This window comes from Streptomyces barringtoniae, from assembly GCF_020819595.1.
GTDB lineage: Bacteria > Actinomycetota > Actinomycetes > Streptomycetales > Streptomycetaceae > Streptomyces > Streptomyces barringtoniae.
In genome coordinates this window covers 280,607-364,153 of sequence record NZ_JAJHNP010000010.1, presented here as the reverse complement: position 1 = coordinate 364,153, position 83,547 = coordinate 280,607, and the positions used below count along the sequence as shown (strand labels likewise).

The window sequence follows — 83,547 nt, the reverse complement described above, 5'->3', positions numbered from 1 at the left end:
CTGGATCCGCAGCACCCCGAAGGGTGGCCGAGCAGGACGGATCAAAGTCGGCCCGCGGCCTTCAGAGCCAGATAGGCATCCGCCAGCGCGGGCGCCAGATCCTCCGGTGTCGCGTCCACGACCGTCACGCCATGCCGTCGTAGCTGCTCGGCGGTTCGCTGTCGCTCGCTCTGCGCCTGAGCCGCCGCCGCTGCCTCATACACCGCCTCCGCGCTGCCCCGGAACTCTGCCATTCGGGCGATGTGCGGGTCGGCCACTGAGGCGACCAGAAGGGTGTGCCGCTGAGTGAGCTGCGGAAGCACAGGGAGCAGACCCTGCTCCACGGGGGCCGCGTCGAGCGTCGTGAGCAGCACGATCAGGGATCGGCGAGGTGCCGTGCGCAGAGCCGCCGCGGTGAGACCGCGGGCGTCGGTCTCGACGAGTGCCGCTTCCAGCGGGGCCATCGCGTTCACCAGGCCCGGCAGTACGTCTCCTGCTGAGCGGCCCTGGACCAGGGCCCGTACCCGACGGTCGTACGCCAGGAGCGCCACGCGGTCACCGGCTCGGGAGGCGAGGGCCGCCAGGAGGAGCGCGGCGTCCATGGAGGCGTCGAGGCGTGGTGCGTCACCTACGCGGCCGGCTGAGGTGCGGCCGGTGTCCAGGACGAGCAGGATGTGCCGGTCGCGTTCCGGGCGCCAGGTGCGCACGGCGACGGCGGACTGGCGGGCGGTGGCTCGCCAGTCGATCGAGCGGGTGTCGTCGCCGGGGACGTACTCGCGCAGGCTGTCGAACTCCGTTCCCTCGCCGCGGGTCAGCACGCTGGTGCGGCCGTCCAGTTCACGCAATCGGGCGAGTTTCGACGGGAGATGCTTTCGGCTGGTGAACGGGGGCAGAACTCGTACGGACCAGGGCAGCTTGTGGGCACCCTGGCGGGAGAACAGGCCGAGGGGTCCGTAGGAGCGGATCGTCACCCGGTCGGACTGGCGATCGCCGCGGCGGGTGGGGCGCAGCCGGGTCGTCACGCGTCGGCGTTCGCCCGGGGGGACGGTCAGACGGTGGCGTGAGGCCTCGATCTCGGTGCCCGGCAGCCAACTGCTGGGTGGCCAAGCGTCCCGCAGCCGTGCCCTTAGGAGGCGGCGGGAGGGGTTGGTGATCGTGAGCGTGACGTCGGCGGTCTCCCCGAGACGGGTGGAGGTGTCGCCGGACCGGGACAGGACGAGCCGTCGTACGGGTGCGGCGAGTGCGTAGTCGCAGGCGCAGGCGAGGGCGAGGGGGCCGTTGACTGCGAGGATGCCCGTCCAACCGGGCTCCAGGATGCCGACGGGGATCGAGCCGAGGGCTGCGAGGAGGGCGGCGCGTCCGGTGAGTGCCATCAGCGGGGTACCGGGACGTGGGCGAGGATGGCGTTGATGACGGAGTCCGCCGTCACGCCCTCCATCTCGGCCTCGGGGCGCAGCTGGACCCGGTGGCGCAGGGTGGGCAGGGCGAGTGCCTTGACGTCGTCGGGGGTGACGTAGTCGCGGCCCGTCAGCCAGGCCCAGGCGCGTGAGGTGGCCAGGAGAGCGGTGGCGCCGCGCGGGGAGACGCCGAGGGTGAGGGAGGGCGACTCCCGGGTGGCGCGGCAGATGTCCACGACGTATGCGGTGATCTCGGGGGACACGGTCGTCTTGGCGACGGCGGCGCGGGCGGCTTCCAGGTCGGCGGGTCCTGCGACGGGGCGTACACCGGCGGCGCGCAGGTCTCGTGGATTGAAGCCCGAGGCATGACGGGTCAGGACGTCGATCTCGTCCTGACGGGAGGGCAGAGGGATCGTCAGTTTGAGGAGGAACCGGTCCAGTTGGGCCTCGGGGAGGGGGTAGGTGCCCTCGTACTCGACCGGGTTCTGCGTCGCGGCGACGAGGAACGGCTCGGGCAGCGGGCGGGGCGTGCCGTCGACCGTGACCTGGCGTTCCTCCATGGCCTCCAGGAGGGAGGACTGGGTCTTGGGCGGGGTGCGGTTGATCTCGTCCGCGAGGAGGAGATTGGTGAAGACGGGGCCGGGCTGGAAGGAGAACTCGGCGGTGCGGGTGTCGTAGACGAGGGAGCCGGTGACGTCGCTCGGCATCAGGTCGGGGGTGAACTGGACACGCTTGGTGTCGAGTTCGAGTGCGGATGCCAGGGTGCGGACGAGCAACGTTTTGGCGACTCCGGGGACTCCTTCAAGGAGAACGTGTCCGCGGCAGAGGAGGGCGACGACGAGGCCGGTCACGGCGGGGTCCTGGCCGACCACGGCTTTGGCGATCTCGGCGCGCAGGGCTTCCAGGGAGGCTCGGGCGGTGCCTGCGTCCCCGGTGTTCCCGGCGTTGTCAGTGGTCGGGTCCATCATGAACGGCGTACCTCTCTTTCGAGGGCGTCGAGTTGGTCGGTGAGTGCGATGAGGGCCGCGTCGTCGCCGGGCGGCGGTCCGAAGAGCAAGGAGTGCAGGGCCTGTTGGCCGCCGGTGAGGTGGGCGGACAGGGCGGGGAGCAGGGCCTCGGGCGTATGCGCCTGGGGGGCGGGGATGCCGACCAGGGGGGCGAGGCGGATGCGGGTGGCGGAGCGAAGAGCGGCTGCCGCGCGGTCGCGGGCGTCGGCCTTGCGGTAGAGGCGGGCGCGGCCTTCGGCGGTCTCGGAGGCGCGGATCGCGACGGGGAGTTTTTCGGGCACGAGGGGGCCGAAGCGGCGTGCGCGCCAGAAGGCGGCGAGGCCCGCTGCGATGAAGAGCTGCAGGGTGCCCCAGAGCCAGCCCGAGGGGAGCAGGTCGAGGAAGTTCTTTCGGCCGCCGGTGTCGGTGGCCGAGGCGTCGGAGAGCGAGGGGAGGTACCAGACCAGATGGGGGCGGGAGCCGAGGAGTTGGAGGGCGAGCGAGGCGTTGCCCTGCTTGTCGAGGCGGTCGTTGTAGAGGATGTCGGGTGCGCCGAGCACGACGGTATCGCCGCCCCCGGACGCCTCGGGGATGCGCAGCAGGGTGGCGAGGCGCTGGCTGGGGTAGCAGCGGTCGGCGTCGAGGCGGGTGGTGGTGTAGCGGATGCCGCCGGTGTCGGCGCTGCCGGCGCGCCGGGCCTCGGGCAGGGTGCAGCCGGGGGAGAGCGTGGTGGCGCTGCTGGTGGCGGGGTCTGCGGCGACTCCAGGGGCGAGCCGTTCGACGGAGGGGCTGCCGGCCGCGACGAGGACGGTGCGCCCGCCGGAGGTGGCGGTGTCCTTGCGCAGTTGGGCTTGTTGGCGGCTTGTCAGCAGGTCGGGCACGGCGACCAGGAGAGTGGTGTCCGCTCCGGCGGCGTTGCGTGCGGCGCCGAGCGTGGTGACCACGCGGGTGGACACGCCCCGGTCGGCCAGGAGTTGAGCGACGGCACGGCTGCCGTAGGGGTCGGCGGATCGCGGGTCCAGTTGGCCGTGCCGGACGGTGGAGCGTACGGCCGCCATGGCGACGGCGGCCACCAGGATGAGCACGACGGCAAGAGCGATGCCTCGCGCGTGGGTCCACACCTGGCGGACGGTGGGCGTGGTGGAGGTGGTCGGCAGCGTGGCCTCGGCGGTCACTCGGCGGCCCCCTGGTGGGTGCTCTGGGCCGTGCTGGTGGTGCTGTGGTTGAGGGCGGGCCTGGTGCGTTCCAGGTCGCGGTCGAGTTCTGCGATGCGGTGGTACGACTCCTCGGTCGCGCTGCGCCCGCCGTATGTCACGTCGTCGAACGCGCGGGCAGCGGCCAGCAGTCGGTCGGTGTGCGCGGGAAGGGTCCGGCCGGCCTCGGCGGCCGCTTCGTCGGCGGTGCGGCCTGGGCGGGCGTCGAGCAGGGCGCGCTCCTCCAGGGAGCGGACGATGGCCCGCATGCGTTCCTGCACGGCTTGGTTCCAGTGGCCCTGCGCCGCGTGTGCCTCGGCGGCGGCGCGGTGTTCGGCGGCGCTGCGGGGGCGATCGTCGAACAGGGCGGCGGCGGTGGAGGAGGGTTGCCTGCGCGGGGTGCCAAGGCGCCACCACAAGGCCGCCAGGGCGGCGACGACGAACAGGACCACCACGACCAGGCCGAGTGTGCCGCCCGGTGTCGCCGAGGCGGCCGAGCTGAACAGCCGGTCGAGCCAGTCCCAGAACGCGTTCAGTGCACGCTGGAACAGCCCGGGGTCGTTCTCGTGGTACATCCGCTTGGACAGCTCGCGGCGAGCCGCCTCCCGCGCGGGATCACGCGGGGTGGTCACGGGCGGCCCGCCGTCTCCCGAGCCGCCCGCTGCGCGGACGACTGTGTCCGCCGCACGCAGCAGGCCTCGCACGACCGTGCCGCCGGCGCCGGACGATGCGGGCGCCGTGTGCAGTTCCCCCGTGAGGCTCACCGCATCAGCTCCCCGGGACGGGACCGGGGCCGCCGGTGCTCTGGACCCCGGCGGCGCGGGCCAGTTCGAGGTCGAGGGCCTCGCGGCGGATGCGCTGGTCGATGTAGAGGAGCACGGTGACACCCGCGCTGATCGGCAGGGTGAGCGTGGTGCCGATCAGGGCGCCGATGCCCCGGATGATCAGGGCGGTCCAGCCGATGTGTCCGCCGCTTGTGCCGAGCACGTCGCCGGTGCTGTCCCCGCTCACGGCGGCCCCGATGAGGGTGAAGGGGATGGAGATGACCGACGCGACGATGACCGTGATGAGCACGGTGAGCAGCACGATGCCGAAGGTGCGCCACCAGGAGCCGCGGACGAGCTTCGCGGAGCGCTTCAGGGACTTCACGATGCCCTGCCGTTCCAGCATCAGGGCGGGCGCGGCCAGGTAGAAGCGGATGCCCAGCCACACCGCGACGACGGTGGCCGCGAGGAAGCCGAGGACGAGCAGGGCGGCTCCGCCCTCGCTGTTGCCGGCGAGCAGGACGAGGATCCCGGGCAGTCCACCGGCGAGCACGACCCCGGCGAAGATCAGGCCCAGCAGGATCAGCAGTCCGAAGAGTTTCAGGATCTGCGGGCGGGATTCGCGCCAGGCCTCGCCGGCGGTGATCGACCTGCCCAGGACGGCTCGGCTGGTGATGGTCGTGAGCAGGGCGGTCAGAAGGATGATGGCGACCGTGCGGATCACGGAGACGATGCCGGTGCCGATCATGGTCTCGCGCAGGGCGTGGAGCGCTTCGTCGGGGCTGGCGTTGTTCGGATCGTTGATCGTCGTCTGGACGGCGGCGTCGTTCAGCACGAAGCCCTGCAGCAGAACCATGCTGGTGTTCAGGAGCAGGGACACCGCCAGCGAGATGCTGAGGACCGTGCGCCAGTGGGTGCGCATGGTGGAGACGGCGCCGTCGAGGATCTCGCCGACGCCGAGCGGGCGCAGCGGGATGACGCCGGGCTTGGCCGCGGGCGGAGGACCGCCCCAGCCGCCGCCCCAGGCTCCGTAGCCGCCGGGGGTGCCGTAACCGCCGTAGCCGCCGGGAGGGCCGCCGTACCCGCCTCCGTGGCCGCCGGCCCCGCCGGGCGGCTGTCCGGTCCAGCCCGGGCCGGGCGGCGGCGGCGGTGGCGGGGCCTGGTGCGGGCTGGGGGCACCGGTGGGCGCGGACCACTGTCCGGGTGGCGGCTGCTCCTTGGACCACTTCACGCCTGGGCCCGGTGCGTTGGCATCCGGCTGCGGTGCTGGTGCGGTGTCGCCGGGGCGGTCGGCAGGCTCGGCGGGACCGGAAGCGCCGGGTTCCCGCCCCTCGTTCGACGGGGCGGTTCCGGGCGAGGCCCAGCCCGGAGTGTCTGTCATCGAAGCTCCTTCTCGGTGCCCGTCCGCGTTCGCGGCGGCAGGTTGGCAGCCATCGTGCCATGGGGTGGTCATCAAGGGACCGGCCGCGGTAGGCGCTGGATGCCTTCAATTGTCCGCCGGATCCGGGGCAGACTGACCGCATGGCTGATCAGCAGGCGCGAACCGACGGGGACAAGCGGGCGACCGAGATACCTGCGATCCGATGGGAGGAACCACCCGAAGGCCCTGTGCTGGTGCTTCTCGATCAGACGCGGCTGCCGGCCGAGGAAGTCGAGCTGGTGTGCACGGACGCGTCGGCGCTGGTGGAGGCGATCGGTTCGCTCGCCGTGCGCGGGGCGCCGCTGCTCGGGATCGCGGGGGCGTACGGTGTCGCGCTCGCCGCCGCGCGTGGCTTCGACGTGGCCGAGGCGGCGCAGGACCTCGAGGGTGCCCGGCCCACCGCGGTGAACCTGTCCGTCGGCGTGCGCCGGGCGCAGGCCGCGTATCAGGCCGCGCTGGCGCAGAGCGGCGGCCCCACCGAGGCGGCTACGGCGGCGCTGGCCGCGGCGCGGGCGCTGCACCGGGAGGACGCCGAGGCCAGCGCCCGGATGGCGGCGCACGGCCTGGCGCTGCTGGACGAGTTGGTGCCCGGCGGCGTGTTCCGGATCCTCACCCACTGCAACAGCGGTTCTCTGGTGTCGGGTGGTGAGGGCACAGCCTTCGCGGTGGCCCTCAAGGCGCACCGCGAGGGGCGGCTGCGGCGGCTGTGGGTGGACGAAACGCGGCCGTTGCTGCAAGGCGCTCGTCTCACGGCGTACGAAGCGGCCCGCACCGGCATGGCGTACACCTTGCTCACCGACAACGCGGCGGGTTCGCTGCTCGCGGCCGGTGAGGTGGACGCGGTGCTGATCGGGGCGGACAGGATCGCGGCCGACGGCTCGGTGGCGAACAAGGTGGGGAGCTATCCGCTCGCTGTGCTGGCGCGGTACCACCATGTGCCGTTCATCGTGGTGGCGCCGGTGACGACGGTCGATCCGGACACCCCCGACGGGGCGTCCATAGAGGTCGAGCAGCGCCCCGGCTTCGAGGTGACCGAGGTCGCCGCGCCGCAGGTGCCGGTCACGGGAGCGGGAGGCGGGATACCGGTGGCGCCCCTGGGGACCCAGGCGTACAACCCGGCGTTCGACGTGACGCCGCCCGAGCTGGTGACGGCCATCGTCACCGAGGAGGGGGTGCTCTCGCCCGTGACGGCCGAGGGTCTTGCGGAGCTGTGTGCCAGGCCACGCCAGGTGACGAGCAGCTGATGGGCTAATGCCGGCTCGGCCGCACCCCGTGAAGAGCCACCCTGTCCCCTCCCCTTCGTCGGCTCCGATGGCCGGGGTCGGCGGACGGGGGCAGACAGTGACGGCCTCGTACGACTATCGTCACCGGCCAGTGACCTCGCTCACCAGCGCCTCTGTCACTGTTACGAGAATGGGATGATGTCGTTTATGAAGGGACGAGTCCTTGTCGTCGACGACGACACCGCACTGGCCGAGATGCTCGGCATCGTGCTGCGTGGTGAAGGTTTTGAGCCGTCTTTCGTAGCCGACGGCGACAAGGCGCTGGCCGCTTTCCGGGAGACCAAGCCCGATCTGGTGCTGCTCGACCTGATGCTGCCCGGACGGGACGGCATCGAGGTGTGCCGGCTGATCCGGGCCGAGTCCGGTGTGCCGATCGTGATGCTCACGGCGAAGAGCGACACCGTCGACGTGGTCGTGGGCCTGGAGTCGGGCGCCGACGACTACATCGTCAAGCCGTTCAAGCCGAAGGAGCTGGTCGCCCGGATCCGGGCGCGGCTGCGGAGGTCGGAGGAACCGGCGCCGGAGCAGCTGACCATCGGTGACCTGGTCATCGATGTGGCCGGGCACTCGGTGAAGCGGGACGGGCAGTCGATCGCGCTGACGCCGCTGGAGTTCGACCTGCTGGTCGCGCTGGCCCGCAAGCCGTGGCAGGTGTTCACCCGTGAGGTGCTGCTCGAGCAGGTGTGGGGCTACCGGCACGCCGCCGACACGCGGCTTGTCAACGTGCACGTCCAGCGGCTGCGTTCCAAGGTCGAGAAGGACCCGGAGCGGCCCGAGATCGTGGTGACCGTGCGTGGTGTCGGTTACAAGGCCGGGCCGAGCTGACATGTCCGGGGACAGCGCCGCTTCGGCTCCCGGCCGGTCCGGGGCGCGTCCGGGGCGGCCTGCCGGCCGGACACCGGGTGCCAGGTTCAGGAGTCTTTTCGAGGGCGGGCTGCTCGAGGGCGGTGTCCACGGCAGCCCGGTCATCAGGCTGTTCCTGCGCTGGGTGCGCCGTCCGCTGCTGCCGGTGATGCGGCTGTGGCGGCGCAACATCCAGCTTCGGGTCGTCGCCACGACACTGGTGATGTCCCTGGGCGTCGTCCTGCTGCTGGGCTTCGTCGTGATCGGGCAGGTGCGCAACGGCCTGCTGGACGCGAAGGTCAGGGCCTCGCAGAGCCAGGCCACGGGCGGCTTCGCGGTGGCCAAGCAGAAGGCCGACGAGGCGGCCAGCGGCGCCGGTACCGGTGCGGCCGCCGGGAGCGGCACCGCCGACGGCACCGCGACCGCGGACGGCCGGCAGCCGCAGAACGTCATCCAGTGGATGAGCGACCTCGTGGAGTCGCTGTCCAGCGGCGGTGCGGGCGCCTTCGACGTGGTCACGCTGCCCGTCGGCGACGACAGCGGCGGCGGCCGCAGCCCGCGCGGCTCCGGGAACGTCAACCCGACCTCCAGCATCCCCGACGACCTGCGCGAACGGGTCAACAGCGGTACGACGGCCGCCCAGAGCTACACCCGGATCGTCTACGCCAACGGCAAGGAGTCGCAGCCGGCGCTGGTCATCGGCAAGCAGGTCAACGACCCGAACGGGCGGCCGTACGAGCTGTACTACCTCTTCCCGCTGACCCAGGAGGAGAAGTCCCTCAGCCTGGTCAAGGGCACGCTCGCGACCGCCGGGCTGTTCGTCGTCGTCCTGCTCGGCGCCATCGCCTGGCTGGTGGTGCGCCAGGTGGTCACGCCGGTGCGGATGGCGGCCGGCATCGCGGAGCGGCTGTCCGCCGGGCGGCTGCAGGAACGGATGAAGGTCACCGGCGAGGACGACATCGCGCGTCTGGGTGAGGCCTTCAACAAGATGGCGCAGAACCTCCAGGTGAAGATCCAGCAGCTGGAGGACCTGTCGCGGATGCAGCGCCGGTTCGTGTCGGACGTCTCGCACGAGCTGCGCACCCCGCTGACGACCGTGCGTATGGCCGCCGACGTCATCCATGAGGCGCGCGAGGACTTCGACCCGGTGACCGCGCGTTCGGCCGAGCTGCTCGCCGACCAGCTGGACCGGTTCGAGTCGCTGCTCGCGGACCTGCTGGAGATCAGCCGCTTCGACGCTGGAGCGGCGGCGCTGGAGGCCGAGCCGATAGACCTCAGGGAGGTCGTCCGGCGTGTGGTCAGCGGCGCCGAGCCGCTCGCCGAGCGCAAGGGCACGCACATACGCGTGGTCGGCGACCAGCAGCCCGTCGTCGCCGAGGCCGACGCCCGGCGTGTGGAGCGGGTGCTGCGCAACCTCGTCGTCAACGCCGTCGAGCACGGTGAGGGCAGGGACGTCGTCGTCAAGCTCGCCGCCGCGGGCGGCGCGGTCGCCGTCGCGGTGCGCGACTACGGCGTGGGACTCAAGCCGGGCGAGGCGACCCGGGTCTTCAGCCGCTTCTGGCGGGCGGACCCGGCACGCGCGCGTACCACCGGCGGTACGGGCCTCGGGCTGTCGATCGCGCTGGAGGACGCGCGGCTGCACGGCGGCTGGCTGCAGGCCTGGGGCGAGCCGGGCGGTGGCTCCCAGTTCCGGCTGACGCTGCCCAGGACCGCCGACGAGCCGCTGCGAGGCTCGCCGATACCGCTGGAGCCGAAGGACTCGCGCCGCAACCGCGGCCTCGACGAGGCCGGTCTGCCCGGCGGAGGCGAGGAGAAGCGGGCGACCGTTCCCGTACAGCCCAGCGGCGCCCAGCCGCCCAGACTGCCGTCGCGCGCCCCGATCGCACCGCGGCTGGCCAGTGCCGCGCCCGCCGCCGACCCGGCCGCACTGCCCGGCAACGGCAACGGCGCGCGCGTGGTGTCCCGGCCCACCGGGGGTGCACGGCGCGTGGACGACAGGCCCGCCGCGCGTCCGGCACCCGGCGTGGGCACGGCCCGGCCGGATACGGCCGACACGGAGGACTCGACCGAGCCAGGGGAGGCATTTCGTGGGCGCTGACCGCATGGGGGGCGCCCGGCCCCGGCCGGGACGCGCGGCGGCGTACGCAGCCCTGGGGGCCGTACTGCTGGCCGGGTGTGCCTCGATGCCAGACAGCGGGGATCTGCGGAACGTGGAGTCCACGCCGCGGCAGGACACCGGGGTCCGGGTGTTCGCCATGCCGCCGGCCGAGGGCGCCGGGCCCGCCGAGATCATGCAGGGCTTCCTGGAGGCGCTGACCAGCGACGACCCGGCGTACGACACGGCCCGCAAGTACCTGACGTCCGACGCGGCGCGGGTCTGGCGGCCGGAGCAGTCGAGCACGGTCCTCGCCAACGGGCCGAGCATCGAGCCCGACTGCCGAGCGGGCAACGGCCGCGAGACGACCAACAGCGTCACCTGTGTCCTCGCGGGCAGCAGGGTCGCGACGGTGGACTCCCAGCAGGCGTACGAGCCGGCCGGGGGCTCCTACCAGAAGAAGGTGCATCTCAGCCGGGACCCCAAGAACGGGCAGTGGCGCATCGACGCGCTGCCCGACGGTGTCGTCATGGGCAAGTCGGACTTCCAGCGCAACTACACGTCCATCGACAAGTACTACTTCGCCTCCGACACGACGGTCGGGTCCACGGGGGAGCCGGTGGCGGTCGCCGATCCGGTGTTCGTGCGCAGCAAGGTGGACCCGATGACGCAGATGGTCCGCTCGCTGCTGGCCGGCCCCACCCGCTGGCTCGGGCGGGTCGTCAGGTCCAGCTTCCCGACCGGTACGGCCCTGCAGAAGGACGTGTCGGGGCTGGCGCCGGACGACCAGAACAAGCTGACCGTGCCGCTGAACCTCAAGGTGTCCCAGGTCGCGGCGACCAAGTGCACCGAGATGGCGACGCAGCTGCTGTTCACGCTGCGGAACCTGGCGCCGACACTGGAGTCCGTCGAGCTGCAGGGCGTCGGCGGCCACCGGCTGTGCGACCTGAGCGAGGAGCGCGCCGAGGCCATCGCCTGGCACGGGTCGGCCAAGAGCCCCGAGAACCTGTACTACCTCGACGGCAAGCACCGGCTGGTGCGGATGCCGACCGGGAGCACCACCACCAGTGCCGTACCGGTGCCCGGTCCGCTGGGCGAGGGCGGCAAGGCCCTGGAGTCGGTGGCGGTGTCGCGGGACGAGCACAGCGCGGCCGGGGTCGGTGACCAGGGCAGGTCGTTGTACGTGACGTCGCTGGCGTCGGGCGGTCCGCTGGGGCAGGCGCTGGTGACCAGCCAGGGCGCCACCCCCGACGAGCGGCTGACGACACCGAGCTGGGACGCCCGCGGCGACCTGTGGGTGGCCGACCGGGACCAGCGCCGTCCCCGGCTGTACGTTCTGCAGCAGGGCGCCGCCAAACCGGAGGAGGTCGCGGTCCCGGACCTGTCCGGCCGGATCAGGGACGCGCGGGTCGCCGCCGACGGGGTGCGGATCGCGCTCGTCGTGGAGAAGAAGGACGGCACGCAGTCCCTGCTCATTGGCCGGATCCAGCGCGACGACGGGACGGGGCAGGGCACGTCGGTGGTCGAGCTGCGCTCGGCCGCGCCCGACTTGGAGCAGGTCAGCGCCCTGTCCTGGGCCGGGGACAGCAGGCTGCTGGTGGCCGGCCGGGAGCAGGGCGGCGTGCTGCAGATGCGGTACGTGCAGGTCGACGGCTCCACGCTCGACGGGCCGGCGCCGGGTGCGCTCACCGGCGTGAAGTCGATCGCCGCGTCCGAGGACGAGCGGGTGCCGCTGGTGGCCTACTCGCAGGACGACGGGATCGTACGGCTGCCGTCCGGGTCGCAGTGGCAGAAGGTGGACAAGGACGGGACGGCGCCGGTCTATCCGGGCTGAGCGCCGCCTCACACACCGCCCCTTCCCCCGTGTGGGTGAGGGGCGGTGCGTGTTTCCCCGGGTTGTCCACAGGGCGTTTTCCACAGGGGTGGCCGGGTCGCTTCCGCCTTGGCACAGTGGTGGACATGCGGGGGTGGTGGCAGGACCTCACCGACCTGGTGCTGCCGACCGACTGCGCGGGCTGCGGAGCACCTCGTACGGTGCTCTGTCCGCGGTGCCGGGCAGCGCTGTACGGCCGCGCGCCGCGGCGGGTGCGGCCGGATCCGGAGCCGGCCGGGCTGCCTGTGGTGCATGCGGTGGCTCCCTACGCGGAGGAGGTGCGCACACTGCTTCTCGCGCACAAGGAGCGTGGCGCGCTGGCTCTCGCGGGACCCCTGGGCGCGGCCCTGGCGGGAGCCGTGCGGGCGGGGCTCGGCGGGAGCGGCGCCGGTGTCCGCACCGGTGGCACCGCCGGCGTCGGTTCCGGTGCGGCTGCCGCCGGTTCCGGGACGGTGCTGCTCGTGCCCGTGCCCTCCGCCCGGTGGGCCGTGCGGGCGCGTGGGCACGATCCGGTGCGGCGGATGGCGCTCGCGGCGGCCGGGGAGCTGCGGCGCACCGGGATTCCGGCCAGGGTGGCGGCCGTGCTTCGCCAGCAGCGGCCGGTCGCGGACCAGGCCGGGCTGGACGCGCGGGGGCGCCTGGCGAACCTCGCGGGTGCGCTGGAGGTGACGGCGGGCGGTGGCCGGCTGCTCGGCGCGGGTCAGGTGGTGCTCGTCGACGACCTGATCACGACGGGCGCCAGCCTCGCGGAGGCGGCGCGGGCTGTCCGGGAGGTGGCACAGGAGCGAACCGGAGTGAGAACAGTCGTGTACGGGGCCGTAACTCGGGAAGGAAGGGATGAACGACGGATCGGAGCACGGTGGGAGAGCGCGAAGTGGGTGCATGGTGCACCGGAAAAGACGGCCGTGAACACGCTCCGGCATGTGCTCCGTGCGGCCGTGATCGCCGCTCCGCCGGATTCTTTCGAAATAAACAGGAACTGACCGCCGACCTGCATCGTTGCAGGTAGTGCCAGGGGTAATTCACCTGAATGGAGGTACGCGGGAGTAGAGGGTGACGACATCCGTCCGGGCGAGATATGTTCGGTTGTGAGGAAAGGCGCAGGCCACACCTCTCATATCGGAATGCCGTGCCACGGGTTTTCGGCAATCACCCGTGCCGGTGGGGTGGAGATCTCGCCCTTGGGGGAGGAGGAGGTGGAAGTCACCGAGTCCGAGGTCCGGTGCTCACCGGATCTGGTGCAAAAGGGAGATGCTCCGCCGATGGAGCGGAGCGATCCGGGAACGGAGTTCTGCGTGGACATCGTCGTCAAGGGCCGCAAGACCGAGGTGCCCGAGCGGTTCCGCAAGCACGTGGCCGAGAAGCTGAAGCTGGAGAAGATCCAGAGGCTCGACGCCAAGGTGATCAGCCTCGACGTCGAGGTGTCCAAGGAGCCCAACCCCCGACAGGCCGACCGCTGTGACCGAGTGGAGATCACCCTCCGCTCCCGCGGTCCGGTGATCCGGGCGGAGGCGGCGGCCAGCGACCCGTACGCGGCACTCGACCTGGCGGCGGAGAAGCTGGACGCCCGGCTGCGCAAGCAGCACGACAAGCGGTTCTCGCGCCGTGGCGCACGCCGGATCTCGGCGGCCGAGGTTCCCGACCACGTTCCGGGCGCGGCGACGCTGAACGGCAACGGCCTCCCCGTCGGGGAGGAGGAGACGGACGGAGTGCCGACCAAGAAGATCGGCTCGCTGGAGGTCAAGGGCGAAGGCCCCCTCGTCGTCCGCGAGAAGACCCACGTCGCCTCCCCGATGACCCTCGACCAGGCTCTCTACGAGATGGAACTGGTCGGCCACGACTTCTATTTGTTCGTCGACTCCGAGACCAAGGAGCCGAGCGTCGTCTACCGGCGGCACGCCTACGACTACGGCGTCATCCACCTCAGCACGGACCCGATGGTCGCCGAGGCGCAGCCCCCCGCGGCCGGAGGCACGCTCGGCGGCTGAGCCATCCGGGCCATGCGAGCCGGTGCCCCTGGAAGCGCGTGTGCGCCCCCAGGGGCACCTGTGTGCGACCAGTTCACGCCTCGCCCGTCACCCCGGTGTCGCCCGGGCATGAAATCATGGCCGGACCGGCCCAACCGGTGGGCCGGTGCCTTGGGTTGGCGATGGCACAGGACCACCAGGCCACAGCCTTCAGGGGGAGGAACGATGGCGGACACCTTCGGACCGATGCGGGACGAGGATGGCGATGACGGTGTCATCGGCATGGGCCCGGACGCCGGCTCCGTACGGGCCGAGCCGATCAGAGTCCTGGTCGTGGACGACCACGCCCTCTTCCGGCGCGGCCTGGAGATCGTGCTCGCGGCCGAGGAGGACATCCAGGTCGTCGGTGAGGCCGGGGACGGGGCCGAGGCCGTGGACAAGGCCGCCGACCTGCTGCCCGACATCGTGCTGATGGACGTCCGCATGCCCAAGCGCGGCGGGATCGAGGCCTGCACCTCCATCAAGGAGGTCGCACCCAGCGCCAAGATCATCATGCTGACGATCAGCGACGAGGAGGCCGACCTCTACGACGCGATCAAGGCGGGCGCGACCGGATACCTGCTCAAGGAGATCTCCACGGACGAGGTGGCGACCGCCATTCGCGCGGTGGCCGACGGGCAGTCGCAGATCAGTCCGTCCATGGCGTCCAAGCTCCTCACCGAGTTCAAGTCGATGATCCAGCGCACCGACGAGCGTCGGCTGGTGCCCGCGCCGCGGCTGACGGACCGGGAGCTGGAGGTCCTCAAGCTCGTCGCCACCGGGATGAACAACCGGGACATCGCCAAGGAACTGTTCATCTCCGAGAACACCGTGAAGAACCACGTCCGCAACATCCTGGAGAAGCTCCAGCTGCACTCCAGGATGGAAGCCGTGGTCTACGCGATGCGGGAGAAGATCCTCGAGATCCGCTGAACAGCGGGTCGTACCGGCCGGATCGGCTAGGCGAGGGCGCGGGCGAGTTCCCTCGTCAGGGGCTCGCGCAGGCCGGGCGCGTCCACCCGCTCCACCCGCACGTCCGTACAGTCCACCCAGGTCGCGGCTTCGATCAGGGCCTCGGCGACCGCCGGGACCGCCTTCGGGCCGTCCAGGGTGACCTGTCTGGCCACCAGCGTCCGGCCCTCGCGTGCCGGGTCCACCCGCCCGACCAGCCGGCCGCCCGCCAGCACCGGCATGGCGAAGTAGCCGTGGACCCGCTTCGGCTTGGGCACGTACGCCTCCAGGCGGTGCGTGAAGCCGAAGATCCGTTCCGTGCGCGCCCGCTCCCAGATCAGCGAGTCGAACGGCGACAGCAGAGTCGTGCGGTGCCGGCCGCGCGGCGGTGTCGCCAGGGCCTCCGGATCGGCCCAGGCCGGCTTTCCCCAGCCCTCGACCTCGACCGGCACCAGACCCGAGTCGGCGATCACCGCGGCGACCTGCTCGCCCTTGAGGCGGTGGTAGTCGGCGATGTCCGCGCGCGTGCCCACGCCGAGGGACTCGCCGGCCAGCCGGACCAGGCGGCGCAGGCACTCGGTGTCGTCCAGCTCGTCGTGCAGCAGCGCGTCCGGGACGGCGCGCTCGGCGAGGTCGTACACCCGCTTCCAGCCGCGTCGCTCGACGCACACCACCTCGCCGTACATCAGCGCGCGCTCCACCGCGACCTTGGTGCCGGACCAGTCCCACCAGTCGCTCGTCTTCTTGGCACCGCCCAGCTCCGTGGAGGTCAGCGGGCCCTCCGCGCGCAGCTGCTTGATGACCTGGTCGTAGGCGCCCTCGGGCAGCTCGTGGTTCCAGTGCGGGCGGTCGCGGTAGGCGCGGCGGCGGAAGGCGAAGTGCGGCCACTCCTCGATGGGCAGGATGCACGCCGCGTGCGACCAGTACTCGAATGCGTGGGCGCCCGTCCAGTAGGCGGCCTCGACGGTCTTGCGGCCGACCGCGCCGAGCCGGGCGTACGGCACGAGCTCGTGGGAGCGGGCGAGGACCGAGATCGTGTCGAGCTGGACCGCGCCGAGGTGGCGCAGCACGCCGCGGACTCCGGCCCGCCGGTCGGGCGCGCCGAGCAGGCCCTGGGCCCGCAGGGAGATACGGCGGGCGTCGTCCGCGGTGAGAGTGGTGGTCGGGCGCGGAAGGGTCGTCATGCCCCGGACGATAGAGGGCGCCACTGACAGTCCGCGGTGACCTGGGCGGATACCCGGAAACGGTTGGGCGGGGCCGGGCGGACGCGCGCAGGCGGGTCAGGAGCGGGCGGGCAGGTACGGCGCCGTGGACGGCAGGCCCAGGTCCGAGGGGAGCAGGGAGCCGACCCAGCAGTCCCGGCGCACTCCCTTGTTGTTGATCGCGGAGCGCAGGGTGCCCTCGATGGTGAACCCCGCGCGTTCGGCCACCGCGCGGGAGGCGTGGTTGCCGACCTCGGCACGCCATTCGACCCGGTCGACGCCGACCTCGGTGAAGATCCAGCGGCAGGCGGTGAGCGTGGCCTCGGTGACGTAACCGTGGCCGCGGTGCTCCTTCGCCGCCCAGAAGCCGATCTCCGCCACGCCGAGCGAACGCATGGTCAGCCCGAGCATGCCGGCGAGTTCCCCGCCGGTGAGGAACACCCCGAAGGTGAACATCGAACCCTGCGCCCAGCCGTCGGGGACCAGCTGCTCGGTGAAGCCGCTCGCGTGCTCGGGCAGATACGGCGAGGGCACCGTGGTCCAGCGCTGGATGTCCGGGTTCTGCGCGGCGTCGTAGACCGCTTGGGTGTCGTGCGGGCCGACCGTGCGCAGAACCAGGCGGTCCGTGGTGAGTGTGACGGGTTCCATCGGCTGATTGTGCTCGTGGGACCTCAGTCGGGCCATCGATTTTCGCTATACGTGATCGCGTGATCACATTTCGCGCAATTCATCGCGCCGATGCGGCACTATCCGTGTGCCCCGTCCGTTGTCCTGGATGAAGCAGCCGTCGGACCGCCAGGCCTCCCGGCCTGGCCGGGTCCTCGCATACGATGGCCGTTGCTCAGTAAGTCAAATGGAAACCGACCGTCCCAGGCCCGACCGGCAAGGAGACATACCCCCGTGTCCGTCCTCTCGAAGATCATGCGTGCAGGCGAAGGCAAGATCCTGCGCAAGCTGCACCGCATCGCGGACCAGGTCAACTCCATCGAAGAGGACTTCGTGAACCTCTCCGACGCCGAGCTGCGGGCCCTCACCGATGAGTACAAGCAGCGGTACGCCGACGGTGAGAGCCTGGACGACCTGCTCCCCGAGGCGTTCGCCACCGTGCGCGAGGCCGCCAAGCGCGTCCTCGGCCAGCGGCACTACGACGTGCAGCTGATGGGTGGTGCCGCCCTCCACCTCGGCTATGTGGCCGAGATGAAGACCGGTGAGGGCAAGACCCTCGTCGGCACCCTGCCCGCGTACCTGAACGCCCTGTCCGGCGAGGGCGTCCACATCGTCACGGTCAACGACTACCTGGCCGAGCGCGACTCCGAGATGATGGGCCGCGTCCACAAGTTCCTGGGCCTGCACGTCGGCTGCATCCTCGCCAGCATGACCCCGGCCCAGCGCCGCGAGCAGTACCACTGCGACATCACCTACGGCACGAACAACGAGTTCGGCTTCGACTACCTGCGCGACAACATGGCGTGGTCCCAGGACGAGCTCGTCCAGCGCGGACACAACTTCGCCATCGTCGACGAGGTCGACTCCATCCTCGTCGACGAGGCCCGTACGCCGCTGATCATCTCGGGCCCGGCCGACCAGGCCACGAAGTGGTACGGCGACTTCGCCAAGCTGGTCACCCGCCTGAAGCGCGGCGAGGCCGGCAACCCGCTCAAGGGCGTCGAGGAGACCGGCGACTACGACGTCGACGAGAAGAAGCGCACGGTCGCCATCCACGAGTCCGGCGTCACCAAGGTCGAGGACTGGCTGGGCATCGACAACCTCTACGAGTCGGTCAACACCCCGCTCGTGGGTTACCTGAACAACGCCATCAAGGCCAAGGAGCTCTTCAAGCGCGACAAGGACTACGTCGTCCTCGACGGCGAGGTCATGATCGTCGACGAGCACACCGGCCGTATCCTCGCCGGCCGCCGCTACAACGAGGGCATGCACCAGGCGATCGAGGCGAAGGAAGGGGTGGACATCAAGGACGAGAACCAGACGCTCGCCACGATCACCCTGCAGAACTTCTTCCGCCTCTACTCGAAGCTGTCCGGCATGACCGGTACGGCGATGACCGAGGCCGCCGAGTTCCACCAGATCTACAAGCTCGGCGTGGTCCCGATCCCGACCAACCGGCCGATGATCCGCAAGGACCAGTCGGACCTGATCTACCGCACCGAGGTCGCCAAGTTCGAGGCGGTCGTCGACGACATCGCCGAGAAGCACGAGAAGGGCCAGCCGATCCTCGTCGGCACGACGTCCGTCGAGAAGTCGGAGTACCTCTCCCAGCAGCTCAGCAAGCGCGGCATCCAGCACGAGGTGCTGAACGCCAAGCACCACGAGCGCGAGGCGTCGATCGTCGCGCAGGCCGGCCGCAAGGGCGCGGTGACCGTGGCCACCAACATGGCCGGTCGTGGTACGGACATCAAGCTCGGCGGCAACCCCGAGGACCTCGCCGAGGCGGAGCTGCGCCAGCGCGGCCTCGACCCCGAGGAGCACATCGAGGAGTGGGCCGCGGCCCTGCCTGCCGCGCTGGAGCGGGCGGAAGCGGCGGTCAAGGCCGAGAAGGAGGAGGTCGAGGCGCTCGGCGGCCTCTACGTCCTCGGCACCGAGCGGCACGAGTCCCGGCGCATCGACAACCAGCTGCGCGGCCGTTCCGGGCGTCAGGGTGACCCGGGCGAGTCCCGCTTCTACCTCTCCCTCGGAGACGACCTGATGCGCCTGTTCAAGGCCCAGATGGTCGAGCGCGTGATGTCCATGGCCAACGTGCCCGACGACGTGCCGATCGAGAACAAGATGGTCACGCGTGCGATCGCGTCCGCGCAGTCGCAGGTCGAGCAGCAGAACTTCGAGACCCGTAAGAACGTTCTGAAGTACGACGAGGTGCTCAACCGGCAGCGCGAGGTCATCTACGGCGAGCGCCGGCGCGTGCTGGAGGGCGAGGACCTGCAGGAGCAGGTCAGGCACTTCATGGACGACACGATCGACGCGTACATCCAGGCGGAGACCGCCGAGGGCTTCCCCGAGGACTGGGACCTGGACCGGCTGTGGGGTGCCTTCAAGCAGCTCTACCCGGTGAAGGTCACCATCGAGGAGCTGGAGGACGCCGCCGGCGACCGGGCCGGTCTGACCGCGGAGTTCATCTCCGAGTCCATCAAGGAGGACATCAACGAGCAGTACGAGGCCCGCGAGGCGCAGCTCGGCTCCGAGATCATGCGTGAGCTGGAGCGCCGGGTCGTGCTGTCGGTCCTCGACCGCAAGTGGCGTGAGCACCTCTACGAGATGGACTACCTCCAGGAGGGCATCGGCCTGCGCGCGATGGCGCAGAAGGACCCCCTGGTCGAGTACCAGCGCGAGGGCTTCGACATGTTCACCGCGATGATGGACGGCATCAAGGAGGAGTCCGTCGGCTACCTGTTCAACCTGGAGGTCCAGGTCGAGCAGCAGGTCGAGGAGGTCCCGGTCGAGGCCGCGGAGCTGGTCGGCGAGGGTGTTCCGGAGACGGTTCCGGCGCAGGCCGGGGCGCGTCCGGAGATCCGCGCGAAGGGGCTGGACGTTCCACAGCGCAGGGATCTGCACTTCTCGGCGCCGACCGTGGACGGTGAGGGCGGCATCGTGGAGCGCGACCTCGAGGACGACGAGCCGGTGCGGTCCGAGGCGGACGGGCTGACGCGGGCCGAGCGGCGGCGGCAGGCCAAGGGCGGGCGGCGCCGTAAGAAGTAGCGGTTGCCTGCGGCGCTTCAGCCGGTTGTGAAGGGCCGGGTTCCTTTTGGGGCCCGGCCCTTCCGCGTTGCTCCTGTCAGGTTGCTTGGGGTTGTGGGTGGGGGCGCCGGCCTGGGCTGGTGGCGAGCGGGGTGGTGTTGTGGCTGGGCACCGGGTTGGGGCGCTTGCCCGCGCGCGCAGCTGGGCGGGTTCGGCGGCCCTCGGCGGTGCGGCAGCTTGCCGTGGGCGGGTTCGGCGGGCGTTGCGGCGCTGACGTCGCCCGGCGTCGGTTCAGGGGTCGCGCCTACTGGCGGGGGCCGGTCTCCACTGCTGTGCAGCGCCAGCGGCGGTCCTGGCCGCGTTCCAGGCGGAAGGCCAGGGCGCGGAGCTGGTCGCCGGCGGCGACGCGGGCGAAGACTTCGAGGGCACCCTCGCTGGGGACGTAGTAGCCGATGTCGTGGACGACGGGGCGGGCTCCGTGGGTGCGCAGGGGGCTGATTTCGGCGAGGCGGGTCAGGTCGTCGTAGGCGCGGCCGGCGGTGTGGCGGAGCATCCAGTGGACGGGCCTCTGACCGCTGAGGACGGCCAGCAGACGGTCGGCGAAGAGGTCGGTGGGGCGTGCCGGGGGCAGGGCGGTCTCCGGCGTTGTGACGGCCGTACCGGCGTTTCCGGGTGCGGTCGGTGGCATGTCGTGCCTGCCCCTGATCGACGGCTTCCGGGGCGGGACGCCACCCGGGCGGCGCGTGTCGTGGCGGGTCGGCGGGCGGTGGCGCGGGTGGGGGGTGCGGTTCGTCGCCTTGGGCGCGGTGCGGTTCATGACCTTGTTCATGGGGTCCCCGTTCGGCCGGCCCGGAGATACCGGGCGGTAACTAGTCGGTGGGGATCTTGTACGGGGGCCGGGAGCGGGGTGGCAAGGGAGGCGTGGCGGGCCGGGGCGGGGTGGAGTGGTTCACCTATCCGAGGGACGCGGTGTCGCCGATCCCCGGTGTGGCCGCTCTGCCGGGCCGATTCGTCACCCGGAGTTGACGGCTTGCGGGGGTGTGGGCACAGACCCGAAAGGGGACGGGCGCACGTATCCTGAAGGCCCTCCGGGAGACGCGGCAGCCGGCCTTCCCGGGGCCTCAGCGGAGCCTTTGAGCAGGAAAGAGCGGCCAGCATGCGCGTCTACGTCCCCCTGACCCTCCCCGGTCTCGCCGAGGCGCACAAGACGGGTGAGCTGGGGAGCGGCCCCTTCCTGGCCTATGCCGTCACGCCCGCGCTGCGCGAGTGGTACCTCTCCGAGGACATCGAGGAGCTGGAGTACGCGGCGCTCGGCCGGGCCGCGCAGGCCTCGCTGCGGCTGCTGGCGGCGGATGCGGATGCGGTACGGCGCCGGGTCGTGGTCGCCGTGGACGTGGCCGACGGCGTCGCGAGCGTCGACCCCGACCGTGGGCTGGACCCGTCCGCCCTCGGCGAGGTCACCGTGACGGTGACCGTGCCGCTCGCCAAGGCGGCCGCGGTGCATGTCGACGCCGAGGAGGCGGAGCAGGACGTGGCCGCGGCGGCGGACGCGCTGGAGGCGGCCGACGGCGGGGACGACGACGCGCAGTTCGTCGTGGACGGCGCGGACGATCACGAGCTGCTGTGGTACGCCACGCAGGAGATCCCCAACCTCGTCGGACTCGCCTGACCCGGTCTGACCTGGGCGGGTTCCCCGGCCGGTCTCGTTGTCAGTGGGGGCGGGTACGGTTTTTGGCATGGGGATGCAGGAGAACGCGCACATCGTCTGGGACTGGAACGGCACCTTGTTCCACGACAATGACGCGATCATCGGGGCGACGAACGCGGCCTTCGCCGAGCTGGGGCTCGAACCGATCACGCTGGAGCAGTACCGGTCGCTGTACTGCGTGCCGGTGCCGAAGTTCTACGAGCGGCTGATCGGCCGGCTGCCGACCGATGCCGAGTGGGAGCTGATGGACGAGGTCTTCCACCGGTACTACGCCGAGCACCGGGGGCGGTGCGCTCTGGCCGAGGGGGCGGCGGAGCTGCTCGCGGGGTGGCGGTCGGCGGGGCACAGCCAGTCGCTGCTGAGCATGTATGTGCACGAGGAACTGGTGCCGCTCGTGCGGGGGTTCGGGATCGAGGCGCACTTTCTGCGGGTCGACGGGCGTATGGGGCCGTCCGGGGGGAGCAAGGCCGCGCACATGGTGCGGCATCTGGAGGCGCTGAGCGGGGTCGTGGAGCCTGCGCGGACCGTGGTGATCGGGGACGCGGCGGATGACGCGGTTGCCGCGCGGGGCGTGGGGGCGCAGGCCGTGCTGTACACCGGGGGGTCGCACAGCAGGGCCAGCCTTGAGGATGTGGGGGTGCCGGTGGTGGACACGTTGGCCGAGGCGGTGGAGGAAGCGCAGCGAATAGCGGCGTAGCCGCGGGGGCGGGGTTCTTGGCGGCCCCGGCGGTTCTCCGGTGCCCTGTGCTGTGGCAGGGGTGGGTTTCGCTTGCCCGGTGCCGGTGCCGGTGCCGGTGCCGGGGGCGCCCGAGCCGCACGACTGCCCGCAGCGGACGCAGCCACGCGGGTGCGCCGGCTCGGTGATGCCGTGGAGCGGGCAGTCGTGCGGTCGGCCGCCTCCTCAGCTCACCGGTGCCTTGGAGCGCAGCACCTGGAGGAACTCGCGCATCCAGGCCGGATGGTCGGGCCAGGCCCGGGAGGAGACCAGGGTGCCGTCGACCACGGCCTCGGTGTCCTGGAAGCTCGCCCCTGCCGCCTGCATGTCCGGCTCCAGCGCGGGGTACGCCGTGACGCGGCGGCCGCGCAGGCTGTCGATCGCCGCGGTGAGCAGCGGGCCGTGGCAGATCTGGGCGACCGGCCGGTCGGAGTCGAAGAACGCCTTGAGGATCTTGCGGAGCTCGGGGTCGTTGCGCAGATACTCGGGGGCCCGGCCGCCGGGGATGACGAGGGCCGCGTACTCGCCGGGGTCCACGTCGGCGAACGCCAGGTCGGCGGGCCAGGTGTAGCCGGGCTTCTCGGTGTAGGTGTCGTAGCCGGGTTCGAAGTCGTGGACGACGAAGCGGAGGGTCTTGCGGGAGGGGGCCGCGATATGGACCTCGTAGCCTTCCTCGCGCAGGCGCTGGTACGGGTAGAGGACTTCCAGGGACTCCGCCGCGTCGCCGGTGACGATCAGGATCTTCGCGGGCATGTCGGCTCCTCCGGGTACTCCGGTGCTCGGTGCTCCTGCACTCCTGGGGCACTCCTGGTCGGGACGCACTGTCCCTGGGCAACGTGCCAACACCGGGCGTGCTTGCCAAGGGGGTCGTCGCGGTTCCGGCCCTCCGCCAAGCGCCGGGGCCCCACCTGGTGGCAGGGTGCCCTGTTTTCAGAGTGCGGTCAGGGTCCCACCGGCGCGACCCGGCGCCCGCGGTCACGCGACCCGGCGCCCGCCGTCATGCGACCGGAAGCCCGCCCCACCGAGCCCGCCGGCGTCGCCTTCCTCACATCGGCCCCGGCGACTCCATACGCCCCAGCGCACACCGACCCCGAAAGCCCCAAGGGACCAACCGACGCCGAAAGACCAATCGCACCAGCAGCCCCAAAGCCCACAGCGCCCCCACCCCACCGCCACCTCGTGCCCCACCAACCCCACCCGACCGGATACGCCACCTTCCCCGACCCCACCCCTGTGCAGAACGTCAAACTTCACCCCTCGGTTTTGTACACATACGGCTCATGACGGCCCCCCGGTAGGGAGCGATAGCCTTGTGGCGTGATCAGCGCGATATCTCGCGGGGGCGATCCTGCTCCTGCCCTGCGCCCGGGTTGCACGGAACACCTCCGTGACCGGGCGGCGGTCGCTGGTCTTCGCGGGCGGGACGGGGCCACAGGAGCCTCCGGGACGCCGAGGAGAACCCTGGACACGGCGGCGCCGAGAGCAGCGTCACACCCGACGGGCGTGTCGAGAATGGCCGAATTCCCCCCGCTCATCTCACCTCACGGCATAGCGTCGAAGCGGACCGGACACCCCGGGCCGTGGCGTCGAGCCGGAGGGAAAGAGACCGTACTTCCTTCTACGTCACGCAACGGCGCGCGACAGGAGTCAGAGGACAATGCAGACCAAGCTGGACGAAGCCAAGGCCGAGCTGCTCGAGAGGGCCGCCCGGGTAGCTGAGAACAGCCCGGTCGGGGGGCACCTACCGACCGGGACCGAGGGCGAGGGCTCCCCGGACACCCCGGACAGCGAGTCCATGCTCGCTTTTCTCCAGCGCTACTACCTGCACACCGCCCCGGAAGACCTCGCCGACCGCGACCCGGTCGACGTCTTCGGCGCCGCGGTCTCGCACTACCGTCTCGCCGAGAACCGCCCCCAGGGCACGGCGAACGTGCGGGTCCACACCCCGACCGTGGAGGAGAACGGGTGGACCTGCAGCCACTCGGTCGTGGAGGTCGTCACCGACGACATGCCCTTCCTCGTCGACTCGGTCACCAATGAGCTGACCCGGCGGGGCCGTGGGATCCACGTCGTCGTCCATCCGCAGTTCCTCGTCCGCCGCGACCTCACCGGCAAGCTCATCGAGGTGCTGCCGACCCCGCCGGGCGGCGACCTGCCGCACGACGCGCACTTCGAGTCCTGGATCCACGTCGAGATCGACCGCGAGACCGACCGCGCCGACCTGAAGCAGATCACCGTCGATCTGCTGCGCGTGCTGTCCGACGTGCGCGAGGCCGTCGAGGACTGGGAGAAGATGCGGGAGTCGGCGACCCGGATCGCCGACGGCCTGGAGAGCGAGCCCGTCCCGGGCGATCTGCCCCGGCCCGAGGTCGAGGAGGCCCGCGAGCTGCTGCGCTGGCTGGCCGACGACCACTTCACCTTCCTCGGCTACCGCGAATACGAGCTGCGCGAGGACGACACGCTCGCCGCCGTGCCCGGCACCGGTCTCGGCATACTGCGCTCGGACCCGCACCACGCCGAGGACGAGCAGCACCCGGTCAGCCCGTCCTTCGAGCGGCTGCCGGCCGACGCCCGCGCCAAGGCCCGCGAGCACAAGCTGCTCGTGCTGACCAAGGCCAACAGCCGCGCCACCGTGCACCGGCCGTCGTACCTGGACTACGTCGGCGTCAAGAAGTTCGACGCGGACGGCAACGTCGTCGGTGAGCGGCGCTTCCTCGGTCTGTTCTCCTCCGCCGCCTACACGGAGTCCGTGCGCCGGGTCCCCGTCATCCGCCGCAAGGTCGACGAGGTACTGGAGCGCGCCGGGTTCTCGCCGAACAGCCACGACGGCCGCGACCTGCTCCAGATCCTGGAGACCTACCCGCGCGACGAGCTGTTCCAGACGCCGGTGACCGAGCTGGAGCCCATCGCCACCTCGGTGCTCTATCTGCAGGAGCGGCGGCGCCTGAGGCTCTACCTGCGCCAGGACGAGTACGGCCGCTACTACTCGGCCCTCGTCTACCTCCCGCGCGACCGCTACACCACCGGTGTCCGGCTGCGGATCATCGACATCCTCAAGGAGGAGCTCGGCGGCGTCAGCGTCGACTTCACCGCCTGGAACACCGAGTCGATCCTGTCCCGGCTGCACTTCGTCGTCCGCGTCCCGCCGGGCACCGTGCTGCCCGAACTGTCGGACGCCGACAAGGACCGCATCGAGGCCCGCCTGGTCGAGGCCGCCCGGTCCTGGGCCGACGCGTTCGCCGAGGCGCTGACCGCCGAGTGCGGCGAGGAGCACGCGGCCGAGGTGCTGCGCCGCTACAACCACGCCTTCCCCGAGGGCTACAAGGCCGACCACACCCCGCGCGCCGCGGTCGCCGACCTGGTCCACCTGGAGCAGCTCAGCGAGGACAAGACGTTCAGCCTGAGCCTGTACGAGCCGGTGGGCGCCGGGCCGGAGGAGCGCCGGTTCAAGATCTACCAGAAGGGCGGCACCGTCTCCCTTTCCAAGGTGCTGCCGGTGCTCAGCCGCCTCGGCGTCGAGGTCACCGACGAGCGGCCGTACGAGCTGCGCTGCGCCGACCGCACCACCGCCTGGATCTACGACTTCGGTCTGCGCATGCCCAAGGCGGTCAGCGGCGAGCACCTGGCCGACGACGCCCGCGAGCGCTTCCAGGAGGCCTTCGCCGCCACCTGGACCGGCAAGGCGGAGAACGACGGCTTCAACGCCCTGGTGCTGAGCGCCGGGCTGACCTGGCGGCAGGCGATGGTGCTGCGCGCCTACGCCAAGTACCTGCGGCAGGCCGGTTCGACCTTCTCGCAGGACTACATGGAGGACACCCTCCGCAACAACGTCCACACCACGCGCCTGCTGGTCTCGCTGTTCGAGGCGCGGATGTCGCCGGACCGGCAGAAGGCCGGCCTGGAGATCACCGACGCCCTGCTGGAGGAGCTGGACGCGGCCCTGGACCAGGTGGCGAGCCTGGACGAGGACCGGATCCTCAGGTCCTTCCTCACCGTCATCAAGGCGACCCTGCGCACAAACTTCTTCCAGGAGGCGCTCGGCGGCAAGCCGCACGACTACGTCTCCATGAAGTTCGACCCGCAGGCCATCCCGGACCTGCCGGCGCCGCGTCCGGCGTACGAGATCTGGGTGTACTCGCCGCGCGTCGAGGGTGTGCACCTGCGCTTCGGCAAGGTCGCGCGCGGTGGTCTGCGCTGGTCCGACCGGCGTGAGGACTTCCGTACCGAGATCCTCGGCCTGGTCAAGGCGCAGATGGTGAAGAACACCGTCATCGTGCCGGTGGGCGCCAAGGGCGGTTTCGTCGCCAAGCAGCTGCCGGACCCGGCGCAGGACCGCGACGCGTGGCTGGCCGAGGGCATCGCCAGCTACAAGACGTTCATCTCGGCGCTGCTCGACATCACCGACAACATGGTCGCCGGCGAGGTCGTGCCCCCGCAGGACGTGGTCCGGCACGACGGTGACGACACCTACCTGGTCGTCGCCGCCGACAAGGGCACCGCGACCTTCTCGGACATCGCCAACGGGGTCGCCGAGAAGTACAACTTCTGGCTCGGCGACGCCTTCGCCTCCGGTGGAAGCGCGGGCTACGACCACAAGGGCATGGGCATCACCGCGCGCGGCGCCTGGGAGTCCGTCAAGCGGCACTTCCGTGAGCTGGGCGTGGACACGCAGTCCGAGGACTTCACGGTCGTCGGCATCGGCGACATGTCCGGTGACGTGTTCGGCAACGGCATGCTGCTGTCCGAGCACATCCGGCTGGTCGCCGCGTTCGACCACCGGCACATCTTCATCGACCCCACCCCGGACGCGGCCACCTCCTACGCCGAGCGCCGCCGCCTGTTCGAGCTGCCCCGCTCCAGCTGGGCCGACTACAACACCGAGCTGCTCTCGGCGGGCGGCGGGATCTTCCCGCGCAGCGCCAAGTCGATCCCGGTCAACGCCCACATCCGCGAGGCCCTCGGCATCGAGGGCAAGGTCGCCAAGATGACCCCGGCGGACCTGATGAAGGCCATCCTGCAGTCCCCGGTGGACCTGCTGTGGAACGGCGGCATCGGCACGTACGTGAAGGCGTCGGCGGAGTCGAACGCGGACGTCGGCGACAAGGCCAACGACGCCATCCGCGTCGACGGCGCCGACCTGCGGGTCAAGGTCGTCGGCGAGGGCGGCAACCTGGGCCTGACCCAGCTCGGCCGGATCGAGTTCGCCACGCACGGCGGCAAGATCAACACCGACGCGATCGACAACAGCGCCGGCGTGGACACCTCCGACCACGAGGTGAACATCAAGATCCTCCTGAACGGCCTGGTCGCGGACGGCGACATGACCGTCAAGCAGCGCAACAAGCTGCTCGCCGAGATGACCGACGAGGTCGGCGCGCTGGTCCTGCGCAACAACTACGCGCAGAACACCGCCCTGGCCAACGCCCTGTTCCAGGCCAAGGACATGCTCCACGCCCAGCAGCGGTTCATCCGCCACCTGGTGCGCGAGGGCCACCTGGACCGGGCGCTGGAGTTCCTGCCGACCGACCGCCAGATCCGCGAGCGCCTCGGCCAGGGGCAGGGCCTGACCGGCCCGGAGACCGCGGTCGTGCTGGCGTACACGAAGATCACGGTCGCCGAGGAACTGCTGCACACCTCGCTGCCGGACGACCCGTACCTGCGCAGCCTGCTGCACGCCTACTTCCCGACGGCGCTGCGCGAGCGGTTCGCGGACGCGGTCGACAACCACCCGCTGCGCCGTGAGATCACCACGACCGTGCTGGTCAACGACACGGTCAACACGGGCGGTACGACGTATCTGCACCGTCTGCGCGAGGAGACCGGAGCCTCCCTGGAGGAGATCGTCCGCGCCCAGACCGCGGCCCGCGCGATCTTCTCCTCGGCCCCGGTGTGGGACGCGGTGGAGGCCCTGGACAACAAGGTCGACGCGGCCGTCCAGACCCGGATCCGGCTGCACTCGCGCCGCCTCGTCGAGCGCGGCACCCGCTGGCTGCTGAACAACCGGCCGCAGCCGCTGCAGCTCGCCGAGACGGTCGAGTTCTTCGCCGAGCGGGTCGAGCGGGTCTGGCAGGAGCTGCCGAAGCTGCTGCGCGGCGCGGACCTGGAGTGGTACCAGCACGTGTACGACGAGCTGTCCGCGGCCGGTGTCCCGGACGAACTCGCCACGCGCGTGGCCGGTTTCTCCTCCGCCTTCCCGGCGCTCGACATCGTGTCGGTGGCCGACCGCATGGGCAAGGAGGCGCTCGACGTCGCCGAGGTCTACTACGACCTCGCCGACCGGCTGAACATCACCCAGCTGATGGACCGCATCATCGAGCTGCCCCGCGCCGACCGCTGGCAGTCCATGGCCCGCGCCTCCATCCGCGAGGACCTGTACGCGGCGCACGCGGCGCTCACCGCGGACGTCCTCGCGGTCGGCAACGGCACCTCCACTCCCGAGCAGCGCTTCAAGGCCTGGGAGCAGAAGAACGCGCCCATCCTGAGCCGGGCGCGCACCACCCTGGAGGAGATCCGCGGTTCGGAGACCTTCGACCTCGCCAACCTCTCGGTGGCGATGCGGACGATGCGGACGCTGCTGCGCACGCACTCGTAGCCGTACGACAGTGAGTGCATAGCCGTACGACGGTGAGAGCGCCCCGGGCCGACGACATATCGGCCCGGGGCGTTCCCTTTCTTGCCGACCCTTAGCCAAAAACGATCAGCGAATTTACCGTTTCCTGCTAATCGGTGGCCTTCGGATAGGGTCTGGGCTGTGACTGTTCAACTCACCGAGATCACCGAGACCCGCCCGGCGGCGCCCCCCGCGCCGGCTCCGGCGCGGCGGCCCGTCAGGCGGGTCGTGCTGGAGGTCGTGAAATTCGGGATCGTCGGCGGCAGTGGGGTCCTCGTCAATTTCCTGGTCTTCAACCTGCTGCTGCGCGGCCTGGGTTGGCAGGCGATGACCGCGACCGTCCTGGCCAGCTGTATCGCCATGGCGACCAATTACCTGGGCTTCCGCTATTTCGCCTATCGCGACCGGTCCTCGCGCACGCGCAGTCAGATCACCCTGTTCTTCGTCTTCAGCGGCCTCGGTGTCGTGATGGAAATCGGCCTGTTCTGGCTCGGTTACCACGGTCTCGGCCTGCACAGCGTGCTGGAATCGAATGCGGCGAAGGCACTGTCGATCGTGCTGGCCTCCGCCTTCCGGTTCCTCGTCTACCGCACTTGGGTGTTCCAGCAGGATGCACACCGCACCGTCTGATACTGAGCGGGTGAGCCGTACACCGCCCCCGCCGCGCGCCGCGCGGGCCGGCCGCGCCCTGCCGCAGGCCGCCGCCGCGCTCGTCGTCGTACTGCTGCTCCTGGTGATCGTCCGCCTGCCCTGGGCGGGCGACCTCGGCATGCACGCGGCCACGGTCCAGCGCCTGAGCCACAATCCGTTCCACCCCGGCAACCCGCTGGTCGATGCGGACACGCCGAGCCCCTACTTCTCGCCGTGGATGCTGGTCCTGGGCGTGGTCGCCAAGCTGACCGGCCTGTCGGTGTTCGTGGTCCTGCGGCTGGCCGCGCTGGTCGGCCTGTCCCTGCTGGTCACCGGCGTCTGGCGGTACGTCCGCACCCTGTCCCCGCACCGCGCGGCCCCCGCCCTGGCCCTGCTCGGCCTGCTCTTCCTCTGGGGCCCGCTGCTGTTCAACTGGTCCGGCTTCCTGGGCCTGAACTCCCTTGCGCTGACGGTGTCCTACCCCAGCGTCCTCGCGCTCGGCCTCACCTTCCACTTCTGGGCCTGGCTCACGCGCGCGATGCGGGAGCAGGCCGCGTGGGCAAGGTGGCTGTGGCTCGGCGTGCTCTGGGCGCTGATCCTGCTGTGCCACCAGTTCACCGGCGTGGTGGCCTCTCTGGGCGCCCTGGCGATGGTGATCGCGGCGCGACCGCCCCGCCCGGTGCTGCTGCGTCTGTCCGCCGCGCTCGCCCTGGGCCTGCTCCTGCTGTGGCTGTGGCCGTACTACGACTTCTTCTCCCTCTTCTCCGCCGGCGCGGACCTGGAGGCCATCCACAAGCCGCTGTACGAGGACCTGGCCGCACGGTTCGGCCTGGTGCTGCTCGGGGTGGCGGCGCTGGTGCTGCGCTTCCGCCGCGACCGCTGGGACCCGTTGGTCCTGTTCTTCGTCCTCGGCGTGCTGGTGTTCGCCGCGGGCGGGCTGTCCGGCCACTACTCCTGGGGCCGCGCCCTGCCCGCCGCGCTGATCCCGGCGCAGCTCGCGGCCGCGCTGGAGGTCGTCTCGGCCGGACGGCGGGCCGTACGGGTGGGCTGGGCGTGCGTGCTGGGTGCCGCCCTGCTGGTCGGCGCGTGGACGCAGGCCGGGACGCTCGGTTATGTGACCGGGAGGGCGGCCCTGCCTTCGGCGCTCGCGGCGAAGTACCGGACGCCGTGGGTGGGGTACCACTGGATCACGCCGTGGGTGAAGTACGGGGACGTGGTGATGGCCCGGACGACGCCGGCTCGGCAGATCCCCGCGTACGGGCCGTACACCGTGGCGCCGGGCTATCCGGACGTGTTCCTGCCGGACGCCGCGCGGCGGGAGGATGCGGTTGCCCGCTACTTCGCCGCGGGGACGTCCGCTGCCGACCGGGCCGGGATTCTGCGGGAGTACGGCGTGAAGTGGGTCGTGGGCCCGAAGAGCCTGGCGGGACCGGGTCTTCGGAAGGTGACCACCGGCCCGTCCGCCCAGGTCCTGTACCGAGTGGTGCCCTGAGCTGTCGCCGGGCGGGGGTGGGGTGGCTCACCGGCGCTGACAGCGTGCCACGGCGGGCCCGCAGTCGCCCACGGACCCGCACCCCGGCGGCGCTTCGAAGCCGCCCTCTTACCTCAGCACGCTGGACAGCAGCTTCGCCGCCTTGCGGACCTTCGGGCGGGCAACCCTCTGCACGACCGGGCGGATGACACGGGCCGTGACTCCCACCGGGCGCCAGCGCAGCTGCAGCCGGCCCGGGTTGCGGCCCTCCGGCTCGATGGTGACCTCGTGCGGGGTCGCGCCGGAGCGGTAGTCGATGCGGGCGGTGCGGGTGGGGAAGGTGAGCGGGGCCAGCAGGATGCCGGAGTTGGACAGGCCCTGCTGCTGGAGGCGGACCAGGGGGTGGCGTACGCCGGCGAAGCCCTGCAGGGGGAGCGGGGCCTCGGCCAGGTCCAGGCGGACCGTGCCCTCGAAGAGGCCGGGACGGACCGGGTCCAGGCGGAAGGGGACCGTCATCCGGCGGTTGCCGGGGGAGAGGACCAGGCCGGCTCGCTGCGGGCCGACCGGCAGGCGCAGACCCGGGTCGTACGTGCGGATGGCCAGGGTGAGCGAGGCGCCGGGGCCGGGAGTCAGCTCCGTGATCTCGTGACGGAACTGCGCGCTCGGGAACGGGCGCGTGTCCAGCTCCAGGTCCGACACGTCCAGTTCGCCCCGCGTGCGGTCGGACGAGGGCACGCTGCCGCCCCAGTACGGGACACCGGACGCGTCGGCCGTGACCTGCCGCGGCGCCACCCCGTGCCCGAGACCGCGGGCCGCGAGCCGGACGTCGTCCAGGCGGCCTTCCCGCAGCAGCTCCAGCACCACCCGCTCGTGGCGGGGCAGGCGGGCGAACGCACCCGGGGACAGCGTCTCCAGGTACGGGTTCATGATGTCGGCGAAGGCGGTCAGCCACTCCTCGTCCCGGTAGGGCAGGTCGCCCGCGTACATCCGGAAGTCGTGCTTGAGGAACTTGTAGTCCTTGTCCTCGCGCAGCCCCGCGTGCCCGCTCTCCACCAGGAAGTCGTCGATCAGACGCTGGACGTGGACGCGGTCGCGGACGTTGGTGACCTTGTGCCGCTGGTTCGAGATCGAGGCCGTCGCCGCCGCCGCGAACGGGTCGATGTACCAGACGTACACCGGGTCCGGGATGATCGTGAACGCCTGCGCCAGGCAGTACGCCTGCGCCGAGAACAGCTGGTCCTCGTAGTGGATGCCCTCCGGGAAGCGCAGCTCGTGCCGGTCCAGGAAGGAACGCGCGTACATCTTGCTGGTCGACAGGTGCTCGAACAGCAGCCGCGGGTCGGCCTCGATGCCCTCCACCGTGCGGCGCTCGGCCACCAGGTGCGGCATCCACGTCGTGCGTCGGCCGTTGTCCACCCGCACCCGGCGCACCGCGCCCATGGTGAAGTCCACCTCGCGCTCGCGGTGTGCGGCGAGCAGCAACTCGACCGCGCGGGGCGGGAGTTCGTCGTCGCTGTCGAGGAACATCAGATACGGCGCCCGGGCGATCTCGATCGCGCGGTTGCGCGGGGCGCTGCAGCCGCCGCTGTTCTCCGGCAGGCGGAGGTAGCGGATGCGGGAGTCCTCCGACTCCAGCCGGCGCGCCACCGCGGGCGTGTCGTCCGTGGAGTGGTCGTCGCTGATGATGATCTCGATGTTCGCGTGCGTCTGCGCGCGCAGCGAGGCGACCGCCCGGGGAAGGCGGGCGGCGTCGTTGAAGACGATGACCGTCACCGTCACGTCGGGGGTCGTCATGCCGAGGCCTCCTCGGGGGTCGGGGCGGGGGTGCGTTCCTCGAGTGGGACCACCGGTGGCAGTGACTCCTCCGGTTCGCCCAGGAACACCCGTCGTACGACCCGTTCGGCGGCGCGGCCGTCGTCGTACTCGCAGAACCGGCGCCGGAAGGCGGCCCGAGCCTTGGTCGCGCTCTCGTCGCGCCAGGCGCCGGAGGCGAAGATCTCCGTCAGCTCCTCCTGGGTGCGGGCGACCTGGCCGGGGTGGTCGGTCATGAGGTCGAAGTAGACGCCGCGGGTGGTCCGGTAGGTCTCCCAGTCGTCTGCGTAGACGACGATCGGGCGGTCGAGGTTGGCGTAGTCGAACATGATCGACGAGTAGTCCGTGACCAGCGCGTCGGCGGCCAGGCACAGCTCCTCGACGGGGTCGTAGGAGGAGACGTCGATGATCCGGCCGGAGCGGCGCAGACCGGTCAGCGGGGAGGCGGCGCCGCCGTAGAAGTAGTGGGCGCGGACCAGCAGGACCGTGTCCTCGCCGAGGCGGTCGGCGAGGGCGGCGAGGTCCAGGCGCGGGGTGAAGCCGGCCTCGTAGTCGCGGTGGGTGGGCGCGTAGAGGACGGCCGTCTTGCCGCGCGGGATGCCGAGGCGCTCGCGGGCTGCGCGGACGTCGGCGGCGGTGGCCGAGTAGAAGACGTCGTTGCGCGGGTAGCCGTGGTCCAGCGAGGTGTAGCGGGCCGGGTAGGCGCGTTCCCACATGCGGGTGGAGTGGCTGTTGGCGCTGACGCTGTAGTCCCACTTGTCGATGCGGGCCAGCAGGGCGTCGAAGTCCAGGCCCTTGGCGGCGGCCGGGTGCTCCATCTGGTCCAGGCCCATGCGCTTGAGCGGGGTGCCGTGGTGGGTCTGGAGGTGGATCGCGTCGGAGCGCTTGACCACCGCGTTGGGGAAGTTGACGTTGTTGACGAGGTACTTGGCGGTGGCCAGGGTCTCCCAGTAGCGGCGGGTGCCGGGGATCACATGGTCGGTGCCGGGCGGCAGCAGGGCCTCGTTGCTCTTCGACACCACCCACACCGGGCGGATGTGCGGGGCGAGTTCGCGGAGCTCTGCGGCGATCGCGGCCGGGTTGCAGGCCACCCCGCGCTCCCAGTAGGCGGCGAACACGGCCAGGTTCGGGTCGACCGGGCGGGTCAGGGCGCGGCGGTACTGCTGGTCGCGGAGCTTGGCGCCGACCTGCTTCTTCCGGGTCCGTACGGCCTTCTTGGCGGCGCGGCGGGCGCGGTTGGCGGCCTGGAACGCGCGGTACTTGGTGTACGCGCCCTCCTCCAGCAGGGCGTGACGTACGCCCTCCACACCGGCCGGGTGCTCGTGGTTCTCGGGGCGCCAGCGGACCGCGGCGAGGGAGGCCCGGCGGAAGAACTCGCGGGCCACCGCGTCGGGCAGGTTCTCGCCGGCGAAGGTGCGCACCAGGTCGCGCATCATCAGGTCGTACAGCACCGTGCGGGCGGCGCGGCGGTCCTTGGCGAGCGCGAGCAGCGACTCGTAGCGCTCGATCAGCTCGAACCGGTCCTCGGGGGCGAGCGGCGGCAGGCTCTCGGGGCGCAGTTCACGGTTCTCGTACGCCGCCTGGTTCAGGCAGGCGACGCGGCCGGCGTGCAGCAGGGCGGCGTGTGCGGCCTGCGGTTCGTCGTCGGTGGTGAGGTGCTCCTCGTGTGCCCGCCAGAACTCGGCGCGCAGGGCGCGGTTGCCGAGCAGCGGGGTGAGGCGCAGCAGGTCGGCGGCCTCGTCCAGGGGCAGGCTGTCGCGGCCGACGGCGGCGAGGAGCCGGCCGTCGCGGGAGGGGGTGGCGGCGGTCTGCCAGGTGGTGGTGACGTGGTCGAAGACGAGTACGTCCACCCCGGCACCGTCCGCGGCGTCCAGCTCGGCGGTCCGCTCGGCGATCAGCCGGGGGGCGCCGGCCGGCAGGCTGTCCTTGGCGTGGACGAAGTGCAGCCAGCGGCCGGTCGCGCGGGCGGCGCCGGCGGCCCGGGCCGCCGCGTCACCGGTGCCCTCCGGCAGCGGGACGACCACCGTCTCGGGGGCGTGGCCCTCGGCCGTCTCCCGCGCCCAGTCGCCGACCGCGGCGACGACGACCTCGGCGTCGGGGAGCGGGCGGGCTTCCAGGGAGTCCAGCAACTCCGTCAGATGCCCCTGTGCGTTCGGTCCGTAGACGATGACGCTGAGTTGGGGCATCGCGGTGGACTCCTTCGGTCGGTCGGTTGGGGTCACCCTTCATAACATACTGTCACTAAGCGGATGAAAGGGATAACGGCGCTCGGAGTAAGAACAGCCCAAGGAGGAAGAAGGCGTTCCGTGGCCTACGGTTTCCCTCTCGGTAACTTTTATGCCGTCTTCTTACCCCGGGCCCGCTCCGCTCCGACCTCGCTCAGGCCGCCTTGTCGGGTGCCGGCTTCTTCTTCGTCGTCTTGTCGCTCTTGTCGCCGCTGAAGGCCTCGTACTCCTTCATGACGTCCTCGGTCGGCCCGTCCATGCGCAGCTCGCCGCGCTCCAGCCACAGGGTCCGCTCGCAGGTGTCGCGGATCGACTTGTTGTTGTGGCTCACCAGGAAGACCGTACCCGCCTTCTCGCGCAGTTCGCGGATGCGTTCCTCGGAGCGCATCTGGAACCTGCGGTCTCCGGTGGCCAGCGCCTCGTCGATGAGGAGCACGTCGTGGTCCTTCGCGGCGGCGATGGAGAAGCGCAGCCGGGCGGCCATGCCGGAGGAGTACGTGCGCATCGGCAGGGTGATGAAGTCACCCTTCTCGTTGATCCCGGAGAAGTCGACGATGTCGTCGTAACGCTCCCTGACCTGCTCTCGCGTCATGCCCATGGCGAGCCCGCCGAGGTAGACGTTGCGTTCACCCGTCAGGTCGTTCATCAGTGCCGCGTTGACGCCGAGCAGGGAGGGCTGGCCGTTGGTGTAGATGTGGCCGTTCTCCACGGGGAGCAGCCCGGCGACGGCCTTCAGCAGCGTCGACTTGCCGGAGCCGTTGGTGCCGATGAGGCCGATCGCCTCACCCTTGTAGGCGACGAACGACACCTTCTTCACCGCGTGCACCCGGCGCACCCCGGCCGCCTTCTCGGTCTGCTTGCGGCGCAGGATGCGGTTGAGGGCGGCGGTGGCGGAGCCGCGGCCGGAGCCGGTGCCGTTGACTCGGTAGACGATGTCGACGTCGTCGCAGACGACGGTGGGGATCTTCTCGGTGGGGGTCTGCTCAGCCACGGCCGTACTTCTCCTCAGCCTTCCAGAAGTAGATGAAGCCTCCGACGCCGGCGAGCAGGGCCCAGCCGGTGGCGGTCGCCCACACGTGCGGGGGCAGCTGCTTGGCGTGGAAGCTCTTGATCAGCGCGTAGCGCATGAGGTCGATGTAGATCGCGGCCGGGTTGTTCTCCAGCATGACCGTGACGATGTGCGGCAGGTTGTCCTTCTTGGTGAGCTTGCTGATGCTCCACATCACACCCGACACGTACATCCAGGTGCGCAGCACGAACGGCATCAGCTGGGCGATGTCCGGGGTCTTGGCGCCCATCCGCGCCATGATCATCGCCATGCCCGCGTTGAACAGGAACTGCAGGATCAGCGTGGGGATCACCAGGAGCCAGCCGACGGTGATCGGCAGGCCGAAGGAGAGCAGGATGACGACCAGCGCGGCCATCGAGAACAGCAGCTGCTGGAGCTGCTGGATGCAGAAGGAGATCGGCAGGGCGGCGCGCGGGAAGTGCAGGGCGCGGACCAGGCCCAGGTTGCCGGAGATCGCCCGGGTGCCGACCTGGATCGAACTCTGCGTGAACGTCCACACGAACACGCCGGTGACCAGGAACGGAACGTAGTCCGGGACGCCCTTCTTGGTGCCGAGCAGCACGCCGAAGATGAAGTAGTAGACCGCCGCGTTCAGCAGCGGGGTCATGACCTGCCAGATCTGGCCGAGCTTGGCCTCGCTGTACTGCGCGGTCAGCTTGGCCGTGGCGAAGGCGGTGATGAAGTGGCGCCGGGCCCACAGCTGGCGGATGTACTCCGGCAGGGAGGGGCGGGCGCCACTGACCGACAGGCCGTGCCGGGCGGCCAGTGCCGCGAGGTCGTCGTCGGCCGGGGCCTGGGTGGGGGGCGGTGTGTCGAGGACCTGGCTCACATCCGCTGCTTTCGCTCGGGGGGAGGGGGTGGTGCGTCCGGCCGGGGCCGGGGCGCGTCGGGGACCCGCCGTCCGACGTGCGTTCGTTTCCTTACGCTTCTCTTCACGTTCTCTTACGTCGGAACGGGACCGTATCGTCGCATCGTGAGCGTAGAACCAATCGACGTCGGAACGCAACCGTTTCGTCGTAACGCCCTATGCTGTGAGTCATGACGACGAACGCCGACGAACCCGCGACGCGTGTGCGCCGCCGGACCCCTGCCGGGGCCGCCGTACTCCGGGAGGATGTGACCGAGGCCATCCGGGCGGCGGTCTTCGAGGAACTCGCGGCCGTCGGATACGCGCGGATGTCCATCGAGGGCATCGCGCGGCGGGCGGGCGTCGGCAAGACCGCGGTGTACCGGCGGTGGCGGTCCAAGCTGCACCTGGTCCTGGACGTCGTGTCGGCGATGGCGGTACTGGGTCTGCCGGTCCCCGACACGGGCTCTCTGGAAGGCGACCTGCGCCTGCTGTACGAGGTCACGTCCCGCGCCCTGCGCCACCCGGTCGCCTCGCAGATCATCCCCGACCTCCAGGCGGAGGCCGCCCGCAATCCCGACATCGCCGACGCCTTCCAGAAGGCGCTGCGGGACGGGCAGGAGGGCGTGGCCAGCAAGATCGTGGCGGCGGCGGAGCAGCGGGGGGAGGTGCGGGCGGGCGTCGACCCCGACCTCGCGCTCGACCTGATCTCCGGTCCGCTGTACTGGCGCGCGGTGGTCATCCGCTCCCCGAAGCTGCCGAAGGGCTACCTGGAGAAGCTGGCTCGGGCTACGGCGGGGGCGCTCAAGGCCTTGTGACCGCCCCGTGCGCTGCCGCGCGCCTGACGGGGTCTCGCTTGCCGGGGCTGCCGCTGGGCGCCGGGGTGTTTTGCTTGGCGGCGCTGGTGGGGTGCGGGGTGCCCGCGGTCGGGCGACGGGGTGTTTCGTTCGTCCGCGCGGGCGGGGTGCCGCTGCGCCCACCCGTGCCGCCCCGGCGGCCCGCAGTTCCGCGGGTGCGGTGGCATGGGTGCCGTTGGTGGGTGGGTGCCGTTCCGGTGGCACGACTACCCGCAGCTCCGCGGGTGGGTGCTTGGCCGGGGCGGGGCCGCGGTGGGGGAGCGGCCCCTGGTCCGTCGGTGGTCGTCTACGACCGCGCCGCCTCCGGGTGGTGGTGTACCCAGCCCTCCCAGGCCGACGTGATCATGTCCTGGACGTCGTACTTGGCCTGCCAGCCCAGTTCCGTGGCGATGCGGCTGGCCGAGGCGACGACGCGGGCGGGGTCGCCGGGGCGGCGCGGGGTGACGGTCGGCGGGCGGTCGTAGCCGGTGACCGCGTTGATGCGGTCGATCATCTCGCGGACCGACACACCCTCGCCGCGGCCGATGTTGAGGGTCAGGTCGGTGCCGGGGGAGGAGGCCAGGGCGCGGGCGACGGTGACGTGGGCCTCGGCCAGGTCGACCACGTGGATGTAGTCGCGTACGCAGGTGCCGTCCGGCGTCGGGTAGTCGTCGCCGAAGATGCGCGGCGGGGCGCCCTCGGTGAGCTTCTCGAAGACCATGGGGATGAGGTTGAACACGCCGGTGTCGGCGAGTTCCGGGCCGGCCGCGCCCGCCACGTTGAAGTAGCGCAGGGACGCCGTGGACATGCCGGTCGCCCTGCCCGCCGCGCGGACCAGCCACTCGCCGGCGAGCTTGGTCTCGCCGTAGGGGGACATGGGCCGGCAGGGGGTCTCCTCCGTCACCAGGTCGACGTCCGGCATGCCGTACACGGCCGCCGAGGAGGAGAAGACGAAGGACGGGATCTCCGCCCGCGTCACCGCCTCCAGGAGGGTGCGCAGGCCCTCGACGTTCTCCCGGTAGTAGTGCAGCGGGCGCTCCACCGACTCGCCCACCTGCTTCTTCGCCGCCAGATGCACGACCCCGCTGATCTCGTGCTCGGCGAGCGTGCGGGCCACGAGCTCGGCGTCCAGGACGGAGCCCCGCACCAGGGGGACCTCCGCCGGGATGCGCTCGGCGACGCCCGTGGTCAGGTCGTCGTAGACGACCGTGCGTTCGCCCGCCTCGGTCATCGCCCGTACGACGTGTGCCCCGATGTATCCGGCACCGCCGGTGATCAGCCAGGTCATTGCGGCCGTCTCCTCGTCAGTTGGCCCGTTCAGCCGCTCGGTGGAGCAACGGGTTTCTTTCAGTGAAGCAGGGGGCGTCCCGCCGGGTCAGCGGGTGTCCCGCGATGCGGTGGGTGTGTCCCGGTGAATCAGCGGGCGTCTCAGTGAAGCAGGCGGCGGAGCCTGCTGCGCGCCACCTGCATCACCCCGCGCACGCCGGCCGCCACGCGCAGGGCCAGTGCGCCGGAGTGCGTGGCGTACGGCTGTACCAGGAGCACACCGTGCCGCACGCTCGGGACGGCGCGCCGGCGCAGTCGGCCGGCGCCCGTCAGGGCGTGCGCCGTCACCTCCCGCTGTGTGCCGTCGGCGAAGCGCACGGTCAGCCGCAGGTCCCAGGTGCCGGCGCCGAGCCCGTCCAGGTCGACGGGCAGCTCGGCCGACCAGCTGGCAGGGCCGATCTTCGCGCCGCTGCGTGCGCCGTCGAGCGTGCCGTTGCGCGCGCCGTTGTGCGCGCTGCTTTCCGGGCCGGTCTCCGTACCGGTCCGCGTGCCGGAGTCCGCACGGGCCTCCGTACCGGTCCGCGTGCCGGAGTCCGCACGGGCCTCCGAGCCGGTCCGCGCACCAGTCCCTGTGCCGGACTCCGCGCCGGTCCGCACGCCGGACCCTGTGCCGGACTCCGCCTCGGTCCGCGCGCCGGACTCCGTGTGGGTCTCCGTGCCGGTCCCCACGCGCGAAGGCGTGAGCCGGACCGTCGTACGCCCCCGTGTGCGGTCGTCGTCCCGGGACTGCCACTCCACGTCCACCTCGCGTGGGCCGGCCTCGGCAACCCTGCCGTACAGCTCGTGGAGTCGGAGGCGCAGCAGCGAGGCACGCGCGCGTGGGTGCAGTTCCGCGTCCACCGCGAGCGGAAGGCGGTCGATCGGGCGGGTCAGGAGCGGTGCGAGGGCGACCTGGGGGAGATCGGTGGACCAGACGGGGGCGCCGTCGGAAGTGCGGGCGTAGGGCGGCAGCAGGCGCGCCGGGCGGGCGGCCAGCTCGCGGATCCGGGGCAGGTCGCGGGGCTCGGGCGACTCCAGGACGACCTGCGCGAGCAGCCGGCCCGGGGCGCCCGGGTCCAGCTCCCAGTCGGCGGCGTCGTAGCGCGCGAGATACTCCCGGGTGTGCGCCCACCACGCGCGCCGGTAGTCCGCGTCGCGCAACCCCAGCTCGCGCGTGTACATGCGCACCTCGTGGTCGAGGAACTTGGCCCGCGCCGCCCGCGCCAGCTCCTTCTGCCCGGCGCTCAGCAGGATCTCGTACGCCAGCGCGCACGCCTCCAGGCGCGCCTTCCAGTTGTCGATGCGGTCCCGGTCCAGCGAGAGCGACAACTGCTCGGCGGCGCGGCGCACATGCCACACGTACACGAGGTCAGGGACGAGCGCGAGGCGCGGGCCGGCGGCCAGCACGCGCGCGGTGAAGACGATGTCCTCGTAGAGGAAGCGGCCCTCGGGGAAGCGGATGTCGTGCTCGCGCAGGAAGTCGGTGCGGTACAGCTTGTTGACGCACAGCGTGTCGTGTACCAGGCGCGGGCGCTGGGAGGGGCGCGCCAGCACGGTGTGCGCCGTGTAGAGGGCTTCCTGCCAGGGTTCTTCGCGCCCGGAGGGCAGCTCCCGGCGTACACACAGTCCGCTCGTGACCTCGGCGTGCGTCCCCGTGGCCGCCACCAGCAGCGCGTCCACCGCGCCGGGCGGCAGCACGTCGTCGCTGTCCAGGAACATCACGTACGGCGTGGTCACCGCGTCGATCCCGGCGTTGCGCGGGCTGCCGCAGCCGCCGCTGTTCTCGTTCCGGCGCACCACCCGCAGCCGGGGTTCGTCCGCGGCGAGCCGGTCGAGCAGCTCGGCGCTGCCGTCCGTGGAGCAGTCGTCCACGGCGACGACCTCGGCGACCGCGGGCCCCTGCGCGAGCGCCGAACGCACGGCGTCACCCACATGGGCAAGGTCGTTGTAACCGATGACGACCACACCGACCTGCCCCGCGCGTGGCGGTTCAGCGGTGTCCGACCGGTCGGGCCGGTCTGTGGTGTCGGGCCTGTCTGGCGGGTCTGGTCGCATCGGGTCCACGGGCGGAGCGTAGAAATTTTCGGTAATACCCGGTTAAGAGACGCTTAGCTCTCGGTCCGGAAGACGGTGGGAATCGGGTCGGGGTTCCGTCGTCCGCAGGCTCTTTTCATCCGGACCGGTCGATCGCCACAACCGGACGAACGACAGCACGGACGCGGCCGCCAGGATCCCGTTGCGCGCCAGCATCAGCAGACAGCCGGTCCAGGTGCCGTCGACCACCTCGGCGTAGTGCGTCGGGAACACCAGCGTGCTCAGCGCGGTGGCCGCCAGGACCAGCGCCGCCACCGGCCGCTGGCTGGTGTGCCGCGAGGTCAGGCACACCGCGGCGAGACCGAGCAGCCAGATCATGTACTGCGGGCTGATCACCCGGCTGGTGACCGTGAACAGCAGCACCGCGCTCAGGGCCGCGTCGAACGGCGTCGCCTCGCTCCACCACCGCGCCCGCGCCCGCCACAGCACCAGCAGCGCGAAGGCGACCACCGTCAGCGCGAGGGAGACGGTGGCGACCGCGCGCACATGCGGGCCGACCAGCTCGGTGGCGCCGTACCGGTAGTGCGGGCGGCCCGGCCAGCCGGCGTGCCGCGCCAGGTTCAGTGCCGTACCGCCGAGTGACTCGATCTGCACGCCCCGCCCGCCCTGTCCGCGCAGAAAGGACAGGGGATGGGCGAACGCCACGGCGAGCACGCCGAACGCGGCGGCTCCGGCGGCCGCCGCCCACACCCACGCCCGGTGCGTCGCCCGGCCCTTGGGCGTGCCCAGAAGCACCAGCGCCGGCCACACCTTCACGAGCGCGCCCAGCGCCCCGCACACCCCGCCCGCGCGCGGGGAGCGGCCCACCGCCAGCAGGGAGAGCACGGCGAGGGCGGTGACCTGGACGTCGTACCGGGCGAGCGGGAGGTGCAGCAGCAGTGGCAGGCCGCCCGTCCACAGGGCCGCGCCGAGCAGGCTGCGCCCGGGGAGTCCGCCCGCGCGGGTCAGTGCCGCCGTGACCAGTGCGTCCATGGCCAGTGTGAGCAGCACGAACGCCTGGAAGTACGTCAGCCACGGCAGCAGGTGCGGCGCCAGCAGCACCGCGCCGGCGCCCGGCGGGTACTGCCACAGCGTGTCGTGCGCCGGGAACGAGCCGTGCGCGAGGACGCCGTACCAGTCGGCGTACAGCCGCCACACCTCGCGGGTCACCGTGCCCCTGCCGAGCAGCGGGGTGTTGTCGTGGGTGAGCAGCCACAGCATCAGGGCACGGGTGGCCAGCCAGAGGGCAGTGACGCCGAGGACCGGGCCGGAGTTGACACGGAGACGGTTCATCGCATGGGAGCCTAAGCGGCGCGGATGGTGCATCCATGCCGATACGCCGTCATGACCGTAAAAAGGTTCGTTAATCGCACAAGATCGGGCGCACCGTGGTGAACGTCGGGTTTCCTGTGAAGCCGCAGTCGCGAAGGCCGGCTGCAACGGCAGGTGTCGCGCCGGCCGGCGGCCCGAGGCGCGTGCCGCGCGGTCACCGGGCCCGGATCCGGCGCCGGACGGCCGTGGGGGTGCCCGCGCTGGTGATGCTCGCGGTCGGGCTCTGGGGGCTGGACCGGGGCGGGATGTGGCGCGACGAGGCCGTCAGTTTCCAGGTCGGGCGGCGCACGGTGCCGCAGATCTGGCTGCTGCTGCACGACGTGGACGCCGTGCACGGCCTGTACTACTTCCTCGTGCACGCCGTCCTCTGCGTCCACCCCGGCGAGGTCGTCCTGCGGCTGCCGTCGGTGTGTGCGGCGGCGGTGACGGCAGCGCTGGTGGCGGCGCTGGGCGCCCGACTTCTGCGGCCGCGTGTCGGGCTGTGGGCCGGACTGCTGTACGCCGTCGCGCCGATGGCCGGCCACTATGCGCAGGAGGGCCGCAGTTACGCCCTGGTGGCCGCCGGGGCAACCGGGGCGACCTTGCTGTTCGTGCGGGCCGTGCAGGGGGGTTCCCGGGCGGGTTCCTGGGCGGCGTACGGAGCCGTCCTCGGCCTCACCTGCTGGCTGCACGAGTTCGCGGTGCTGCTGCTGTGCGCCCACGCGGGGTCGCTGGTGCTGGCCCGGGTCGGGGTCCCCCCGCGCGAGCGCAGCCGAGCGTGGGGGAGGGTGTGGCGCGGGTGGGGGTGTGCGGCGGGCGCGGTCTTGGTGTCGCTGGTGCCGATGGTTCTCGTGTCGCGGGGGCAGGCGGCGCAGGTGGCGTGGCTGCACAGACCCACGGCGGCCACGGCGGAGGGGCTGGTGCGGGGGTTTCTCGGGCCGAGCTGGGCGGTGTGCGGGGTGTGTCTCCTGCTCGTCCTGGCCGGACTGGCCGGACCGGCGGGAGTGGTGGGACGGGGGGAAATCACTCTTGCGGGGGTGGCGTTGCCGTTGACCGTGGTGCCGCCCGCGGTGCTGATGCTGGCCTCACAGGCCTCGCCGCTGTTCGTCGACCGGTATGTGCTGTACGCGTTGAGCGGGGCGCCGTTGCTGGTGGCGGCGGGGGCTGAGCGGGTGGCCGGGACGGTGGGGCGCCCACACGACGACGGCCGGCCGGGAAGCCGCCCTCTGCCGCGGCCCCGCACGGTCTCGCGGAGTCCCCTCGTCACCCTCACCGGCGTCCTCGCCATCGCCCTCGCCTTCCTCCACCAGCTCCCTGTCCTGCGCGCCGACCGCGACCCCGCTGCCCGGGCCGACGATCTCGGTGCCGTCTCCCGGGCCGTGGCGCGGGGGTTGGCGCCCGGCGACGGCGTGCTGTTCCTGCCGGCGCACATGCGGAACGTGGCCCTGACGTACCCGGGCCCGTTCAGGGGAGCGCGGGACGTGGCGTTGGCGGAGGGGGCCGCCGGCTCGGGGACGCTGTACGGGCGGCAGGCCGGGGCCCGTCAGGTGCGGCGGCGGATGGAGGGGCTGGACCGGGTGTGGGTCGTGGCGGACCCGGATCTGCTCGCCGGGCGCCGGCTCCCCCGTGACCGCACCGGGCGGGCCGAACTGGCCGTGCTGCGGCGGGACTTCACCGGGCAGGAGGTGGTCCTGCGGGGCGGGACGGCCGTACGGCTGTACGTCCGCAACCCCGTGAAGTCGCCGTCCGCGCCGGCTAGTCCTCCTCGTGCCCCGCTGTCAGGGCCGCCGCGTCCAGCGCGGTCGTGAGCCGGTCGAGGCGTTCGCGCAGCTCGGTGATCTCCGTCAGGTCGAAGCCGGTCGCCCGGGCGATGCAGCGCGGCACCTCCAGGGCCCGCTCGCGCAGCGCCGCGCCCTCCTCGGTGAGCCGGACCCGCACCGAGCGCTCGTCCTCGGTGCTGCGCTCCCGGCGCACCAGGCCGGCCCCTTCCAGTCGCTTGACCAGCGGGGAGAGCGTGCCCGAGTCGAGCCGCAGATGTTCGCCGAGCTTCTTGACGGGCAGATCGCCCTGTTCCCACAGCACCAGCATCACCAGGTACTGCGGATAGGTGAGCCCGAGGTCCTTGAGGATCACCCGGTAGACGCCGTTGAAGGCGCGGGAGGCGGCGTGCAGGGAGAAGCAGATCTGGCGGTCCAGGCGGAGCCAGTCGGCGTCGGCGGCGGTGGGCGAGGCGGTCATGGGTCCAGGGTAGCTCGTGCGGTCCATTTAGTTGTGCACAACTTAATTGTGTGCTCTACTCGTACTCGCAAGCACGCAAACGGACACCGCATCGAACCGAGAGGACGGGTCCCATGGACGCGCTCTACACCGCAGTCGCCACCGCCACCCACGGCCGCGACGGTCGCGCCGTCTCCTCCGACGGCAGGATCGACCTCCAGCTCGCCCCGCCGGTGGAACTGGGCGGCAACGGCCAGGGCACCAACCCCGAGCAGCTCTTCGCCGCCGGTTACGCCGCCTGCTTCGGCAGCGCCCTCGGCCTCGTCGGCCGGCAGGCCAAGGTCGACGTCAGCGACGCGGCGGTCACCGCCGAGGTCGGCATCGGCAAGCAGGGCGAGGGCTTCGGGCTGAAGGTGACGCTGCGCGTCGAACTGCCCGACACCGTGGACAAGGAGACCGGCCGCAAGCTGGTCGAGACCGCCCACCAGGTCTGCCCCTACTCCAACGCCACCCGCGGCAACATCGACGTCGACCTCGTCATCGAGTAATCCCGCAGAGGTACGTCCGAGGGTGCCGGTCCCGACCGGCACCCTCGGACGTGTGCCCCTACGCCGGCGCCAGCACGTCCCGGCCGGCCGCCTGGCCCGGGATCCGGACCGCTCCCGGGCCGCTCATCGGCTCGCCCAGCAGCAGCGTCCGTACGACGCGCTCGGCGGCCCCGCCGTCGTCGAACTCGCAGAACCGCTGCCGGAACTCCGCCCGCAGCCGCGCCGACTCCTCGTCCCGCCAGGAACCCGAGGCGAACAGCCAGGCCAGCTCCCGGTAGGAGCCCGCGACATGGCCGGGCGGCTCGGCGGTGATGTCGAAGTAGGCGCCCCGGCTCGCGGTGTACGCGGGCCAGTCGTCGGCGTGCACCACGATCGGCCGGTCCAGGTTGGCGTAGTCGAACATCACGGCCGAGTAGTCCGTGACCAGCACGTCCGCCGCGAGCAGGACGTCTTCCACGCGTGGCTCGTCGGTTGCGTCGACCACGATCCCGCGCCGGGCCAGCTCGGCCAGCCCCATGCCCCGCGCCGGCCCCGTCGCCAGCGACGGGTGCAGCCGGACCACCAGGGTGTGCCCCTCGCCCAGGCACTCGCCCAGATCCGCGGCGAACCGGGCGAGGTCGATCCGGTCCACGTGCCCGCTGCGGCGGTAGTCCCGGCGGGTCGGCGCGTACAGCACGACCGTGTCCGTCTCCGGGATGCCGTACCGCTGCCGGAAGTCGCTGTCGCCGCCGTTCACCAGCACGTCGTTGCGCGGGCTGCCGGTGCGCAGCGAGGTGAAGTGGCAGGGGTAGGCCCGCTCCCAGACCAGCTCCGAGTGGCGGTTGGCGACCAGGCTGTAGTCCCAGCGGTCGGCCCGGCGCAGCATCTGCGGCACGTCGAAACCGAGCCGGGCGCCCGGCTTGTCCAGCAGGTCGGCGCCCATGTACTTCAGCGGGGTCCCCTGGTGGGTGTGGATGTGCACGCTGCCGGGCCGCTTGGCCAGGGTGCCGGGCCAGTTGACGTCGTTGACGAAGAACGTCGCCCGCGCGGTGACCTCCAGACAGCGCCGGGAGCCCATGATCACGTGCTCGACGTCCGGCGGCAGCCGGTCGGCGGTCTCCTCGTCCCTCACCACCCACACCCCGCGCAGCTGCGGGGCGATCTCGCGGGCCTTGGCGTACACGGCGGCCGGGTCGCCGAGCATGCCCCGGTGCGAGGACGCCGAGTAGACGACGAGGTGCGGGTCCAGCGGGCGGAGCGCGTGCACGGCCGCCCAGCCGGAGCGGGCCCGGGCGGCGACCGCGCCGCGGACGGGTCCGGCCCGCCGCGCCGCCTCCTGCCCGGCCCGCGCGGCCTGCCGCCTGATCCGGTACGCCGTCCATGAGCCCTCCAGCAGGCCGGCGTCGCCGTCGGCCAGGGCGCCCTGCGCCGGCTTGTGGCGCCGGAACATCTCCCGCGTGCGCCGGAAGAACTCGGCCTTGTCGGCGGGCGGCAGCCGGTCCGGCTTGGCCAGGATGTCCAGGCAGTGCTCGCCCATCTTGCGGTGCAGGTAAGGACGCCAGTGCGCGAGCCGAGGGTGCTGCCCGACGAACGCGAAGACCCGCTCGTACTGGTCGTGGATGTCGAAGTGCTTGCGGCTGGTCGTGGACAGGATGTTGCCCTGCCGGCGCTGCCGGTAGTTCAGGCAGATCCGGTCCAGCGCGGCGATCTGCCGGGCGCTGAGCATGACCGGGAAGGTCCAGGGCGTGTCCTCGTAGTAGCCGGGCGGGAACGCGAAGCCCTCCGACTCCACGAACTCGCGCCGGTAGACCTTGTTCCACACCACCATCAGCAGGTCCAGGATCCGCGGGAACTCGTCCGCGGTGAAGGTGCCCGGGCCGGCCTCGGCGAGGATCTCGGCGAGGGCGTTGCGCCGGGTGCCGCCCCACCAGTAGGTGCGCGCGTAGTCGAAGACCAGCACGTCCGGATCCGCGGCCTCCGCCAGCCGGTCGGCGATCGCCCGCAGCGCGCCCGGGGTGAGGGTGTCGTCGCTGTCCAGGAAGAACAGGTAGTCGCCGGTGGCGTGCGGCATCCCGGCGTTGCGGGCCCGGCCGAGCCCCACGTTCTCCGGCAGGTGCAGCACCTTCACGCGCGGGTCGCGCTCGGCGTACTCGTCGAGGATCGCGCCGCAGCCGTCCGGGGAACGGTCGTCCACGGCGATCAGCTCGAAGTCGTTGAAGGACTGCAGCAGCACCGAGTCCAGGCACTCGCGCAGAAAGCCCTGCACCTTGAAGCAGGGCACGATCAGACTGAAGCGGGGCACGGCGGGTCAGCTCCTCACGAGGGTCGCGGCGGCCGGGGCGGGGACGCGTTCCGGGAGCGGGATCACGGGCGGCACCGCCTCCGGCGGCTCGCCGAGCAGCACCCGCCGTACGACGCGCTCGGCGGCCCGGCCGTCGTCGAACTCGCAGAAGCGCTCACGGAACGCGGCCCGCAGCGCCGCGGCCTCCTCGCCCGCGTAGGAGCCGTCGCGGAAGACGGCGGCCAGCTCCTCCGGGGTGCGCGCGACCGGTCCCGGCGGCTCGGCCGGCAGGTCGAAGTAGACGCCCCGCGTCTCCCGGTAGACGTCCCAGTCGTCGGCGTACACGACGATCGGCCGGTCCAGGTTGGCGTAGTCGAACATGATCGACGAGTAGTCGGTGACCAGCGCGTCCGCGGCCAGGCACACGTCCTCGGAGGAGCGGTGCGCGGTGACGTCGATGATCCGGCCGGAGCTCTTGGCGGCTCCCCGGTCGTAGAAGTAGTGGGCGCGCAGGAGCACGACCACGTCCTCGCCGGCCGCCTCGCAGAACGCCTCCAGGTCCAGGCCGGGCTCGAAACCGGTGTGGTGGTCGCGGTGGGTGGGGGCGTACAGGACGGCCGTCCTGCCCTCGGGGATGCCCAGCTCCCGCCTGACGCGGGCCACGTCCCCGGCGGTCGCCGTGTAGTAGACGTCGTTGCGCGGATAGCCGTACTCCAGCGCCTCCCAGGCGCCGGGGAAGGCGCGCTCCCACATCTGGGTGGAGTGGCGGTTGGCGGAGAGGTTGAAGTCCCAGCGGTCCACCCGGCCCAGCAGCCTGGTGAAACTGCCCGACTGGGCGGCCACCACCGGGTACGGCGACTGGTCCACGCCCATCGTCTTCAGCGGGGTGCCGTGCTGGGTCTGCAGGTGCACGCTGCCGGGGCGCTTGACGATCCCCTCGGCGAAGTTGGCGTTGTTGATCAGGTACTTCGCCCGGGCCAGCACCTCCCAGTAGCGGCGGGAGCCGATCACCGCGTACTCCACGTCGTCCGGCATCGCGTGCGCCTGGTCGGCCTCGACGAGGAACACCGAGCGGATGTGCGGGGCGAGTTCGCGGGCCTTGGCGTGGATCGCGGCCGGGTTGCAGGCGTAGCCCCGGCCCCAGTAGGCGCAGTACACGGCGAGGTTGTCATCGAGCGGGCGGCTCAGGTCGCGGGCGTAGCGCAGCCGGCTGCGCAGCATGCGCGGGCGCGGCAGGCTCTCGGCGGTGTCGACGGCGATCTGGTTGGCGCCGCGCAGCGCCCGGAACGCGCTGTACGCCCCGGCCGCCAGCAGCCGGTGCTGCACGCCCAGGCTGCCGCCGGGCGCCCGGAATCCGGCTGGCCGGTGGCGCCGGTAGAGGTGGGCGGCGCGGCGGAAGAAGGCCCGGTGCCCGGACGGCAGCCGTTCCGGCCGGGACGCGGTCCTCAGCACATGGGTGAACAGTTGCTCGAACAGCGGCCGGATCCGCTCGGCGGGCAGCGCGCGCTCGGCGGCCCGGGTCAGCACCAGGTCGACCTGGTCGAGCAGGTCGTGCTGGTGCGGCCCCGGCAGGTTCAGCCGGCTGCCCTGCCGGCGCAGCCGGTGCCGTACGACGACCCGGCGCAGCACCGCGATCCGCCCGGCCGCGAGCGTGGTCAGCCCGCCCCAGCCGAGGTCGGTGAAGTGGCTCGCGGGGAAGGCGAGTTCGTGCTCGGTGAGGAAGCTGCGGCGGTAGACCGCGCTCCAGGCCGGGAGCTGTACGCCGGTCAGCTCCGGCAGGTCGGCGGGGGCGAAGGCGCCCTTGGGGGCCCCGGCGAACAGCGGCCCGGCGGGGTTGGTGGGCTCGCTCTCCCACCACGGGGCGCGCTCGTGCTCGACATAGAGCACGTCCACGCCGGCGGTCTCGGTCAGCCGGGCGTCCAGTGCCGCGAGCGCGCCCGGCAGCAGCAGGTCGTCGCCGTCGAGGAACAGCACATACGCGCCGGTCGCCGCCCGGATCCCCGCGTTGCGCGCCCCACTCAGCCCGGCGGACGGCGGCGAGTGGACCGGGGTCACCCGGGAGTCCCGCTCCGCATATCCGGCGGCCACGGCGGCGGCCGGCGAGTCGGGGGCGTCGCAGACCGGGATCAGCTGCAGATCGCCGGACGGCTGGCCGAGAACCGAGTCCAGTGCCTGGGACAGCCGGGCGGCGACCCCGTGGGACGGGACGATGATGCTGAAGCGGGGCATTCTGCTCTTTCTGTTGTCTTGCGGACGCGTGTCCTGCGGACCGGGCCCGGGCCTGCCGCGCGACCGGGCCGCCCCGCCGGGCGCCAGGTGGACGGCCGGCTCGGGGTGGGCCGCGTCGAGCCGAGGGGCACGGGAACTCCCGGAGCGACCAACGCCGTTCAGCGCCTCTCGGTGACGGGGAGGGAACCGGAAGGTTGCGGCACGGTGGCCAGCGGAGAGTGGGCACAGGCCGACGGCGCCGGCTTGCGCTCCTCCAGCGGCACCACCGGCGGCAGACCCGTCCCGCCCAGCACCACATGCCGTACGACCCGCTCGGCGGCGCGTCCGTCGTCGTACGGGCAGAACCGCTGCCGGAACGCCGCGCGCAGCTGGGTCGAGCGCGAGCCGCGCCAGTGCCCGGTCGCGAAGACGTCGATCAGCTCGTCCTCGCTGCGCGCGACCGCGCCGGGCGGGAAGGCACACAGGTCGAAGTAGGTCCCACGGGCCGCCCGGTACGCCTCCCAGTCGCCGGTGTGCACCACGATCGGCCGGTCCAGGTTGGCGTAGTCGAACATGATCGACGAGTAGTCGGTGAGCAGGACGTCCGAGGCCAGGCACAGCGACTGCACGCTCGGGTGGTCGCCGACGTCGATGATCCGGCCGCCCGCGCCGAGGGGGCCGCCGTGGGTACGGGCCAGGATCACGAAGCGCGGGCCGAGGCGGCGCAGGATCCGCTCCAGGTCCAGCAGGGGGCGCTGGGTGCGCAGGTAGTCCCGGTGGGCCGGCGCGTACAGGATCGCGACCGCGCCCTCCGGGATGCCCAGCGTCTCGCGCAGCCGGGCCACGTCCGCCGAGGTCGACCGCTGGAAGACGTCGTTGCGCGGCGCCCCGTACTCCAGCGTGCGGTACCGGCCCGGGAGGACCCGTTCCCAGATCAGGGTCGAGTGCCGGTTGCCGGACAGGACCAGGTCCCACTGGTCGACGCCGCGCAGCAGCCGGGCGAAGTCGGTGCCGCGGGCCGCCGCCGGGCGCTCCTGGAGGTCCAGGCCCATGTGCCCCAGCGGCGTGCCCTGCCGGGTCTGGACCAGGATCTGCCCGGGCCGCTTGCGCAGGCCCGGGTCCAGGACGTCGTCGGTGACCAGGTACCTGGCGCGGGCCAGCGCCGTCCAGTAGGCGGCGGTGCCGGGCCGCAGCCGGCGCGGGCCCGGCGGAACCGTGTGCTGGTGCTCGGCGCGGGCGATCCAGGCGGTGCGGATGTGCGGGACGTGGCGGCGGAACGCCTCCTCCAGGGCGCCCGGGTCGCCGCCGTGGCCCCGGCCGGCGCTGGAGGTGAACACCGCCCGGTCGGCGCGGACGGGCAGCCGCAGCTGGATCCGGTAGTGCAGCCGCAGCACGCCGGTCCGCACGGCGCGGGCCAGCTTCACCGCAGCCTTGAACGTGCGCCGGCGCGCGGCCGACACCAGCCGGAACGCGCGGAACGTGCGGTGCAGACCGAAGCGGACCAGGATGTTCCGGCGGCGCATTCGGGTGCCGGGGACGCGGTAGCGGCGGTAGTGGGCGCGCGCCCGGCGCAGGAACTCGCCGTGGCTGCCGCGCGGCAGCCGGTCCCGCTTGGTGAACACCGTCGCGTAGTGGTCGATCATCCGCCGGAACAACTCGGGCCGCCAGCGGGCGAGTTCGGGATGCTCGGCGACGTACGCGAACACCCGGTCGTACTGCTCGAACAGATCGAAGTGCCTGCGGCTGGTGGTGCCGAGGATGTTGCCCTGCCGGCGTTGCCGGTAGTGGACGCACACCCGGTCCAGGGTGGCGATCGACTCCGCCGCCATCAGCACCGGGAAGGTCCAGGGGGTGTCCTCGTAGTAGCCCGGCGGGAAGGCGAAGCCGTGCTCCTCGACGAACTCCCGCCGGTACGCCTTGTTCCAGGCCACCATCAGTACCCTGAGCAGCCCCGGCCGGTCCTGAAGGCGGAACGGCGCCGGGCCCTGCTCGGTGAGCTGGCCGGCGAGCTGGTTGCGGACCGTCCGGCCGTCCCAGTAGGTGCGCGCGTAGTCGTACACCAATACGTCCGGCTCCCCGGACTCCTTGATCCGGTCGGCGATCGAGCGCAGCGCGTCCGGGGCGAGCGTGTCGTCGCTGTCCAGGAAGACCAGGTAGTCGCCGGTCGCCTCGGCCGTCCCCGCGTTCCTGGCCCGGCCGAGTCCCTGGTTCTCGGCCAGGTGCACGGGCCGCACCCGCGCGTCCCGGGCCGCGTACTCGTCGATGATCGCGCCGCAGGCATCGGGCGAGCAGTCGTCCACGGCGATCAGTTCCAGATCGGGATACGACTGCGAGAGCACCGAGTCCAGGCACTCGGAGAGATACGCCTGGACCTTGTACGCGGGAACAATCACACTGAACCTGGGCAAGGGGCATCCATGGGTCGTCGGTCGACGCGGGGGTTCTGACCGGAAACGGCCGATGGGATGAATTGGTTACGGTTCGTACGGCATGTGGGGGACGCCGGGTGAACGGGAGAGGGCGGGCCCCTTGCGACCCGCCCTCCCGAAAGTGACCGTTGTGCGGCTATTTGACCGCGCCCGCCATCACCCCGGACACGAACTGCCGCTGGAACGCGAAGAACACGGCCAGCGGGATCACCATGGAGATGAACGCGCCGGGTGCCAGCACGTCGATGTTGTTGCCGAACTGCCGTACCTGCGTCTGCAGCGCGACCGTGATCGGCTGGGTGCCCGACTTGGTGAACACCAGCGCGACCAGCATGTCGTTCCACACCCACAGGAACTGGAAGATGCCCAGGCTCGCGATCGCCGGCCCGGCGAGCGGCATCACCACCCGTGCGAACAGCCGCAGTTCGCCGGCGCCGTCGAGCCGGGCCGCCTCCAGCAGCTCGCGCGGGATCTCCGCGAAGAAGTTCCGCAGCAGGAACACCGCGAACGGCAGACCGAAGCCGGTGTGGAACAGGATCACACCGAGGATGCTCCCGAACAGGCCGATCCTGCCGAACAGTTCGGCGATCGGGATCAGCGCCACCTGCACCGGCACCACCAGCAGGCTCACCACGCCCAGGAACCACCAGTCCCGGCCCGGGAACTCCATCCACGCGAACGCGTAACCCGCGAGGGAGCCGACCACGACGACCAGGACCGTCGCCGGAACGGTGATCAGTACGGTGTTCCACAGGGAGTGGGTGATGTCGCCGCTCTGCAGCAGCTTCTGGTAGCTGTCGAAGGTGAGTTGGGACGGTTTGGTGAACACCTTCCACCAGCCGCTCGCGCTCATGTCCTCCGGCGAGCGCAGGGAGGAGGCGAGCAGCCCGATCGTCGGCACGAGCCAGAACAGGCCCACGACGATCAGGAACACGCGGACCAGACCACCGTTGATCTTCTCCAGCAGCCAGGTCATCGCCGCACCTCCCGCCTGAGCCGACGGATGTTGAACGCCATCACCGGGATCACCAGCACCAGCAGCAGCACCGCGATCGCGCTCGCGACGCCCGGCTGGTTCTCCGCGAAGCCCTTGCGGTACAGCTCCAGGGCGAGCACGTTGGCGTCGTCCTGGGAGGAGCCCGGCGCGATGATGTAGACGAGGTCGAACACCTTCAGCACGTTGATCATCAGCGTGACGGTCACGACCGCGAGGACCGGCGCGAGCAGCGGCACGGTGACCTTGCGGAAGACCTGCCACTCGTTGGCTCCGTCCACCCGCGCGGCCTCCAGCAGCTCCCGGGGCACGCCCGCGAGCCCGGCGGCGATCAGCACCATCGCGAAACCCGCCCACATCCACACGTACGCCCCGACGATCGCCGGGGTGACCAGCGCGGGGCCGAGCCACTCGACGCCGTTGTACGGCTCCTTGAAGTTGCTCGCCGGCAGCCGCAGCCGGGCCCCGTCGGCGGAGGCGGGCAGCGTGAAGGTGCCGTCACCGGCGGCCTTGGCGGCGGCGACCACCTTGCCGTCCTTGACCGCCTCGATCCGCATCCCGGCGTAGCCGAGCTCGGACGGGTCGGGCGCGCCCAGCCGTCCCACACCCTTGCCGCGCGTGAAGTCCTGCCAGGTCGTGCCGGTGATCCTCCCCGGCTCCGGCCTGGCGGCCACGGCCTTCCTCGCGCTGTCCGGCATCTGGTCCGGGGCGACGCCGACGAGGGGCAGGGTGACCGGCTGCCCGGCACGGACCGGGGCCTTGGTGATGAACCCGCCCCCCTGGGCCACGAGCGGCGACTCGCGCCCCGGGTGGGCCTTCGGGAACGCCGACGCCTGCGCGAAGGTGTCGTGGACACCCACCCACACCGCGTTCGCGACCCCCTTGTGCGGATCCTGGTCGTACACCAGCCGGAAGATGATCCCGGCCGCCAGCATCGAGATCGCCATCGGCATGAAGACGACCAGCTTGAACGCCGTTCCCCAGCGCACCCGTTCGGTCAGCACCGCGAAGACCAGACCGAGCGCCGTGGAGACCGTGGGAGCGAACACCACCCAGATGACGTTGTTCTTCAGGGCGGTGCGGATGCCGTCGTCGGTGAAGAGCGTCCTGTAGTTGTCGGCGCCGGAGAAACCGTCGCCGGAGGCGTTGTAGAAGCTGCGGATGACCGAGTACCCGATCGGGTAGACCACGAGCGCGCCGAGCAGCACCAGGGCGGGCAGCAGGAACAGCACTGCCACCGTCTTCCGGGTGCCGGTCACGCTCCTGCGACCGCGGGGCGCGGCGGGGCCCGGTGGGGCCCCGGCCGCCGTTGCCGCCGACGCCATCGCCGGCTCAGCTCCCGCTTCCGTACGCGGCCGCCGCGTCCTTCTCCAGCTTCGCCTGGGTGCCCGCCACGTCCTTCGGGTTCTTCAGGAAGTCCTGCAGGTCCTTCCACTCACCCTTGCCGGGGGTGCCGCCGAAGGCCTGCGGGGCCTGGTCGGACATGTCGAAGCGGAAGTCGTCGCCGGACGTGATCAGCGCCTTGGCGATCTTCTGCTGCACCGCGTTCGGGTACGCCGGGATCGGCACGTTCTTGTTCGGCGAGAGATATCCGCCGAGCTTCGCCTGGATCGTCGCCGCGTCCGGGGAGGCGAGGAAGGTGACCAGGGCCTGGGCCGCCTTGGAGTCCTTCAGGATCACCGCCGCGTCACCGCCGGAGACCACCGGCGCGGTGGAGCCGGCCGCCGGGAACGGGAACACCTTGGCGTCCGTGCCCACCTTCGCCTTGGTCTCACCGATGTTGACCTGCACGAAGTCGGCCTCGTAGACCATCGCGGACTTCGGCTGGTCGCCGCCGGTGAAGGTCTGGGTGACCGAGGCCGGGAACTCCGTCTGCAGCGCGCCGTCCTGGCCGCCCGCGAGATAGTCCTTCTTGCCCCAGATCTGCGCGAGCGTCGTCAGCGCCTGCTTGACCGAGGGATCCGTCCACTTGATCTTGTGCTGGGCGAGCTCGTCGTACTTCTGCGGGCCCGCCTGGGACAGATAGACGTTCTCGAACCAGTCCGTCAGCGTCCAGCCGTCCGCGCCGGCCACCGAGAACGGCGTGACACCGGAGTCGTACACCGCTCGCGTGGTGGTCAGCAGGTCCTGCCAGGTCTTCGGTTCCTTCGCGCCCGCGTTCGCGAAGACCTTGGCGTTGTACCAGATCAGCGACTTGTTGGCGGCCTTGTAGTAGACGCCGTACTGCTTGCCGCCCACCTTGCCGATGTCCTGCCAGCCCTGCGAGTAGTTCTTCTGCAGCTCCTTCAGGGCCTCCGGCCCGAGCGGCTTGGCCCAGCCCCGCTGCACGGCCTGCTTGATGGCGCCGGGCTGTGGCAGCATCGCCACGTCCGGCGGCTGGCCACCCGCGATCTTCGAACCGACGAAGTTGATGATCGGGTCCTGGGCGGGCACGAACGTGACCTTCGCGCCGGTGCGCTTCTCGAACTCGGCGAGGACCTGCTTGAAGTTCTTCTGCTCCTGGCCGGTCCAGACGGCGGCGATCTCCACGTTCGCGCCGTTCAGCTTCGGCAGGCTGACGGTGGAGCCGCCCGGGGCGGCGCTGCCGCTGTCGCCCCCGTCGCCCTTCTTGTCGTTGTCGCTGCTGGAGCAGGCGCTCAGGGCGAGGGCTCCCGCGAGCAGTGCGGCGAGTGTCGTGACGGTCCTGCGTGTCCGGATGGTGCTGCTCTTGCTGCGCATCACTTCCCCGTTCGTCGTTCTCCGTTGAACGTCAATGAACGTCAAGCGTCAGGAAGACTGTCCCGTGCGGTCCGGTCTACGCCGGGCCGCTCGAGGGCGGCAAGAGCGCCTGCGGTGTCGAGCCGCGCATCGTGACCGGCTCGTGACCGGGGGTGTATGCGTCCTTCTTCGTCACAACAGTTTCTTCGGCTACAGCAGGGACGGCACCTCGGCCGCCGAGACCTCCCGGGCCGCCCGCTCCACCGCGCTCGCCAGCAGGGCCAGGTCGGTGGGGCCGTTGCCCAGCTCCCGCACCGGCCGGCGGGCCGGGGGGTCGCCCATGCGCTGCCAGTCCAGCGGGACCACCGTGGGCCGCTGGGTCGCGGTACGCGGGATACGGCCCGTCACCCGGCCGCCCTGGAAACCGACGACCCGCCCGTCCGCGCAGGCCAGCCGGCCGCGCCCCGGCGCCGGTTCGTCCGGCCCCTGCTGGGGAGCGTCCAGCACGACCCGCAGGGACGCCCGCCGCGCGGGTTCGGTCTCCGCCGTACGCCCGCCGGTCCCGGCCGCCGCCACCAGATGCACCCCGAGCCGCTCGCCCTCCCGGGCCACCGCCTCCAGCGCGCGCATCACCGAACCGGCGGCGGGCCGGCCCGGCGAGCCGAGCGGGGGCGCGACCAGTGCGTCCAGGTCGTCCACGACGACCACGAGCCGTGGCAGCGGCGGCGCGGCCTCGGCCCGTTGCCGCGCGGCCGACCCCGGCCGCAGCCGCAGGGTGGAGCTGGGCGGCGCGTCTATGTCACCGGTGGCGGGGGCCGGCGTGCGCTGGGCGACGATCCGGCCGGACACCTCACGCCCCGTGTGCCACCGCGCGAAGTCCGTCCGGCCCAGCAACTCCGCCCGCCGCTTCAGCTCGGCGGCCAGCGACTGGGCGAACTCCCGCATGCGCACCGGGTCGTTGGCGATCAGATGCGTGGTGACATGCGGTATGTCGGTGCACACCCGCAGGCCCTCGCCGTGCGCCGGGCCGGTCCCGACGCCGTCCCGGCCGTCTATCAGCACCACGCCCAGCCGGTCCGGCCGCTCGGCGGCGGCCAGCGAGGCCACCACGGCCCGCAGCAACTCCGTACGACCGCTGCCGGACGGCCCCTCGATCAGCAGATGCGGTCCGTCGGCCACCAGGTCGGCGGTGAGCGGCCCGCGCGGACCGGCACCGAGCACCGCCCGCGCCCGGCCGCCCAGCGCCTGGGCGTCGTCGGCCGCGTCGGCCCAGCGCGCCATCAGCGACGCCGGGGTTGCCCGGGCCAGCCCCAGTTCGTCGAGCAGCCGCGCCGACTGCGGCAACGGCACCGCCACGCGCGTGTCCCCCTCGCCGGCCGGGCCGTCCGGCCGCAGCGGCGCCAGCGCCCGGGCGAACCGCTCCGCCCAGGCGAGGGACACGGCGTCCACGGCGGCGAGCGTCCCCGTGCCCACGGGTCCGCCCGGCGCCACCCGCAGCAGCCGCAGCGCGGTCGCGACATCCCCGCCGAGCAGCGCCACGGCACCGCAGTGCCGGAACGTCGGCGCCACCGCGCACGCGGCCTCGTACGTCAGCGCCACGGGGGAGGCGGGCGAGGAGGGCTCGGTCTCGGCGAGACAGATCACATGAATCCCGGCCCGCGGCCCGGCCACGGCCAGCCGCGCCACGGCATCCCGCAGGGCGCCGCCACCGGGGTCCCCGTCCACGACGACGACGGTGCAGGGCCCGGCGAAACCACCGACCCCGCCGACCTCGGCGTCTTCCCTGGCCCAGGACGGGCGGCGAACGGGGGTCGAGAGGGCGGCCGACGGGTGGGTGCCGCTCGGGGCGGCAGCGGTGGTGGGGGTGTGCCCGGGCGCGGGGGTGCCGGTTCGGCCGGGGGCGAGGTTGTGGGACGGGGCGCCCGCAGGGCCAGAGGCGCCGGCGGCGTGCGGGATGTCGCCGGCGCCGAAGGCCGGTCCCCGGGTGGATCCGCCGGGAACGGTGGCGCCGTGCCGGCCGGGAGCGAGGCCCTCGACCGGCGCGCCCGGCGCGGCGGGGGTGCCCGGGGCGAGGGGGTTGTCCCAGTCGCCGGTGGCCCGGCCGTGCGCGGGGGCGCCGGAGCCGGGTGCGGGGGCGCCGGGGTGGCCGGAAAGGCCCCCCTGGGCCGGGGTGTCCCACTCGCCGGTGGCCGGGGCATGGGTCCCCGACGTCTCGGCGGGCATGCCCGTGCGGGAGTCCGGCGTGGGTGTGGCCGTCGGCTCGCTGTGCGCCGGGGCGCCCGGCGTGATGCCCGGTGCCGGGACGCGGGTGGGGTGGGCCGCGGCTTTGCCGGTCGTCGCGTGGTCGTCGACCCGGCGCAGGAGTTCCTCCGTGCGGGCCGCCGCCTGCTCGCGGTCGTAGGCCAGCAGCAGCCGGCAGTCCTGGCCGTGGCCCGGCCGGACATGCGGCAGCCAGCCCAGCCAGGACCACTCGGCCGTGCGCTCCTCCACGGGGCGGGAGCGGTCGGCGCTGATCAGCACGATCTCCAGCAGGTCGGGGGAGTGCAGCGCGGCCAGCTGGGCCAGCACCGCGCGCGTCAGCCCGGACAGCCGGGGGCGCGGACCGGCCAGGCCCAGGGCGCCCGCCTCGCGCAGTGCCGCCGTCACGGGCACCGCGGGCACCACGCCGGAGCCGTCCGGCGCGCTCCGGTCCGCCGTGCCGAGCCGCACGGTCAGGTACTCCGGATGACCGGGCCCGCGCTCCCACAGCCGGGGCCCCGGACCGAGTGCCGTCAGCAGCAGAGCGGCGGGATCCGGCCAGGTCTCGGACTGCTGCGGCGCGGTGACCGCCGGAACGGCGCCCACCTGGGTGTCGGGGCCGTCGTACGCCTCGGGGCCGGTGGACTGTTCGCCACGCCCACCGGCCAGCCGGCGCGCCCAGGCGCCGAGGCCGCGCCGCCGGGCACCCTGCGGGGCTTCGATGCCCCGGACCGGCGCGCCCTTGCGGCCATCGCCCGGCGGCTCCTCGCCCGCGCCGCCGACCCCGAGGCGCCCCGCGTGGGTGTCCCCGCCGGCGGCGGCACCGGACGCCGCGGCGTCACCGCCCCGCTGTTCCACCCACGGTGCCCCGGCCTGTTCCGGCACCACGGCCGGGTTCCCCCGCCGGTGCTCCTGCCCCCCACTGCCGGAGGTCCCCCAGCCGGCAGAGCCATAGCCGTGCTGAACCGGTCGCACGGGTTCCCCGGCGCCCGCACCAGGTCCACCCGCATCCGAAGACGACGCCCCCGCACCCGTCACCGCGTCCCGGGCGACCCGAAGGCAGCCCTCGCCGTCGGAGACGGTCCGCGCCCGCGCGGCGAGCCCCCCGGACGGAGCAACCCGCAGCGCCGACTCCCCGATCCGCAGCAAGCCCCCGGCAGGGACCTGCACGGGACGCTCGCCCACCCGCACCCCGTCCAGCGCCGTACCGTTCGTGGAACCGAGGTCGGCGACGGACACGCGCCCGTCCGCCCCGACGGTGACCGCGCAGTGCAGCCGGGACACGTCCGGGTCGTCCAGCGGCACGTCCGCGTCGGCCGAGCGGCCCACGGTGATCCGGCCGCCGTGCAGCAGGTGGACCCCGCCCGCGTCCGGGCCCGCGACGACATGCAGCTGGGTCGGCGCGTCGTCGAGCTCGGGATGCGGCTCGGCGGCCGCCGGGGCGCCCAGGGACAGCACGGCGCCGTCGACCAGCGGAGGCTCGCCGAGGGTGCAGCGGCGCGGATCCAGCCGCTCGGTGCCGGCATAGAGCACGACGGAGGAGTTGGCGGTGTCGCGGCCCTCCCCGGTGACCGCCCCGGCCAGCGCCGACGCGACCGCGGCCAGGTCCGTGCCCGTGGGCGCCGTGACCAGCACGTCGCGGCTCGCGGCGCGGCCCCGTTGCGGGGACGGGCCGAGCGGGTCTACGACGGTCAGCCGGATCTGCATCGGCGTCAGCGGTCCCTTCTGCGCGGGTCTGCGCGGGACGGACTTCCCCCCACCCCACACACGAGCACGTCGGCCAGTACTGGAAGGCATCCTCGCACCTGCCACCGACAACGCGCCCGGGACCCGGTGACAAGTGATCTTGATTGGTCGGCTCTGCCCCCAAAAGTGCCTGACCAGTGCCGTACCCGCGATCACTTGAGATCGGTCACGTCCGCTCCCGGCAACCAGGAGACCGGGACGCGCGTCTTTCCGTCGACACGTGGTGCCCGCAACGGCGGCACTACAGTGGGTCGGACAACCGGAATGACAACCGGAATGCAGGCAAGCAAGCAGCAGCAAGCAGCAGGGAGCGCGTGACGTGCGGCCAGTCGGCAGCAAGTACCTGCTTGAGGAGCCGCTCGGACGCGGCGCCACAGGCACCGTCTGGCGTGCCCGCCAGCGCGAGACCGCGGGCGCCGAGGCGGCCGTGGCCGGTCAGCCCGGCGAGACGGTCGCGATCAAGGTCCTCAAGGAGGAGCTGGCGAGCGACCCGGACATCGTGATGCGCTTCCTGCGCGAGCGGTCCGTGCTGCTCCGCCTGACCCACCCGAACGTCGTCCGGGTCCGCGACCTGGTCGTCGAGGGCGATCTGCTGGCGCTGGTCATGGACCTCGTCGACGGCCCCGACCTGCACCGCCACCTGCGCGAGAACGGCCCCTTCACGCCGGTGGCCGCCGCGCTGATGACCGCGCAGATCGCCGACGCCCTCGCCGCGAGCCACGCCGACGGCGTCGTCCATCGCGACCTGAAGCCCGCCAACGTGCTGCTCCGGCAGCACGACGGCCAGCTGCATCCGATGCTGACCGACTTCGGCATCGCCCGCCTCGCCGACTCCCCGGGCCTGACCCGCACCCACGAGTTCGTCGGCACGCCCGCGTACGTGGCACCGGAGTCCGCCGAGGGCCGCCCGCAGACCTCCGCCGTGGACATCTACGGCGCCGGCATCCTGCTGTACGAGCTGGTCACCGGCCGCCCGCCGTTCTCCGGCAGCACCGCGCTGGAGGTGCTGCACCAGCACCTGAGCGCCGAGCCGCGCCGCCCGTCGACCGTCCCCGACCCGCTGTGGACGGTCATAGAGCGCTGCCTGCGCAAGAACCCCGACGAACGGCCCAGCGCCGAGAACCTCGCGCGCGGCCTGAGGGTCGTCGCCGAGGGCATCGGGGTGCACGCGAACGCCGCGCAGATCGCCGCCGCCGAGGGCGTGGGCGCGCTGCTGGCCCCCGACCCGGCCCCGGCCGCCGTCCCGGGCGCCGCCGACCCCACCCAGGTGCTGCCGAACACCGGCCCCCAGGGCGCGTACGACCCGAACGCCGCGACCAGCGTGCTGCCGCACACCGGCGGCCCCGTCGGCGCCGCCGACCCCACCGCCGTACTGCCGAACACGGGCGCCGCGGACCCGACGGCGGTGCTGCCGAACACCGGCCCGCAGGGCCCGCAGCCCGAGCAGCCGCACCCCTGGCAGACCCAGCTGCGCGCGGCCCGCGACCGCAACGAGCAGACGCAGGTCCAGCAGTTCCTGTCCCCGGAGGACGACCCGCTGCGCCACCGGCCCCAGCGGCAGGTGGCCCGTCCGCAGCAGCAGCGGCAGGCCCCGCAGTCCCGCCCGCAGCAGCCGCAGCCGCGCGGCCGGCAGCAGGGGTACCAGCAGGGGTACGGCTATGCGCCCCAGCAGGCCCAGCAGCCCCAGCAGTACGCCCCGCCGCAGCAGCCGCAGCGGTACGCGCCGCCCGCGCCGGAGCCGCAGCGGCCCGCCCGCGAGCCCCGGGCGCCCCGGCAGCGCAGCGCAAACCCGATGAAGATCCCTGGCCTCGGCTGCCTGAAGGGCTGCCTGTTCACGATCGTCATCCTGGTCGTGGCGAGCTGGCTGATCTACGAGCTGACCCCTCTGCACACCTGGATCGGCCAGGGCCGCAGCTACTGGCACGAGGTCACCCACTGGGTCCACCAGACGAGCAAGTGGATCAAGGATCTGGGCGGTTCCTCGGGCGGCGGCAACTGAGCGGCCGCCGAACGGCGCGTACTCGTGGTAACCGACCGCGAGCTTGCAGATTTGTCGACACCTGGCGGGTGATTTCCGCCTCCGCGGTGAAGGTTGGCTCGCCGGACGCGTAGTTTTAGCGACAACACGCGTCAGTAGGAGCAGTCTTGGCACGGAAGATCGGCAGCCGGTACACCGCGAACCAGATCCTGGGGCGGGGCAGCGCCGGCACGGTGTGGCTGGGCGAGGGGCCGGAGGGTCCCGTCGCCGTCAAGCTGCTGCGCGAGGACCTCGCCTCCGACGAGGAGCTCGTCGGACGCTTCGTCCAGGAGCGCACCGCGCTGCTCGGCCTGGAGCACCCGCACATCGTCACCGTCCGCGACCTGGTCGTCGACGGCAACGACCTGGCCCTGGTCATGGACCTCGTGCGCGGCACCGACCTGCGCACCCGGCTGGAGCGCGAGCGGCGGCTCGCCCCCGAGGCGGCCGTGGCGATCGTCGCCGACGTCGCCGACGCGCTGGCCGCGGCCCATGCGGCCGGGATCGTCCACCGGGACGTCAAGCCCGAGAACGTGCTCCTCGACATGCAGGGTCCGCTGGGACCCGGCGGCGCCCACCCCGCCCTGCTCACCGACTTCGGCGTGGCCAAGCTGATCGACACGCCGAAGCGGACGCGGGCCACGAAGATCATCGGTACGCCGGACTACCTCGCCCCCGAGATCGTCGAGGGCCTGCCGCCGCGCGCGTCCGTGGACATCTACGCCCTGGCGACGGTCCTGTACGAGCTGCTGGCCGGGTTCACGCCGTTCGGCGGGGGACATCCGGGGGCGGTACTGCGCAGGCACGTCACGGAGACGGTCGTACCCCTCCCGGGCATCCCGGAGGAGCTGTGGCAGCTGATCGTGCAGTGCCTGGCCAAGGCGCCCGCGTCCCGGCTGCGCGCCTCCGAGCTGGCGGCGCGGCTGCGGGAGCAGCTGCCGACGCTGGCCGGGATGCCGCCGCTGGACGTGGACGAGCCGGAGCTGTCCGAGGAGGCCGCCGACGAGCCGATGCCGTCGGCTCCGCCGGGGGAGGAGCCGGTACGGCGGCGGGGGGCGGTGCCCCTCGTCCCCGGGGCCAAGCCGGACTCCAACCGGGACACGCACACGTCGATGAGGGTGCCGGGGCCGGACGAGCTTGCGGGCGGCGCGCACGGGACCGCTCGCGTTCCCCGGGCCACCGGTGCGCCCAGGCCGGGGTCGGCCCGGCACAAGGCCGCGGTGCGGCGTCGAAGGGTCACTCTGGGAGTGGCCGGAGTGGTCCTGGCCGCTGTCGTGGGCGTCGGCGCGTGGCTGGCGTCGGCCGACGGGGACTCGGACGCGCCGCAGAACACCCACAGCACGTCCACCCCCTGACCCACCAGGGGCTCCGCCCGCAGACGGCACGGCGGCCCGGGTACCCCGGCAGCTCGTGAGCACCCGGCCCTCGACGCTTCGCGGAGCCGTTACGCTGGATGCGTGGCAGTCGTCGATGTATCCGAAGAGCTGAAGTCCCTCTCCTCGACCATGGAGTCGATCGAGGCCGTCCTGGACCTCGACAGGCTGAGGGCAGACATCGCCGTGCTCGAGGAGCAGGCGGCCGCGCCGTCCCTCTGGGACAACCCGGACGAGGCGCAGAAGATCACCAGCAAGCTCTCCCACCTCCAGGCCGAGGTCAGGAAGGCGGAGACGCTGCGCGGCCGGATCGACGATCTCGCCGTCCTCTTCGAGATGGCCGAGGAGGAGGACGACCCGGACACCCGCGCCGAGGCCGAGTCCGAGCTGACCGCGGTGCGCAAGGCGCTGGACGAGATGGAGGTCCGTACCCTCCTGTCCGGCGAGTACGACGCCCGCGAGGCGCTCGTCAACATCCGCGCCGAGGCCGGTGGCGTCGACGCCGCCGACTTCGCCGAGAAGCTCCAGCGCATGTATCTGCGCTGGGCCGAGCAGCGCGGCTACAAGACCGAGCTGATCGAGACGTCGTACGCCGAAGAGGCCGGCATCAAGTCGACCACCTTCGCCGTCCAGGCGCCGTACGCCTACGGCACCCTCTCCGTCGAGCAGGGCACGCACCGCCTGGTGCGCATCTCGCCCTTCGACAACCAGGGCCGCCGCCAGACCTCCTTCGCGGGTGTGGAAGTGCTGCCCGTCGTCGAGCAGTCCGACCACGTCGAGATCGACGAGTCCGACCTGCGCATCGACGTCTACCGGTCCTCCGGGCCCGGTGGCCAGGGCGTCAACACGACCGACTCCGCGGTTCGCATCACCCACCTCCCCACCGGCATCGTCGTCTCCTGCCAGAACGAGCGGTCGCAGATCCAGAACAAGGCCACCGCCATGAACGTCCTCCAGGCCAAGCTGCTGGAGCGGCGCCGGCAGGAGGAGCAGGCCAAGATGGACGCCCTCAAGGGCGACGGCGGCAACTCCTGGGGCAACCAGATGCGTTCGTACGTGCTGCACCCGTACCAGATGGTCAAGGACCTGCGCACCGAGCACGAGGTCGGCAACCCCGAGGCCGTGTTCAACGGTGAGATCGACGGGTTCCTGGAGGCCGGCATTCGCTGGCGCAAGCAGCAGGAGAAGTAACTTTGTCGACATGACAACTGCCGCCCGAGAGGCGGCAGTTGTCTTTTGTCTGGGTTTTACATCACACTCACAGGCTTCAACTCGCCGTAAAACACCCCCGACAGGACATTGCGCCCGCAACGACCTTGACGTTGCTTTGAAAAATCGGAAGGGTGAAGTGCGGCATGCGTACTTCAGGGGCGCATGTGAACCGGGGGAATGAGTTGACGCACACTTCGTCACCGGCTGCCCTCCGTCGATCACGGCAACGCCCCATGCGCCGCCTCATTGACGAACAGCTACTGGGGGTAGCAACCATATGACGAAGAAGACGCGGATCCGGGTCGCGCGGATAGCCGCCGGCGCCGTGATCGCGGCCGGTGCGTCGCTGACCGCAGCCGGCGCGGCTTCCGCCGCGGGCATCGATGTCCAGGCCGGCCCGATCAGCCTGAGCGCGCACGCGAACGGCGACGACGGCGGCACCGACGGCGGTGACGGCGGCTGCGATCTCGGCATCTGCACCACCACCGGCGGGACCACGACCGGCGGCGACGCCACGACCGGCGGTGACGCCACGACCGGCGGTGACGCCACGACCGGCGGTGACGCCACGACCGGCGGTGACGCCACGACCGGCGGTGACGCCACGACGGGCGGTGACACCACGACCGGTGGCGACACCGGCGGTGACGTCACCATCGGCGGCGTCATCGGCGGCGGAGACACCACGACCGGCGGCGACACCACCACGGGCGGTGACACCACGACCGGCGGTGACAACGGCACCGGTGGCAACACCGGCGGCGGCAACGGCAATGGTGGCAACACCGGCGGCGGCAACGGCAACGGTGGCGACAACGGCACCGGCGGCGGCAACGGCAACGGCGGTGGCAACGGCAACGGTGGCAGCACCACCACCGGCGGCGGCACCACCGGCGGTTCCGGCACCTCGGGCGGCAGCACCACCGGCGGCTCCTCCAGCACGGGTGGCAACACCACCGGTGGCTCCTCCAGCACCGGCGGCAACAACGACACCCCGCAGGGCGGCGGCAACAACAACGCCTCGCAGGACGAGGGCTCCTCGGCCCTCACCGACACCGGCTCCGACACCCAGCCCCAGGGCAGCGGCAAGCAGCTCGCCGAGACCGGTGCCGGCCAGACCGCGTTCCTGCTCATCGGCGCCGCGACGATGATCGCCGGCGGCATCGGCTTCCGCGTTCTGCCGCGTCTGGTCAGCGGCCGCGGTGGCGCTGCCGCCTGAGTGTAACCCCACGGTCACGCGGCGCGATCAGCGCGCACACGGAAGGGCCCGGAGCTGACGCTCCGGGCCCTGACGGGTTTCTGAGGCTTTTCTTACAGGCGACGGTTCTCAGGCGTCTCAGGCGGTCTGGTGCGCCAGCAGCGCCACCGCGGCGATCAGCACTGCAAGCAGCGCGATCAGCGCCATCGGGTTCACCCCGCCGAGGAAACCCTCTTGCTGCAGTCGCTCGCGGTTGGCACGGCACACCGGGCACCGGCCCTCGCTCACGGGCGCCGCGCAGTTCGCGCACACCAACCGGTCGTACGTCATGCGCTCGCCCTCCTCGCACCGGCCATCACTCGTATCAACGCTCACGGAACCGAGAACGTTCCCCCCTCCACTGTGCCAGGTTCCCGCGGAGCTTGCGCGGGGCCTCGGAGAGCCGGGAGGGGACCGGGAGAGAACCGCGGCCGGTACAAAAACGTACAAGCCTTACCCAACCTCGACCTGCGACTGCACTTGCACACCCGGTTCGCGTATGGTCACGCTCATCTACCCCCGGCGACGCGTGGTGCATCCGTGATCCGATTCGACAATGTCTCCAAGGTCTACCCCAAGCAGACCCGCCCCGCACTCAGGGATGTCTCCCTCGAGGTGGAGAAGGGCGAGTTCGTGTTCCTCGTGGGGTCCTCCGGCTCCGGAAAGTCCACCTTCCTGCGGCTGGTCCTCCGCGAGGAGCGGTGCAGCCACGGCCAGGTGCACGTGCTGGGCAAGGACCTCGCGCGCCTCTCCAACTGGAAGGTGCCGCAGATGCGCCGCCAGCTGGGCACGGTGTTCCAGGACTTCCGGCTCCTGCCGAACAAGACCGTCGCGGAGAACGTGGCCTTCGCCCAGGAGGTCATCGGCAAGTCCCGCGGCGAGATCCGCAAGTCCGTGCCACAGGTGCTCGATCTCGTCGGGCTCGGCGGCAAGGAGGACCGGATGCCCGGTGAGCTCTCCGGTGGTGAGCAGCAGCGCGTGGCCATCGCGCGGGCGTTCGTCAACCGGCCCAAGCTGCTGATCGCCGACGAGCCCACCGGCAACCTCGACCCGCAGACCTCCGTCGGCATCATGAAGTTGCTCGACCGCATCAACCGGACGGGCACCACGGTCATCATGGCGACGCACGATCAGAACATCGTGGACCAGATGCGCAAGCGCGTCATCGAGCTGGAGAAGGGCCGCCTCGTCCGCGACCAGGCCCGCGGCGTCTACGGCTACCAGCACTAAGCAAGTTCACGACGAAAGGCTCGACAAGACGCCATGCGCGCCCAGTTCGTCCTGTCGGAGATCGGTGTCGGTCTCCGCCGCAATCTGACGATGACCTTCGCCGTCATCGTCTCCGTCGCCCTGTCCCTGGCGCTCTTCGGCGGCTCCCTGCTGATGAGCGACCAGGTGAGCACCATGAAGGGCTACTGGTACGACAAGGTCAACGTTTCGATCTTCCTGTGCAACAAGCACGACGCCGACTCGGACGTCAACTGCGCCAAGGGCGCGGTGACCGAGGACCAGAAGAAGCAGATCCTCTCGGACCTGCACAAGATGCCGGTCGTCGAGAAGGTGGCGTACGAGTCGCAGGACGAGGCGTACAAGCACTACAAGGAGCAGTTCGGCAACTCACCGCTGGCCAGCTCGCTCACGCCGGACCAGATGCAGGAGTCGTACCGGATCAAGCTCAAGGACCCGCGGAAGTACCAGGTGATCGCCTCGGCGTTCAACGGGCGCGCCGGTGTGCAGTCCGTGCAGGACCAGAAGGGCATCCTGGACAACCTCTTCCAGCTGCTGAACCTGATGAACCGGGGCGCGCTCGGCGTGATGGCGATGATGCTGATCGTCGCGCTGCTGCTGATCGTCAACACGGTCCGCGTGTCGGCGTTCAGCCGCCGGCGGGAGACCGGGATCATGCGTCTGGTCGGTGCCTCGGGCTTCTACATCCAGGCGCCGTTCATCGCCGAGGCCGCGGTCGCCGGACTCATCGGCGGCGGGCTCGCCTGTGTGGCCCTGGTGGTCGGCCGGTACTTCACCATCGACCACGGCATGGACCTCGCCCACAAGCTCACGCTCATCAACTTCGTCGGGTGGGACGCGGTGTTGACCAAGCTGCCGCTGATCCTCGCAACCAGCGTTCTCATGCCGTCACTTGCGGCGTTCTTCGCGCTGCGCAAGTACCTGAAGGTGTGACGCATGCCAAGAGGGCCGTACGGGCATCCGCCCGTACGGCCCTTCGCGTTGTCCTAGACTCACCGCCATGTCAGGCCGAGGACTCCCCGCCATGCCAGGCCGAGACCTGTTCTGCCGGCCCCGCCGCATCAGCCGCGGGGCCGCCCTGACACTGGTCTTCGCCGGCGTCCTGGTCACCGGCGCCGCCACCGGCTCCTTCCCGGAGCCGGACGCCACCGCACGCAGGCCCGTCACCGGGCCGACGGGTACGGCCACGAGCCACGAGGACGTCCAGAAGGCCGCCGCCGAGGCGATGGCCGACGGCAAGTCCCCGATGGAGGCCGCCGAGCGGGCCGTCAGCCGCAGCGGGGACCGCTGGGGCGCGGTGTACACCGAGGGCGAGTACCAGGAGTTCCAGGAGTCCCTCGACGGCCGCTACACCGGCGTCGGCCTGTGGGCGCGGCGCGAGCGGGACGGCCGGATCGAGGTGACCAGGGTGCAGCCGGGCTCGCCGGCCGCCGAGGCGGGGATCCGCAAGGGCGACCGGCTGCGCAGCGTCGACGGCAGCAAGGTCGACGGCCGGCCGGTCACCGAGGTGGTCTCCTTACTGCGCGGCGACGCCGACGACGCGGCCGCGGGCACGCCCGTCACCCTGGGCCTGCAGCGCGGCACGCGCGCGTGGACCGAGACCCTGCACCGGGCCAGCCTGTCCACCGACTCCGTGACCGTGCGCCGGCTGCCCGGCGGGGTCACCGTCATCGGGATCGCCGCGTTCACCAAGGGCTCCGGCAACGCCGTCCGCGCCGCGGTACGGCAGGCCCCGGCCGACGACGGGATCGTCCTCGACCTGCGCGGCAACTCCGGCGGCCTGGTCACCGAGGCGGTGGACACCGCCTCCGCCTTCCTCGACGGCGGCCTGGTCGCCACCTACGACGTCGACGGCGCCCAGCGCTCCCTGCACGCCGACCCCGGCGGCGACACCACCCGGCCCCTGGTCACGCTGGTCGACGGCGGCACGATGAGCGCGGCCGAGATGCTCACCGGGGCCCTGCAGGACCGGGGCCGCGCGGTGGTGATCGGCTCGCGCACCTTCGGCAAGGGCTCCATCCAGATGCCGAGCGAGCTGCCCGACGGCTCGGTGGCCGAGCTGACCGTCGGCCACTACCGCACTCCTTCCGGCCACGCGGTCGATGCCCGGGGCATCACCCCCGATCTCGACGCGAGCCCCGGGGAGGCCCTGCCCCGGGCCGAGACGGTCCTCACCGGCCTGGGTGACCCCTCGTAGCCACTCGTAATCAGCTGTACTCACACCCCCGGTGTGGTGCCAAAATGGTCAGCACTATGGCTAAGGAAAAAGGGCGCAAGCTGATCGCGCAGAACAAGAAGGCGCGGCACGACTACCACATCCTCGACACCTACGAGGCCGGGCTGGTCCTCATGGGCACCGAGGTGAAGTCGCTGCGCCAGGGACGGGCCTCGCTGGTCGACGGCTTCGTGCAGCTGGACGGTCACGAGGCGTGGCTGCACAACGTGCACGTCCCCGAGTACAGCCAGGGCACCTGGACCAACCACAGCGCCCGCCGCAAGCGCAAGCTGCTGCTGCACCGCGTGGAGATCGACAAGCTGGAGTCCAAGTCCCAGGAGACGGGTCACACGATCGTGCCCCTCGCCCTGTACTTCAAGGACGGCCGCGCCAAGATCGAGATCGCGCTCGCCAGGGGCAAGAAGGAGTACGACAAGCGCCAGACCCTGCGCGAGAAGCAGGACCGGCGCGAGGCGGACCGCGCGATGTCGGCGGCGCGCCGGAAGCAGCGGGGCTAGCGGGAATACGCTGGCACCGACCTGCGTTGTTCCCGTACGATGGCACCAGCACCGGACGTCAGCGCCTGGTGTGAACCTTGAGAAATCAACATGGGGATGATCGGTTTCGACAGCGGCTGTCGAAGCAGGGGAAGCGTGTCGAGGAAGCGGCCATGATCTCGTAAACCACAGGCCGAAAAAAATAATCGCCAACACCAAGCGCGATTCCTTCGCCCTCGCTGCCTAAGTAGCGACTTGCGAAGTGTCAGCCCGGGGCTGTTCCCGACCCGGATCCTGGCATCAGCTAGGGAACTAAACCTTGATCCCGGTCACGGGGTGAAGAGGGAAACCAAACAGTGACTGAGCCCGTCGGCGACTTGTTCGCGTGATCGCCGGGGCCGAGAAAAGCGAAGCGAACTGCACACGGAGAAGCCCTGGTTCCGCACCGTTGGACGCGGGTTCGATTCCCGCCATCTCCACCAAACCCCTCCGGGGGTTACCCCATGTGGGCAACGGCCCCGTCGCTTCTAGCGGCGGGGCCGTTGTCATTCCCCGCGCGGCGGCACCCCGCCGACGCGGGTGAGCGAAGCCAACCCGAGGGCGACGGTGGCGCCGGCCGCCGGTACGACGTACGCGGAGACCGGCGACAAGTGCTCCGCCACCCAGCCCCCCACCGCCGAACCGCAGGCGATCCCCGTCAGCAGCCCCGTCACCACCAGGCTCATCCCCTCGTTCAGACGGGCGGCCGGGGTGCGCCGCTGCACCAGTGTCATGGCCGTCACCATCGTCGGCGCCGTGGCCATTCCCGCCACCAGCAGCGCCCCCGCCAGCACCCACAGCGAACCGGCGAGGCCCGCGGCCGCCCACGGCAGCGTCATCAGGACGGCCATGCCCGCCAGGCAGTGCCCCAGCCGCACTCCCGTCGGCCTCAGCGCGCCGTACAGCAGCCCCGCCGCGCACGACCCCGCCGCCTGCAGGGCGAGCACCGCACCGGCCGCCGCACGGTGACCCTGTGCGTCGGCGTACGCGATCGTGACGACCTCCATCGAGCCGAACACCGCCCCGGTCGCGGTGAAACAGGCCAGCAACGGCGGGATGCCCGGGCTGCGCAGCGGCGAGGGCGCCTGTGAGCGGGCCCGCGGCGGCGGCTCGGTGGCCCGCTGCGCGGTGAACAGCAGCACGCCGGCGAGCAGCAGCACCGCGCCGGTGAGTGTGCCCGCCTCCGGGAAGAGGGCGCCGGTGAGGAAGGAGGCCAGCACCGGGCCGAGCATGAAGCACAGCTCGTCGGCGGCCTGTTCGAAGGAGTTCGCGGTGTGCAGCGCGCCCGGGTCGTCGCGCAGCAGATGGGCCCAGCGGGCGCGGGACAGGCCGCCGATGTTCGGGGTGGCCGCGGTGAGCGCGTAGGCGGCGAACAGGGTCCAGCCGGGGGCGTCGTAGCGGACGCACAGCAGCAGCACGAGGCTGCCGAGCACGGAGACGAGCGTGGCCGGTACGGCGACCCGGGCCTGCCCGTGCCGGTCGACGAGCCGGGCGATCCAGGGCCCGGCCAGCGCGGTCGCCGCGAGACCGGTCGCGGTGACGGCACCGGCCAGGGCGTACGAGCCCCGCGAACCGGCGATCATCACGACGGCGCTCACGCTGAACATGCCCATGGGCAGCCGGGCGAGAAGGTTGCCGGTGGTGAAGGCGCGGGCGCCGGGGAGGCCGAGGAGGCGGCGGTAGCCGCTGGTTGTGGACATGACCGAGGACATGGACTCACCCTCGCCCCGAGTGGATCACGGGGTCCAACACCTTCTCGGTGCCGATTCACGCACCTGTGTTGTAAGTTCACGGGCATGTCCGTCCCCGCCGGCATAGACCCCCGCCTCCTGCGCGCCTTCGTCGCCGTGGCCGAGGAACTGCACTTCACCCGCGCCGCGGCCCGCCTGTACGTCGCCCAGCAGGCGCTCAGCCGGGACATACGGCGGCTGGAGCGGGAGCTGGGCGCCGAGCTGTTCGTGCGGACCACCCGGCAGGTGACGCCGACCGCGGACGGCGAGCGTCTGCTGCCGCACGCCCGGCGGGTCCTCGCCGCCCAGGACGACCTGCTCGCCGCCTTCGCCGCCGGCCGGTCCCGCCCGCTGCTGGTGGACCTCAACTCACCGGGCCTGGCCACCGGCCGCCGGGTGCTGCACCGGGCCCGTGAACTCGCCCCGGACTGCGAGCTGATGGCCCGCTACGAGAGCGGCCTGACCGGGGCCGCCGCCGAACTGCTGGCCGGCCGGCTGGACGTCTCCTTCGGCCGTTTCGCCGGCCTGGACCCGGCGCTGCGCTCCGGTCTGCAGCAGCAGCCGGTGCGCTACGAGCCGATGGCCGTCGTACTGCCCGAGGACCATCCGCTGGCCGCCCGCGCCGAGGTGCCGCTGTCCGAGCTGGTCGGCGAGACCGTGTACGCCGGCGCCGGGAACCCGCGCACCCTGGAGTGGACCGACCTGGCGAACCGGCTCTTCGAGGGGCGGGGCATCCGGCTCGCCGCGCCGCTGCCGCTGGCCGTCGGGGACGAGGAGTTCGAACGGATCATGGCCAAGACCCGGCATCCGGTGCTGGCCGTGGTCGACTTCCCGGCCATGCCCCACACCGTCCGCCGCCCGCTCGTCGGCCCCGTCCCGCTGTCGCCGGTCTCCCTGGTGTGGCGGAAGGGGCTGGTCCATCCGGGGCTGGAGGCGCTTCGGCGGGCGGCGGCCGAGCTCGCGGCGGGGGAGGGGTGGCTGCGGCGGCCGGCCGGGGGATGGATTCCGTCTGTCGACGCCGCTGTCATGCAGCCCTGAGCGGCCCTCACCGGCCGCCCCCGCGCCGAGTGAGAGCAACGTTCCCTTCCGGTCACCCACAGCCACAGGCAGGAAACGCGCCCTCCCTACCTTCGGGCTGAGCCGGTCGATGGCAGGTCGACGGCGGACCGAGCAGCCGGAGCCCCGTGGAGGCGTGATGACAGCCCCAGCCCCAACAGCCCCAACCCGTCGCAGTGGCCGCTGGATCGAACGCTGGGACCCGGAGGACGAGGGATTCTGGACGGCGACCGGGGAGCGGATCGCCAACCGGAACCTGTGGTTCTCGGTCCTCTCGGAGCACGTCGGCTTCTCGGTCTGGACCCTGTGGTCCGTCCTCGTCCTGTTCATGGGCCCGGAGTACGGCCTCACGCCCGCCGACAAGTTCCTGCTGACCTCGATGGTCACCCTCGTCGGTGCGGTCGTACGCGTTCCCTACACCTTCGCCGTGGCCGTGTTCGGCGGCCGCAACTGGACGATCATCTCGGCGAGCCTGCTGCTCATCCCGACGATCGCGGCCTTCGCGGTCATGACACCGGGCACGTCCTTCGACACGTTCCTCGTCGTCGGCCTGCTCGCCGGCATCGGCGGCGGCAACTTCGCCTCCTCCATGACCAACATCAACGCCTTCTTCCCGCTGAAGAAGAAGGGCTGGGCGCTCGGCCTGAACGCGGGCGGCGGCAACATCGGCGTGCCCGTCATCCAGCTCGTCGCCCTCGCGGTCATCGGCGCGAGCGGCGGCCCGCGGGTCCTGCTGGGCATCTACATCCCGCTGATCGTCGTGGCCGCCGTTCTGGCCGCTCTCTTCATGGACAACCTCGCTTCCGTGAAGAACGACACCGGCGCGGCAAAGGACGCCGCGAAGGACGGCCACACCTGGATCATGTCCTTCCTCTACGTCGGCACCTTCGGCTCCTTCATCGGCTACAGCTTCGCCTTCGGCCAGGTCCTGACGATCCAGTTCGGCCGCACCCCGCTCCAGGCGGCGTACCTGACCTTCATCGGCCCGCTGCTCGGCTCCCTGATCCGCCCCCTCGGCGGCCGGCTCGCCGACCGTTTCGGCGGCGCCCGCATCACCCTGTGGAACTACGTCGCCATGGCCGCCGCCACCGGCGTCCTGATCGCCGCGAGCCTGCAGAAGTCGCTGCCGCTGTTCGTGTCCGTCTTCGTCGTCCTGTTCGTGCTCAGCGGGCTCGGCAACGGCTCGACGTACAAGATGATCCCCGGCATCTTCCAGGCGAAGGCCCTGGCCAAGGGCCTGGAGGGGGAGGCCGCGGCGGCTTACGGCCGTCGGCTGTCCGGCGCCTCCATGGGCTTGATCGGCGCGGTCGGCGCGCTCGGCGGAGTCGGCATCAACCTCGCCTTCCGCCAGTCCTTCCTGTCCTACGGCAGTGGCACCGGAGCGTTCGTCGCCTTCCTCGCCTTCTACGGGCTCTGCTTCGCCGTGACGTGGGCCGTATACCTTCGCCGCCCGGCGCAACAGGCCGTGCCGGTGGCGGCTTCGGAGACAAAGGCGCAGCTCAGCTACGCCGAAGTGTGACGTAACACCGGCGCAATCAAGCCGAACCGAGCCTGTCACGCGCCGTTGACAGGCTCGATTCGCGCGCCGGCCAGCTAGGAGAGCCCATGTACGAAGAGCAGCAACTCGGAGCCGTCGAGCACGGTCCGCTCGCGGGATTCACCGTGGGCGTCACCGCCGCGCGCCGGGCCGACGAGCTGGGCGCCCTGCTCCAGCGGCGCGGTGCCGCCGTCCTGCACGCACCGGCCCTGCGCATCGTGCCGCTCGCCGACGACGGCGAACTCCTCGCCGCGACCAAGGAGATCATCGACCAGGTGCCCGACGTGGTCGTGGCCACCACGGCGATCGGCTTCCGGGGCTGGATAGAGGCCGCCGACGGCTGGGGCCTCGGCGAGCAGCTGCTCGGCGGGTTGCGCGGTACCGAACTCCTGGCCAGGGGGCCGAAGGTCAAGGGCGCGATCCGCGCGGCCGGGCTGACGGAGGAGTGGTCGCCCTCCTCGGAGTCCCTTGCCGAAGTCCTGGACCGCTTGCTGGAGGAGGGCGTCGACGGCCGCCGCATCGCCGTACAGCTGCACGGCGAACCGCTCCCGGGCTTCGTGGAGTCCCTGCGGGCCGGGGGAGCGGAGGTGGTCCCGGTCCCGGTGTACCGCTGGATGCCCCCGGAGGACATCACCCCGCTGGACCGCCTCCTGGACGCGACGGTCTCCCGATCCCTGGACGCCCTCACCTTCACCAGCGCCCCCGCGGCCGCCTCGCTGCTCTCCCGGGCGGAGGAGCGGGGCCTGCTCACCGACCTGCTGTCGGCCCTCGCCCACGACGTCCTCCCGGCCTGCGTGGGCCCGGTCACGGCGATCCCCCTCCAGGTCCAGGGCGTGGACACGATCCAGCCGGAACGCTTCCGCCTGGGCCCCCTGGTCCAGCTCCTGTGCCAGGAACTGCCCGGCCGGTCGAGGGCGTTGCCGATCGCCGGACACCGGGTGGAGATCCGGGGCCACGCGGTCCTGGTCGACGGCGTCCTCAAGCCGGTCCCCCCGGCCGGCATGTCCCTGCTCCGGGCCCTGTCCCGTCGCCCCGGCTGGGTGGTGCCCCGGGCGGACCTCCTGCGCGCCCTGCCGGGCGCGGGCCGCGACGAACACGCCGTGGAGACGGCGATGGCGAGACTCCGCACGGCCCTTGGCGCCCCCAAGCTGATCCAGACGGTGGTCAAGCGCGGCTACCGCCTGGCCCTGGACCCGGCGACGGACGCGAAGTACGCGGACGCGTAGGCGACTTGGGCGGAGGCGCAGGCGCCGTAAAGGGGGCGCGTGTCGCCCCGGCCGTTGGCACGCTGCACCGGTGAAGCGTGAACAGATGTCCCGGATCGCCCATCGCGGCCACCCGATCAAGTCCCCGCTCGGCGACGACTCGGTGCGGCGCCTGCTGGAGCGCGGTCTTGCGAGGGGCGACGAGCGGGTGCTCGACCTCGGTTGCGGCCCGGGGGAATGGCTTCTGCGGGCCCTGGCGCTGCGGCCGGGCGTGCGTGCCGAGGGTGTGGACGTCTCCGAGGACGCCCTGTCCCAGGCCCCCGCCGCGGCGGGTGACCTCGGCGTCCGGGACCGGCTCGTCCTACACCACCGGAAGGCCGAGGAGTTCGTGTCGGCGGAGCCGTTCGACGTGATCCTCAGCTTCGGTGCCGCGCACGCCTTCGGCGGTCTGCTCCCCACGCTCGCCGCGGCCCGCAGCCACCTCGCTCCCGGCGGCCGGGTCCTGATCGGCGACGGGTTCTGGGAACGGCCCCCCTCGCGGGAGGCCGTCGAGATGCTCGGTGACTTCACCGACCTGGCGACCACCATGGACCGTGTCGCCGCCGCCGGCTGGACTCCCGTCGACGGTCACATCAGCACGCGCCAGGAGCTGGACGACTACGAATGGGCCTGCTGGGGTGCGCTGGCCGCATGGGCCCTGGACCACCCGGACGATCCGGACAGCGCTCAGGTGCCCGAGACCGCCACGGCCCGCCGCACCGAGTGGCTGCGCGTCTACCGGGACTCCTTCGGCTTCCTGTCCCTGGTCCTGCGCCGGACCCCCGGCTCCGCCTGAACAGGGGTACGAGGGGTTCCGGCCGGGCGTCCGGGCGGGCACTGTGAAGAGGAGAGGCCCACAGAGAAGAGCCCCCACGCTTCCTGCCTAGGCGGTGACAGGCACATGGCACTGGGTACGGCGCCCCCCGCGTACGAGCCACGGTTCGACGCCGGACGGATCTGTCTCGATCTCCTCGCCACCACGCATCCGGTCGAACGGCTGGACGGCGTCGAGGCGTTGCGCGCGTGGATCGGCGGGGTGGGGCTCGTGCCCGGGGGGACGGCGCTCGGACACGCCGACGCCTCCTGGCTCGTCGCGTTCCGGGAACTGCGCGCCCACATCGGGACGTTGGTGCGCGACCCGCGTGCGCCGGACACACCGTCGTACGAGAGCGCGCTCCGGCGGGTCAACGAGGCCGCGTACGCCTCGACCCCCGTCCCGCGTGCCGTACGCGGTGCGGACGGCGCACTCACAAGGGAGTTGGCCGGCCCGCCGGCCTGCGCCGCTCTGCTCGCGCTGGTCGCGCGGGACGCCGTGGAGCTGCTCACCGATCCCGTCGCCCGGGCCGCCGTACGGGAGTGTGAAGGGGACAACTGTCCGCTCGTGTACCTCGACACCTCCCGGGGGCGGCGTCGGCGGTGGTGTTCCAGTGAGGTGTGCGGGAACCGGGAGCGGGTGGCCCGGCACCGGCGGCGGGCCGCGCTCGCGAGGGCGTGATCTTCGTAACACCGGGTTTGGGTGCCTCGTACACGGGAATTGAGAGCCGCCCCGGCAATGTGCCGGAATTGTAAAGATCGGGCGGGAGGAATGTGCTCGCATGTCCCTGTCGTCACGTCAGCCACGAGAAACTGTGCCCTCCGTTTGAACGCCGGGCCCCTTCCTTCCGTACGGGTGGGCGAGCGACCGACTGGGGGAACCCCCGGACACCGGAGGTGGGCGTGCGCAAGGATGCGGCCGTGGCCAATGAACGTGGATCGAGGGCCCGACATCGCATGTCCTCACAGCCCTCGGAACCGGATGAGGAGCTGATGCGTGCGCTGTATCGAGAGCACGCCGGACCCCTGCTCGCGTATGTCCTCCGGCTGGTCGCCGGTGATCGGCAGCGCGCCGAGGACGTCGTGCAGGAAACGCTCATCCGTGCCTGGAAGAACGCCGGTCAGCTCAATCGGGCGACCGGTTCGGTACGCCCCTGGCTGGTGACGGTCGCGCGCCGCATCGTCATCGACGGCCACCGCAGCCGGCAGGCCCGGCCGCAGGAGGTCGATCCGTCGCCGCTGGAGGTCATCCCCGCGGAGGACGAGATCGACAAGGCGCTGTGGCTGATGACGCTGTCGGACGCGCTCGACGACCTGACCCCGGCCCACCGGGAGGTGCTCGTCGAGACGTACTTCAAGGGGCGTACGGTCAATGAGGCGGCCGAGACGCTGGGGATACCCAGCGGCACGGTGCGGTCTCGGGTTTTCTACGCCCTGCGATCGATGAAGCTGGCACTGGAGGAGCGGGGGGTGACGGCGTGATGAGCAGTGGTTACGGGGGAATGCAGGGATTCGGTGCAGGTGGTCCGGGTATGTCTGGACCCATGAGCCCCCAATCGGGATCTTCCGTGCCGAGCGAGCACGAGACCGTCGGCGCCTATGCCCTCGGGATTCTCGACGACGCCGAGGCAACCGCTTTCGAGGCCCACCTCGCCGGCTGCGAGTGGTGCGCCCAGCAGCTCGACGAGCTGGCCGGGATGGAACCGATGCTGGCCGCGCTCGCGGACCTGCCGGGCTCCGGCAGCACCCCCGCGATCGGCGAGTCGCTGTCCGCCAAGCCCAGCCCGCGGATCGTGGAGAAGCTGGTCGACGAGGTCGCGGAGAAGCGTGCCCAGAAGCGCCGGCGCAGCTTCTACATGATCGCTGCGGCCGCCGCGCTGATCATCGCCGGACCGCTGGCCGCGGTGGCGGTCAACGGCGGCTCGGGCGGGAGCGGGGGCCAGGTCACCGCGTCCTCGGCGCAGACGACCTTCGAGGCCATGCCCGACAAGAAGTCGGCCACGGACCCGTCGTCGCAGATCAGCGCCACCGTCGCGATGGCCCAGAAGGACTGGGGCACTCAGGCGGTCCTGGAGCTGAAGAACGCCACGGGTCCGATCAAGTGCTCCCTGGTGCTCGTCGCGAAGAACGGGCAGCGCGTGACGATGTCCTCCTGGTCCGTACCGGACACCGGCTACGGCATCCCGAACGGCAAGACGCCGGAGTCCAAGAAGCCGCTCTACATCGGCGGCGCGGCGGCCTTCAAGCCCAACGAGATCGACCACTTCGAGGTCGTGACCTTCCAGGGCAAGAAGCTGGTTCAGGTGAACGCGTAGCTGCCGTAGCTTCGACGGGCCCCCTTCGCGTACGGTTGACGGCTGCCCAGCACGTCAGAAGGGGGCCCGGTGGCCGCTCAGGTTCAGCAGTCCGCGGTCGGCTCGGTACACGACGCACACGATTCCGTCCGCGACCGAGAGATCAGCGTCGAACAGGAACACCTGGACCGGGTGTACCGGCGTCTCGAGGAGAAGATCCACGAGGCCGAGTTCCTGATGAACGACGCGGCCAAGCGCGGCCAGGTCGGCACCCCGGGCGCGCTGGCCGAGCGGGACGCGCAGGTCTTCCGGGCCGGTATCCATCTGAACCGGCTCAACAACGAGTTCGAGGACTTTCTCTTCGGGCGCATCGACCTGCTGCTCGGCAAGGACGGCAAGAAGGGGCCCGACGGGGCCTACACCGCCGTGGAGCCCGCCGAAGGCGCCGTGCGGGACGACAACACCGCCGACATCGCCGAAACCCTGCACATCGGGCGCATCGGCGTGCTCGACGAGGACTACGCGCCGCTGGTCATCGACTGGCGGGCGCCCGCCGCCGCACCCTTCTACCGGGCCACTCCGGTGGACCCCGGGCGGGTCGTACGGCGCCGGGTCATCCGGTCCAAGGGGCGCCGGGTGCTCGGCGTCGAGGACGATCTGATGCGGCCCGAGCTGACCGCCCGCCTCGACGGCCGTGAGCTGCCCGTGATCGGTGACGGCGCCCTCATGGCCGCCCTGGGCCAGGCCCGCAGCCACACCATGCGGGACATCGTCTCCTCCATCCAGGCCGAGCAGGACCTGGTCATCCGCGCCCCCGCCGCCTCCATCACCTACGTGGAGGGCGGCCCGGGCACCGGCAAGACCGCCGTCGCCCTGCACCGCGCCGCCTACCTGCTCTACCAGGACAGACGCCGGTACGCGGGCGGCATCCTGATCGTCTCCCCGACCCCGCTGCTCGTGGCCTACACCGAGGGCGTGCTGCCCTCGCTCGGCGAGGAGGGCCAGGTCGCGATCCGCGCGATCGGCTCGCTCGTCGACGGCGTCGAGGCCACGCTGTACGACTCCCCGTCCGTGGCCCGCGCCAAGGGCTCGTACCGGATGCTGAAGGTGCTGCGGAAGGCCGCCCGGGGCGCCCTGGAGCTGGGGCCCGCCCCCCGGCCCGCCGCTGCCGAGGACGCCGCGCCGCAGGCGTTCGACGGCCCGCCGTCCCGCCTGCGCGTCGTCGCCTTCGGACGCCGGCTGGAGCTGGAGGCGGAGGAGCTGGAACGTATCCGCCGCACCGCCCTCGGCGGCACCGCGCCCGTCAACCTGCTGCGCCCCCGCGCCCGCAAGCTGCTGCTGGACGCGCTGTGGGCCAAGTCGGGATCGGCCGCCCGGCACACCGACCCCGAGCTGGCCGCCGAGCTGCGCTCCTCCTTCGACGAGGACGTCACGTCCGAGGACTCCTTCATCGCCTTCCTCGACTCCTGGTGGCCCGAGCTCACCCCGAAGGCCGTGCTCGCCGCCATGGCCGACGACAGGCGGCTCGGCCGCTGGGCCCGCCGGATCCTCAACCCCGGCGAGATCCGCAAGGTCGCCCGCTCGCTCCAGCGGGACGGCTGGTCGGTGCACGACATCGCCATGCTGGACGAACTCCAGGCGATCCTCGGCGCTCCGGCCCGCCCGAAGAAGCGGCGCGAGGTCGATCCGCTGGACCAGCTCACCGGCCTGGAGGAGCTGATGCCGGTGCGCGAGGAGTCGCAGCGCGAGCGGGCCGAGCGCCTCGCCCAGGAGCGCACCGAGTACGCGCACGTCATCGTGGACGAGGCGCAGGACCTGACGCCGATGCAGTGGCGCATGGTCGGCCGCCGTGGCCGGCACGCCACCTGGACCGTGGTCGGCGACCCGGCCCAGTCCTCCTGGTCCGACCCGGACGAGGCGGCCGAGGCCCGCGACGAGGCCCTGGGCACCCGGCCCCGGCGCCGCTTCGAGCTGACGGTGAACTACCGCAACCCCGCCGAGATCGCCGAGCTGGCCGCCAAGGTGCTCGCGCTCGCCATGCCCGGCTCCGAGGCGCCCAGCGCGGTGCGGTCCACCGGGGTCGAGCCGCGTTTCGTGAGAACGAACGTCGAGCACGGCACGGTCGTACGGCAGTCGCTGGCGCGGACCGTGCGGGCCGAGGCCGAGCGGCTGCTGGAGCGGGTGGACGGCACGGTCGGCGTGGTCGTCGCGATGAACCGGCGCGAGGAGGCCCGGCGCTGGCTGGCCGGGCTCGGTGACCGGGTCGTCGCGCTCGGCAGCCTGGAGGCCAAGGGGCTGGAGTACGACGCGACGGTGGTCGTCTCGCCCGCGGAGATCGCCGACGAGTCGCCGGCCGGGCTGCGCGTGCTCTACGTGGCGCTGACCCGGGCCACCCAGCAGCTGACGGTGGTGTCGGGGGAGCGGGACGAGCCGGACGCGGCCGGGGTGCCGGACCTGCTGCGGGACTGAGTTTCCTGTGAACCTCCCGTACGGGAATGGCCCCGGCGCGCCGGTTTGTTAGCCTTGGTGTGGCACCGGCCCGATCCAAGCCCCCGGGCCCAACCTTTGTCCCTGCGAGGGACCACTTGCCGCGAGGCGAGCATGGCGGGTCGGTGTCATGAGCGTGAGGGAGACCCACATCACGGACGTGATGTGGGTCTCTTTCTTTGCCCTGCACGCCCCTTTTCCCACCTGTTTGTTTCTCGTATGGTGGAAGTGGTTTTCCGAAAATGCGCGGCAACCAGGCACCGCTCATGAACACAACGTCCGCAATCCAGGGCGACTACCGCGTACTCCGCGGTAGGTGCGACGATCGGACGGCACAACTCGCGACACGGTGAAAGCAGAGGAAGTCGGCCATGGCAACGGCGCCCAGCGTCTCCTACTCGATGACCATCCGGCTGGAGGTGCCCGCGAGCGGAACCGCCGTCTCGCAGCTCACCACCGCGGTGGAGTCCTCCGGAGGCTCGGTGACCGGCCTCGACGTCACCGCGTCCGGCCACGAGAAGCTCCGTATCGACGTCACCATCGCGGCCACCTCCACGGCCCACGCCGAGGAGATCGTCGAGAAGCTGCGCGGGATCGAGGGCGTCACCCTCGGCAAGGTCTCCGACCGTACGTTCCTGATGCACCTCGGCGGCAAGATCGAGATGGCGTCGAAGCACCCCATCCGCAACCGTGACGACCTGTCCATGGTCTACACCCCGGGTGTGGCCCGTGTCTGCATGGCGATCGCCGAGAACCCCGAGGACGCCCGCCGCCTCACCATCAAGCGCAACTCCGTTGCGGTCGTGACGGACGGCTCCGCCGTGCTGGGCCTCGGCAACATCGGCCCGAAGGCGGCGCTGCCGGTCATGGAGGGCAAGGCGGCCCTGTTCAAGCGCTTCGCCGGCATCGACGCCTGGCCGATCTGCCTGGACACCCAGGACACGGACGCGATCGTGGAGATCGTCAAGGCGATCGCCCCCGGCTTCGCCGGCATCAACCTGGAGGACATCTCCGCGCCGCGCTGCTTCGAGATCGAGGCCCGGCTGCGCGAGGCGCTCGACATCCCCGTCTTCCACGACGACCAGCACGGCACCGCCATCGTCGTCCTCGCCGCCCTGACCAACGCACTTCGCGTCACCGACAAGGCGATCGAGAACATCCGGGTCGTGATGTCCGGCGCCGGCGCGGCCGGTACGGCCATCCTCAAGCTGCTGCTCGCCGCCGGCGTGAAGAACGCCGTCGTCGCCGACATCCACGGTGTCGTCCACTCCGGCCGCGAGGACCTGGTGAACGCCCCGGCCGACTCGCCGCTGCGCTGGATCGCCGACAACACCAACCCCGAGGGCCTCACCGGCACCCTCAAGGAGGCCGTGCGCGACGCCGACGTGTTCATCGGGGTCTCCGCGCCGAACGTCCTCGACGGCGACGACGTGGCCGCCATGGCCGACGGCGCCATCGTGTTCGCGCTCGCGAACCCCGACCCCGAGGTGGACCCTGCAATCGCCCGTCAGACGGCGGCCGTTGTGGCCACCGGCCGCTCCGACTTCCCGAACCAGATCAACAACGTGCTGGTCTTCCCGGGTGTCTTCCGCGGCCTGCTGGACGCCCAGTCCCGCACCGTCAACACCGAGATGATGCTGGCGGCGGCGAAGGCCCTCGCCGACGTGGTCAGCCAGGACGAGCTGAACCCGAACTACATCATCCCGAGCGTCTTCAACGACAAGGTCGCGGGCGCCGTCGCCGGAGCGGTCCGCGAGGCCGCGAAGGCGGCCGGGGCCACGGCCTAGGGCCTGTCGTCAAACGTCCTCCCCAGCCCCGCGACGTCATGCGCCGAGAGCACGGACCTGACGCCGCAGGGCCCGGCCGTACCGCTTCGGCCGTGGCGTGCGGAGGATCCGGCCCGGGCGGGCCGAGGCCGTGGTCCGGGCGCCGCCGCTCCCGTCCGGGTGAAGGCGAAGCGGCGGCCGGGCGTCGGTCCGGTGACGGCGTGCCGTACTGTGCAGGGCCTGTGAGGATCACCACGGCGGCCCGTGCACCGGCGCGTCGTGGAACCAGCCGATGCCGGGCGCACTCTAGGGTGACGCCGAGCAGGCGCTTTTCGTGTGACTCCCCAGGGTGTTCTCACGACTCCTACGGGTGCCGGATTGGCTTTACCGCCGCAGGTAGGGGCAGGATGCGTCCCTGGGCGCGAGCGCATCGGCATCGCAGTGCCTCGGGCGGATCCGTCGCGTGGCACACCCCAACGGCAAGAAAAACACGGGAGTAACAACATGAACCGCAGTGAGCTGGTGGCCGCGCTGGCCGACCGCGCCGAGGTGACCCGCAAGGACGCCGACGCTGTGCTGGCCGCGTTCGCCGAGACCGTCGGCGAGATCGTCGCCAAGGGCGACGAGAAGGTCACCATCCCCGGCTTCCTGACCTTCGAGCGCACCCACCGTGCCGCCCGCACCGCGCGCAACCCGCAGACCGGCGAGCCGATCAACATCCCCGCCGGCTACAGCGTGAAGGTCACCGCGGGCAGCAAGCTGAAGGAAGCCGCCAAGGGCAAGTGACCCTGTCGTTCGTACGTCACGGGACGACGTACGGTGCGTTCTGACGCACGATGACGTCAAAGGGGCGGCCCTCCTTCACCGGAGGGCCGCCCCTTCGTCGTACGGCGCGGGAACCCGTCAGCCGAGCGCCTTGCCCGGCAGCTCCACCTTCGCGCCCAGTTCCACGAGCTTCTCCATGAAGTTCTCGTAGCCGCGGTTGATCAGCTCGATGCCGTGGACGCGGGAGGTGCCCTCGGCCGCCAGGGCCGCGATCAGGTACGAGAAGCCGCCGCGCAGGTCGGGGATGACCAGGTCGGCGCCCTGGAGCCGGGTGGGTCCGGAGACGACCGCGGAGTGCAGGAAGTTGCGCTGGCCGAAGCGGCAGT

General features: G+C 71.7%; 61 protein-coding genes and 1 other RNA gene (1 of these 62 running past the window's edge). 35 read left to right on the top strand and 27 right to left on the bottom strand.

The window, feature by feature from the left end; translation table 11 throughout:
• Positions 1-41 precede the first annotated feature (41 nt).
• The 5 genes from LMU33_RS20830 to LMU33_RS20810 are packed head-to-tail and all read right to left on the bottom strand — an operon-like array spanning position 42 to position 5,700.
• Positions 42-1,352 carry a DUF58 domain-containing protein gene (locus LMU33_RS20830; protein WP_228621997.1) on the bottom strand — a complete coding sequence of 437 codons (1,311 nt, stop codon included), beginning with the start codon at positions 1,350-1,352 and terminating at the stop codon, positions 42-44.
• A complete protein-coding gene (locus LMU33_RS20825; protein WP_228622010.1) occupies positions 1,352-2,341 on the bottom strand; it encodes an AAA family ATPase in 990 nt (329 codons plus the stop codon). The genes LMU33_RS20830 and LMU33_RS20825 overlap by 1 nt, the downstream gene beginning before the upstream one ends.
• Positions 2,341-3,537 (bottom strand): DUF4350 domain-containing protein, encoded by a 1,197-nt coding sequence (locus LMU33_RS20820; protein ID WP_228621996.1) that lies wholly within the window; start codon positions 3,535-3,537, stop codon positions 2,341-2,343. The genes LMU33_RS20825 and LMU33_RS20820 overlap by 1 nt, the downstream gene beginning before the upstream one ends.
• The gene (locus LMU33_RS20815; protein WP_372478028.1) at positions 3,534-4,319 is read right to left on the bottom strand and encodes a DUF4129 domain-containing protein; all 786 of its coding nucleotides are present in this window, start codon (positions 4,317-4,319) and stop codon (positions 3,534-3,536) included. The genes LMU33_RS20820 and LMU33_RS20815 overlap by 4 nt, the downstream gene beginning before the upstream one ends.
• Before the next feature lie 4 nt (positions 4,320-4,323).
• Complete coding sequence (locus tag LMU33_RS20810; protein WP_228621995.1) at positions 4,324-5,700, bottom strand: glycerophosphoryl diester phosphodiesterase membrane domain-containing protein; 1,377 nt, start codon at positions 5,698-5,700, stop codon at positions 4,324-4,326.
• A 140-nt stretch (positions 5,701-5,840) separates the two neighbouring features.
• On the opposite strand from LMU33_RS20810, the gene mtnA reads away from it, so the two are divergent.
• The 7 genes from mtnA (at position 5,841) to LMU33_RS20775 (ending at position 14,772) form a co-directional block, all read left to right on the top strand.
• Complete coding sequence (gene mtnA / locus LMU33_RS20805; RefSeq protein WP_228621994.1) at positions 5,841-6,983, top strand: S-methyl-5-thioribose-1-phosphate isomerase; 1,143 nt, start codon at positions 5,841-5,843, stop codon at positions 6,981-6,983.
• Between the two features lie 174 nt (positions 6,984-7,157).
• A complete protein-coding gene (gene mtrA / locus LMU33_RS20800) occupies positions 7,158-7,847 on the top strand; it encodes a two-component system response regulator MtrA (protein ID WP_191870552.1) in 690 nt (229 codons plus the stop codon).
• Between the two features lies 1 nt (position 7,848).
• Entirely contained in the window at positions 7,849-9,963 is a 2,115-nt protein-coding gene (gene mtrB / locus LMU33_RS20795; RefSeq protein ID WP_228621993.1) for an MtrAB system histidine kinase MtrB, read from the top strand.
• Positions 9,953-11,794, top strand: a complete 1,842-nt coding sequence (locus LMU33_RS20790) for an LpqB family beta-propeller domain-containing protein (RefSeq protein ID WP_228621992.1) — start codon at positions 9,953-9,955, stop codon at positions 11,792-11,794. The genes mtrB and LMU33_RS20790 overlap by 11 nt, the downstream gene beginning before the upstream one ends.
• Positions 11,795-11,919: 125 nt before the next feature.
• Entirely contained in the window at positions 11,920-12,816 is an 897-nt protein-coding gene (locus LMU33_RS20785) for a ComF family protein (RefSeq protein WP_228621991.1), read from the top strand.
• 312 nt (positions 12,817-13,128) lie between these two features.
• Positions 13,129-13,821, top strand: coding sequence for a ribosome hibernation-promoting factor, HPF/YfiA family (gene hpf / locus LMU33_RS20780; protein ID WP_372478036.1), 693 nt, complete (start codon positions 13,129-13,131; stop codon positions 13,819-13,821).
• A 204-nt stretch (positions 13,822-14,025) separates the two neighbouring features.
• Positions 14,026-14,772, top strand: a complete 747-nt coding sequence (locus LMU33_RS20775; protein WP_023550070.1) for a response regulator — start codon at positions 14,026-14,028, stop codon at positions 14,770-14,772.
• A 26-nt stretch (positions 14,773-14,798) separates the two neighbouring features.
• Here the strand turns inward: LMU33_RS20775 and LMU33_RS20770 are convergent, their stop codons facing one another.
• On the bottom strand, positions 14,799-15,974 hold the full coding sequence (locus LMU33_RS20770; protein WP_228621989.1) for a winged helix-turn-helix domain-containing protein: 1,176 nt from the start codon (positions 15,972-15,974) through the stop codon (positions 14,799-14,801).
• A gap of 96 nt (positions 15,975-16,070) precedes the next feature.
• Positions 16,071-16,640, bottom strand: a complete 570-nt coding sequence (locus LMU33_RS20765) for a GNAT family N-acetyltransferase (protein ID WP_228621988.1) — start codon at positions 16,638-16,640, stop codon at positions 16,071-16,073.
• Between the two features lie 252 nt (positions 16,641-16,892).
• On the opposite strand from LMU33_RS20765, the gene secA reads away from it, so the two are divergent.
• Positions 16,893-19,703 (top strand): preprotein translocase subunit SecA, encoded by a 2,811-nt coding sequence (gene secA / locus LMU33_RS20760; RefSeq protein ID WP_228621987.1) that lies wholly within the window; start codon positions 16,893-16,895, stop codon positions 19,701-19,703.
• A 283-nt stretch (positions 19,704-19,986) separates the two neighbouring features.
• Here secA and LMU33_RS20755 read toward each other — a convergent pair whose 3' ends face one another.
• Positions 19,987-20,511: an Rv3235 family protein gene (locus tag LMU33_RS20755; protein ID WP_228621986.1), complete on the bottom strand. Its 525-nt coding sequence runs from the start codon at positions 20,509-20,511 to the stop codon at positions 19,987-19,989.
• A 327-nt stretch (positions 20,512-20,838) separates the two neighbouring features.
• Between LMU33_RS20755 and LMU33_RS20750 the strand changes: the two genes are divergently transcribed.
• Positions 20,839-21,351, top strand: coding sequence for a DUF6912 family protein (locus tag LMU33_RS20750; RefSeq protein ID WP_228621985.1), 513 nt, complete (start codon positions 20,839-20,841; stop codon positions 21,349-21,351).
• A 67-nt stretch (positions 21,352-21,418) separates the two neighbouring features.
• Positions 21,419-22,087: an HAD family hydrolase gene (locus LMU33_RS20745; protein ID WP_228621984.1), complete on the top strand. Its 669-nt coding sequence runs from the start codon at positions 21,419-21,421 to the stop codon at positions 22,085-22,087.
• A 204-nt stretch (positions 22,088-22,291) separates the two neighbouring features.
• Here LMU33_RS20745 and LMU33_RS20740 read toward each other — a convergent pair whose 3' ends face one another.
• Complete coding sequence (locus LMU33_RS20740) at positions 22,292-22,858, bottom strand: DJ-1/PfpI family protein (RefSeq protein WP_228621983.1); 567 nt, start codon at positions 22,856-22,858, stop codon at positions 22,292-22,294.
• A 904-nt stretch (positions 22,859-23,762) separates the two neighbouring features.
• On the opposite strand from LMU33_RS20740, the gene LMU33_RS20735 reads away from it, so the two are divergent.
• The 3 genes from LMU33_RS20735 (at position 23,763) to LMU33_RS20725 (ending at position 30,837) form a co-directional block, all read left to right on the top strand.
• Entirely contained in the window at positions 23,763-28,697 is a 4,935-nt protein-coding gene (locus tag LMU33_RS20735; protein WP_228621982.1) for an NAD-glutamate dehydrogenase, read from the top strand.
• A 159-nt stretch (positions 28,698-28,856) separates the two neighbouring features.
• Positions 28,857-29,345 carry a GtrA family protein gene (locus LMU33_RS20730; RefSeq protein WP_228621981.1) on the top strand — a complete coding sequence of 163 codons (489 nt, stop codon included), beginning with the start codon at positions 28,857-28,859 and terminating at the stop codon, positions 29,343-29,345.
• A complete protein-coding gene (locus LMU33_RS20725; RefSeq protein ID WP_372478025.1) occupies positions 29,326-30,837 on the top strand; it encodes a hypothetical protein in 1,512 nt (503 codons plus the stop codon). The genes LMU33_RS20730 and LMU33_RS20725 overlap by 20 nt, the downstream gene beginning before the upstream one ends.
• Positions 30,838-30,945: 108 nt before the next feature.
• Here the strand turns inward: LMU33_RS20725 and LMU33_RS20720 are convergent, their stop codons facing one another.
• The 4 genes from LMU33_RS20720 to LMU33_RS20705 all read right to left on the bottom strand — a co-directional run bounded on the left by LMU33_RS20720 (position 30,946) and on the right by LMU33_RS20705 (position 36,751).
• Entirely contained in the window at positions 30,946-32,610 is a 1,665-nt protein-coding gene (locus LMU33_RS20720; RefSeq protein WP_228621979.1) for a glycosyltransferase family 2 protein, read from the bottom strand.
• Positions 32,607-34,814, bottom strand: a complete 2,208-nt coding sequence (locus LMU33_RS20715; protein WP_228621978.1) for a CDP-glycerol glycerophosphotransferase family protein — start codon at positions 34,812-34,814, stop codon at positions 32,607-32,609. The genes LMU33_RS20720 and LMU33_RS20715 overlap by 4 nt, the downstream gene beginning before the upstream one ends.
• Positions 34,815-35,007: 193 nt before the next feature.
• Positions 35,008-35,844: an ABC transporter ATP-binding protein gene (locus LMU33_RS20710; RefSeq protein ID WP_228621977.1), complete on the bottom strand. Its 837-nt coding sequence runs from the start codon at positions 35,842-35,844 to the stop codon at positions 35,008-35,010.
• Complete coding sequence (locus LMU33_RS20705; RefSeq protein ID WP_228621976.1) at positions 35,837-36,751, bottom strand: ABC transporter permease; 915 nt, start codon at positions 36,749-36,751, stop codon at positions 35,837-35,839. The genes LMU33_RS20710 and LMU33_RS20705 overlap by 8 nt, the downstream gene beginning before the upstream one ends.
• Before the next feature lie 209 nt (positions 36,752-36,960).
• Between LMU33_RS20705 and LMU33_RS20700 the strand changes: the two genes are divergently transcribed.
• The gene (locus tag LMU33_RS20700) at positions 36,961-37,587 is read left to right on the top strand and encodes a TetR/AcrR family transcriptional regulator (RefSeq protein WP_228621975.1); all 627 of its coding nucleotides are present in this window, start codon (positions 36,961-36,963) and stop codon (positions 37,585-37,587) included.
• 325 nt (positions 37,588-37,912) lie between these two features.
• Here the strand turns inward: LMU33_RS20700 and galE are convergent, their stop codons facing one another.
• The 3 genes from galE to LMU33_RS20685 all read right to left on the bottom strand — a co-directional run bounded on the left by galE (position 37,913) and on the right by LMU33_RS20685 (position 42,276).
• Positions 37,913-38,893, bottom strand: coding sequence for a UDP-glucose 4-epimerase GalE (gene galE / locus LMU33_RS20695; RefSeq protein WP_228621974.1), 981 nt, complete (start codon positions 38,891-38,893; stop codon positions 37,913-37,915).
• Positions 38,894-39,033: 140 nt separating this feature from the next.
• The gene (locus tag LMU33_RS20690; RefSeq protein WP_372478034.1) at positions 39,034-40,965 is read right to left on the bottom strand and encodes a glycosyltransferase family 2 protein; all 1,932 of its coding nucleotides are present in this window, start codon (positions 40,963-40,965) and stop codon (positions 39,034-39,036) included.
• A gap of 42 nt (positions 40,966-41,007) precedes the next feature.
• Entirely contained in the window at positions 41,008-42,276 is a 1,269-nt protein-coding gene (locus tag LMU33_RS20685; protein WP_228621972.1) for a glycosyltransferase 87 family protein, read from the bottom strand.
• Positions 42,277-42,500: 224 nt separating this feature from the next.
• Here LMU33_RS20685 and LMU33_RS41435 point away from each other — a divergent pair, with 224 nt between their 5' ends.
• A complete protein-coding gene (locus tag LMU33_RS41435) occupies positions 42,501-44,102 on the top strand; it encodes a glycosyltransferase family 39 protein (protein ID WP_308280797.1) in 1,602 nt (533 codons plus the stop codon).
• Here the strand turns inward: LMU33_RS41435 and LMU33_RS20675 are convergent.
• Positions 44,050-44,532, bottom strand: coding sequence for a MarR family winged helix-turn-helix transcriptional regulator (locus LMU33_RS20675; protein ID WP_228621971.1), 483 nt, complete (start codon positions 44,530-44,532; stop codon positions 44,050-44,052). The genes LMU33_RS41435 and LMU33_RS20675 overlap by 53 nt on opposite strands.
• A 113-nt stretch (positions 44,533-44,645) precedes the next feature.
• On the opposite strand from LMU33_RS20675, the gene LMU33_RS20670 reads away from it, so the two are divergent.
• Entirely contained in the window at positions 44,646-45,059 is a 414-nt protein-coding gene (locus tag LMU33_RS20670; RefSeq protein ID WP_228621970.1) for an organic hydroperoxide resistance protein, read from the top strand.
• Between the two features lie 58 nt (positions 45,060-45,117).
• Here the strand turns inward: LMU33_RS20670 and LMU33_RS20665 are convergent, their stop codons facing one another.
• From LMU33_RS20665 to LMU33_RS20635, 7 genes are all read right to left on the bottom strand, one after another.
• On the bottom strand, positions 45,118-47,340 hold the full coding sequence (locus LMU33_RS20665) for a bifunctional glycosyltransferase/CDP-glycerol:glycerophosphate glycerophosphotransferase (RefSeq protein WP_228621969.1): 2,223 nt from the start codon (positions 47,338-47,340) through the stop codon (positions 45,118-45,120).
• A gap of 6 nt (positions 47,341-47,346) precedes the next feature.
• Positions 47,347-49,548: a bifunctional glycosyltransferase/CDP-glycerol:glycerophosphate glycerophosphotransferase gene (locus LMU33_RS20660; RefSeq protein WP_228621968.1), complete on the bottom strand. Its 2,202-nt coding sequence runs from the start codon at positions 49,546-49,548 to the stop codon at positions 47,347-47,349.
• Positions 49,549-49,706: 158 nt separating this feature from the next.
• On the bottom strand, positions 49,707-51,935 hold the full coding sequence (locus tag LMU33_RS20655) for a bifunctional glycosyltransferase/CDP-glycerol:glycerophosphate glycerophosphotransferase (protein WP_228621967.1): 2,229 nt from the start codon (positions 51,933-51,935) through the stop codon (positions 49,707-49,709).
• A gap of 157 nt (positions 51,936-52,092) precedes the next feature.
• Positions 52,093-52,932: a carbohydrate ABC transporter permease gene (locus tag LMU33_RS20650; protein WP_228621966.1), complete on the bottom strand. Its 840-nt coding sequence runs from the start codon at positions 52,930-52,932 to the stop codon at positions 52,093-52,095.
• Positions 52,929-54,209: a carbohydrate ABC transporter permease gene (locus LMU33_RS20645; protein ID WP_308280796.1), complete on the bottom strand. Its 1,281-nt coding sequence runs from the start codon at positions 54,207-54,209 to the stop codon at positions 52,929-52,931. The genes LMU33_RS20650 and LMU33_RS20645 overlap by 4 nt, the downstream gene beginning before the upstream one ends.
• Before the next feature lie 73 nt (positions 54,210-54,282).
• Positions 54,283-55,668 carry an ABC transporter substrate-binding protein gene (locus LMU33_RS20640; RefSeq protein WP_228621964.1) on the bottom strand — a complete coding sequence of 462 codons (1,386 nt, stop codon included), beginning with the start codon at positions 55,666-55,668 and terminating at the stop codon, positions 54,283-54,285.
• Between the two features lie 189 nt (positions 55,669-55,857).
• A complete protein-coding gene (locus LMU33_RS20635; protein ID WP_228621963.1) occupies positions 55,858-59,592 on the bottom strand; it encodes an FHA domain-containing protein in 3,735 nt (1,244 codons plus the stop codon).
• Between the two features lie 358 nt (positions 59,593-59,950).
• Here LMU33_RS20635 and LMU33_RS20630 point away from each other — a divergent pair, with 358 nt between their 5' ends.
• The 4 genes from LMU33_RS20630 (at position 59,951) to LMU33_RS20615 (ending at position 65,452) form a co-directional block, all read left to right on the top strand.
• Complete coding sequence (locus LMU33_RS20630) at positions 59,951-61,630, top strand: serine/threonine-protein kinase (RefSeq protein ID WP_228621962.1); 1,680 nt, start codon at positions 59,951-59,953, stop codon at positions 61,628-61,630.
• A gap of 146 nt (positions 61,631-61,776) precedes the next feature.
• On the top strand, positions 61,777-63,003 hold the full coding sequence (locus tag LMU33_RS20625) for a serine/threonine-protein kinase (protein ID WP_228621961.1): 1,227 nt from the start codon (positions 61,777-61,779) through the stop codon (positions 63,001-63,003).
• A gap of 102 nt (positions 63,004-63,105) precedes the next feature.
• Positions 63,106-64,212: a peptide chain release factor 2 gene (prfB, locus tag LMU33_RS20620; protein WP_228621960.1), complete on the top strand. Its 1,107-nt coding sequence runs from the start codon at positions 63,106-63,108 to the stop codon at positions 64,210-64,212.
• Between the two features lie 298 nt (positions 64,213-64,510).
• On the top strand, positions 64,511-65,452 hold the full coding sequence (locus tag LMU33_RS20615; protein WP_228621959.1) for an LPXTG cell wall anchor domain-containing protein: 942 nt from the start codon (positions 64,511-64,513) through the stop codon (positions 65,450-65,452).
• Positions 65,453-65,569: 117 nt separating this feature from the next.
• Here LMU33_RS20615 and LMU33_RS20610 read toward each other — a convergent pair whose 3' ends face one another.
• A complete protein-coding gene (locus LMU33_RS20610) occupies positions 65,570-65,761 on the bottom strand; it encodes a hypothetical protein (protein WP_023550109.1) in 192 nt (63 codons plus the stop codon).
• A 249-nt stretch (positions 65,762-66,010) separates the two neighbouring features.
• On the opposite strand from LMU33_RS20610, the gene ftsE reads away from it, so the two are divergent.
• From ftsE to ssrA, 5 genes are all read left to right on the top strand, one after another.
• Positions 66,011-66,700: a cell division ATP-binding protein FtsE gene (gene ftsE, locus LMU33_RS20605; RefSeq protein WP_031159396.1), complete on the top strand. Its 690-nt coding sequence runs from the start codon at positions 66,011-66,013 to the stop codon at positions 66,698-66,700.
• Between the two features lie 33 nt (positions 66,701-66,733).
• Positions 66,734-67,651, top strand: a complete 918-nt coding sequence (ftsX, locus tag LMU33_RS20600; protein WP_228621958.1) for a permease-like cell division protein FtsX — start codon at positions 66,734-66,736, stop codon at positions 67,649-67,651.
• 91 nt (positions 67,652-67,742) lie between these two features.
• Positions 67,743-68,915 carry a S41 family peptidase gene (locus LMU33_RS20595; protein WP_228621957.1) on the top strand — a complete coding sequence of 391 codons (1,173 nt, stop codon included), beginning with the start codon at positions 67,743-67,745 and terminating at the stop codon, positions 68,913-68,915.
• Positions 68,916-68,971: 56 nt separating this feature from the next.
• The gene (gene smpB / locus LMU33_RS20590; RefSeq protein WP_228621956.1) at positions 68,972-69,451 is read left to right on the top strand and encodes an SsrA-binding protein SmpB; all 480 of its coding nucleotides are present in this window, start codon (positions 68,972-68,974) and stop codon (positions 69,449-69,451) included.
• Positions 69,452-69,543: 92 nt separating this feature from the next.
• Positions 69,544-69,912, top strand: a transfer-messenger RNA (tmRNA) gene (gene ssrA / locus LMU33_RS20585).
• A gap of 63 nt (positions 69,913-69,975) precedes the next feature.
• Here ssrA and LMU33_RS20580 read toward each other — a convergent pair.
• Entirely contained in the window at positions 69,976-71,169 is a 1,194-nt protein-coding gene (locus LMU33_RS20580; RefSeq protein ID WP_228621955.1) for an MFS transporter, read from the bottom strand.
• A gap of 96 nt (positions 71,170-71,265) precedes the next feature.
• On the opposite strand from LMU33_RS20580, the gene LMU33_RS20575 reads away from it, so the two are divergent.
• The 10 genes from LMU33_RS20575 to LMU33_RS20530 all read left to right on the top strand — a co-directional run bounded on the left by LMU33_RS20575 (position 71,266) and on the right by LMU33_RS20530 (position 83,182).
• A complete protein-coding gene (locus LMU33_RS20575) occupies positions 71,266-72,237 on the top strand; it encodes a LysR family transcriptional regulator (RefSeq protein WP_228621954.1) in 972 nt (323 codons plus the stop codon).
• A 157-nt stretch (positions 72,238-72,394) separates the two neighbouring features.
• Positions 72,395-73,774 (top strand): nitrate/nitrite transporter, encoded by a 1,380-nt coding sequence (locus LMU33_RS20570; RefSeq protein ID WP_228621953.1) that lies wholly within the window; start codon positions 72,395-72,397, stop codon positions 73,772-73,774.
• Positions 73,775-73,860: 86 nt separating this feature from the next.
• Positions 73,861-75,018, top strand: coding sequence for a uroporphyrinogen-III synthase (locus LMU33_RS20565; protein ID WP_228621952.1), 1,158 nt, complete (start codon positions 73,861-73,863; stop codon positions 75,016-75,018).
• 70 nt (positions 75,019-75,088) lie between these two features.
• Positions 75,089-75,832 carry an SAM-dependent methyltransferase gene (locus tag LMU33_RS20560; RefSeq protein WP_228621951.1) on the top strand — a complete coding sequence of 248 codons (744 nt, stop codon included), beginning with the start codon at positions 75,089-75,091 and terminating at the stop codon, positions 75,830-75,832.
• A 105-nt stretch (positions 75,833-75,937) separates the two neighbouring features.
• Positions 75,938-76,531: a CGNR zinc finger domain-containing protein gene (locus LMU33_RS20555; RefSeq protein WP_228621950.1), complete on the top strand. Its 594-nt coding sequence runs from the start codon at positions 75,938-75,940 to the stop codon at positions 76,529-76,531.
• Between the two features lie 215 nt (positions 76,532-76,746).
• Positions 76,747-77,331 (top strand): sigma-70 family RNA polymerase sigma factor, encoded by a 585-nt coding sequence (locus LMU33_RS20550; RefSeq protein WP_030167252.1) that lies wholly within the window; start codon positions 76,747-76,749, stop codon positions 77,329-77,331.
• Positions 77,332-77,381: 50 nt separating this feature from the next.
• The gene (locus LMU33_RS20545) at positions 77,382-78,164 is read left to right on the top strand and encodes an anti-sigma factor family protein (RefSeq protein WP_228621949.1); all 783 of its coding nucleotides are present in this window, start codon (positions 77,382-77,384) and stop codon (positions 78,162-78,164) included.
• Positions 78,165-78,233: 69 nt separating this feature from the next.
• Positions 78,234-80,612 carry a HelD family protein gene (locus tag LMU33_RS20540; protein ID WP_228621948.1) on the top strand — a complete coding sequence of 793 codons (2,379 nt, stop codon included), beginning with the start codon at positions 78,234-78,236 and terminating at the stop codon, positions 80,610-80,612.
• 389 nt (positions 80,613-81,001) lie between these two features.
• Positions 81,002-82,417 (top strand): NAD-dependent malic enzyme, encoded by a 1,416-nt coding sequence (locus LMU33_RS20535; protein ID WP_228621947.1) that lies wholly within the window; start codon positions 81,002-81,004, stop codon positions 82,415-82,417.
• Between the two features lie 483 nt (positions 82,418-82,900).
• On the top strand, positions 82,901-83,182 hold the full coding sequence (locus tag LMU33_RS20530) for an HU family DNA-binding protein (protein WP_023550134.1): 282 nt from the start codon (positions 82,901-82,903) through the stop codon (positions 83,180-83,182).
• 117 nt (positions 83,183-83,299) lie between these two features.
• Here LMU33_RS20530 and murA read toward each other — a convergent pair whose 3' ends face one another.
• Positions 83,300-83,547, bottom strand: the final stretch of a protein-coding gene (gene murA, locus LMU33_RS20525) for a UDP-N-acetylglucosamine 1-carboxyvinyltransferase (protein WP_228621946.1). Its footprint extends 1,093 nt past the window's final position; only the last 248 of its 1,341 coding nucleotides appear in the window; the start codon falls outside the window, past its right edge — the gene reads right to left on this strand; the stop codon is at positions 83,300-83,302.

Coding starts and splice junctions, on each gene's coding strand:
- LMU33_RS20610 (WP_023550109.1), bottom strand. CDS start 65,761: ATGACGTACGACCGGTTGGTGTGCGCGAACTGCGCGGCGCCCGTGAGC.
- LMU33_RS20660 (WP_228621968.1), bottom strand. CDS start 49,548: ATGCCCCGCTTCAGCATCATCGTCCCGTCCCACGGGGTCGCCGCCCGG.
- mtrB (WP_228621993.1), top strand. CDS start 7,849: ATGTCCGGGGACAGCGCCGCTTCGGCTCCCGGCCGGTCCGGGGCGCGT.
- LMU33_RS20765 (WP_228621988.1), bottom strand. CDS start 16,640: ATGGAACCCGTCACACTCACCACGGACCGCCTGGTTCTGCGCACGGTC.
- LMU33_RS20685 (WP_228621972.1), bottom strand. CDS start 42,276: ATGAACCGTCTCCGTGTCAACTCCGGCCCGGTCCTCGGCGTCACTGCC.
- LMU33_RS20715 (WP_228621978.1), bottom strand. CDS start 34,814: ATGCCCCAACTCAGCGTCATCGTCTACGGACCGAACGCACAGGGGCAT.
- LMU33_RS20575 (WP_228621954.1), top strand. CDS start 71,266: ATGTCCGTCCCCGCCGGCATAGACCCCCGCCTCCTGCGCGCCTTCGTC.
- LMU33_RS20755 (WP_228621986.1), bottom strand. CDS start 20,511: ATGAACAAGGTCATGAACCGCACCGCGCCCAAGGCGACGAACCGCACC.
- mtnA (WP_228621994.1), top strand. CDS start 5,841: ATGGCTGATCAGCAGGCGCGAACCGACGGGGACAAGCGGGCGACCGAG.
- LMU33_RS20555 (WP_228621950.1), top strand. CDS start 75,938: ATGGCACTGGGTACGGCGCCCCCCGCGTACGAGCCACGGTTCGACGCC.
- LMU33_RS20825 (WP_228622010.1), bottom strand. CDS start 2,341: ATGGACCCGACCACTGACAACGCCGGGAACACCGGGGACGCAGGCACC.
- LMU33_RS20565 (WP_228621952.1), top strand. CDS start 73,861: ATGTACGAAGAGCAGCAACTCGGAGCCGTCGAGCACGGTCCGCTCGCG.
- smpB (WP_228621956.1), top strand. CDS start 68,972: ATGGCTAAGGAAAAAGGGCGCAAGCTGATCGCGCAGAACAAGAAGGCG.
- LMU33_RS20785 (WP_228621991.1), top strand. CDS start 11,920: ATGCGGGGGTGGTGGCAGGACCTCACCGACCTGGTGCTGCCGACCGAC.
- ftsX (WP_228621958.1), top strand. CDS start 66,734: ATGCGCGCCCAGTTCGTCCTGTCGGAGATCGGTGTCGGTCTCCGCCGC.
- LMU33_RS20545 (WP_228621949.1), top strand. CDS start 77,382: ATGTCTGGACCCATGAGCCCCCAATCGGGATCTTCCGTGCCGAGCGAG.
- LMU33_RS20720 (WP_228621979.1), bottom strand. CDS start 32,610: ATGACGACCCCCGACGTGACGGTGACGGTCATCGTCTTCAACGACGCC.
- LMU33_RS20670 (WP_228621970.1), top strand. CDS start 44,646: ATGGACGCGCTCTACACCGCAGTCGCCACCGCCACCCACGGCCGCGAC.
- LMU33_RS20650 (WP_228621966.1), bottom strand. CDS start 52,932: ATGACCTGGCTGCTGGAGAAGATCAACGGTGGTCTGGTCCGCGTGTTC.
- LMU33_RS20530 (WP_023550134.1), top strand. CDS start 82,901: ATGAACCGCAGTGAGCTGGTGGCCGCGCTGGCCGACCGCGCCGAGGTG.
- LMU33_RS20830 (WP_228621997.1), bottom strand. CDS start 1,352: ATGGCACTCACCGGACGCGCCGCCCTCCTCGCAGCCCTCGGCTCGATC.
- LMU33_RS20635 (WP_228621963.1), bottom strand. CDS start 59,592: ATGCAGATCCGGCTGACCGTCGTAGACCCGCTCGGCCCGTCCCCGCAA.
- LMU33_RS20750 (WP_228621985.1), top strand. CDS start 20,839: ATGCGCGTCTACGTCCCCCTGACCCTCCCCGGTCTCGCCGAGGCGCAC.
- LMU33_RS20675 (WP_228621971.1), bottom strand. CDS start 44,532: ATGACCGCCTCGCCCACCGCCGCCGACGCCGACTGGCTCCGCCTGGAC.
- LMU33_RS20640 (WP_228621964.1), bottom strand. CDS start 55,668: ATGCGCAGCAAGAGCAGCACCATCCGGACACGCAGGACCGTCACGACA.
- LMU33_RS20580 (WP_228621955.1), bottom strand. CDS start 71,169: ATGTCCACAACCAGCGGCTACCGCCGCCTCCTCGGCCTCCCCGGCGCC.
- LMU33_RS20770 (WP_228621989.1), bottom strand. CDS start 15,974: ATGACGACCCTTCCGCGCCCGACCACCACTCTCACCGCGGACGACGCC.
- mtrA (WP_191870552.1), top strand. CDS start 7,158: ATGATGTCGTTTATGAAGGGACGAGTCCTTGTCGTCGACGACGACACC.
- LMU33_RS20535 (WP_228621947.1), top strand. CDS start 81,002: ATGGCAACGGCGCCCAGCGTCTCCTACTCGATGACCATCCGGCTGGAG.
- LMU33_RS20595 (WP_228621957.1), top strand. CDS start 67,743: ATGCCAGGCCGAGACCTGTTCTGCCGGCCCCGCCGCATCAGCCGCGGG.
- LMU33_RS20740 (WP_228621983.1), bottom strand. CDS start 22,858: ATGCCCGCGAAGATCCTGATCGTCACCGGCGACGCGGCGGAGTCCCTG.
- LMU33_RS20690 (WP_372478034.1), bottom strand. CDS start 40,965: ATGCGACCAGACCCGCCAGACAGGCCCGACACCACAGACCGGCCCGAC.
- LMU33_RS20745 (WP_228621984.1), top strand. CDS start 21,419: ATGGGGATGCAGGAGAACGCGCACATCGTCTGGGACTGGAACGGCACC.
- LMU33_RS20570 (WP_228621953.1), top strand. CDS start 72,395: ATGACAGCCCCAGCCCCAACAGCCCCAACCCGTCGCAGTGGCCGCTGG.
- LMU33_RS20725 (WP_372478025.1), top strand. CDS start 29,326: ATGCACACCGCACCGTCTGATACTGAGCGGGTGAGCCGTACACCGCCC.
- galE (WP_228621974.1), bottom strand. CDS start 38,893: ATGACCTGGCTGATCACCGGCGGTGCCGGATACATCGGGGCACACGTC.
- LMU33_RS20700 (WP_228621975.1), top strand. CDS start 36,961: ATGACGACGAACGCCGACGAACCCGCGACGCGTGTGCGCCGCCGGACC.
- LMU33_RS20810 (WP_228621995.1), bottom strand. CDS start 5,700: ATGACAGACACTCCGGGCTGGGCCTCGCCCGGAACCGCCCCGTCGAAC.
- LMU33_RS20735 (WP_228621982.1), top strand. CDS start 23,763: ATGCAGACCAAGCTGGACGAAGCCAAGGCCGAGCTGCTCGAGAGGGCC.
- LMU33_RS20615 (WP_228621959.1), top strand. CDS start 64,511: ATGACGAAGAAGACGCGGATCCGGGTCGCGCGGATAGCCGCCGGCGCC.
- LMU33_RS20775 (WP_023550070.1), top strand. CDS start 14,026: ATGGCGGACACCTTCGGACCGATGCGGGACGAGGATGGCGATGACGGT.